Raw genomic sequence first — 111,442 nt, 5'->3', positions numbered from 1 at the left:
GCAGCACCTCGCGCAGCACGATGCGCATCTCGACCAACGCGAACGTCGCCCCGAGACAGCGCCGGTTACCCCCGCCGAACGGCAACCACGCGGTGGGCCCCGGCGTCCCGTCGACGAAGCGCTCCGGATCGAACGTCTCGGGGTTCGGGTAGACCGCGGGGTCGGCGTGGATCAGCCCGATACCCGGCGCCACCATGACGCCCGCCGGCAGGGTGTGGCCCGCGATGTCGGTCGGTTCGGTGAGGATGCGGCCGACGTCGAACACGACCGGGCGGATTCGGAGGACCTCCTTGCACACCGCGTCCAGGTAGTCGTCGCCTGCGCGGTCACCCGCGACCGCGGCCGCGACCGCCCGCTGCAGCAGCACCGGATGCCGGGTCAGCCGTTCGAGCGCCCAGGTCAGTGCGGTCGCGGTGGTGTCGTGTCCCGCGACGAGCAGGGTCATCAACTGGTCGCGCAGGTCTCGGTCGGAGAGCGTCGCGCCGTCGTCGTCGGCGCGCACCAGCATGGCGAGCGCGTCGGTTCGCTCGCCCAGCCTCGGATCGGCTCGCCGGTCGGCGATCTCTGCGTACAGCAGCCGGTCGGCCTCGTCGAGACGGCGTCGCAGCGACCGCCACGGTCGATAGCGCTGCAACGCCGGACTGGCGACCGCCAGCGTGTGCCACGCGTTCACGCTCAGCAGCTTCGGCATGACGGCGCGCAGCGCGGTCAGCCGATCCGGATCGCCTGCGCCGATCACCGTCCGCAGGATCACCTCGAGCGTCAGCTGCGACATCTTCGGCGCCACCGGGAACTCGACACCGACGGGCCACGACGCGATGTTCGCCGCCGCGATCTCTGACATCACCGAGGCCTGGCGCGCCACGGCTTTGGCGGCGAAGGGTGCCAGCATGAGCTTGCGGCGGTCGCGGTGCACGTCGCCGTCGACGACCAGCACCGAACTAGTGCCGAGCAGTCCCGCGAGCATCGCGTTGGCCTCGCCGGCGCGGTACACGGACGGGTCGCCCGCGAACACCGTCTTCACATCGGCCGACCGGTCGACGTACACGATCCTTCCGACGCCGCTCACGGTGAGCGTGAACGTCGGGCCGTATCGCCGACGGCAGGCGCTGACGAACTGCGGCCAGGCCTTGAGCAGCAGGCCGGCCTGCACTGCGGCGGGCAACGGCGGGCCCGGCGGCAGCGACGTCGCCGACGTTGTGCTCATCGGCCCGAGATTAGACCTCACCCGTCGCGTCGTACACCCACGACATGTCGGCCGTCGCGAAGTCCTCGAGCCAGGTGGGCGGGGCGTGGTTGGCCAGCGCCGCCATGTCCCAATAGTCCTTCCACAGCGTGATCTTGCCGTTTTCGACGCGGTGCACGGACGTGAACTGCAGTACCGCGGATTCGCCGGTCGTCCAGTGCCACTCCTCGTGGTGCTCATACATCGCGTCGCGACCGTTGTCGAGGAGCAGTCCGGTGAAGTTCTCGTAGGACGCCAGCGGCTCGATCCCGATCTTCAGCCGCTTCACGATGTCCTCCGGGCCCTTGGCCGCAGCCGTCGGACCGACCGGCATGTCGAGGTAGATGCAGTCGTCGGCGAGAAACGTCTTCAGCCTCTCCCAATCCCGGTCGGAGAGCGCCTGCCACATCCCGAGCACCGTGTTCTCAACTGACACTGGACAGTTCACCCCTCTCAGTGGTGTCGGCTGGCAACGCGGGCGCCCGGTGCGCCGCGCGCAGGAAGCGACCGGTCCGCGTGGTGCCGACGAGCGGGGAGGCCACCCCGCTGCGGAACACGGTGCGTCCACCGACCAGCACAGTCGTCACGGTGGCGTCGTTGCGGTTCACCATCCTGGACAGCCCGCCGTACTGATCGACGGTGTCCTCGGCGTACTCCTCGAGCCCCGCGTCGAGCCTCGCCGGGTCCAGCACCGCTATGTCGGCGCGATCACCGACCCGCAGATGGCCCGCGTCGAGCCGATACCAGTCGGCGAGTTCGCCGGTGAGCCGGTGCACGGCCTGCTCGACGGTCATGAACGGCTTTCCCGCCTGCTCGGCATCGCGTACGTGTTTGAGCAGGCGCAGTCCCATGTTGTAGAACGCCATGTTGCGCAGATGCGCCCCGGCATCCGAGAACCCGATCTGGATCCCCGAATCACGCGCCAGCTTCTTGAGCACGTCGGGTCGGTGGTTGGAGATCGTCGTCCGCCAGCGCAGTCGGGTGCCGTGCTCGACCACCAGATCCAGGAACGCGTCGACGGGGTGCACACCGCGTTCATCCGCGACCGCGCCGAAGGTCCGGCCGACCACGGATTCGTCCGGGCACGCCACGATGTCGGCATCGTGGAAATCGCGCTGCCACACCCGTAGCCCCTGCGGGTTCTCGTACTCCTCTCGGAATCGCCTGCGGTAGGCCTCATCCCGCATGAGATCGTTGCGCTCGATCGCGTCCTGCAGGTGCAGCGCGGCTGCCCCCGCACCGAACTCCTCGAACACGACGAGGTCGATGCCGTCGGCGTACACCTCGAACGGAACCGGCAGGTGCTGCCAGCGGAAGTTGCCACCGAACGCGTTCACGAAACGGGCCAGCGGCCCGAGCAGCCGGATGGCAATCGGGTTCGATTTGACGTCGGCCGCCGAGAGCAGGCTCGTCTTGAGCGGGTTGCGGAACAGCCCCAGTGACTGCGCCAGCTGGGATCCGAGGTTGAGCGGATTCTGAATGTCGGGTCCGGACTGCAGGATTCGGCCGGCTCTGCGCAGCATCGACTTGAGCCTGCGCAGTTCGCGCGGTTTGGCGTAGGTCGACGGCAGCGTCCGCGACCGACAGACCTCACCGTCGATCTTGTCGAAGAGCAACTGCTGTGACGACAGGCCGACGAAGCCCGCTCGCAGCGCGTCGCCGAGCATGCGCTCCATCGCGGCCTGCTCGGCTCGTGTCGGGCGGACGTCCTTGCGGGTGGCGCGGTCCAGACCCATAACCGAGGTGCGCATGTCCGAGTGTCCGATGAAGGCGGCGACGTTGGGGCCCAGCGGCCGGGCTTCCAGCGCGCTGACGTACTCGTCGGGCGTCGACCACGTCTTGTGCTCGTCGACCGCCGCCAGCACGTAGTCCCGTGGAATCGCCTCGACCCGACCGAACAGGTCCCCGGCGTCGTCGCCGCCGACGTAGACCGTCGACAGCGAGCAGGAGCCGAGCAGCACCGTCGTCACGCCGTGGCGCAGCGACTCGGCGAGCCCCGGCCCGTTGAGGACCTCGACGTCGTAGTGGGTGTGGATGTCGAGCATGCCGGGGATGACCCACATGCCCTCGGCGTCGATGACCTCGCCGCAGCCGGTCTCGTCGAGAGCCTCGGGGGTGACCGCGACGATGTGGCCATCCGCGATACCGATGGTGCGGATCGCCGACGGGCCGCCGGTGCCGTCGAACCAGCGGCCGTTTCTGATGATCGTGTCGTAGGTCACGAGCTCATCGTAAACAGATCTGAAAATCTGTCTACTACTCGGCACTCCACGCATCCGGGATGCGCCCGTCGACGTCGGTGAACCCGTACACGCGGGCCAACTCGGCCGAGTTCACCGACCGCTGGTTCCAGCGCGCCCGCCCCGGATCGGCCGCCAGCGCAGCGACACCGCGGCCGACGAAGCGCGGCGTCTCGGAGTCCGCGAACGCCGGCGGCGCGACCGGCCCGTCGATGCGATCGGAGTCCATGGCACGTTGCCAGTCGTCCGCGGACACGGCGTAGTTGTCCAGCATCATCTCCGAGCGCAACCACCCGGGCGTCACCGACACCGCGGTGCAGCCGAACTCCGCGAGATCCTGGCCCTGACTGAAGGCCAGCCGATTGATCGACACCTTGGCCAAGTCGTAGAACACCGAGATCCGATAGTGGTTGGCGTTGTACTCCGCGGTGCCGTCGGTGACCTCGATCAGCAGCCCTCCCGGCTTCGCGGCGAGCAGGGGGAGCAGCAGGTGCGACGTGATGAGGTGCGTGTCCACCCCGAGTCGCAGGATGCGCAGCCCGTCGTCGAGGTCGTGCTCCCACATCGGGCGGTTCCAGGTGCGCGGCGAGCCCTTCAGGATCTCGGCCCCCCAGATGTCGTTGACCAGCACGTCGATGGCGCCGTATTCGCGCCGCAGCCGGTCCGCCAGCGCCGACACCGCGGTGATGTCCAGATGGTCGGTGGGCACGGCGACGCCGACGCCGCCGGCGTCCGTCACCAGTTGCGCGGTCTCCTCGACTGTTTCGGGTCGGTCGTAATCGGACTTCAGCGTTCCGGTGACACTGCTGCGTCCCGTGCAGACGACGGTCGCGCCCGCCTCGCCGAGCGCCACCGCGATCCCGCGACCCGCACCCCTGGTGGCTCCGGCCACCACCGCGACACGACCCGCGAGCACACCCTCGTCCGGCACCGGCGACATCGGATCAGTATCGGTTGCCGGAGTCGTCTCCAACCGGTGTTCTCCAGATACGGGCATACTCGCGACCATGACGCCGATGCAGAGATACGTTGCCGAGGAGATCGCCACCGAGCACGTCGACGGGCTGCTGTCCCGGCGCGAGGCGCTGCGCCGCCTGGCTCTGCTCGGGGTCGGCACGGCGGCCGCGTCGGCGTTGATCGCCGCGTGCGGCGAGAATCGACAACCCGCAGCCGAGGCCCCCGCCACCAGCACCGAGCCCGCCACCGAGAACGCGCCGCCGCCCGGCTCGGAGAACGCGGTGCCGACGCAGCCGATCACGTGGGCGGGCCCGACGGGCGAGCTGCAGGGGGCGTGGGCGCCCGCGACGGCACCCAAGGGCGCGGTGCTCGTCATCCACGAGAACAAGGGCCTCAACGACTGGGTGCGCTCGGTCGCTGCGCGGCTGGCGGGCATCGAGTACTCCGCACTGGCCATCGATCTGCTGTCGAGCAAGGGCGGCACCGCAGCGTTCACCGATCCCGCGCAGGCCACCGCCGAACTGACCAAGATCCCACCGGAGGAGTCCGTCGCCAACCTCAAGTCCGGGCTCGACGAACTCACCCGCAGGGCGCCGAACGTGAAGCTGGCCGCCGTCGGATTCTGCCTCGGCGGGGGAATGGTGTGGCGGCTGCTCGCCTCGGGCGAGCCGCGATTGGCCGCGGCGGTGCCGTTCTACGGGCCGACACCCGAGAACCCCGACTTCGCAGGCTCGAAGAACGCGGCGGTGCTCGGCCTCTACGGCTCGCTCGACGACAGGGTGACCTCGACGAAGGACGAGGCCGAGCAGGCGCTGACGGCGGCGGGTCTGGTGCACGAACTCGTCGTCGAGGAGGGCGCCGACCACGCGTTCTTCAACGACACGGGCGAACGATACGACGCGACCGCCGCCGCCGACGCCTGGCAGCGGGTACAGGACTGGTTCGGCCGGCACCTCGCCTAGAGCGGAGTTCACCGGCATTTCAGCGGAGCGTTCTGTCCCCGTCGTTGACCACACACGCGCGACCGTTGTGATGCCAGCATGCGCGTGGTCCAGGTCGCGAACTTCTACGGTCCGCGCTCCGGCGGCCTCCGCACCGCGGTCGACCGGCTGGGCGCCGAGTACTGCGCAGCGGGTCACGAGGTGCTTCTCGTCGTTCCCGGTGCGGGCTACACGCGCGAGCGACTGACATCGGGTGTCACGCGAATCCAATTGCCCGCCAGGAGAATTCCGTTCACCGGCGGATACCGCGCGGTACTGCCCGGGCCGGTGCGCCACCTGCTGCGCGATCTCGCCCCCGACGCGCTCGAGGTCTCCGATCGCCTGACCCTGCGTTCACTCGGTCCGTGGGGCAGACGACACGGTGTCGCCACCGTGATGATCTCGCACGAGCGGCTCGATCGCCTGGTCGGCCAGGTGCTTCCGCGCCGGTTCGCTCGCGCGGTCGCGGACGGGGCGAACCGCCGCACGGCGGCCGACTACGACACCGTCGTGTGCACCACCGCGTTCGCCCGCGAGGAGTTCGACCGCATCGATGCGGGCAACGTCGTCACGGTGCCGCTCGGGGTCGACCTCGAGGTGTTCCACCCGCGCAGGCGGTGCGGTGCGGTGCGCGGCCAGTGGGCCGCGCCCGAGCAGACGCTGCTAGTCCACTGCGGCAGGCTGTCGGTGGAGAAGCACGCTCACCGCAGCGTGGAAACCATTGCCTCGCTTCGCGATTCCGGCGTCGACGCGCGCCTGGTGGTGGTGGGTGAAGGTCCGCTGCGTGCGCGGCTCGAACGTCAGGCCGCGAACCTTCCGGTGACGTTCACCGGTTACGTCGGATGTCGAGACACCGTCGCGTCGATTCTCGCGTCGGCCGATGTCGCGCTGGCGCCGGGGCCACACGAGACGTTCGGACTCGCCGCACTCGAGGCGCTGGCATCGGGCACCCCGGCCGTGGTGTCGAAGACGTCCGCCCTGGCGGAACTGCTCACCGGTGACAGCGGAGCCGCCGCCGACAACGATCCGGACTCCATCGCCGCCGCCGTCAGCCGGGTGATCAGCACCCCGGAGGCGGTCCGCAGGCTGGGCGCGCGGCGGCGTGCCGAGCAGTTCTCCTGGCCCCGCTCGGCGGCGGGCATGCTGACCGCACTGGGGGAGCGTTAGGTTCTTCTCCGTGAGTGCCGCCCACGCGCCCGTCGACACCGATCGGACCCGCACCCTGTGGTTCGCACTTCTGCTCACGATGACCAACGGGTTCATGGACGCCCACACCTACTACGTGCGCGGTGGCGTGTTCGCGAACGTGCAGACCGGCAATGTGATCTTCTTCGCGATCGACATGTCCGAACGCAAGGTGGCGGCGGCGCTCGCACACGTCTGGCCGATCCTCGCGTTCATGGTGGGCGTGGCCGTCGCCGCGCACATCAAGTCGGGACGCACCGAACGGTGGGTGAGCCATCCGCTGCGGTGGGCGATGGCGGTGCAGGTGGTCGCGCTGGTGGTCATCGGCTTCGTACCTGTGACGGTCGCACACCAGTACGTCACCGTCCCGATCGCGTTCCTGGCGGCACTGCAGATGGGCCTGTTCCGCAACATCGGCGACCTCGCCTACCTCCCCGTCGCCACCACCGGGAACCTGATGCGGTTCGTCGAATCAGCCTTCGACGGACTCGCCGAGCGGTCGGCGGCCGCACGGCACGCCTGCGGGGTCTACGGGACGTTGATCGTCGGATTCACCGGAGGGGCCCTCATCGGCGCCTTCGCCAGTCGCGCGTGGAGCGCACACGCCATCTGGCTGGCTGCGGGTCTGCTCGCCGTGACGCTGGTGCTGTTCATCGTCGACGAGCGCTACGTGAGGTGATCGCGGGACGCCACCCGTGGCTCGTACCAGCTTTTGTTCAGGCTGACTCCAGATGTGGTTCGGACCACGCTCGCGACCCTATGGTGCCGGAAGGCCGATGGTCGGCGTTCTGAAGGGCGGTCCCGCATGTCCGAAACTATCTCTGCGCCAGAGAATTTGGGAGGTTCGTCCGAACCGACCCCCGAACGACGGCTGCGCGGGAACCTCGGAGTCCCGGCCATCGTCTTCATGGTCGTCGCCGCGGCGGCTCCGCTCGGCGTGGTCGGTGGCGTCTTTCCGCTGGGCATCGCGTCGGGCAACGGCGCGGGCTTCCCGGCGACCTTCATCGTGTCGACCGTCATCCTGCTGCTGTTCGCCGTCGGGTTCACCGCCCTGACCCCGTTCGTCCAGGAGGCGGGAGCCTTCTTCTCGTACATCCGCCAGTCGCTCGGCTTCTCGATCGGCATCGGCTTCGGCTTCGTCGCACTCGTCAGCTACGTCGCCCTGGAAGCGGGGGTGTACGGCCTGCTGGGCCCGGCAGGCGTCGGAGTCGTCACCCTGTTCGGCGGCCCGGACATCCCGTGGTGGACGCTCGCGGCGGCGGCGTTCGTGATCACGACCTTCCTCGGCTACCGCAACATCCAGTTGTCCAGCCGCGTGCTGGCCGTGCTGCTGACGGCCGAGATCGCTATCGTCGGAGTGCTCGACCTGATCATCGTGGCCCGCGGCGGCGGTGACGACGGGCTGTCCACCGGCGTCGTCGACCCCGCCACGGTGTTCTCCGGATCGCTGGGGGTCGGACTGCTGTTCGCCATGCTGAGCTACATCGGCTTCGAGGCGACCGCGATCTTCCGCGACGAGGCGAAGGATCCGGAGCGCACCATTCCGCGCGCCACCTACGCCGCACTGATCCTGATCGGCGCGTTCTACGCCGTGACGAGCTGGGCGCTCATCTCAGCGTGGGGTGACACGAAGGCCGTTGCGCAGGCGACGGATTCGGGCGGAACGTTCCTGTCGGACATCGCACAGGTCTACATCCGCACCGCGGGCAACGACATCATCACCGTGCTGTACTTCACCAGCCTGTTCGCGTGCATACTCGCGTTCCACAACGTGGCGTCGCGCTACGTGTTCGCGTTGTCGCGGCACAGTGTGCTGCCCGCGGCGCTGAGCGTTCCGCATCCGCAGCACGGCTCGCCGCACCGGGCCTCGCTGTGGGTTTCCGCCGTCGTCGCCGTCAGCATCGCGCTGGCAGTGGCCTTCTCGCTCGACCCGATCACGCAGTTCTACACGTGGTTCGCCGCCGCGACGACCGTCGGCTTCGTCGTGCTGCTGATCGCGACCAGCGTCGCGGTGCTGGTGTTCTTCGCCCGCGACCGGCGGGGCCACTCGCAGTGGCGGGTGCGCATCGCGCCGGCACTGGGCCTCGTCGGCCTCGGCGTCACGCTGGTGCTGATCCTGACGAACCTCGACGGCCTCGCGGGTTCGAGCGCACTCGGCTGGGGCATCGTGAGTCTGCTGGTGGTCGCGCTGATCGTCGGAGTGGTGGTCGGAAACCGGGTGGGCGATGCGACGAAGGCCACGGCGGCGTGACGAGCACCGTCGACGCCCGAGCCGACGCGGCCGTGTCGGAGCGCGAGCGCAACCTGCTGAGCCGGCTCGCCGACGGCTCCCTCCGCGAAATCGAGGTCGCCTGGAGCGATCCGTTCGGCCACGCCCAGGGCAAGCGGATTCCCGCCCGGCAGTTCCTCGATCGAGCCACGGGCACCGGCTTCGCGTTCTGTGAGGCCTCTTTGGGCTGGAACACCGACGGGACCGTGATCGACGGTCTGCAGCTGACCAACTGGGACAGCGGCTACCCGGACGTGTTCGCGGTTCCCGACCTCGACACCTTCCGCGCGCTGCCGTGGCGACCGGGAGTCGGGCACGTCATCTCCGACATCGTCCGGCACGACCGCACGCCGTCGCTGCTCGACCCGCGGGCCGTACTCAAGCGGGTGCTGAACCGCCTTGCCGCGCTGGGCTACACGGCCACGGTGGGCGTGGAGTTCGAGTTCTATCTGCTCAACCCCGACGGCACCCCGTTCCAGCACGACATCCACGCGTACTCGCTGGAGAACGCCAACGCCCTCGACCCCGTGCTCGGCGAGTTGTACGAGACGCTCAGCGCGTTCACCCGCCTCGAGGGGATCCAGACGGAGTACGGACCCGGCCAGGTGGAGACGAACCTGGTCTACACCGATGCCCTTGAGGCCGCCGACGACAGCGCTCGGCTGAAGTACGCGGTCAAGGAGGTCGCTCGCAGGCACGGCAAGCTGGCGAGCTTCATGGCCAAACCGTTCGCCGACCAGTCCGGCAGTTCGGCACACCTGCACATCTCACTGTGGCGCGACGGCGAACCGGCGTTCGCCTCCGACGGACATCAGGAGAGCCCGCTCGCCCTGCACGCCGTTTCCGGGCTGCTGGAACATCTTCCGTCGATCACGCTGTTCGGGGCGCACACCGTCAACGCCTACCGGCGATTCGAGCCGGACTCGTTCGCACCCGCGACCGTGACGTGGAGCCGCGACAACCGCAGCGCCGCCGTCCGGTCGCTCGTCGAATCGACACCGGAGGCGAACAGGATCGAATTGCGCAGCGGCGCATCCGATTCCAACCCGTACTGGCTGGTGGCCTCGGCGCTCGCCGCGGTGGTCGCGGGGCTGGAGGCGGGGCGCACCCCACCGCCGCCCGCCGAAGGCAATCTGTACGAGTCCGGCACGCTGCTCCCCGAGTCGCTGGGCGTGGCCGTTGCGCTGGCCGCTCAGGACGACACCATCGCCGACATCCTGGGAACCGAATCGGTGCGGGACTTCGTGACGATCGCCCGCAGCGAGTGGGAGCTCTACCACCGCCAGGTCAGCGACTGGGAACGCCGCCGATATCTGGCGAGTTCGTGAGCCGTCCGATGACCGCGAGGCGATCGGCATGACGCTGCGACTGGAGTCGACCGATCGGGCGGAAGCGGCCAACGCGCCGCTGGGCGGAGCACCGGCGGACCGGCTGGCCCGCCTTCCGGAGGTGGTCGCCGAGTTGCGCCGAGCCGATGCCGAAGCCGAGCGCGACCGGGTGCTGCAGTACTGGGCGGTCGAGCGGCTGCGCCGGACCGGGGTGCTGGGCCTGCGTGTCCCCGTGCGGTACGGCGGGCCGGGTGGCAGCGTGCGCGACGTCGTGAGCGCCGTCGTTCAGATCGCCCGCGGCAGCTCCAATGTCGCGCAGGCGCTGCGCGCGCATTTCGGGTTCTCCGAGCGACTGCTGAGCAACCGCGCGCTGGAATCCGAGCGGATGCACTGGTTCGGGGTGATCGACTCGGGCGCCGTCCTGGGCAACGCCATCACCGATGCGAAGGGGAGGACGCCCACCAGCACGGGCACGACGGTGCTCGCAGACACGTCGGGAGTGTTGCGGCTCAACGGTTTCAAGTTCTACTCGACCGGGACGCTGTACGCGGACCTGATCGCGGTGTCCGCGATCGACGCCGACGGTCGCGACGTGCAGGCGGTGGTTCCCGTCGATCGCGCGGGTGTCGAGCTCTACGACGACTGGGACGGCTTCGGTCAGCGTCTGACGGCGAGCGGCAGCACGCGGTTCACCGACGTCGAGGTCGCGCCGGTCGAGGTCACCACCGTCTCGGACGGTCGGCACCTCGGGCACAGCACGACGTTCCTGCAGCTGTACCTGGCGGCGGTGACCGCGGGCATCGCCGGCGGTGTCCTCGACGACGCCGTCGACTTCGTGCGCGAGCGGGCCCGCCCCGCGGCGCACTCGTTGGCCGATACCGCACGCGAGGACCCGTTCATCGTCGAGGCCGTCGGCGAGATCGCCGCCGAGGCGTCGGCAGCGGAGGCGCTGGTGCTCAACGCCGCCGACGCCATCGACCGGCTGGTGGACGGCGAGTCGCAGGACGACCCCGCGGCGTTGGCCGAGGTCGCCGTCGAGGTGGCCAAGGCGCAGCTGGTCGCCGAGCGGCTCGCGCTGTCGGCGGCGGCCCGGCTGTTCGACACCGGGGGAGCATCGGCGACGTCGCGGGCGCTGAACCTGGATCGCCACTGGCGCAACGCCCGCACGGTGGCGAGCCACAACCCGTTGGCGTACAAGGCGCACGCCTCGGGCAACTACCTGCTCAACGGAGTCTCACCCCCGGCCAACGGTTACTTCTGATGCTCGGGGTCAGCCCAGAAGCTGGGTGACGAGGAGGCGGGCCAACCACGCCTCGAAGCGCGTGACCGACCAGCCGCGGACGCGGACGAACCGGTCGTACAGCACGGGATCGGTAGCCAGCCAGGCGATGTCGACTGCTTCGGCGCGGGATACGTCGGGGGACAGGGCGTTCAGCGCGATCAGTCGCTTGACGATCTCGCGTGCGCCCGAGAGTCGCTGGCGCTGAGACTCCTCCAGCAGCGTCCGGGCGTCGTCGTCGCTCTCGGCGGCGACCTCGAGCGCGCGGAAGAGTCCGGCGACCCGAACGTCGATGCCGACCAGGACGCGCGTCCAGCCTGCGAGGAGGTCCTTCGCACCGGACCGGGCGAGGACGTCGAGCACCGCCGGCCGATTGCGCACGGAGACCGCGCCGTCGTCACCCGCGACCGCCCAGTCGACCGCGGTCTTCAGCAGTTCGACCTTGCCCCCCACCGCCGTGAACACGGTCTTGCGGCTCACGCCCGCGTCGGCCGCCACCGCGTCGATCGTCGTCGCCGCGTAGCCGCGCTCCACGAACAGGTGGGCCGCGGCAGCGACGATCGCACTCCGCGTATCGGCCGCCTGCGCGGCCCGCAGCGTCGATCGGTACTCGCGCTTGACGTCCTCCGGCATTTACGCCACCCTTCATGTATTCATTACACGCACAGTAACATGAAAAGAGGTCACCACGTGGACGCTGTGATCGTGGGCGCGGGTCCGACCGGCCTGTACACCGCCGTCGCGCTCGCCCGTCGCGGCCACCGCGTCACGGTCGTCGACCGCGATCCCGGACCACCGGCCACGGGCCGCTGGCACCGCCGGGGGGTGATGCAGTTCCACCACGCCCACGCTTTCCGCGGTCCCGTCGCCGAGATCCTGCGCGACGAGATGCCGGATGTGCTCGATCGCCTCCTCGCAGCCGGCGCGGTCGTCGAGAACGACCCGGTTGGCAGACCCATCGCGTTGCTCTGCAGGAGAAGCACTTTCGATGCCGCGCTGTATGCAATCGCAGCCGTCGAACCCGGCGTGTCGATGCGGGTCGGCCACGCCGACGGGGTGCGCGTCGAGCGCGGCCGCGTCACCGGGGTCATCGTCGACGGCGCCGCACTCGACGCCGACGTGTTCGTCGACGCGACGGGCCGTAACAGCAGGTTCACACCTCGCACCCGAACTGCCGTCGACGGGGAGTGCGGAATCGTCTACGTCACGAGGCAGTACCGCCTGCGCGACGGTCTCCCACCCGGACCGGTGAACGCGCCGATCGGGCTGTCGCTGGGCTACGACCGGCATTTCGCCATCGCTTTTCTGCACGACGATCGCACGTTCTCGGTGACGTTCGCCCACGACGGAGCCGACTCGAGGTTGCGCGCACTGCGGCGGGCCGATGTGTTCGCCGCGGCGGCGGCCGCCGTTCCGGGCCTAGGAGAGTGGACCGAGCCCTGCCGAAGTGCGCCGACCAGCGACGTCCTACCCGCCGGACGGATTCACAATCGGTACCGCGCGCAGACGGATCACGCGGGGCGGCCGTGGACGCCGGGTCTCGTATCCGTCGGTGACGCGGTGTGCACCACCACTCCGCTGGCCGGTCGAGGCGTGACACTTGGCCTGCAGCAAGCGCGCCGCCTCGTCGACCTACTCGACGCCGGTCACGACATCGGCGACATCACCGCGGAGTTCGACGCCTGGTGCTCGGACGCCATCCGACCGTGGTTCGACGACCACTGCCACTCCGACGCCGACAGGCAACGGCGCTGGGCCGGCGGCGACGTCGACGTGACACGGGCGCTGCCGTCGGACCTGATCGTCGCCGCGGCCGCGGTCGCGCCCGAGATCACCGCGTCGACCGATCCGTACGCCCGGATGGACGCGCTGCCTGCGAGCCTCGAGTCAGTCGAACCGATCGCCAGGGCGCATTTCGCGCGCGGCTGGCGACCGGCACCACCCGAGGGACCGTCGCGCGACCGACTCGCGGAGATCTGCGCGCGCGCTGACCGGGTGACCGGGACTACCGCACCGACCAGCCGACCGGCAGTCGCTTGATGCCGTGGATGAAGGGCGACCACAGCCGGTCGGGCTCCTCGAGCGCCACCAGGTCGGGGATCTGGCGGTGCAGTTCCTCGAACACCACCGCGATCTCGCGGCGAGCCAAGTTGGCGCCCAGGCAGAAGTGCGCGCCGCCACCGCCGTAGCCGAAGTGCGGGTTGGGGTTTCGCCGGACGTCGAACGTCCACGGATCGTCGAACTTCGACTCGTCGCGGTTGGCCGAGCCGTACCACAGCGTGGCCTTGTCACCAGCCTTCATCGGGACGCCCGACAGTTCGACGTCGTGGGTCAGCGTGCGACGCATGTAGACCACGGGCGACGCCCACCGCACGATCTCCTCGACGGCGGTCGGTGCGACCGTCTCGAAATCCGACCACCAGACGTCGCGCTGCTCCGGGTGGCGGCTGAGCGCCAGCACGCCGTGGCTGATGGCGTTGCGCGTCGTCTCGTTGCCCGCCACCACCAGCAGGATGAAGAACGACGCCACCTCCGCCGACGTGAGCCGTTCCCCGTCGACCTCGGCCTGCACCAGGCTGGTCGTCAGATCGTCGGCGGGCCGAGCCCGGCGATCGTCGGCCAACGCGGACGCGTACGCACCGATCTCCATCGCGACGGTGAGGAACTCGTCGAAGTCGGCGGTGATGTCCGGATCGCCGAACCCGAGAATCACGTTGGTCCAGTGGAAGACCCGCTCGTGGTCGCCCTCGGGGATGCCCATCATGTCGCAGATGATCTGCAGCGGCAGCGGCCCGGCCAGTTCGGTGACCAGCTCTCCTTCACCTGACGGGTTGTTGGCGAGGAGGTTCGCGACGAGCCGATGAGCACGTTCCCGGACGTAGTCCTCGGTGCGCGCCACCACCCTGGGGGTGAACGCCCTCGACACGATCTTGCGGAGCCGAGTGTGCCGGGGGTCGTCCATGGCGATCATCGAACCGAAGTACTCCGCTAATTCCGGGGTCGAATCGCCGATGGTGATGCCGCCCGCCGAACTGAACAGTTCGGGATGCCTACTGGCGTACAGGACGTCGTCGTAACGGGTCAGGGCCCAGTGCCCGGCGCCGGGGTCTCGGCCCTCCATGAGGATCTCGCGATGAAACGAGATCGGCGCCTCGCGCCGCAGGGTGGCGAACGCACCGTCGCGGAAGTCGTCGTCTCGGCCCCAGAACCGCACGGAACCGAGGTCCACGTCGGCCAGCGGAACGTCGAGGGGAGGGGCTCCGTTGTGCACCGTTGCAATCGCCACGCCCGCCAGCCTAGTTTCGGCGATGCCCTGCGCGCCCGCGATTCGGCGTGGTAGCACCGAATGGTGCGCAACCCACATGCAGGGCAACCGTTTACAACGTCGGACACGGAGATCGCCGAGGCCCTGCTCGATGTCAGCATTCCCACGCTGATGCTCTCCCTGGTGCACATGTCCGGCGATCCGGAGCTGATCCGCGGCGTCCTGCGGCCCGCCGGACTGTTCCTCAACGAAGTGCAGGGCTACATGTCCGAGGAGGACAAGGCCGCGGTCCGCGAGCTGGCGGTCGGCCTCATCGCCGACTACCGCGACCGCGGTTGCCCCGAACCGGAACCGATCGGACCCGAGCTGCTCAAGGAGATGATGGAGTGGCTGGTCTGCGAACCCGTTCCCGACGAGTACGTGCCGATGGTGCTCGAGGAGATGGAGCTCGACGGGCGCGACAGCCGGCGCGGTGCCGCGGCCGGAGACGCGAAACAGGACTTTCCCGTCGTCGTCATCGGCTGCGGCGAATCCGGACTGCTCGCGGGCATCCGGCTGAAGGAGGCGGGCATCCCCTTCACGATCGTCGAGAAGAACGCGGGCGTCGGCGGCACCTGGTTCCAGAACACCTATCCCGGCGCCCGCGTCGACGTTGGAAATCACTTCTACTGCTACAGCTTCGAGCCCGCTGACGAGTGGACGCACTTCTTCGCCGAACAGCCCGAGCTTCAGGCCTATTTCGATCAGGTGATGGACAAGCACGGCATCGGGCCGCACGTGCAGTGGCGGACCGAGGTCACCGCGGCCACCTGGAACGCCGACACCGCTACGTGGACGGTCGCAACCCGCGGCCCGGACGGCACCGCGGCCACCCTCACGGCACGGGCGGTGATCAGCGCCGTCGGCCAACTCAACCGCCCGCACCTACCCGACATAGCCGGTGGGGACACGTTCACCGGGCCGGCGTTCCACTCGGCCGAGTGGAACCACGACGTGGACCTCACCGGCAAGCGCGTTGCGATGATCGGAGCCGGTGCCAGCGGCTTCCAGATCGCGCCCGCGATCGCCGACCGGGTCGAGCACCTCACGGTCTTCCAGCGGACCGCGCAGTGGATGTTCCCCAACCCGAACTACCACGCCGAGGTGGGCGCGGGGGTGCGCTGGGCGCTGCGGCACCTGCCGTTCTACGGCCGGTGGTACCGCTTCCTGCTGTTCTGGCCCGGCTGCGACAAGGGTCTGGCCGCCGCCAAGGTCGACCCCGAGTACCCGGACCAGCACCGCGCCGTCAGCGAGATCAACGACATCACCCGTGTCATGTTCACCGAGTGGATCACCAGCCAACTCGACGGCAACGCCGAGCTTGCCGCGAAGGTGGTGCCCGATTACCCGGCGACGGGCAAGCGCACCCTGCAGGACAACGGCAGCTGGCTGAAAACGCTGACGCGGGATCACGTCGACCTCGTCCGGACCCCGATCACCCGGATCGACGCCGACGGCGTGGTCACCGATGACGGCGTGCACCACCCCGCCGACGTCATCGTCTACGCGACCGGCTTCGAGGCGAACAAGGTGCTGTGGCCGATGTCGATCGTCGGACGCGACGGAACGACGTCACTGGACGAACTGTGGGGAGAGCGACCCTACGCCCACCTGGGCATCACGGTGCCCGGCTTCCCGAACCTCTTCTGCATGTACGGCCCCGGCACCAACCTGGCCTCGGGCGGCAGCCTGATCTTTCACTCCGAGTGCCAGATGCGTTACATCACAGACTGTTTGGAGATGCTGATCGACGGCGGTTACCGCGCGATGGAGCCGACCGCCGAGGCGTGTGACGACTGGGTGCGACGCAGTCAGGCCGAGATGCGAACGATGGTATGGGCGCACCCGTCCATCGAGCACTCGTTCTACAAGAACGCGCACGGCGAGGTGTACACGCTGAGCCCGTGGCGTCTCGTCGACTACTGGACGTGGACCAGGGAGCCCGACAGGGGAGACTTCGCGTTCAGCTGAGCGCCCACGCCGTGTTCAATCCCGCCCCAACTCCCACCCGAGGTTCGACGCGAACACCCGCGCCTCCTCCGACAGCGTTCCGAGTTGGTGCGACTTGACGACGTACTCCTGGATCATCGCCATGAAGTTCATCGGGTTGTACGCGTCCTCCTCGTAGCTCCACTGGCCGTCACCCGCGTACTTCAGCGCGGTGATCACCGGTGCGCCGTACACGCTGCCGTCGCCGGGGTCCTTCATGGTGTTGATGTTCTTGAAGATCACCCAGTCGTTCTCGGCGTCGATGGAGCACCACTCGACGGGGTAGCTCGGCATCTCGCTGCCGGGGAAGGCGTTCATCGTGGACACGATCCACTCGCGGATCGCCTCCCGACCCGACATGTTGCCCAACGCGTGCTCGACGTAGGTGGCGTCCTCGGTGAACACGTTGGCGTAGCTGGACCAGTCCCAGGTGGTGCCCACCTCCATCACCTGCTGCTGGTAGACGTCGAACGCCTTCGTGAGCTCCCCACGCGACCAGTTACCCATCGGAGACTCCTTCGGCTCGTCGCACCCGGTCGGCGCCGAGGCGCCTCCAGCGAAACTGGAACTGGTTCTATCACACCGACCACATCCACCACAGCGGTATCGAATTACGTTGCGATTCATGGCAAATAGCTCGCCACACGTAACACCGCCGCCGTGCAGATCGATAGCGTGGGTAAGGGTCACATTCGGGGTTACGGGAATGAACGGTGACGGTTCCGCGTCGGTGCTGACGGGGACACCGGTCACCAGCGAGGGAGTGATGATGAGACTCACCAAGATGGCGGCGACGATCATGATCGTCGGCGGTGTCGGATTCGGCTCGGTCGCGATCGGCGCACCGGTCGCGTCCGCACGCCCCGCCGCACCGATGCCCGAGAAGCCGGGCAACGGCAACGACTACTGCCCACCGTGGTGCGGTAACAACGGCAACGGCAACGGCAACCGCGGTCACGACAACTGGAACAACGGTCACGACAACTGGGACAAGGGACAGTGGTGGGCGAACAACCGCCACGACTGGTGGGACGACCGCCAGGGCCCGCCGCCGTGGGGCTGGGGCCCACCGCCGCCGTACCAGTGGAACGGCGGACCGCTTCCGCAGACCATCAACTACTACGGCTACGACGCGACCCCGGTGTGGAACGGCGGACAGTGGGGCATCTGGCTCTTCGGGCTGTGGATCCCGATCTTCGGCGTCGGATTCAACTGACGGTTACTCGGCGGCCGGCGCCTCCACGACGGCCTTGATGCGTTCGAGCGTCTTGCGCATGTCGCGGATGTTGCGCCGACGGCGCAGCTGGCCGCCGAGTAGTCCGAACAACGTCGTGAACAGGCCTTCGTTCATGCGGAACGACTCGGTGACGTCGGTTCCACCGCCCGCCGGCTCGAAGCGGTAGTGCCAGTTGTTCACCGGGCGGTCGCCGACGAGCACCTCGAATCCGAACTCGCGACCGGGTTCGCACGCGGTGACGCGACACGTGGTCCAGTAGACCGGCCCGATCTCGTTGCGACGCACGTGCCCGCGGAACTTCGCGCCCAGTTCCGGGCCCGTCGCCCCATTCAGCCATTCGGCCTCGAAGGTCTCCGGCGAGAACCGCCCGGTGTTGCGGACGTCGGCGACGAGGTCCCAGACCGCATCGGCGGGAGCGTTCATGCGGACGGTGACGGATGCGTGCACGGTCGACCTCTCGGTTGCGGGATTACAGCTCGGACGATATGGCGTTGACTGTCGTCGTGACGGAGTTCGCGCGGGTGAAGGTCCGATTCGGTGTGAGCCTAGGCGCGGACACCCCCGCCGAGGAACTGCCCGGGTTCATCGACCGGCTGGAACACCTCGGAATCGACTCGCTGTGGTTCTCCGAACTGGTGTACGCCGAGGCCATCGACCCCGTCGTGGGAATGGCATTCGCGCTCTCGCGGACCCGGAAGCTGAAGGTCGGCACCTCGGTGGCGGTGCTGCCGGGCAGGCATCCGGTGCTGGTGGCCAAACAGCTGGCGTCCCTCGCCGCGCTGGCCCCCAAGCGGGTGCTGCCGGTCTTCGGGCTGCGCTCGGCGCTGCCAGCCGAACGGGAACTCTTCCCCGTGCCGGAGGGACGGCGCGCCGAGGTGTTCGACGAGTCGCTGAGACTGCTGCGTGCGAGCCTCAGTGCCGATGACGCCGATTTCGCCGGGCGGTTCTTCACCGTAGGCGCTCCCGCCGTAGCGCCGCGGCTCGAACGGCCACTGGACATCTGGCTCGGCGGCTCCGCGCCGGCGGCGTTCTCGCGGATCGGCAGGCTCGCCGACGGCTGGCTGGGCAGTTTTCTGACCCCCGCGGAGGCCGGGCGCGGCCGCGAGGCCATCGAACGCGCTGCCGCCGAGGCCGGACGCGCCATCGAACCCGACCACTACGGCATCAACCTCGCGGTCAGCGAGCGGGGACTGCCCGACTCCCTCGTTGCCGCGGTGCGCTCCCGGCGCCCCGACGTCGACCCCGCCGAACTGGTAGCCGACGGGTGGGAGTCGCTGCATCGGCTGCTCGACGAGTACATCGCCGTGGGGCTGACGAAATTCGTCATCAGGCCGGCGTTCGGCGACGACATCGGCGCGTTCGCCGACCGCTTCGCAGCCGAACTACTGCCCCGCGAGAACTGAGCAGGGGGTCGCCGTCAACCCGCCGCGCGCCTCGGTTCTGGCAAATCGGTTGCGCTCCGCGGCTCCGACGCCCTGCAACCGCAGCGGCGCGGCGCGATGGATTCCGGCGGCCGCAGCGGTCTGTACTCGGCGTACGCACCCGACTCGAGGAGGATCGAATGATCACGTCCGTCATCGTCGCAGGCCACATCACCGTCGCCCCGCAGGACCGTGCCGCCTACCTGGCGGGCTGCGCCGACGTCGTCCGCCAGGCGAGGGCGGCTGACGGCTGCCTCGACTTCGCCATCTCGGCGGACCTGCTCGACCCGAGTCGGATCAACATCCTCGAGCGCTGGTCGTCGCGGGCAGCGGTCGACGCGTTCCGCGGCAGCGGCCCCGACGACGGGCAGGGTGCGGCGATGACATCGGCGTCCGTGACCGAATACGACATCGCGGGGGAGCGGTCGCTGAGCTGATCCCTCTCGTCGAGTCAGCAAACGCGGGTGCAGCCGGCTGTCAGGAACCTCAGCTACTCCACACGGGAACGCGACCGGCATCGGGAACCGCGTCGGATTACGGCTTGGTGACACGTCCGGCCGGGTCGCCGACCAATTCGCTGATGACGTCTCGGCTCGGGTACCCTACGTAGACTGCCGTGGGTTCCGGGGCGAGCCTCAAGCCGTGTGTAATGCCGGTTCATCGAAACAACTCAACGCCGAAGGCACCAGAAACTTGTCAGAGACGAAAAGCGACACCAGTGGCCTGAAGCCGCACTTCGACGACGTGCAGGCGCATTACGACCTGTCGGACGACTTCTTCCGACTGTTCCTGGATCCGACTCAGACCTACAGCTGCGCGTACTTCGAGCGCGACGACATGACGCTCGAAGAAGCGCAGCTCGCCAAGATCGATCTCTCCCTGGGCAAGCTCGGCCTGGAGCCGGGGATGACCCTTCTCGACATCGGGTGCGGTTGGGGCGCGACCCTCAAGCGCGCCCAGGAGAAGTACGACGTGAACGTCGTCGGCCTGACCCTGAGCGAGAACCAGAAGGCCCACGTCGAGAAAGTCCTGGCCGGCATCGACAGCCCCCGCAGTAAGCGTGTGCTGCTGGAGGGCTGGGAGCAGTTCCCCGAGCATGTCGACCGGATCGTGTCGATCGGAGCGTTCGAGCACTTCGGCAAGGACCGCTACGACGACTTCTTCAAGATGGCCTACTCGGCGCTGCCCGACGACGGTGTCATGCTGCTGCACACGATCGTCAAGCCCAGCGACGTGGAGTTCGCCGAGCGCGGCTTGCCGCTGACGATGACGAAGCTGAAGTTCTTCAAGTTCATCATGGACGAGATCTTCCCCGGCGGGATGCTTCCGTTCGTGTCGACCGTGGAAGAGCACGCCACGAGGGTCGGCTTCGAGGTCACCCGCGTCCAGCCGCTGCGGTTGCACTACGCCCGCACGCTGGAGACCTGGGCTGCCTCGCTGGAGGCTCGCAAGGACGAGGCGATCGCCCTGCAGTCCGAAGAGGTCTACGAGCGCTACATGAAGTACCTGACGGGTTGTGCCGAACTCTTCACCGAGGGTTACACCGACATCTGCCAGTTCACCCTGAAGAAGGGCTGACCGGCGCCGTACCGAGCGCTCCTCGCGGCCACGCTGGCACTGACCCTGGTGCTGGGCGTGGCCGTGCTCGTCGTCGGTCACGCCGAGCGCGCTGCGTTACGCGCCGCGCAGCGTCCCGCCGATCCACTCACCGCGGAACAGGCCACCGCGCAGGCCGTGGGCGCGGTGGTCGACATCGCCGCAGCGGCCGATCTCCAGCGGCCGACGGGCGCCTACGCGATGCGGTCCTGCACGTCTGCGGTCGACCCGCCGTACCGCGCCGTTGTCAACATGACTTTCGCTGTGCCACAAGGAAATCCACCGCGGTACCTGGCCGGAGTCGCCGAAGCGATGACCGGGCTGGGCTGGACGAGGGCGGCCACGCCCGCGCCGCATTTCGGCCACAAGCTCGTGCGTGACGGCCTGACGGCGACGTTCTTCCGCAATACCGAACGCACCGATCTGGCGACCATGACGGTCGACGGCGAGTGCCGTGTCGTCGAGGCCGAGCAGCGCAGAGAGTGGGTCGACGTGACCGCGCGGCTACGCGCGGCGCGCTGACGTCAGCAGGCCACCGGGTGGGACTCGCAGTACGGCGTCGTGCCGGGGAAGCGGTAGCGGTGGCCCGCGACGTACCGGTAGACCATCCGCTGCAGTGCGCCGACGCCCGGCAGGCGGTAGACCAGCAGGGGGAGCCGGGATCCCAGCGCCGCCGACAGCGCCGCGTTCATCCCCTCGGCGCCGCCGTAGACCGCACCCGAGGAGTCCAGCCACCAGGACGACTCGCGCATCCGCGCCTCGGAGAGCCGCAGCAGCTCGGCCGTGCCCGGCTGCTGGAACGGGCGGATCTCGATCCCGCCGGTCCGATCCACGCGAGCCAACGCGGTCACGGCGCGGGTGCACATCCCACACACCCCGTCGAAGTAGAGGACCCCGGTCACGACGTCGGCCATGACGTCATTGTGGCGTACCCGAGCGGCGACCGGGAGGGCCCACCTCGCCGCCCGCCGCGTCGCGGCGGCGGGCCGCCATCCCGGCCAGCGCCTCGAACACCACGCGGTGCGCGGCGTTGACCGTCAGCTCGGCGTGGTCGTAGGCCGGAGCCACCTCGACCACGTCGACCCCGGCGACGTCGTGCTCGTAGCAGAGTTGGCGCACCATGCGGAGCAGGTCGACGCTGGTGAGGCCGCCGGGCTCAGGCGTCCCGGTGGCCGGCGCGTGCGCGGGATCCAGCACGTCGATGTCCACCGAGAGATAGAGCTTGTCGGCCTTCGCGAGCGCTTCGCCCACGGCGTCGACCATGACCGCCTTGAACCCGCGCTCCCATATCTCCTGCATGGTGTGCCACACCATGCCCTGCTCCTGCATCCACTCGAACGTGTCCTGCGGCGGCCAGTAGCCGCGCAGCCCGACCTGGACGAAGTGGGTGCCCGGCACGGCGCCGGATTCGATGAGGCGGCGCATCGGCGTGCCGTGGCTCGCGAGGTTGCCGTCGATGATGTCGGCCGTGTCGGCGTGGGCGTCGAAGTGGACGATGCCGACGTTCCCGTAGCCGTGCACGTCGGCCACCGCCGTCGCCGACGGCCACGTGATGGAGTGGTCGCCGCCGAGCACGACGGGCACGATGCCACGTGAGGCGACGGTGGCGACCCGCTCCTTGATGTTGGCGTGCGACACCTCGGTCTGGCCGTGCGGACAGAACGCGTCGCCGAAGTCGACGACCTCGAGCCAGTCGAAGATCTCCAACCCCAGATCCATGTGGTACGTGCCGGGTTCGTAGGCGGTCGCCCGGATGGCCCTGGGGCCGAACCGCGCACCCGGCCGGTTCGTCGTCGCGATGTCGAACGGGGCGCCGACGATCGCGACGTCGGGGCGCCACGAGTCGAGCTGCTCCGGTTCGGTGAGGAACGGCCGATGCCCGAACGACGCCAGGCCCGAGTACGGCAGGTCGAGCTGCTCGGCCATTCCTGGCGGAAGCTCGCGTGACGGAGCGGAGCTTGCGGAGCGACTGTCGTGCCCGTGTGCGTGGCCTTCACTCATACTCAGACCGTACCCTCCGGCGGTAGCCCTTGAGCCGCAACGGAAACCAAGCCGCGCCGCAGTTCGGCAGGTAACTCTCGCTTCGCCCAGTCGGTCGTCGACACGACGACGTAGACGTTGCGCCCGCGCACCGCGAGATGCTCAGCGGCGCCCTCGGCATCGGGATCGCGCCGCAGCACGTCGAACCGCAGCGTGAAGCTCGTCGTCCCGGTCGACTCGCAGGCCACGGCGACCCGAACCAGATCGCGCCACCGAACCGAGGCGAGGAAGTCGATGTCGGCGTGCACGACCTGAACGTCGACCTCATTCGCGGTGAACTCGTGATACGGCATGCCGACGTGCCCGAAGAACGCCGTCGACGCCTCGTCGAACCACGTCAGATAGTGGCCGTTGAATACGACGCCCTGCTGGTCGATCTCGGCGTACCGGGGAACTATCGGGAAGGAGAACGGTTCGGTCACACAGCACACTTTAAGATTCTCGGCGTGAGCAGTCCCGAACCCGCCGGGTCGCGGTCTCGGCGGGCGCCGGAGCACACCGGTGAGCGCATGCCGGCCGGCTGGCAGCGCGCCGTGCGTTGGGTGTTGTGGCTGACGTTCCTCGGTCTCGCCATCTGGCAGTCGCAGAACGTCGGCTTCTCGGGAGTGGAATGGGCCGCGTTGGTCGCCGCGCTGGCGTTCAGCGTCTGGTGCATGGCCAGACCACTCGGCGGGCCGAAGGTCGAGTTCACCGAGACCTCGCATCTGCTGGGCACCTTCGAATCCCGTACCAGCTGGGCGATGCTGCTGATCGGCGTGCTGTTGACCGTCGGCGGCGTCGCGGGTGCGGGTGCCGCGAGCTACGACATGGCGACGGGCCGCGCCTCGCCGGTCGACGTGCTCCGCGACATCGCGATCTTCATCGAGGGCTGGATCGCCGAGATGATCCTCGGGTTCTACGACGCCGAGCTGGAGAACACCCACGCCTACGCGCTGTTCCTGTTGATCATCCCCGGCCTCCTGATGGTCGCGGTCAACCTGTCGCCGTTGCTGAAGCGCGGCAGCGCTTTCCGGGTCGAGGACGACGGTTCGGTGCTGGTGCGCAGCCGGGCCAGCTGGGATGCGCTGCTCGAGTACCAGTACTCGACGGTGGTAGCCGACGGCCGAACCATCGCGTTCACCCCGACCGCCGATGGACCGGCTGCTGTCGAACTGCCGCAGGCCAGGGTGTTCTGCACGGAGAACGGCGCCAGGCTGAAACCGACGCTCAGCGCGGCGTTCTTCACCGAACTGCTCACGAACCGCGGTTTCGACGTCGACAGGGCGGACGGCAGCTCCCATTTCACCGCACGGAGGAAATAGCTTGCGGCTCATCACGATCGACGACGTTCGCGACGCAGCGACCCGGATACGGGGTTCCGTCGTGCGAACCCCGCTGGTACCCGCGCCGTGGGGGGACACGGAGCGGCCGCTGTGGATCAAACCCGAGAACCTGCAACCCGTCGGCGCGTTCAAGGTGCGCGGCGCCTTCAACGCACTCGGCAGGCTCACCGCCGACGAGCGGGGCAGGGGAGTCGTCGCGTACTCCAGCGGCAACCACGCCCAAGCCGTCGCCTACGCGGCAGCGGCGATGTCCGTGCAGAGCACCATCGTGATGCCGGAGGAAACCCCGAACGTCAAGGTCGCCGCGACCCGCGGACACGGCGCGGAGGTCGTCCTGTGCGGCGCGGGGGAGCGCGAGCGCGTCGCCGACGAGGTACTGGCGCGCACCGGCGGCGTGCTGATCCCGCCGTTCGACCACCCGGACGTCATCGCGGGTCAAGGGACCGCAGGACTCGAAATCGCCGAGGATCTGCCCGATGTCGCCAACGTCCTCGTTCCCGTCAGCGGCGGGGGACTCGCCTCGGGCGTCGGAACGGCCGTCAAGGCCCTGTGCCCGAACGCGCGGGTCTTCGGAGTCGAACCGGAACTGGCGGCGGACACCGCGCAGTCGCTGCGCGAGGGGCGGCGCGTCGACTGGCCGATCGCCGATCGGAACCGGACCATCGCCGACGGGCTTCGGTCGCAGCCATCGCAGTTGACGTTCGCACACCTGCAGCGCGTGCTCGATGACCTGTTCACGGTGACCGAGGACCAGATCCGCTCCGCGGTAAGAGAACTCGCTCTCCGTAGCCATCTAGTGGCCGAACCGAGCGGAGCCGTCGCGCTGGCCGCCTACCGGAGTGCGGCGCTTCCGCCCGGCCCCACCGTGCTCCTGGTGTCCGGGGGCAACATCGAACCCGCGTTGCTCGCCGACCTACTCAGCGCCTGACGGTCAGCCCAGCACCAGCGGGGACGACACCGCGCAGCGCGCGTGCATCGCGTGCACCCAGGCGTCCTGCTCGGCGGCGGCCATCAGGTGCCGGCGTCGACCGTTCCAGCCGCACGAACACGCGGCCGTCGAACGGCCGATGCCGTAGTGGTGCACGGACACGACGCCGTGAGGGGTGAGGTCGTCGTTCCCGTGGACGTCGACATCCAGAAATGCCGTGGTCATGCGATCCTCCTTCGCCTCCTCGATCATCGCGGGCGATGGGGATGGTTTCGGTTGAGGACGGGTCACACTTCGGATACTGCTGACGCGTCACGGCACCGCCTCTCAGGCCCGACGAGCCACACAGCGGGCCGTTGGGTAAGGTCACCCCAAAGGTGGATCGAAGGAGTGCACGTTGGACGCTGTACTCGGCCTGTCGATGACTCCCACGTCCGTGGGTCTCGTTCTCGTCGAGGGTCACGAAGCCGACGGCGCCACCATGGACCGCGACGCCTTCGAGGTGCGCACCGGCGCCCGGCACACGTCCGAGCAGGCCGCGGAGGCCGTCCGGCGTACTGAGGCGCAGGCTGCGGACCGGGGTGTGCGCCTGCACAGCATCGGCGTGACCTGGAGCGAGGACGCCGACGATCAGGCGTCGGCGCTCATGCGATCACTGTCGGAGTCCGGCTTCGACAACGTCGTCGCCATCCGGATGCCGGAGGCCACCGAGGCGCTCGCGCGCGGTATCGCCGACGTCATCGGCTACCAAACCACCGCGGTCTGCGTCATCGAGCCCGACACGGTCATCGCGCTGGTCGTGCACGCGGGCGAGGGCGGCGCGGTGCAGACCGTGGTCAACCACGCCATCGACACCGACGCGAGCCTGATCAGCTGGCTCAGCTCGGTGTTCGCCAAGGCGGACTGGCAACCCGAGGCTCTGGTGGTCGTCGGCTCCGCGGGCGGTTTCGACGAGTTCATTCCGCTCCTGGAGGATGCCCTGTCCGTGCCGGTGTTCTCCCCGGAGGAGGCCGAACTGGCGCTCGCGCGCGGCGCGGCACTGGCGTCGACGTCGACCTTGGACGTCTCGTTCGACGATTTCGCCGTCGCGCCGCGGGAACCCGCCCAGCGCCGCTCGGTCGCCGACCGCCGGCTGAGCCCGCAGACCGGCGCTGTCGCGTTGCTGGTCGCCGGTGTCGTGACCTTCGTCGTGTCGGTATCGGTGGCCGTCAGCCTGCAGTTCTCCCCACGCGAGGAGCCGGCGGGGGTGAGCCCCGCGGGAGCGGTCGCCGAGCCGCCCGTCGCCAGGCCCTCCCCGCCTGCGGCGCCACCGCGAGCGGTCAGCACGCCACCCGCGGCGCCGGTTCTGCCGTCGCCGCCGCCGGAAGCGCCGCCGCTACCCGTGGCGCCGCCGCCGGTCGTCGAGGCCGCGCCGGTCGATCCCGTCCTCCCCGAGGCACCCGTCGAGCCGCCCTACGTGGAGTCGCCCGAGATCGCACCCGTGGACGGCGCGCCGCTGCCCGGCCCGGCCGCCGTTCCGCAGCAGTCGGCGGCCGTGGCGCCGCCGGTGGTGATTCCGGTGCAGCCACCGAAGAAGCCGTTGCACACCCGCATCCTGGATCGGTTGCGGGGGATCGGTCAGCCCGATCCCGAGGACTACGCACCCATCGTGCCGCCTCCGGGGACGCCGCCCCCTGGCTAGTGATCTGCCCGCACAGCGGGACCCACGGAACCCCGTCAGGCTCGGGCTGCGGATCGCCATCGTGGGTTCGGTCCTGTTCGCGCTGATAGTCGTCGAACTGACGTCGCGGTCCGGGGTGATGTGGCGGCTGATCACGTTCACCTACCAGGCGAACATCTTCGCGGCGGCGTACTACGCGTGGACGCTGGTGTCGCCTAAGGCCGACGCTCGCACCGGACTGCGCGGGGCCGTCGTGCTCTACGTCGTCGTGGCCGGGCTGATCTGGAATCTCTTCCTGACCGAACGCAGCATGGGTTACACCCCGGCCAACCTGCTGTTGCACGTCGTGGTGCCCGTCGTCGCGCTGGCGGACTGGCTGCTGGTCGGGCGGGGTACGGCCGCAGCGCGCTGGTGGCAACCGTTCGCGTGGCTCTCCTACCCGGCGGCGTACGGCGTCGTCGCCGTCGTGGTGCTGAACCGGGCGGGCCGGCGCGCGCCCTACTTCTTCCTGGATCCGACCAGCGTCGGCGTCACCGCGGTGGCGCTCAACATCGCTCTGCTGGGAGCCGGCATCCTCGGCCTCGGATTCGTGCTGCTCGCTCTGACGCGCGCGCCCGCGGCTAACGTCGCGTAGCCCGGCAGCGAACTACCATGAGATCCATGTGTGACCGTCGCTCCACAGGCTCCGGTCCGGAGCCCGACCTCGGAGGTTGAACCCTTGCCCAGATCTGTGCGATTCGTGGTGGCGATTGCCGGCATGGCCACGCTCCTGTTCAGCGCGTCAACCGCGATCGGAGCCGCGGCCGCGCCGCGGGGGGCCGCCGCCGTGGCGGTCTCGCCCAGTGCGGGCGACGTCGTCGGCGTCGGCGCTCCGGTGACCGTGACGTTCGCCGAGCCCGTCCGCGAGCGGTCCGCTGCGGAGCGCTCGATCTCGTTCGCTGCGGGCTCGACGAAGATCACCCCGGCCGGGTCGTTCACCTGGCTGCGCGACGACGTGCTGCAGTGGACGCCGACGGACTTCTGGCCCGCCCATTCGACGATCTCCGTGCTGTCCGACGGATTCTCGACGAGCTTCGAGACCGGCTCCGCCGTCGTCGGCGTCGCCGATCTGGACGCGTACACGTTCACCGTGAGCATCGACGGGCAGGTCGCCCGCGAGATGCCCGCTTCGATGGGCAAGTCCGGATTCCGCACCCCAATCGGCACGTTCACCGCGCTGGAGAAGCAGGACGTCGTGGTGATGGACTCCCGCACCATCGGCATCCCGCTCAGCGATCCCGAAGGCTACAAGCTGACGGTCTACGACGCGGTCCGCGTCACCTGGGGCGGCGTTTACGTGCACGGCGCTCCGTGGTCGACGGGCTCACAGGGCAACTCGAACGTCAGCCACGGATGCATCAACCTGAGCCCCGACAACGCCGACTGGTACTACAACACGGTCCGCATCGGGGATCCCATCATCGTGCAGGCGTAGCCGAGTGCAGGTTCTTCGCCGTCGGTGACGCGGCGACCTCGGCCGGGTCGGGGTAGGTGCGGAGCAGCCGATCCGCAGTGCCGGTGCTGGTGACGGTGAACCAGTAGTGCTCGTTCTTGTAGTGGTGATGTCGGTGGTTGCGCCAGATCGCCCGGTAAACCGCTGATCTGGGCTTGTAGTCGCTGTGGATCAGGTAGTGGCACCACTCGTAGCCGAGGCCGAGCACCGTGAGGAACACCAGGTAGGTGAGGCCCAGTTCGATCCTCGGGAACGCGAACACCGCGATCGCGACGGCCAGCGGCAGCACCCACAGCAGCGACTTCCAGGGGATGAAGATCAGTGGGATGTCGCGGGGATCGACGTGGTGCTCGCGGTGCATCCGCGCCAGCAGCGAGTCCACGGTCACGCCGGCCACTTTCCTTGGCCGCCAGTGCAATACGAACACGTGCACGATCCACTCGAAGAACGGGAACGCGGCGAGCATGATGACCGGCACCAGCAGGTCTGTCGACTGCCAGTCGCCGGCGTAGACGCGGGCCGACAACGCCACCGCGAACGCCGTCGCGATCATCCACACCGAGGGGTGCCTGACGAACTCGCGGGCCGCGTCGGCGAGGGTGAAGCCGCGCCGGTCGGGTCGGGGCGAAGGAGAGGTGGGAGCGGTCATCGGTCATCCTCCAGGGCGTCGAGTGCGGTGAGCAGCACAGTGGTCGCGGGTTCGAGCAGATCGTGCGCGGCGGCTCGCGCGAGATTCGCGTCGCCGGCCCGAATCGCCTCTGCGACAGCTCGATAGGCGTCGGGTCTGCCGACCTCGTCGGCCATCATCGCGGCGAGAGCGGTCAGCGCGGGCTCATAGGTGGCGCGCAGCGTGTTGTACATCAGGCGGAACGCGATCGAGTCGGCGCCGTCGACCACCTGGTCCCAGAACAGCAGCGCGTGCCGCTGCTTCCCGACGGGGTCGGGCTCGGCCGCCAGCGCGTCGATGGTCCCGGCGAGTTCGTCGGCCGTCCGCGCGCCCCCGCGCCGGGCCGCCAACTCGGCCACCTTGGGACCGTTGTGCAGCCGGGTCTCCAGGATGCTGCGCACGACGGCCACGTCGACCTCACCGCCCCTGAGCAGCAGCCGGGGGAGCAGGTCGAGGCCCGCGTGCCGTCGGAAGTCGCGCACGGTGGTCGCATCGCCCTGCCGGACCTCGACCAGACCCGCCGCGGTCAGGCGTTTGAGCGCCTCGCGGATCGCGGGGCGGGACACGCCCAGGACCTCGGCGAGCCGTCGCTCACTGGGCAGCGCCTCGCCGGGGGCCATGTCGCCGCTGAGCACCTCCGCGACGATCTGTTCGAAGACGTCCTCCGGCACCGAGCGACGGTTGACGGGTTGAAGTGCCATGCCGCCACGATGGCAGACGATCGGTAAGAGGTCAAGTGGTCTTACCAGTACCGCCGGTCAACTCGGAACGCCCGTGTACTCGGGGTTGGGCGGGACCGACAACGCGATGCCGATCCGATTGGTGGCGCCGATGAACGCCGCGATCGAGATGCCCTCGAGAATGAGGTGATCGTCGAGGCCGAGATCGCGCAGCCGGTGGACGTCGGCGTCCCGGATGGACTGCGGGTTGTTGTTGACGGCGATCGCCAGGTCGGCCAGCGCCCGCTCGCGCTCGGTAAGCTCGGCCACCTGGTGGTGGTCGATCGCGACGCGCTGGCCGAACGACCAGTCGCCCGCGACCTGGCCGAGCTTATTGGCGTGATTGGTGTGGCAGTAGGCGCACCGGTTCTCCCCTGAGACGACGGTTGCGATGACCTCGCGCTCGCGGGCGCTCAGCCCGCCGCGCCCGTCGGTGCCCAGCAGCGGCAACAGGTAGCCGTTGAGCCGTTCCAGATCGCCCTCGTTGAGCGACAGCGCGCGAAACCAGTTGGAGGTCAAGCCCTCCTCGCGCTGCTGATGCGTGAAGAATCCGCGCACCGCGGGGTTCGCGAGCTCATCGACTTCGGGCACTCGCAGCCGCGAGATGCGATCGGGGGTCAGGGCGGCTTGGGAGGCGTCGGCGATAGCGGTCATGGCACGACGATGCGGCCCGAACGCCGCGCGGTAAAGGATTGCGCACCGGCAGACGAAAACCCTTGTCTCAGCGCAGCGCAGCCGCCGTCTGCTCGTCGACGGGCAGGAACGCCTCGATGCTGAGTTCGGCCGCCGTCAGGTCGAGCGCCGTGCCGAATGTCGTCACGGTGCTCAGGAACGTCAGCACCACGCCGTCCGGTCCGTCCAACTCGAGCGGCACCACGACCCCGCCCAGATCCGCACTGTCATCGGATCCCCCTGGGTAGGAGTCGATTTCGGCCAGCAGCGCCGCAAGGTCCGCGGATCCGCTGACCGTCACCTCGCGCCGCAACCGACCGATGACGTGATGCCTCCACTGGCCCAGGTTGCGGATGCGTGGCGCCAGGCCGTCGGGGTGCAGCGACATCCGCAGGGCGTTCGGGGGCGCCATCAGTTCGGGGGAGACACCCTGCATCAGCAGTGCGGCGCCGGAGTTCGCAGCCACGACGTTCCAGCCGCGATCCACCGCGAGGCACGGGAACGGCTCGTACGCCTTGAGGACCTGCTCGACACCGTCGCGCACCGGCGCCATGTCCGGATCCTCAAGCGAGCGTTCGGCGTACACCGGCGCCAGTCCGGCCGCCATCAGCAGTTGATTGCGTTCGCGCAGCGGCACCTCGAGGGCCGCCGCGAGACGCAGCACCATCGCCCGGCTCGGCGCGGATCGGCCCGTCTCGATGAAGCTCACGTGCCGCGACGACACGTCGGCCTCGATGGCCAGGTCGAGTTGTGACAGCCGGCGGCGCCGGCGCCACTGCTTCATCAACGAACCGAACGGCGGGTGCTGAGTGTGCACGCTGGTCACCGTGTCAGTCTGACGTCGATGTCGCCGCCGATCCACTACGTCCGAGGTAATTGTCCCCGTTACCCGGTCGACGGACGCTGGGTGCATGACAGAGCAATCCGACCCACACATCCCACGGTGGCTGAGATTCGTCCTGAAATCCGACCGTGCAGGCTCCGCCGCGTACATCGGGTTCGGGTTCTTGTTCGCACCCGCGCTGCTGGTGGTGTCGCCGTGGCCGGGACTCACCACCGCGTTGTGGATCGTCATCGCACTCGCCGGGCTGTGGCTCGGGCTGCTGGGCATCGCGATGGCCACCGGCCTGGCGATCGTGCTGCGCTCGGGCGCCGAGATCCCCGAGGACTACTGGCGCTCGATCATCGACTATCCCGATGCCCCGTCGCCGCGCTCGCCCCGGTGTAGTCGACCTGCCAGTGTTTGATGCCGTTGAGCCAGCCCGAGCGCAGCCGCTCGGGCTTGGCCAGTGAGGTGATGTCGGGCATGGCGTCGGCGATCGCGTCGAACATCAGGCTGATCGTCATCCGCGCGAGGTTGGTGCCGATGCAGTAGTGCGCCCCGGTGCCGCCGAAGCCGACGTGCGGATTCGGGTCGCGCAGGATGTTGAACGTGAAGGGATCGTCGAACACGTCCTCGTCGAAGTTGGCCGAGCGGTACATCATCACGACGCGCTGGCCCTTCTTGATCGGGACGCCCGACAGCTCGGTGTCCTCGAGGGCGGTCCGCTGGAACGAGGTGACGGGGGTGGCCCACCGGACGATCTCGTCGGCGGCCGTGGCGGGCCGCTCGCGCTTGAACAGCTCCCACTGGTCGGGGAAATCGGTGAAGGCCATCATGCCCTGGGTGATCGAGTTGCGGGTCGTCTCATTGCCCGCGACGGCCAGCAGGATGACGAAGAAGCCGAGTTCGTCGTCGGACAGCTTGTGCCCCTCGACGTCGGCCTGGACGAGCTTGGTGACGAGGTCCTCGCCGGGCGTATCGGCCCGCTCGGCGGCCAGCTTCATGCCGTAGGTGATCAGCTCGACGGACGCGGAGATCGCGTCGTTGTCGGCGAACTCCGGGTCCATGTCGCCGACCATCTGGTTCGACCAGTGGAACAGCTTCATCCGGTCTTCCTGAGGTACGCCCATCAGCCCGGCGATGGCCTGCAGCGGCAGTTCGCACGACACCTGCTCGACGAAGTCGCCGGAGCCCTCGGCGGCCGCCTTCTCGGCGATGTCGCGGGCTCGGTCGGCGAGGTCGGCCCTGAGCAGTTCGATCTGCCGCGGGGTGAAGGCGCGCGAGATGATCTTGCGCAGATGCGTGTGGTGCGGCGCGTCCATGTTCAGCAGGACGAACTTGCCGGTGTCGATCTGGTGCTGGACGGTGCCGTCGGCGTACCGGGGGAGCGCCGTCTTCTCCAGGCTGGAGAAGACCTCGCTGCGACGCGACACCTCTTTGACGTCCTTGTGCTTGGTCACCACCCAGTACCCGCCGTCGCCGAAGCCGCCCTTGTCGAGGGGCTGCTCGTTCCACCAGATCGGCGCGACCCTGCGCATCTCGGCGAACTCCTCGATGGGCAGCCGTTCGGCGTAGATGTCGGGGTCGGTGAAGTCGAAGCCCGCCGGGATGTTGGGGGTACCGGCGACGGAAGCACCGGATGGTGATGCTGAGGTGGTGTCGGTCATGACGTCGGGAACTCCTCGCGACGATGCGGTCTAGTGGCCTTACGCATTGCTACACCACGGCTGGGCCTGCTCGGAGCGGCTTCCCGAAACTCATACGAAGTACCGAGTTGGAACGTGTTCTCGTTTGCCGGATGTAACGTGATCGCGTCGCGCGGAGATGGTTTCCCTAGTACCATCAGTCCCTGGAGTAACACCGAGAGGCTTCCGCGATGAGCGTCGACATCCGTAGGTTTCTGACCGTGACGGGCTGGTGCGCAGCAGGCGCACTCGCCGTCCTGGCCGCGCCGGCGACGGCGCTCGCCGAACCGGCACCGCCACCACCTCCCGCCCCGGGGCCGCTGATGCTGCAGCAACCGCCTGCGCCCGTCGTGCCTGCCGCCCCGGTGCTCGACGCTCCGATCGTGAACGCCGCCGCTCCCGCCGCGCCCCTCGATCCCGCGGCGGTCCCGGTGGTCGCGCCCGGTCCCGTTCCACACCTCCCGAGCCCCGAGGCGCTGCCGCCCGGCGCCACCATGGACCCTGTGCTGGGCGGTGCGGACTCGCCTAACACGAGCTACCTGAAGGACCTCTGGCACGCGGTTCAGAACCAGGAGATCAGCGGCAAGGAGGCGCTGATCCTGGGACTGTCGCAGCGCGGCATGAACACGCCCATCCCGCAGCAGGCCCCTGGCCCGAACGTGCCGACGCAGTTCCCGCGGGATCCCGCACTGCCGCCCCCTGCCGACCCGGCCGTCCCGCCGCCGCCCCCCGCGTCGCTACCGACGCCCTAACCCGGCCGAGTCGGTTGAACCGCCCGCTCTCGTGAGCAGGTGACGGACCTTCGCGACGTGCCCCGGCACGACCGCGGCCCACACCGGCCGCGTCACGGGCGTCCGGTGGCTGAGCATCGTCGCGAAGACGAGGTCGTCACCTCGCAGGGCGACGAGCAACTCGCCGGGCATCCCGACCCGCGAATCCGCCCCGAGCAGCACGGTATCGGGATCGTTGCGGCGGATCCGCCAGCCCGCCACTCCGCTGTCGTCGTCGACGCGCAGTCCGAGCGCCGTCCACGCCAGGCGCAGCTGCGTGGTCTCACCGGTGTCCTCGAGGATGGCTCTGGCCCACTGCTCGGCGCTGCGATCCGGGTGCGCGCCGACGGCCACGACGAACGCGTCGGCGTAGTCGACCCGCGGCAGCAGGCTGAGACGCGGCACGAAGTCCGGCACTGGAACCTGACGGGCGGACGCCGTCGTGTAGGCCCGTCCGAAAGCGCCCGGAAGTCGTTCCGCCCGGTCTTGATCCATACACAACTGTATGCTTGCGCTCGCCGTAGTGTCAACGGACGATCTGCGGAGAGGACAACCGTGCCGGCACCGACGCGAACAACCCGCGAGTCGTGGATCGACGCCGGCCTGGCCGCACTCGCCGACGGCGGGCCCGACGCGGTACGCATCGACGCGCTCGCCCAGACCCTCGGCGTGACCAGAGGCGGTTTCTACCACCAGTTCGCCGACCGGGCCGCACTCCTGGACGCGCTGCTCGCCGCATGGGAGAGCAGGAGCACCGACGAAGTGCTCGAGCGCGTGGAGCGCGAGGGTGGCGACGCTCGCACCCGAGCGACGAAGGCGGGGCTGCTGACGTTCTCGGCGGAGCTGCTACCCGTCGATCTGGCAGTCCGGGACTGGGCTCGTCGCGACGCCGCCGTCGCCGACCGGTTGCGGCGCGTCGACAATCGCCGAATGGACTATCTGCGGTCCCGGATCGCCGAGATTCGCCGCGGAGCCAGTGCCGATGACGTGGAAGCCACTGCACTGCTGGCATTTTCGCTTCTCATCGGCAACCACTTCATCGCGGCCGACCATCCGGGACGCACACGCGACGAGACAGCGCAGCGCGCGTCGGATCTGCTGTTCGGCTAATCGCCCGCGGCCATCCGTTCGATCCGCGCGGGCACGTGCTTGTGCCACGGCGTGCCGGCGTAGGCGTCGCGCCACTGCGACGAGGTCAGTTCGTTGGGTGCCACCCCCGGCGTGACGGCTCGCCCGTCGGCGTCGACGTCGTCCACCCCGAAGCCGTTCGGCAGCGACACGTGTCCCGGCTGCATGACGTCACTCACTTCGACGGTGGCCTCGGCGGCACCGGCGGCCGTCGTGATGCGGACGCGGTCACCGTTACCGACGCCGGTTGCGGCGGCATCCTCGACGCTGATCCGCAACGCACCCTCGGGATCGCGTTTGCGCCAAGACGGGTCGCGGAGGATGTCGTTGGCGGTGTAGGCCCGCCGCTCACCGGCCGACAGCACCAGCGGGAACTCCTCGGTGGTAAGCGCCGGGCGCGCCTGTGCCAATGCGACCGTCTCGGTGAGCATCTCGGGGATCTCCACCGCGATGCGCTTGTCGTCGTGTCCGATCAGCACGTAGTCGTCGTCGTACTCGTGCTCGGTGAACGTGACACCCGAGCGGCCGGCGAGGATCGCCTCGAACAGCGCGTTGCCGTCAGCGTGGCCGGCTCGGCGGACGGCGTCCGGATAGGTCATCGCGGTCTTCTGCGCGAGTCCCCACAGCGCCGCGGCGCCGGCCAGGCCGTCGGGCAGCGTTGGCCCCAACGTCTCGTACAACACATACGGAAGCACCCGTCCCAGTGCGGGATTCGCGCCGACGGCGGTGAGGAACGCCGTCGTGTAGGCGGCCAACCCCGCACGGGCGGCGCGGCGCAACGGGTGCAGATCCTCTTCCCCGACCACACCGAGCGCGCGCACCAGCCGCGCCCAGATCTCGGGTTCGGCCAGCGTGCCGGGCAGCGGTTCCAGCAGCGGGTGTCGCAGGTGGAAGGTGTTGTGCGGGAACTCGAGGTTGAAGAACGTCGCCTCGGGCTTCTCGATTTGGCTCGCCGCGGGCAACACGTAATGAGCCAACCGTGCGGTCTCCGTCATCGCGACGTCGATGACGACCAGCAGATCGAGCGCGAGCATGGCCTCCCGCACCCGTGCGGAGTCCGCGATCGAATGCGCGGGATTGCTGCTCTCGACGATCATCGCCCGGAACCGGTCGGGGTGGTCGGTGAGGATCTCGTCGGGCACGACGTTCGACGGCACCAGGCCCGAGATCACCGGTGCGCCGGTCACCGGGGTGCGTCCGACGCCGCCAACGGTGAACAGCGGCGCGAACGACGAATGCAGATGCTGCGCACCGCGTTTCGCGAAGTTGCCGGTGAGGATCCAGAGCAGCTTGTTCAGGTAGGAGCACAACGTGCTGTTGGGGGCCTGCTGAACGCCGAGATCTTCGAACACCGACACGCTGTCCGCACTCGCGATGCGCCGCGCGGCCGAGCGGAGCAGTGACTCGTCGACACCGCAGCGTTGCGCGTACTCCGATATCGGCACGTCGGCGAGCACGGCGCGCACCGCATCCGCGCCGGTGACGTGGGCCGCGAGGAACTCCTCGTCGCAGAGACCCTCGTGCACCAGCACCCCGGCCAGCGCCGCGAGGCACCACGCGTCGGTGCCGGGGCGAACCCGTAGGTGGAAGTCCGCGAGCTTGGCGGTGTCCGTGAGCACGGGGTCGATGACGATCATCGAGCGCGCCGGATCCTTGGCGATCTCGTTGAGGACGACGCGGGCGCGAGGGAAACTCTGCGACATCCACGGGTTCTTGCCGATGAACACCGACACCTCGGCGTGCTCGAACTCGCCGCGGGTGTGGCCGCCGTACAGTTGCGAGTCGATCCAGAATTCACCGGTCTTCTCCTGCGCCAACGCATTCGAGCGGTAGCGCGCGCCGACCGCCTTGAGGAAGGCGCCGCTGTACGCGCCACCGAGGTGGTTACCCTGGCCGCCACCGCCGTAGTAGAAGATCTTGTCGCCGCCGTGTTCGTCGCGAATCCGGGCGAAGCCCTCGGCGATCTCGGCGATCGCGGTGTCCCAGTCGATCTCCTCGTAGGACCCGTCGGGGCGTCTGCGCAGCGGTGAGGTCAGCCGGTTGCGGTTGTTCTGGTAGTGATCGAGACGCAGCGCCTTGTTGCAGGTGTATCCCTGCGACGCGGGGTGTTCCCTGTCGCCGCGGATCTTCGCGATCGTGCGGTCCTCGAGTTGAACGACGATGCCGCAGTTGCACTCGCAGAGGATGCAGGCCGTCGCCTGCCATTCGCCGGTGGTCGTCGTGCTCACAGGGGGCTCCTCGTCTCGGCGCGCACGATCGCGCGCAACTGCCGGTGAATCAGGTCCAGGGGTGTGACGTCACGCGTCGACCTCGCGACGACGATGGCGCCCTCGACCGACGTCGTGAGGAGCATCGCGAGCTCCTCTGCCCGTTCAGCGTCGACCCCGTCGGCGATCAGTCGCGCGACGATGAGGCCGGTCCAGCGGATGAAGGCCGCTGCGGCGCGCTCGATCACAGCCGGGTTGTCGGCCTCCACCGCGACGGCGACGACCGGACAGCCGGCGCGGTAGTCGGAGTCGAGGAGCTGAGACCGGAACCCGTCGACGACGACATCGACGGCCTCCAGGCTCGTCGCCGCACGGGCGATCCGGTTGGCGGTGAACTCTGCGGCGTAGTCGACCGCCTCGCAGAGCAGTTGGGTGCGGCCACCGGGGAAGTAGTGGTACGCGGATCCGCGCGGCGCGCCGCTGTGCTCGAGCACGTCGGAGATCGCGGTCGAGTGTGCGCCGCGCTCGCGGATCAGCAGCGCGGTGGAGATGACCATCCGTTCGCGTGGACTCGGCATTATGTAGAGCAGCATACATAGCCGGCGCCTCGCCGAACAGACGCAAAGGAGAGGCCCTGGGGGGACTACACGGAGGCGGCCTCGTTGAGGTCGGCGAGCCGGCCCGTCGCTTCCAGGTACTCCTGCACCCAGCGCTCGATCACCGCCGACGTCTTCTCGACCTTCGTGAACTGGCCGACCACCTGACCGATCGGGTTGAACGCGACGTCGACACTCTCGTTGGGGTACTTGTGCGTAGCGGCGACGGCCATGCCGGACACCATGTACTGCAACGGCATTCCGAGCGGTTTGGGGTTGCCTTCCTGCTCCCACGCCTCAGTCCACTCGTTGCGCAGCATGCGCGCCGGCTTGCCGGTGAAGGAGCGGCTGCGCACGGTGTCGCGGCTTTCGGCTTTGGCGTACGCGGCGTGCTGCACCTCGGTGTGCTCGGACTCTTCGACCATGACCCACTGCGAACCGGTCCACGCGCCCTGCGCGCCGAGCGCCAGGGCCGCGGCGATCTGCTGCCCGCTGCCGATGCCGCCTGCGGCCAGCACCGGTACCGGTGCCACCGCCTTGACGACCTGCGGCCACAGCACGATCGAGCCGATCTCGCCGCAGTGTCCACCCGCCTCGCCGCCCTGGGCGATGATGATGTCCACGCCGGCCTCGGCGTGCTTCTTCGCTTGCGACGGCGATCCACACAGCGCGGCGACCTTGCGGCCCTCGGCGTGGATGTGCTTGATCATCTCCACCGGCGGAGTGCCGAGAGCGTTGGCGATCAACGTGCACTTCGGGTGCTGGAGCGCGACCTCGACCTGGGGCGTCGCGGTCGCCTCGGTCCAGCCCAGCAGCCCCATTGCGTCGTCGTCACTGTGCTCGACCGGCACCCCGTGATCGGCGAGCACCTTCTTGGCGAAATCGATGTGCTCCTGAGGCACCAGGTCGTTCAGCGTCTTCTTCAACACCTCGGGGTCGAGGTCGGTCGAGTCCATGCCCTCGTACTTGTTCGGGATGACGATGTCGACGCCGTACGAGTGGTCGCCGATGTTGGCGTCGATCCACTTGAGCTCGATCTCGAGCTGTTCGGGGGTGAAGCCGACGGCGCCGAGCACGCCGAAGCCGCCGGCCTTGCTCACTGCCACGACGACGTCGCGGCAGTGGGTGAACGCGAAGATGGGGAACTCGATGCCGAGTTCGTCGCAGAGGGGAGTGTGCATGCCTGCTCCTGAGGTCGGCGTGACGCGAGCGAAAACTGAAACGTGTTCTAGTTTAGTACCCGAGACCCCTCCGAGCACAACAGGCACTACCGTCGCAGGGGATCGCGCAGCCCCCGCGATGGCGTCAGCGAAGGACATCACGTGACCCAGTCCGCAACACACTGGCTCAGCCAATCCCTGGTGCTCTCGTCGGACTACCGGATCCCGGACCCCGAACGCGTATGGCCGCTACTCGAGAAACGCCAGGACGCGCTCGCCGACATGGGTGCCCACCACGTGCTGGTCTACAGCTCGACGAGCGATCCCGGCCGGGTCATGGTGCTGATCGCGATCCACACCAGGGAGACGGTCATCGAACTCCTGCGGTCACGGGTGTTCTTCGACTGGTTCGACGCGGTCGGCGTCGAAAACATCCCCGCGGTGTTCGCCGGTGAGCTCGTCGAGCGGCTCGACCTCGTCGGAGAGGCCGCGCCCGCGGCGCCCGAGGTGATGGTGTCCGTCGTGACCACCGTCGACGACGTCACCAGCCTGATCGGCCACGTCCGCGCGACCGCCGACGACCTGCGCGAGGCAGGCGTCCGCAAGCTGCTCATCTTCGACGCCTTCGACAACGCGCGCGAGGTGATGATGCTGTTCGAGATCGACGACGAGGTCCACGCCAGACACTGGCTGCGCGACTCCGAACTCGCCGACGAGTGGATGGGCAAAGCGGGCATGGGCGCCTACCCGCCGGTGTTCGTCGGCCGGTTGCGCCAGACGCTGCGCATCAGCGAGTCCGGCGACGCTCCCTGACGTCGAGCACCGGCCAGCCGCGCTGCGCGGCTTCGCGTGCCAGCCCCGACCGCGGATTCACCGGCCGCGGGTGACCCACCAGCCGCATCAGCGCCGAGTCCTCGTCGCCGTCGGCGTAGAAGTGGCTGTCCGACAGGTCGATACCGCGCTCGAGGCAGAACCGTTGCACGGCCGCCGCCTTCTTGGCACCCCAGACGATCGGCGTGACGACGCCGCCGGTGAGCGCACCCCGGTCGTCGACCTCGAAGTGGTTGCAGATGACGTCGGCGACGCCGAGGTGCCGCGCGACCGGTTCGGCGTGGATCGTCAGCGCCGATGAACTGACCACCACGGTGTGGCCGCGATCCTGATGCGCGCGCACCACGTCCCGCATCGCCGCGAACACCCGGTCCTCGATTCGCGTGGTGAACAGCCACTCGCCGAGCCGCTCGAGTTCGGCGAGCGACTCGCCGCGCAGATACTCCGCCGCCCGCACGACGAGTCGCTCGAACTCCATTCGGCCGATTCGATAGCGCACGGACGCCTCGATGACGCCGACCACCTCGCCGATGCGCGCCTGCCGGGTCCGGATGCGATGGCCCGCGTGCACCGTGGCGGTGAATCCCGAGACCAGGGTGCCGTCGAGATCGAAGAACGCGCCGATCCGCGCGCCTTCCGGACCAGCGGCGACGTCGGCGACCAGCGGTCCGACGGACGCGTGCGCGGTCATGGGTCGACTCCTGGTCGGGCGGGGGCTCGCCTCCAGTGTGCCCGCACCGACGGACAAGGTACCGCCGCACCGCCGGTCGAGCGGCGGGGTGACGCACCCATCGGTTAGGTTTCAACACGGTAGTTTCGTGTGTGCGGTGGTTCAGCCTCAGCCAGGTGCACACGAGATCGACGCCGGCGAGCACCCAGTGACGCCGGCTGAAGAGGGAAGTTGGCCTTGAACGAACAACACGACTCATCCACTGACGGCGCGACCGCTGCGTCGGGTTCGGCGTGTGAGGTAACCGAGACGTGGAACGGCGAGATCGCCGTCGTCGCCGCCGCCGGAGTCGTCGATATGCTCACCGCGCCTCAACTCGAGGACGCGTTGCGAAAGGCCGTCGCCAATAAGCCGGAGGGTCTCGTCGTCGACCTCACCGCCGTGGAGTTCCTCGCCTCGGCCGGGATGGGTGTCCTCGTGGCAGCGCACGACGCCGCTGACGAGGGCACTCGCTTCTGCGTCGTCGCCGACGGTCCGGCCACCAGCAGGCCGCTGAAGCTGGTCGGCATCGCAGACATCGTGCCGCTGTACGAGTCGCTCGATGAGGCGCTCGCGGCATTGCGCCCCTAGACACGCTTAGTCGGCTGGTCGACCGGGTAGAGAACTTTTGCCATGATCGACGTGATGCCCACCGCTGATTTAGCCAACGCCGAACGCTTCGAGCGCGTCGGCGTTGCGGCGACGCCGCAGCTCGCCTCTCAACTGCGCGACGAGTTCGCACAGTGGCTGGGCCGGTTCTTCGAACTCGACGCCGACCGATCGAACGATCTCATCCTCGCGATCAACGAGGCGCTCGCCAACTGCGCCGAGTTCGCCTACGTGACTGCGGGTGCGCCGGGCACCATGGACCTCGTGGCGCGACACGACGCCGCGGAGTCGTCCATCACCGTCGCGGTCTCCGACCGCGGCGTGTGGCGGCTGACCGACACCCAGCACGACAACAGGACCCGCGGCCGCGGCATCCCGCTCATGCGCGCACTGTCGGACGTCACCACCATCGAGACGTCGGCCGACGGCACCACCGTCAAGATGGTCTGGACGAACGTGACCCCGCGCTAGGCGGGCAGCCCGTACAGCCCGCGGCCCGTACCCAGCGGCATGTCGATCGTGGTGCGGATGCCCGGCGCCGAGGCCACCACATCGGGGATCGCGTTCACGATGCGTCCGGCGGCGGCCAGGATGGCCGCATAGGGGGCCCCGCCGTTGGGGCTCGTCGGCACGATGTCGAGGAAGTACGACGGTTCTCCGGTGATCTCCACCCGGTAGGAGCCACCGGGATGCGCGGGCTGTGCCCAGTCCGGACGCAGGTCGGCGCGCAGCCGCGTGACGTGCTCGACCACGACGACGGGCTGTCCGGCGACCATCCCCTCGATCTGGAAGCGCACCGCCGCGACGGTGCCCTTCTTGATGGTGCCCACGGCGACGTCGAAATCCTCGGGGGCGGGCTCCTGTTCGACCGAATCCCGGATCTCATCGATCTCGACGCCCAGCCCGGCGGCGAGCTGCCGGATCGCGGTACCCCACGCGAGGCTCAACACGCCCGGCTGGTAGAGCAGCGGCAGATCGCCCAACTCGTTGCCGAAGCCCATCACGTCGAACATCACCGTCGCCCCGTCGTAGGTGGCGTAGTCGGCGATCTCCATGGTGCGCACCTGGGTGATGCTCTGACAGGTGCTGGCTATCGCGAACGGCAGCAGGTCGGTGGCGAAGCCGGGGTCCACGCCGGTGAAGAAGACGGTCGAACTCCCCTCCCGTGCAGCGTCTTCCACACGCTGAATGTGCTTGTCGGGCAGCGAACCCCACGGATACTGGAGCACGCCGACACTCGACCCGACGACGTTGATGCCGGCCGACAGTAGCGTGCGGACGTCGGCCAGCGCCTGCCGCGGCCGGATGTCGCCCATCGCGGTGTAGACGACGCAGTCGGGCTTGTCGGCGATGATCGCGTCGAGGTCGTTGCCCGCCGTCACGCCGGTGGTCACACCGAGCCCTGCGAGTTCGCCGGCGTCCTTGCCGACCTTCTCGTCCGAGAAGACCCAGACGCCGGTGAGTTCGAAGCGCGGATCGTTGATCAGCTGCCGCAGCGCGAGGCTGCCGCAGTTCCCCGGACCCATGAGTGCGACGCGTATGGCCATGCCGGGATTATGCGTGTTCACGTTCGGAATTGGAACAGGTTCTAATTCCGATTGTCGGTACGGTAGCCTGTCGCGCTATGGGACGCGTGGACGGAAAAGTGACACTGATCAGCGGCGGGGCGCGAGGGATGGGCGCTGCGCACGCCAGGGCCCTGGTCGCCGAGGGCGGCAAAGTGGTCATCGGCGACATCCTCGACGAGGAGGGCAAGGCGCTCGCCGACGAGCTGGGGGAGTCCGCGCGTTACGTGCACCTCGACGTCACCGACGCCGAGCAGTGGGACGCCGCGGTGAAGGTGGCCGTCGATGAGTTCGGCAAGCTCACCGCTCTGGTCAACAACGCGGCGATCGTCGCGCTCGGCAAGATCGGCCAGTTCGACATGGCCAAGTGGCAGAACGTCATCGACGTCAACCTCACCGGCACGTTCCTGGGGATGCAGGCCGTCGTCGAGCAGATGAAGGCGGCGGGCGAGGGCTCGATCATCAACGTCTCGTCGATCGAGGGCCTGCGCGGCGCACCGATGGTGCACCCGTACGTCGCATCCAAATGGGCGGTTCGCGGGCTGGCCAAGTCGGCCGCAATCGAGTTGGGGCCCAAGAACATCCGGGTCAACTCGATTCACCCCGGCTTCATCCGCACGCCGATGACGAAGCACTTCCCCGACGACATGGTGACCGCGCCGTTGCGCAGGCCGGGCCAGTCCGAGGAGGTCGCGGCGTTCATCGTGTTCCTCGTCAGCGACGAATCGTCGTTCTCGACGGGTGCCGAGTTCGTGATGGACGGCGGCCTGGTGACCGACGTGCCGCATAAGGACCTGTTCTAAGGCGTCGCGCTCACCGTGGCGATCGCGTCGACCACCGCCTGCGGTGCGTCGAGGCTGACGAACGTGCGCGCGCCGGGCACCTCGATCCACGTCGAGTTCGGGAACAGCGCCGCGAGCCGCCGCCCGAGCGCGGGTGTGAAGGACGTGTCGGCCATGCCCCACACGACGGTGACGGGCTTGTCGAAGCGCGGCAGGCGGGTGGCGACGTCGGTGAGATCCGTTGCGCGCACGCCCCTTAACAGGGTGGCCAGGTTCTGCGCGATGCGCTGGTCGCTGATGCACGGCGCGATCCAGGAGGCCGTGAGCGCGTCGTCGCGGTTCAGCAGGAGCCCGTAGCCGAGCGGGGAGTGCCGGATCGCGGGAATCCGCATCGGGCCGGCGAGCGCCCGGATCAACCGGGGTCCGCGCATGGCCGCGAACACGATGTTGAACGGGAACGGCGGGAACTGCTCGAACGCGTCGCAGTTGGTCAGTACCAGCCTGCCGACCCGCTCGGGGTGGGCGTCGACGAGCAGTTGGCTCAGTCCGCCGCCGGTGTCGTTGCCGACCAGCGTGACATCGGCGAGGTCGAGCGACACCATGAGGTCGTGCAGCAGTTCCGCCACCAGGGCCGGGGTGCGCAGCGCGTCGTCGGACACGGGCGTGGTGTGCGAGCCCAGCGGGAGATCGGGCAGTATGCAGCGAAATCCATTGGCGGCCAATACGTCTGCGACCTTCAGCCAGAGCCGGTGGTCGACGAGGATGCCGTGCACGAACAGCACCGGCGGGTGCGGCGAGTCGTCGGGACCCACCACGCGGTAGTTGATCGTGCCCTGGTCCAACATCACGTGCGGCATCTCGGCTACCCTTTCCGATAACTTACGAACACTCGGTATGAAAGTTACGTGCAGTCTGTATGAAAGTCAACGCCGAACCGTCGCCGCGCCGGACGCAGGCCGAACGCACCGCGGCCACCCGCGCGCGGCTGCTCGCCGCCGGTCGGGCGCTGTTCGCCGACCAGGGCTACGCGGGAGTGGGGACACAGGCGATCGTCGAGGCGGCGGGCGTCACCCGCGGTGCGCTTTACCACCAGTTCGGCGACAAGGCCGGTCTTTTCGCCGCGGTGTACGAGGACGTCGAAGCCGAGCTGGTGGCGACGATCGTGACCAGGATCGGAAGCGATGCACCGACCGACCAACTGGCGGCGATGCGGCTGGGAGCACGCCTGTTCCTCGAGGAGTGCTCGGCACCGGCAGTGCAGCGCATCGTGCTCATCGACGCGCCCGCGGTGCTCGGCTGGGCGCAGTGGCGCGAGGTCGGGCTGCGCTACGGACTGGGCGTCGTCGAGGCCATGCTCGGTCAGGCCATCGTCGACGGCGTGATCCCCGACCAGCCCGCCCGGCCGACGGCGCACGTGCTGCTCGGCGCGCTCGACGAGGCCGCGCTGTACATCGCGCGCGCCGACGACAGGGACAGCGCGCTGGAGCAGATGGTCGCGGTCTGCGATCGGATGATCACCGGCATCGCCTCCTGAGCGGACCCGCGGGGGCGACAGGCAGAATGGGGCCGTCACCGTCGTCGGAGGAGGTAGGGCAATAGCGACCGCGCTGCGCCGAACCCTCCATTCGATCACCGGCCTAGCCCTCACTGCAGCCCTCGTCGTCACGCTGCTGCTCTGCGCGGGCGACATCCCGCGGTTCGCCCACCTCGAGGCGGCCCCCGCCACGGTCGAACTCTCCGACGGCTGGACGCTGACCTCCGCCCGCGACGAGCCCGCGGGCGGTGCCGTGGTGTCGACGCCCGGCTACCGCGACGACGCGTGGCACCGCGTCGAGACCATGCCCGCGACCGTGCTGGAGGCGCTGCGGGCCGACGGCACCTACCCCGACCCGTACTACGGCGAGAACCTGCTCGAGAGGATTCCGCAGGACCTGTATCTGCAGGACTGGTGGTACCGAACGACTTTCGAGGCCCCCGCGGGCCACAGCACCTACCGGCTGACGTTCCCCGGCATCAACTACCGCGCCGAGGTGTGGCTCAACGGACGCCTCGTCGCGGGCGCGGGCGATGTCGTCGGCATGTACGTCGAACACGACCTCGACGTCACCGACTGGGTCGACCGGGGTGGGCCCAATGTGCTGGCCGTGAAAGTCGTGCCCGAACGTGCGATGCAGGACGTCGACGGCGTCGAACTCGCCGACAGCTGGTTCGACTGGATCAACTGGAACTACCTCGGCTACCGCGGCGCCGACAAGAACCCCGCCAACGGCATCTCGTTCGTCCCGGACCGCAATGCGGGCATCTGGAAACCGGTGTACCTGACCATGTCCGGCCCCGTCTCGATCGGCGATGCCACTGTCGACACCCAACTGCCGCTGCCCGCAACGGATACCGCGCGGCTGACCGTCCGAAGCACGCTGAGCAATCATTCGCAGGCGTCGGTGCGCGGCGTGTTGCGTGCCAGCATCACCCGCGCGGGCAAGCCCGACGTCGTCGTCGAGCAACCCGTCGCGCTGGCGCCGGGGGAGCGGCGCGACGTCACCTTCACCCCGGAGGACTTCCACGCGCTCTGGCTGTCGCGACCGGACCTGTGGTGGCCGTACACCATGGGCGAACCGAACCTCTACGACCTGCACCTCGACTTCCGTCAGTTCGATCGCACCACCGACGAATCGCGGCTCAGGTTCGGCGTCCGCACCGTCACCCAGGGCCGCGACGACGACGAGCGGTTCCCCGAGCTCGGCCGCGGAGGAAGCTTCTACCTGCAGGTGAACGGCCGCAACTTCCTCGCCCGCGGCGCGACCTACACGCCGGACCTGTTGTTCCGCTACGACCCGGAGCGCGAGGACGCGATTCTGGGGTACGTGCGCGACCTCGGACTGAACATGATCCGGCTGGAGTCGAAGATCCCCACCGAGCGCTTCGTCGAGAAAGCCGACGAACTGGGCATTCCGCTCATGGTCGGCTGGATGTGCTGCAACCAGTGGGAGAAGTGGCCGCAGTGGGACGCCGAGGACAACCGCGTCGCCGTCGCGAGCCTGTGGTCACAGGTCGCGATGCTGCGTTCGCACCCGTCGGCTTTCGTGTGGGCCAACGCGAGCGACGGCTGGCCGCCCCCCGACGTGCTCGAGCGGTACCAGGCGGTGCTGCGTGACCTGCACTGGCAGAACGCCGTGGTGAACTCCGTGTCGTCGTACACCATCGGCCCGGACGGCGAGCGCCTGTGGAACGGCATCCACATGGCGGGCCCCTACACCTGGCGGCCGCCGTCGTACTGGTTCTCCGGGAAGTACCGGGCCGCCCGCGGGGCGTCGGCCGAGCAGGGCGACAACGAACACATCCCGCCGATGGCGAGCCTGAAGGAGTTCATCCCGCCCGACCGGCTGTGGCCGATCAACGACACGTGGTTTTTCCACGCGGGCTCGAATCCCGGCAACGCGGCACTGGCGAGCGTGCAGCGGGTGCTCAACCGGCGCTACGGGCCGTCCACCAGCGCCGAGGAGTTCACCCGCAAAGCTCAACTGGCGCACTACGAGTCGACGCGCGCACAGTTCGAGGCGTTCGCCGCGCTGGGGTGGGCCGGCCACAAGATGACGCTGTACTGGATGCTCAACAGCCACTGGCCGTCGTTCTTCGGCAACATCTTCGACTACTACCTGCGTCAGGGCGGCGCGTACTTCGGCGCGAAGAAGGGACTGCGCCCGCTGTCGGTGGTCTTCGACTCGTACGCGACCGGCGACCGCACCAGTGCGCGCGTCAGCGTCGTCAACCAGACCCCCGCGACCGTCGAGGACGTCCGCGTTCGGGTCCGGGTCTACGACCTGCGGGGCCGGGTCCGCGACGACCGCAGCACCGGCCCGCTCACCGTCGCATCGGGTGGCGCCACGCTCGCGGTCGAACTCCCGCGCGAGGCGCGCGACTCACGCGTGTTCTTCGTGCGCTGCCAACTGCTCGACGCGGCGGGCACCGTCATCGGCGAGAACGTGTACTGGCAGTCCCAGCGGTACGACGACGTCGGCGAGCCCAACAACGACTGGGCGTTCGAGACCCGGCAGACCACCTGGGCCGACATGACGCCGCTGAACTCGCTGCGGAAGGTGCCGTTGCAGGTCGGTGCGACCCGGACCACGACGGAGTCCGGAACGCCCGCCGTGGACATCCGGCTGAGCAACCCGACCGACGACGTGGCGTTCTTCGAGCGGGCCGAACTCACGCAGACCCGCGACGGCGACGAGATCCTGCCCATCGAGTACAGCGACAACTACGTCACGGTGTTCCCCGGCGAGTCGGTCACGCTGCGCGCCGAAGCGTCGAACGCCCATGTCAACGGCAATTGGGTGCGCGTCAGCGGCTACAACAGCCCACCGGTGGTCGTCCCGGTCCGGTGAGTCGTAGACAATGGAGCGACCGACGTACCGGATCAATGACTCGAACGAGGAACGCATGGCCGAATCGAACACGCGCACGGCGCTCGCGCAGGAATGCGAGCAGGCGGGCTGGCAGCGCCGGATCGACGACCGCGTCGACCTCTACCTCCGCGGGGACATTCGCGTGCGCGTCATCTGGCGCGGCGACGACGTGATCAACGGCGGATCCAGGTTCGCCGACGGGACCATGGAGACTTACTCACGCGAACTCGACACCGTCAAGGGCTGGCTGCTGCGCTGACGGCGCGCCTGCGCAGCACCGCCGCGCGCAGCACCGAACCGACGACCGGCAGCGCGGACAGCACCGCGATCGCCAGCACGATCCACTCCAGGTGAGTGCTGACGAACGGCACACCGCCGAGGTGGTAACCGACCAGCGTCAGGCCCACGCCCCACGCCACCGCGCCCACGATGTCGTAGGCGAGGAACACCCGGTAGGGCATTCCCGACGCGCCCGCGATCACGGGTGTGAACGTTCGCACCACGCCGACGAAGTGGCCGATGACGATCGTCTTGCGACCATGCCGTTCGAAGAACCGGTGCGACGTCTCGAGGTAGTGCTTCTTGAAGATCCGCGCGTCCTCCTTCGTGAACAGCGCGGGGCCGACGGTGCGTCCGATGAGGTAGCCGAGTTGGCCGCCCGCCACGGCGGCCACCGCAGCGGACGGCGCCAGGGTCCAGATCGTCACGGGTGAATTCTCCTGAGCGGCAATCAGTCCCGCCGTGAACAGCAGCGTGTCACCCGGTAGGAACGGGAACAGCAGACCCGTTTCGATGAACACGATGATCATCACGCCCGGCAGCACCGCCGACGCGAACAGTCCGCCGTCGCCCAGCCAGTACATCGGATCGAGGACGGCGGGCAGCGCGAGCACGCTGGTCGTCACGGCCGCAACGTAGCCCGCGCACGTGTCCAGTCGGGAAACGACAGGTGGAGTGTCGACCTGCCGGCCACCGACCCGCCGTAAGGTCGTGGTCGTGAGTGCGCGCGCGGGCATCGTGGTAACCGGAACCGAAGTACTGACCGGACGTGTGCAGGACCGGAACGGCCCGTGGATCGCCGACCGGCTGCTCGAACTCGGCGTGGAACTCGCCCACATCACCATCTGCGGGGACCGGCCAGCGGACATCGAGGCGCAGTTGCGGTTCATGGCCGCCGAGGGGGTCGACCTCGTCGTGACCAGCGGCGGTCTCGGACCCACGGCCGACGACATGACGGTGGCCACCGTCGCGCGGTTCTGCGGACGAGAACTGGTGCTCGACGAGGCACTCGAGGAGACCATCGCCGGAATCCTGCGTCGGCTGATGGGCGGTCGCCACGGGGTGGACTTCGAGGCCGTCATGGCCGCCAATCGCAAGCAGGCCATGGTGCCTGAGGGGGCGCACGTGCTGAGCCCCGTCGGCACCGCGCCGGGGGTCGTGGTGCCGGGCTCGCCGACGGTGCTGGTGCTTCCAGGTCCGCCGCGCGAACTGCAGCCGATGTGGCGCACCGCGGTCGACGACGACGCGTTCAGCGCGGCGATCGCCGGCCGCACCGTCTACCGCCAGGAGACGATCCGGATGTTCGGCCTGCCCGAGTCCGGCCTCGCCGAGACGCTGCGCGAGGCGGAGCAGTCGGTGCGCGGTTTCGACCGTCTCGAGATCACGACGTGCCTGCGCCGCGGCGAACTCGAGATCGTGACGCGCTACGAGCCCGATGCGGCCGACAGCTACGCCGCCCTTCTCGACGTACTTCGCGACAAGCACGGCCGTGAACTGTTCTCCATCGACGGAGCACTCGTCGACGATCAGGTCGCCGCGCTGCTCGCGGGACGCACGATCGCGACGGCGGAGTCGTGCACCGCGGGCTTGGTGGCGGCGCGCCTCACCGACCGGCCCGGCTCGTCGGACTACGTCGCGGGCGGGGTGGTGTCCTACTCCAACGACGCGAAGGTGAACCTGCTCGGTGTCGACGCCGCGCTGATCGAGGCGCACGGGGCGGTATCCGAACCCGTCGCCGAGGCGATGGCCGCCGGCGCGTTACGGCGTTTCGACGCCGACACCGCCGTGGCCATCACCGGGATCGCCGGCCCCGGCGGCGGATCGGAGGAGAAACCCGTCGGAACGGTCTGCTTCTGCATCGCACTCGGCGACGGCCGAATCCACACCCGCACCCTGGTGCTGCCGGGGAATCGGAGTGACATCCGCGAACGATCCACCACCGTGGCGTTGCACATGCTCCGGCACGCGCTGACCGAAGCCGCGAGCTGACGTGGCCACCGCAGAGCTTCCGGAGCGGGCGCAGGTCGTCGTCATCGGCGGCGGGGTGATCGGGACGAGCGTCGCCTACCACCTGACGAAGCTCGGCTACACCGACGTGCTCCTCATTGAACAGGGTCAGCTCTCGTCCGGAACGACTTGGCACGCAGCGGGTCTCGTCGGCCAGCTACGCGCCTCCGAGAGCGGCACCCGCCTCGTCCAGTACTCAGGAGAGCTGTACGACGAACTCGAGTCCGAGACCGGACTGACCGCGGGGTACCGGCAGTGCGGGGGAGTGACGGTCGCGCGCACCCACGACCGGATGATCCAGCTGAAGCGCACGGCGGCGAGTGCGGCCGCCTACAACCTGGAGTGCGAGCTGCTCACCCCCGCTCAGGCGCTGGAGCGGTACCCGGTGATGCAGGTCGACGACCTCGTCGGCGCGATCTGGCTGCCCAACGACGGCCGCGCCAACCCGGCTGACCTCACGCAGGCGCTCGCCAAGGGGGCCCGGATGCGCGGCTGCCGAATCATGGAGCGCACCAGGGTGATCGGCACGACGGTCGTCGACGGCCGGGTGACGGCCGTGAGCACCGACAGGGGTGACGTCGAAGCGGAGATCGTGGTGAACTGCGCGGGGCAGTGGGCGAAGCAGGTCGGCGCCATGGTCGGCGTCAACGTCCCACTGCACTCGGCCGAGCACTTCTACGTCGTGACCGAGACGATCGCGGGGGTGCACCCCGACATGCCGATCCTGCGCGACCCCGACGGCTACACGTACTTCAAGGAGGAGGTCGGCGGTCTGGTGATCGGCGGCTTCGAGCCCGAGGCGAAGCCGTGGGTCAGCCCGGATGCGATTCCGTATCCGTTCGAATTCCAACTGCTGGAAGAGGATTGGGACCACTTCCAGATCCTGATGGACAACGCCCTGCTGCGCATCCCGGTACTGGAGGAGACGGGTCTCAAGAAGCTGTACAACGGCCCGGAGAGCTTCACCCCGGACAACCAGTTCATCCTCGGGGAAGCGCCGGAGTGTGCGAACTACTTCGTCGCGGCCGGGTTCAATTCGGTGGGCATCGCGTCGGCTGGTGGCGCGGGCCGGGCGCTGGCGGAGTGGATCGTCAACGGCGAGCCGACATCCGATCTGACGAGCGTCGACATCCGCCGCTTCGCCCCCTTCAACGGCAACAACCGGTGGCTGCACGACCGCGTCGCGGAGATCCTCGGCCTGCACTACGAGATCCCCTGGCCCAACCGGGAGATGGCGACGGCGCGGCCGTTCCGTCGCTCGCCGGTGCACCACCTGCTGGTCGCGGGAGGAGCCAACTTCGGCAGCCGGATGGGGTGGGAGCGGGCCAACTTCTTCGCACCGCCGGGCGCCGAACCCGTCATCGAGTACTCGTGGGGCAAGCAGAACTGGCTGCCGTGGTCGGCCGCCGAACAGACCGCAACGCGTTCGGCGGTGGCGGTCTTCGACCAGACGTCGTTCTCGAAGTACCTCGTCGTCGGCCCCGATGCCGAGGCCGCCCTGCAGTGGCTGTGCACCGGCGATATGGCGGTGGACGTCGGCAGGACCGTGTACACCGGAATGCTCAACGCCAGGGGAACGTACGAGTCCGATGTCACCGTGACCCGCACCGCCGCCGACGAGTTCATGATCGTGAGCAGCGCGGCCACCACCGAACGCGATAAGGACCACATCCGCAAGCACGTTCCGGCCGGGGCGCGAGCCGAGTTGGTGGACGTGACGTCGTCGCTTGCGGTGTTCGGGGTGATGGGACCGCGCTCGCGGGATCTGTTGAGCACGCTGACCGACGCCGATCTGTCCGACGCGGCGTTCCCGTTCGGCACCAGCCGCCCGATCACGTTGGGCTACGCGGTCGTTCGGGCCACCCGCATCACCTATGTGGGCGAGTTGGGCTGGGAGCTCTACGTGCCCGCCGAGTTCGCCGTCGGTGTCTACGACGACCTGTTGGCGGCGGGCGCCGAGCTCGGGGTGCGCCGCGCCGGCTACTACGCCATCGAGTCACTGCGGCTGGAGAAGGGCTATCGCGCGTTCGGGCGTGAGCTGACACCCGGTGAGAACCCCGTCGAGGCGGGCCTGCTGTTCGCGTGCAAACTCAGCACCGACATCGACTTCCTGGGCCGCGCCGCCGTCGAGCGCTCGAAGGCCGATGGACCGCGCAAGAGGTGCGTCGGATTCTCCGTTCGCTCAGCCGATCCCATGCTCTGGGGCGGCGAGCTGATCCTGCGCGACGGGTCGCCCGCCGGCCAGGTGACGTCGGCGGCGTGGGGCGAGACGACCGGAGCGTGTGTCGGCCTGACCTACGTGCGTACCCCCGACGGCTCACCCGTCACCGCCGACTGGATCTCGGCGGGCGACTTCGAGGTGAACGTCGGCGGCGAGCGCCATCCGATCACGATGTCGCTCAAGCCGATCTACGACCCCACCAACGCGCGGATCCGGTAGGGCTCAGCCACCGACGGCTGCCAGGTATCCGGCGAAGCCCGCCAACCCGACGATGGTGCACACCACCAGCGTCAGCAGGGCCCACGGCCATGCGGGCTGCCGCCGGATCAGCCGCACGATCGTGACGACGGACCCTCCCACCGCCACGATCACCGCGATGACGAACGCGCCGAGCAGCGCGCTGACCGCGCCGTCGATGCTGCAGGTCTCCGGCGGGCAGTTGTCGGTGAACGCCAGCATCATGAAACCCATTGCCGCGCCGACCACTCCGCATGCGACGATCAGCACCATCATGATGATCGACATGACGACGTCGACCGTCGAGAGCGGCGGTTTGACCGGCCGCTGCGGCATCACCACGCGCGGTTAGCCTTTGGGCGCGACGTCGTCCCAGAGCTTGGTGAGCGTCTCGAGGATCTCCGCTCCGCAGCCCAGGCCGCCCAGATGGCTCTCGCCCGGCAGGGTGTAGAGCTCGGCGTCGGGCAGGCGTGCCACCACGTGCTCGCCGTGCGCGTAGGGCACGATGTGGTCCTTGTCGCCGTGCCACCAGCGCACCGGAATCTTGACCTCGTCGAGCCGGAAACCCCAGTCCTTCGCGAACACCGCGACGTCGGCGAGGGGCGCAGCCAGTTGCTTGCGGCTGCCGTTCAGCAGGTCGTCCAGGAACATCGCACCGATCTCGGGGCGCTCCAGGAGCCTGCGGTCGCCCTCCGGCGACACCATCGCATATCCCTTCAGGGCGACCGGGGCGATCGGCTTGATCGACCTGACGAGTCCGACCAGCGCCAGCCGCAGGGGCAGACCGATAAAGGGCAGTGCGGGTGCCACGAACGAGCCGAGACCCATGAGTCCGCCGCCGATACCCTCGACCCCGACCGTCGGCGCGACGCCCCCGAGCACGCCGGCGACGACCACCCGGTCGGGCATCGCGGTGGCGCACGCCAGCGTGTAGGGACCGCCGCCGGACAGCCCGATGACCGCCATCTGGTCGATCCCCAGCACGTCGGCGATCGTGCGCAGGTCGTCGGCGAACGCCAGCACGTTCGCGTACCCGTGCGGTGTCGAGGAACCGATGCCCGGCCGGTCGACGCCGATCAGGCGGATCCGGTGGCGCTCGGCGTAGGCGCGGGCCTCCAGGGGGATCTGTCTGCGGGCACCGGGGGTGCCGTGCAGCCAGAAGAACGCGCGACCCTGAGGGTCGCCGAACTCGGCGAAGCCGAGCCGGCGGTCGCCCCCGACGGCGACGGTGCCTTCCAGCTTGGGACGCTCGATTGACATGACCATGCGCATGAGTGTCGCACGCCCGTAACTCGCGCTTTACCTGCTTGGCCCGATCACGGCAAACCCGGCACCGCGACCCTCCCGCGGAAACCGGGGCTTCCCCTAGCTCGACAGGAAGTCGAGCAGGTCGGCGTTGATCACGTCGGCGTGCGTCGTGGGCATGCCGTGCGGGAAGCCGTCGCGGTAGGTCTTCAGCGTTCCGTTCGGCAGCAGCTCCGCCGACTTCGGGCCCGACGCGACGTAGGGCACGATCTGATCGTCGACGCTGTGCATCACCAGCACCGGCACGGTGATCTTCGTCAGATCCTCGGTGAAGTCGGTCTGCGAGAACGCGACGATGCCGTCGTAGTGCGACAGCGCGTCGCCCATCATGCCCTGGCGCCACCAGTTGGCGATGATCGCCTCCGACGATTCGACGCCCGGTTTGTCGAAGTTGTAGAACGGGCCCGCCGGCAGCGCTCGGTAGAACTCCGACCGGTTCGCCGCCAGTTGGGCCTGCAGATCGTCGAATACGCTCTTCGGCAGGCCCTCCGGGTTGGCGTCGGTCTGCACCATCAACGGCGGCACCGCGCTGATGAGCGCGGCCTTCGCGGCGCGGGCCTCGCCGTGGCGGGCCAGGAAGCGCACCACCTCGCCGCCACCGGTGGAGTGCCCGATGTGGACGGCGTCGTGCAGGTCGAGATGCTCGACGAGCTCGGCGAGGTCGTCGGCGTAGTGGTCGAGATCGTGGCCGCCGGGGGTCTGGGTCGACCTGCCGTGGCCGCGCCGATCGTGGGCGATCACGCGGTAGCCCTTGGACAGGAAGAACAGCATCTGGTTGTCCCAGTCGTCGGACGACAGCGGCCAGCCGTGGCTGAACACGATGGGCTGGCCGGTGCCCCAGTCCTTGTAGAAGATGTCGGTGCCGTCGGTGGTGGTGATGAACGCCATTGCAATGCCTGTCTTTTCGAGGTGTGGGCGGGACTAATCGGTGGGGTTGATCCTGCGGACGATCAGCGGGTCGGCCGTCGTGAACGGGAAGGCCGGCAGGTCGTCGATGTGGGTGTTGAACGCGGCGGCCAGGACTTCGCGGGAGTAGGCGCTCGCCGATGCCTTGTAGCCGATATCGGCGGGAAACGGCTGGTCGAAGAAGATCAGGAAGTGCCACTCGTCGGTGCCGATGTTCTCGATGTGGTGCGGGTAGGCCCGCGGGATGAAGTACATGTCACCCGTCGTCATGGTCCAGGTGTCAAGTGTCCCATCGGGATTCATGATCGTCATCCGCGCGTCGCCATGGTGGACGTAGCCCATCTCGGCGGTGACCGGGTGCCAGTGCGGTTCCCGCATGCCGTCCTCGCCGACGCGCAGCGAGTACATCGAGATGTCCTTCAGTGCGGGCCAGTACTGGTCGCGGGCGAAGCGGGCGTTGCCGTAGGCGTAGGTCAGCCCCGCGGGCTGGCCCTCGATGTCGAACTTGTGCGGATCGTGGAAGTACGCGGTCGACGGCACCGACGGATCGCCCACGCGGGCGGCCAGTTTGCGGTCGGTGGTGTCCCGGCGGATCCTGGCCATGTCGGAGGACGGCAGGTCGTACGTGTTGCCCAGCACGGCATCGGTGAAGGCGCCGAACGTGGCGCCGAGCCCGAAGTCCTCGGGCCGCTCGTTGCGGAAGGCGATGATGAACTCGGCGACGTCGGTGCCGATGTTCTCGATGTGATGCAGCGAGCCGGAGTCGATGTGGAACATCTGCCCGGCCGTCACCACGAAGCTGGCGAACTCGCTGTAGCTGTCGAGCACCGAGACCAGCGCAGTGCCGGACACGCAGTAGGTGAGTTCGTTGGCGTTGGCGTGCCAGTGCGGGGTGCGCATCGCGCCGGGGTTGAGCAGCACCCGCTTGATCGACAGCCGGTTCAGGATCGGAAGGTTGTCGGCGGTGACCCGCCGCATCGATCCGAAGTCGTTCTCCTCGACGATCTCGCCGTCGTGCAGGGAGGTGGCGTGCGTGCCGCGGGTGGGGTTCGTCGTCATGATCATGATCGTGCTCTACTCGGCGCGCGGTGTCCTCGATGTTGGCCCCCAATCGGGGGAGCGCTTTCCGGTAGGCGGGAATTCCTGCTGGCAGGTAGCAGAGCGGTTGCGAATGCGACAATCTCGTGGTGAACGCCGTCCGCGTGGTCGTCGCCGACGACGACGTCCTCCTCCGCGAGGGTCTGTCCAGCCTCCTCACCCGTTCCGGATTCGACGTCGTCGGCCAGGCGGGGGACGGCACCGAATTGCTGGCACTGGTGCGCGAACACCGGCCCGCGCTCGCCGTCGTCGACATCCGGATGCCGCCGTCGCACGACACCGAGGGCCTCGACGCCGCCCGGACCATCCGCGCGGAACTGCCCGACACGGCGATCCTGGTGCTCTCCGCGCACGTCGACGTCGACCACGCCATGGAGTTGCTGGCGGGTGGCCACGCGATCGGCTACCTGCTCAAGAGCCGCGTCACCGATGTCGCCGACTTCATCGACACCGTCGGCCGGATCGCCAACGGCGCCTCCGTGATCGATCCCGCTCTGGTGCAGGAGCTGGTGTCGGCGCGGCGGCGCGACGATCCGCTGGCCGCGCTCAGCGCCCGCGAGCGCGAGGTGCTGACGCTGATGGCCGAGGGGCTGTCCAACGGTGGCATCGCCAGGCGGATCTGGGTCACCGAGGGCACCGTGGAGAAGCACGTGCGCAGCATTCTGACGAAACTCGACCTGCCGGAGACGGGCGACGACCATCGCCGCGTGCGCGCGGTCATCAGGTATCTGGAGTCGCTCTAGCGGGCGAGCAGGTCGCGAATCGCGGTGGGGGACAGGGCGAACTTCGGCAGGAAACCCAGCGCCGGACTGTCGGCGATGAGATCGGCGAAATCCTGCTCGGAGTGCGTCGAGATCAGGATCACCGACGGCGCCGGCGAGTTCGCGTCGTGCAGTTGCCGCACCACGTCGAATCCGCTGTCCGCCCCGAGGTCGACGTCGACGAGTGTGACGTCGGGGTGCAGCTCGCCGTAGACCTCGAGTGCCTCGACACCGCTGGACGCCGTCCCGACGACGTCGACGCCCGCACGCTCGAGCATGCTGCGCGCGGCGTCGCGGAAGGCGTCGCTGTCGTCGACGATCAGACAGCGCAGCGGAGTCGTCATGAGTACCACATCAACCGAGTGTCCCCGGCCGAGCGGCTTCACACATTCCGGCTAGCGGGAAACCTGCCGGGGCGGCCGAAGCGACGGGGTAGTCGGACTGCGCGTTCGACGCATTAGCATCTGCGTTCGATGAACGAACGGTTGACGTGGCTGCGCAGCCGCATGCTCGCGCTGGTCCTGCGGCCGACGGCGCGTCCACTCGGCTGGGGCATCGTGGTGGCGCTGGGCTTCATCGTCGGCGAGATCGCATTCGTGTTGTTCATGAAGCGGACCGCTCCGGACAACTCGTACGGGGCGATCTTCCTGCTCGGTGTGCTGGTGGTGGCCGCCGGCTGGAACTTCGGGCTCGCGGTGGCCACGTCGCTGGCCAGCGCCGTGGTCTACGTGTACTTCCACGTGGAGGACGGCGACAGCCTGGTGCCCGCGTTCCTCATCTTCCTTCCCCTGGCGCTGCTGGCCAGTGTGCTGGCAAGTCAGGCCCGGTTGCGAGCGGCCGAGTCCGAGGAGCGCCGCCGCGAGGCGGCCGCGTTGGCACGGCAGCAGTCCGCCCTGCGCAGGGTGGCCACGCTGGTGGCGCGCGGGACCGACCCGACCGATGTCTACCCCGTCGCGGTCGCCGAACTGGCGCGCGGACTCGACGTCGATCACGTCACGCTGACGGTGTTCGACGACGACCAGTGCGTCGTGCTCGCGGCGCGTGACATCGCGGGGAAGCCGCACCTCGCCGTGGGGGAGCGGTTTCCACTCGACGGGGACAGCCTCAACAGCCGGGTGCGCAGCAGTGGCAAGCCTGCGCGGATCGACGACTACGCCGCCGTGGACGGACCCATCGCGGAGCGGCTCCGGGAGCTGGGCCTGCGCTCGGGCGTCGGCTGCCCGGTGACCGTCGACGGCGGTGTGCGCGGGGCGCTGATCGTCGGTTCCGTCCGGGATCACCCGATGCCCCCCGAAACCGAGGACCGGATAGGCGATTTCGCCGATCTGGTGGCCACGGCGATCGGCAACGCGGAAACGCGGGCCGAACTCCAGGCGTCACGTGCTCGCATCGTCGCCGCGGCCGACCAGGCGCGCCGCGGTATCGAGCGTGACCTGCACGACGGCGCCCAGCAGCGCATCGTCTCGCTCGGCCTCGGTCTGCGGGCGCTCGAAGCCTCGCTGCCCGACGGCGACGCCGCCGTGCGCAAACAGGTCGACAACCTCATCAACGGCATGGCCGATCTGTACACCGAACTGCAGGAGCTGTCCCGCGGTATCCACCCGGCCATCCTCTCCAAGGGAGGTCTGGGACCCGCGGTGAAAACCCTGGCGCGCCGGTCACCCGTCCCGGTCGTCCTCGAGCTCGCGGCCGATCGCCGGTTCCCCGAATCCGTCGAGGTGGCCGCCTATTACGTGGTCGCCGAGGCGTTGACCAACGTCGCGAAGCACTCGGGTGCCTCCGAGGTGGCGATCAGGGTGCTCCTCGACGGTGACGACCTGCTGCTCGCCATCGCCGACAACGGCGCAGGCGGCGCGATGTCCGGCGGCGGCAGCGGCCTGCTCGGCCTCAGGGACCGGGTGGAGGCGGTGTCGGGCCGTCTCGAGGTGACGAGTGCGGCGGGCGCGGGGACGACTGTCCGCGCACGGATTCCGGGTCCGCCCGCTGTGGGGGCCGACGCGGTGGGCTAGCCCGCTAGCCGCCGTAGCCCAGGCCGGGGAACCCGATGGGCTGTTCGATCTGGGACGGTGCGTTGAACAGCTCCCGGTACTGGGGCTGGCACTGACGCGTCGTCTCGACGACGGTAGAGCACGTCGAATCGGTGGTTGCCTGCGCCACGGGCGCGAGCACGACCAACGGGGCCAGCACACCTGCAGCGGTGGCGGCGATCCGACGGATGGTGACGTTCACGATTTCCTCCTCGGAGAGGGGAACGTCGGTTTGTACCAGCAAAATTCCGTTCAGGTCGCGAAACCGTCGAAGCAGTGCTATGAGCCCGCCCACACCGCCGGGCGCCGATCGCCCCACGGCAGTGCGATCTCCAACTGGGCGGCGAGTTGGAGGAGCACCGCCTCGTCGCGCGCCATCAACTGCACCCCGATCGGCAGGCCGCCGGACGTCGTGCCCAACGGCAGCGAGATCGCGGCCCAGCCCGTGACGTTCGCCAACGTCGTCCACCCCGTCGTGGCGAATTCGACGTCGAAGAACGCGCGCGTCGTCCCGCGCGGTTGGTCGAGCAACGCGTACGGCGGCGGCCCGGTGAGCAGAGTCGGCACCAGGAGCACGTCGTGGCCGGACATCCCCGCCGCGAAACGTCTCGTCTGCGCGTGCACCGCGGCGATCGCCCCCGCATAGGCGACGCCGGTCGTGCGGAAGCCCTCTCGCACCATCACCCAGGTACTGGGCTCGAACTCGTCCTCGGTGGGTTCGCGGCCGAGCACCTCGGTGGCCAGGGCGTGCAGTTGCGCGTTGCTCACGGTGTGCAGGACGGCGATGGCGTCGGCGACCTCGTCGGAATCGACGGTCGGCGCCCCCGCCTCCACGTGGTGCCCGAGGTGGGCCAGTGCTGCGGCCGCCGACTCGACGGCCGCCGACACCTCGGGGTCCGTGGCGGGTCCGGGGAACGGTGAGGCGGTCGTCGTCAGAATACGCTGCGCAGCGGGACTTTCGGTGATCGCGGCGAGGAAGGGCCCGGCGGGGGCCGGGGCGCTGTACGGATCTCCCGGCGCCGATCCCGCGACGACGTCGAGCAGCGCGGCGCTGTCGCGAACCGTCCTGGTCAGAGCGTGCTCGTTGACGAGTCCCTCGAGCCCGTGGCCGGCGCCGGGCGCGAAAGACGTTCGGGCACGGCGGGGTTTGAGACCGACGAGACCGCAGCACGAGGCGGGCACCCGGATGGACCCGGTGCCGTCCCCGCCGGACGCGGCGGCCACGACGCCTGCCGCCACGGCGGCCGCGGAGCCGCCGCTGGATCCACCGGGCGTGATGTCGGGCCCCCAGGGATTCGCCGTCGCGCCGAACAGCGACGGTTCGGTGGTGCAGTGGTTGCCCCACTCCGGGGTGTTGGTCTTTCCGAACACCACCAGCCCGGCATCCAGGTAGCGTTCGACGATCCACGCGGATTCGCCTGCCACGTAACCGCGCAACGCACGCGATCCCATGGCCTCCGGTGCACCCGCCAAGGACGCGCCGAGGTCCTTGAGCAGAAACGGCACGCCCGCGACGGGGCCGGCTCCACCGCCGCGCAGCACGCCGCTGCGATCGAGCTCGGCGGCCTGCGCCCGGCCCCGGTCGAACAGGTCGGTGATCACCGCGTTCAACCTTCTGGTGGCCTCCACCCGGAGGATGGCCGCCTCGAGTAGCTCCGCCGCGGTGAGGTCGCCCGCGGCCACCAGGGCCGCCTGCCCGACGGCGTCGAGTGCGGCCAGCTCGGCCGCTGAGTTCGCGTTCATCACGGCCGATCCTGCGGCCGCTGCCCGCCCACGGCAAGTCGGTGGTCCTCCTCGCTAAGCTTCCTGCGTGAATCTGGATCTGCTGACGCCCAGCGTCGAACTCGGCGTGGTGACGACGAACCTCGACGCGATGATCGAGTTCTACGAAGGTTTCCTCGGACTCGAACTGCAGGGCGTCGTCGATTTCGACGGCGGCTCGCAACGGCGCTACAACCTCGGCTCGAGCGTGCTCAAGCTCGTCACCTACACCACGCCGCCGCCGCTACCGGTGGCGCCGGGAGGCGGCCGGGCTCAGGCGGGGCTCCGGTACTTCACCATCGGGGTGCTGAACCTGCGTGCCGTCGCCGAACGCATCGAGGCGGCCGGGTACCCGATCACCGAGCCCCCGACGGAGTTCGTGCCGGTGCCGGGAATGGGGTGGCTGTTCTTCACCGATCCCGACGGCAACTCCATCGAGTTGTTCGGAACCCTGTAGGTGCTCCCCGACAGGGGAGCCACCAGCGACGTCTGGGAGGTGATGTCGACGGCGCGCTCAATCCGCCGCTTCACCGACGAACCCGTCGACGACGCGACGCTGGCTCGCTGTTTCGAGGCCGCGACGTGGGCGCCGTCGGGGGCCAATGCGCAGGAGTGGCGCTTCGTGGTGCTGCGCTCGCCCGAGCAGCGCGCGGTCGTCGCCGAGGCGGCAACCAGGGCGCTCGAGATCATCGAGGTCGCGTACGGAATGACGCGACCCGACCCCGACGACACCGGCAGGCGTGCCCGCGACAACCGCGCCACCTACGAACTGCACGACCGCGCAGGCGAATTCACGTCGGTGCTGTTCGCGCAGAAGCGGCTGAGAATGGCCTCGGACATGCTGTTGGCGGGGTCGATCTTCCCGGCGATGCAGAACTTCCTGCTCGCCGCTCGCGCCCAGGGGCTCGGAGCGTGCCTCACCAGCTGGGCGGCGTACGGCGGTGAGGAGCTGCTGCGCACCGCGGTGGGGGTGCCCGACGACTGGATCATTCCGGGTCACATCGTCGTCGGCTGGCCCAAGGGCGGCCACGGACCGGTGCGGCGGCGGCCGTGGCAGGACGCGGTGAACGTGGACACCTGGGGCGCCCGCTAGGCTGCCGCAACTCCGGCGGAGATGTCGTCGGCGATCCGCCGCATCCGCCTCCGCGACGCACCCCAGCCACGCACCACCTTCTCGTAACTCAGGGTGCCGTCGCGGTAAACCGCTATGCGCCAACGCAATCCGAACCAGTGAGCGACGAACCAGATCGGCCACGCCACCGCCAGCAGCAGCGGGCCGCCGAGCGCCTCGGTGCCGCCGAGGGATTCAGTCACGTGGGTCATGTCGTACCACCAGCGGCGCCGCACCGTCCACTGCTCGCCGTACACATCGGTCACTGTCAGCATGTCGCCGAGAGTGACCCCGCCGGCTTGGTGGATTCTTGGCGGCCATCAGGCCTCGATGACCACCGTGACGTCGTTACCGGAACGCTCCACCCGCATGCCCGCCCGGCGCGCAACCGCCGCCACCCCCGCCGCGTCGCGGGGTTCGGCGCGCGTGATCGCGAGTGCGCGCGCCAGCCTGCCCTTGTGCGCCTTGTTGAAGTGGCTGACGACGCTGCGCTTACCGTCGGCGCGTTCGGCGAGGACCTCGACGGTGACGGCTCCCGGCAGGCGGCCCAGGGCCGCGTACGACCCCGAGCGAAGATCCACCACCAGGTCGTCCAGGGCGATCCGGGCCAGCTCGGGCTCCAGTGCGGGTTTCCAGCGCGCCGCCAGCGTCGAACTGCCCGGCAGTTTCGAGCCCGCCGACAACCGGTACGCGGGAATGGGGTCGTCGGCGCGTAGCAGTCCGAACAGCGCCGAGCCGACCGCCAACCGGGAGCGAGCGCGGGAAGCGGTTGCGCGACTGACGCTCTCGATGTCCAGCGCGTCGTAGAGGACGCCGGTGTACCGCTCGATCGCCGGCATCGTCGGCGCCGAGCGCAGTGTCGCGTTGCGGTCGACCTCGGTGCGCTGCGCTGCCGAGAGGCCGAGGGCGGCCAGACAGGCGGGTTCGTCGGCCGCGAGCGTCACCACCTCGTCGACGAGGTCGGTGCGCACCGACGTCAGCGCGGGGGAGCTCAGACCGTCCAGGCGTAGCGGGGGCCCGTCGCCACCGTCGCGCTTGGTCTCCGATGGGGGCAGCAGCACGATCACGCGGGAACCGTAGCGGACCGGGTTCAGCCGTAGGCGAGCAGCAACGGGATCCGCTGTTCGGCCGTGGTCAGCGAACCGTGGTGGCCGCGCAACGAGGACTCGATCGGCTCCACGGTGCTGCGCACCAGCGCGACGGAGCCCCGTGCCGCGGCGACGACGTCACCGATCCGCGGTCGGCTGGAGTCTGTGACGGTCCCGCCGAACCAGCCCGCGTCGATCGCCTCGTCGCGGGTGACCACCCAGGCTCGCTCGCCCAGTTCGGCGCGCCACGCGGCCAGCACGTCGTCGGCTGCACCCGCGGCGGCGTAGACGTGCCGCGCACGCGCTTCGCCGCCGATGCCGACGACGCCGTTCGAGAGCGCGACGGCACTGTCGATGTCGACGGTGTCGGACTCCCCGACGGCGACCATGCCGTGATCCGCGACGACCGCGAGCAGCGCTCCCGGCGGAAGGCCCTCGACGATCGACTCGACCAGCCGGTCAACCTGCCGCAACTGCATCCGCCACGGCTCGGAACCGGGCCCGTGCAAGTGGCCGACCATGTCGAGATCGCCGTGGTAGCCGTAGCAGAATCCGCCCTCGGCGAGCGCGGCGCGCACGCCCGCCGCGAGGTCGCCGAGCCCCTGGACGCCGACATAGCGCCCGCCGCGCAGCACCGCGCGCGTCAACCCGGAGTCGACGAACTCCGCCTTGTTGACGACGGTGACGGCGAAGCCGGCAGCGGATGCTCGCTCGAACACGGTCGGCATCGGCTGCACCTGCTCCGGGATCGCCGTGCCGCGCAGGTCGTCACCCCACGGGTGCGGACGCCAGCGCAGTGCGTTGACGATGCCGGCGTCGGGAAGCGCGAACGTGTAGCCGACCATGCCGTGTTCGCCGGACAGGCAGCCGGTTCCGATGGCGGCCAGCCCGGCTGCCGTGGTCGACGGGAAGCCGACCTGAAGCGTGCGCCCGCGCAGGCCGGCGAGAACCGGCACCTCGCTGGCGTAGGTGTCGAGCAGTTCGGCGCCGAGTCCGTCGATGAGCAGGACACAGGCCCCGGCGACGCCGTCCCGCAACGGGATTCGCGGGTCGAAGCCCACCGCGCCGAGAGCGGCCAGCACCGAGGGCACGACGTCGGCGAGGTACGGCAGGTCCGGATCGAGCCGAGGGAGCTCCACGGTCGCTGATCCTGCCACGGATCGGTTCCTCGAAACGCTGCGGTCCTGCCCGCGGACCGCCTACGGCTAACATCGACGAATGGCGAAGATCGAGCTGTCCAGGGAGTTGACGATCAGTCCGCAGAAGGCGTGGGAGCACGCGTCCAACCTCGAAGAGCTGGGCGACTGGTTGACGATGCACGAGGGCTGGCGCTCGGAACTGCCCACCGAACTCACCAAGGGCACCAAGATCATCGGCGTCGCGGGCGCCAAGGGCATGCGCAATCGCGTGACGTGGACAGTCGAGCGCATCGATCCGCCCAAGCTGCTCGAGATCAAGGGTGACGGCGTCGGCGGCACGAAGTACGCCCTGAAGATGGCGGTGACCCCGACCACGTCGGGCTCCAAGTTCGCCGTGCGGATCGATCTGGGCGGCGCGCCGCTGTTCGGACCGATCGGCATGGCCGCCGCCCGCACCGTGAGGGGCGACATCGAGAAGTCGATCGCGACGTTCGTCGAGCTCTACGGCTGACTCGCGGTCCCGCCCGAATCGGCTCGCGCGTGCACTGACACGGCGTAGTCGCCGCCCTCGTACGGCTCGCGGTCCCACGTCGCCCAGCGGTTGACCGGCGTCAACCCCGCTTCGGTGCACAGCCGGTCGTAGGTGTCGAGCGCCAGCCGGTGCTCGCGGAGCTGGAAACCCGCGACCAGCAGGCCGCCGGGGGTCAGCCTCCTCGCAACCTCGGCGAGCACCGCGCCCTCCGTGCCGGGAGCGACGAAGATCATCACGTTGCCCGCCAGCAGCGCCAGATCGAACCCGGTTCCCACCGCGTCGGACAGCTGCGCCAGGTCGGCCTCGAACCACGGCAGCTCGGGCGCTTTGGCACGCGCGGCGTTGAGCATCGCGGGGTCCGCGTCGACTCCCGTGACGTGGTAGCCCCGCCGCGCCAATTCGATTGCCACCCGGCCTGTTCCGCACCCGCCGTCGAGCACGCTGGAGCCGCCCGTTTCGCGCAGCAGGGCGTCGATGAGGTCGGCCTCGCCGTGCACGCTGCGGCCCTGTGCCGCCAGCGCTGTCCAGCGTGCGTCGTAGTCGTCGCCGCGTGGCGTGTCGGCCCCGCTCCAGCGCGTGCTCACTCAGCCGGCGACGATCGAATCGCCCTGGACCGTGATCGCCGTGGTTTCAAGCGGTTTCGTGGCGGGTCCCTTGACGACGGATCCGTCCAGGTTGAACTCGCTACCGTGACAGGGACACTTGATGACGGCGTCGACCACCTCGGCGACCTTGCAGCCCGCGTGCGGGCACACCGACGAGAAGCCCTTGAAGTCGCCTGCGGTCGGTTGAGTCACGACGACGTCGTCCACGATCACCGCCGATCCGACCGGCACGTCGGCGGTCTTGGTGATGGCCGCGGCCGACGCGGGCGCACCGGGAGCCGCTGATGTGGATGCGGACGACGTCGCGGGCGGCGAGTCGCCGTCGGCATCCGGTTGCTTGTCGTAGGTCGAACAGGCGGCGAGCGCGGTGGCCGCGGCCCCGACTCCTGCACCGACGATTACGGTGCGACGGCGGGCGTGGGCATCGAGCATCGATGAACCCCTTTCGAAGGACGTGGGCTGAGTGGGTGTGGGCTGTAGTCGGATTGTCGGCCGATGCGGCGGTGAGCGAAGGAGAATCTAGAAACTGATGCCGCTGGTTTGGAAGAACCACAGGGACGACGTCAGCCAGACGAAGACCAGACCGAAGAACACCAGGCCGCCGAAGATCGGGAGCACCCAGGACGGCAGCCCGCGGCGCGTCAGCAGCAGCATCTTCGTGACGAACGCGCCGTAGAAGAGACAGCCGAACAGCGAGTGGAACAGCACCCTGGTGTCGGTGGCCTGGAAGCCGAGCGCGTACAGGCAGTGCACCGCGACCGGAACGCTCGCGAGCACCGCGAGGCGGCCACACCACCGGTGGGCGGTGCTCATCCACGCGGGTGCGCGCCCACCCAGCAGGCCGTACATCGCGAATGCGGTGCCGAACTGAATCACCGCCAGCGCCAAGGCGATCGTCGCCGTCCACGCCTTGACCGACGTGCCACTCGAGAACCCCGCGAGGTTCACCGAGAAGAACTGCGGGTCGTGCACCTTCCCGAAGACCCCGAGCGCCACCGCGACGCACGCCCCTGCGGCGACCGCGACGAGCGCACCGGCATCGACTGCGCTGGTACGGATCTCAGTTGCCATCGTCGACGCCCCTGGCCGCGGTGAAGGTCCACGACTTCGCACCCACCGCGAGGGTGCCCGCGACGGCGTCACCTTCGAGCCGACCGGTCAGACGGCTCTCGCCGTCCGCACTCACCAGGTTCAGCTTCCCGTCGCTCGCGCTGCCGCGTAGCCACACGTCGACCGCAGCGCCGTCGCACGCGTACGCGACTCCCTGCTCGCCGTCGATCGAGATGTCGACGGCGATCACACCGGTTTTCGTCGGGATCTCGCCGGCGTAGGTCGCGTTGGCCGGGAAGGCCGGGGGAGCGGGGACGGGCGGTGCGGGCACCGAGGTGGTCGACGGGGCGGGGGCCTGCGCGGCCGCCGGTTGCGGCGCGAGTGGCTCGCTCCGCTGCCCCTCGTTGACCAGCCAGATCCCGCCCCCCAACGCCGCTGCAACCACCAGGGTGAGGACCGGACCGCGAATTCTGTTCTGAGACATGACACGACAATGCTTCGCGGTCCGGTTCCACGCTTGGAGAAAGCATGGAGGTTTCGTGGAGATCCCCGGCGCTCAGTAGCGCACGGAGCTCTGCTGCAGCGGGGGATAGACGCCGGAGGGGGTTCCGTCCACGGTGGTGCCCGCGAACTGCAGCATGGCCCGTTGCGCCCCGTGCATGGGCGCCGGGTAGTTCAGCACGGGTGCCGACACCTCGTCGAGCAGTGCGAGCCGCTCGGCGTCTAGGGCCAGGTCCAGGCCAGCGAGATTGTCCTCGAGGTGACTCAGCCGCCGGGCACCGAGAATCGGTACGACGGTTCCCTCGCGGGCCCTCAGCCAGGCCAGCGCGACTGCCGCCGACGTGACGCCGAGTTCTGCGGCGACCGTCGCGACAGCGTCGATCACGACGAACTCCGCCTCATCGGGGCCGCCGACGAACGCCGCCCGCGCGGAATCGGTCACCTCCGCGCCGCGGGTGTACTTGCCCGACAGGAAACCGTTGCGCAGCGGGCTCCACGGCACCAGCGCCATCCGTTGATCCCTGGCGAACGGCGCGAGCTCACCCTCGACTGTCCGCTCGAGCAGTGAGTACTCGACCTGCAGGGCGATCAGCGGTGTCCACCCCCTCAACAGGGCGGTGGTGTGCGCCTGCGCGGTGACCCAGGCCGGCGTATTGGAGAAGCCGAGATATCGGACCTTACCCGCGCGCACGAGATCGTCGAGGGCGCTCATCGTCTCCTCGATCGGCGTGTGCCGGTCCCAGTTGTGCAGCCAGTACAGGTCGAGGTGGTCGGTGTTGAGCCTGCGCAGCGTCTGGTGCAGCTGGGCGATGATCGCCGATCTGCCCGCGCCGCCGCCGTTCGGATCTCCGGGGTGCATGTTCGCGAAGAACTTCGACGCCAGCACGACGTGGTCGCGCATGCCGCTGCGCTTGGTGAAGAAGTCACCGAGGATGCGTTCGGAGTGACCGTTGGTGTAGAAGTTCGCGGTGTCGATGAAGTTGCCGCCGCCTTCCAGATAGCGGGTCAGGATGGCCTCGGACTCCTCGACGGAGGTGCCCGCGCCGCCGGGGTCTTGCCCGAAAGTCATCGCGCCGAGAGCGAACGGGCTGACTCGCAGGCCCGAGCGGCCGAGGGTGACGTAGTGGTCGAGTGACATGAAAATCTCCTTAATCAAGGTTGATTGGACGACTTCATTCAACTTCTCCACCGCCGGCGCCGGTAGCTCGATGCACGTCGACTCTTGCACAATCCGATCGAATCGAGGCGTATCGTGAAGTCGTGCGATCACGTGCCGACCTGCTGACCGAACTCCGCGCTCTGATCGACGCCGCCGCGCGGCCGGACATGGCGACGCCGATCGGCGGGCTGCTGCTGTCCAAGGTCACCGACCCCGGCTCCGAACCCGAGTACTCGCTGACCGAGCCGCTCGTCGTCGTCATGGCACAGGGGGGCAAGCGGCTTCGACTGGGGGATCGGGAGTACGAGTACCGCGGCGGCGACGTCCTCGTCGTCACCGCGGGCGTCCCGATCACCGGGCAGTACGTCGACGTCGACGCCCGCACCCCGGCCCTCGGGGTGGGGCTGGTGCTACGGCCCGAGATCGTCGCCGCGCTGGCCGCCCGTGCCCCGGCCGGCCGTCCCGCGGACGCGTCCGCGCTGGCGACCGGCCCCGCGGACGTCGACCTGCTCGACGCGGTGGTGCGCATGGTGCGCCTCGTCGACCGCCCCGCCGACGCCGCCGTCCTCGCGCCGCTGCTCGAACAGGAGATCGTCTGGCGTGTCCTCACCGGCGCTCACGGTGCCGCGGTGCGTCGTATCGGCCTGGCGGACAGCGATCTCACCCACGTGAGCCGCGCGATCGGATGGATCCGCGACAACTCCGCCGAGCCGCTGCGCATCGACGACCTGGCGCGGCTGTCGGGGATGAGCGCGTCGGCGTTCCACCGGCACTTCCGCTATGTCACCAACATGAGCCCGCTGCAGTTCCAGAAGCACATCCGGCTGCAGCGGGCGCGGTCACTGCTGGCGGCGCATCCCGGTGACGTCGCGGGCATCGGCCATCGCGTCGGATATGGCAGCCCGTCGCAGTTCAACCGCGAGTACCGCAGGCTCTTCGGCACCCCGCCGGGCCAGGACTCCGCGCGTCAGCGAGCCGGCGCCGACACCGCCGCCCGGTTCCCGTGAGTCAGGCGGTTCTGGTCAGGAACGGCAGCAGCACTCTACGACGGTTGACGATGCGGTCGGCGAACCCGTGCAGAGCCTCGGGGACCGACGCTGCGAACGGGTAGAGCGTGTCGGTGCGGGCCAGCCGGTCGGACACCGCGCGACTCGCGACCAGCGCCCACTCGATCCCGGCGCGGCGACACGCCTCGTCGATCCGCGCGATCATCCGCACGCCGTCGATCGCGAACGACGTGACCCCGCTCAAGTCGAGCACGATTCCGGTATCGGGAAGCACGAAGCACCCGGTGCGCTCGTACAGCGACTCGACGTTCCCGGCGTCGACGTCGCCGGTGACCGTCAGCAGCGTGGCCAGGTGCCTGCTCTGCGCCGTGACCTCCGCAGCGCCGCAGAACACGGCGTGATTCCCGTAGCAGCGCATGGTTCCCGGCTGTATCGCGTGAATGGCCAGTGTCATAGCGGTCCCCGTTTCCACGGTGTTGCTGAGCGGCGTCGGCGCGGATTTGAGGACTCCGCGTTTCCAGCACGTTATGTGCGCGATATAAGCACGTCGGCGGAATCGCATAATAGTTTGCTAAGAATGGAAATGGCGCTACTCGATTCGGCGCTCTCGGCAAAGTTCGGTGCGCATTGTCCGGCGCGCTCACAGCATTGGCTGCGCGCCGATTCGGACAATGCGCTGATACCCTTTCGCGGATCGTCCGGCGAGTGGGGCCGGGGGCGCGAACGGAACTAATCGGTGATCGCGGAAAGAGTGTTGTGCGCAGCGGAGAGATCAAGGCACTAACGGGCCTTCGCATCTTCGCCGCCGTGTGGGTGGTGCTCTTCCACTTCCGGCCGCTGCTGTACGGCGCGGCGCCCGATCTCACCGCCGCCCTGGCACCGGTGCTGGACCGGGGCGCCCAAGGCGTCGACCTCTTCTTCATACTCAGCGGCTTCGTGCTGACGTGGACCTACATCGACAAGATGGGGAAGACCTGGTCCACCCGGGCGACGCTGCGCTTCCTGTGGCTGCGTCTGGCCAGGGTGTGGCCGGTCTACCTGGTCACCTTGCATCTGGCCGCGCTGTGGGTCGTCTTCACACTCAACGTCGGTCACGTCCCGACCGAGGACCTGGCGCCGTACAACGCGATCAGCTATCTGCGCCAGCTCTTCCTCGTGCAGCTGTGGTTCGAGCCGTTCTTCGACGGAACCAGCTGGGACGGTCCCGCCTGGTCGATCAGCGCGGAGTGGTTGGCGTACCTGATGTTCGGCGTGCTCATCCTGGTGCTGTTCCGCGTCGCACGGGCGACCAGAGCGCGCAGCCTGATGCTGCTGGCCGTCGCCGTCTCCGTACCGCCGGTGATGTTCCTGCTCGTCACCGGGCACTTCTACACGCCGTGGAGCTGGCTACCCCGCATCATCCTGCAGTTCACCGCCGGCGCCGTCGCATGCCTTGCCGTCCGCAGACTCGACCCCAGCGACCGGGTCCGGCGCTCGTCGGGACTGCTCGCACTCGGAATCGTCGTCGCGATGGTCGGCATCCTGTACTGGTTCGACTCGCACCCCATCCCCGATGTCATCGACAGCGGCGGAGTCGTGGACGTGCTGTTCGTCCCGCTGGTGATCGCACTGGCGATCGGCGCGGGGACACTGCCCGGCTTCCTGTCGATGCGTGCCGTCGTCTACGCGGGTCAGGTGTCGTTCAGCCTCTACATGGTGCACGAGCTGGTGCACACGGCGTGGAACTGGGCGACCCGACAATTCGAGGTGACCCTCGACGGCACGGCGGGCGCGAAGTGGATCGTGCTGGGCCTGCTGGTGCTGAGCTTCCTCTCCGCGGTCGCGCTGTACCACGTGGTGGAGGAACCGGCCCGCCGGTGGATGCGCCGGATGGTCGACGTCCGCGCGGTGGACAACCCGGTGCAGCAGATCGACAGCGCACGGTCAGGTAAGTCGGCCACCCCGCGCGCCGGATGACCAAGTCCGTCGATCCGAATTATGCTGTGAAGCAACGAGAGTCGTCACATTGCGATGATCATGATCGGTGGAGGATGCAGGTGGGGCGGCTAGCGGCGTTCGTCGCGGTAGTGATGGTGTTCACGGGCGTGGTCGTCATGCCCGTGCCAGCCGATTACGAGCTCGCCGGGCGCGAAGTGCCGCAGTACCGCATCGCGGTGATCGGCGACTCGTACACCACGGGCGGTGACCTCGGCGGCCGGGGCGCGCAGGGCTGGACGTCCCGCGCGTGGCAGCTGCTGGCCCGGCGCGGGGTGCTGGTGAACGCCGACGTCGCCGCTGAAGGCGGCGCGGGCTACGGCGTTCCCGGCAACCGCGGCAACGTGTACGAGGCGCTCGCCGCGCGCGCGATCCGGCCCGACGACACCCTGGTGGTCTACTTCGGCTCCCGCAACGATCAGCCCGCCAATCCGGTGCTGCTGCCCGGCGCGATGCTGTCCGCGCTCGGCGTGGCGAGCCGCACGGCACCGTCGGCCCGGATCCTGGTGATCGGCCCGCCGTGGCCCACCGCCGACGTGCCTCCCGCGGTGTTGCAGGTGCGTGACGCGCTCTTCGGCGCGGCGCGTCTGATGGGCGCCATGTGGATAGACCCCATCGCCGAGAGATGGTTCGTCGGTCAACCCGACCTGATCGGGCGCGACGGCGTGCACCCCACCGACGCCGGGCACGCGTACATGGCGGAGCGGATCGCGCCCCTCATCGCCGATGCCCTCCCCACACAGACCTGAGATCTAGCCGAACACGTCGTCGAGCGTGACCGTCTGCAGCCGGCGTTCGAGGATGAGATCCGCCAGCCGCCCATAGCACCGCGTGATCGTCGGTAGGTTCGCGTGGGCCAGCACGATGTTGCCGGGCTTAAACGCCTTGGCTGCGCCGTCGACGAGTTCGCGCTCGGTGAGCGGCTTGAAATCCCCGACCTGTTCGGACCACCTGGTGATCGTGCGGTATCCGAGGTCGGTCGCGATGCGATCGGACGCGACGGTGTGACGACCGAACGGTGGACGGAAGTACGGAGCCCCGTCGACGCCGTAGGTGTCGACGAGGAACCGCGCGTTCCGACTGATCTGCTCCGCGATGTCGCGCTCACCGATGCGGGTGAGGTAGGGATGCGACCAGGTGTGGTTGCCCAGCTGGATCTGCCCCGCCTCCACCATGGGCCGCAGGACGCGGGCGTTGTCCGTCCACGACGCGTTGACCCCGTTGACGAAGAACGTCAGCCGGGTCCCGGTATCCCGGCAGAACTGCGCGAACGCGGCCACCACCTCCGAGCTGACGCCGTCGTCGACGGTGAGGGCCACCCGGCGGCCGACGGGCGGCAGTCGCGTGAGGAGACCATCGGGCGCACCCGCCGGGCGAGAACCCATCGGCCGCAAGGGTTCCGCGGACACCGGGGCGGCGCGGGCGGCGGCCAGCACCCCCAACGCGATCGAGCCCAGCAGCGTTCGCCTGTCGATACCGGGCACCGCAGGAGGATAAGGGCTCGCGGCACGACGCGGGGGAGGAACAGCCACCCCTGGACCACCGCGTGCTCGACGACCTTGGCAGACTGTCGGCATGGCACAGATAACCTTGCGCGGAAATCCGATCAACACCAGTGGCGAACTCCCCGCCGTGGGCAGCCCGGCTCCCGACTTCACGCTGACCGGAACCGACCTCGGCTCGGTCGGCAGCGCCGACTACTCCGGCAAGGCCGTGCTGCTGAACATCTTCCCGTCGGTGGACACCCCGGTGTGCGCGGCCAGCGTCCGGACCTTCAACGAGCGCGCCGCCGGCAGCGGCGCGACGGTGCTGTGCGTATCCAACGATCTGCCGTTCGCCCAGAAGCGGTTCTGCGGCGCCGAGGACATCGAGAACGTGACCAGCGCGTCGGCGTTCCGCGACGACTTCGGTAAGGACTACGGCGTCACGATCGTCGACGGCCCGATGGCCGGCCTGCTGGCTCGCGCCGTCGTGGTGGTCGGCGCCGACGGCAACGTCTCGTACACCGAGTTGGTGCCGGAGATCGGCCAGGAGCCGAACTACGACGCCGCGCTCGCCGCGCTGCAGTAGCCGCGCCCGGCCGCGGACTCGGGCTCGCGGTCACCTTTCGGCCACGGTACGGCAACTCATTGGCCCTCTACCTGGGCTTTTAGAATCTCGCGTCACGCGCTGGTGGAAAACTGGTGTGTACGCCGCTGTCGATGAGGCAGCGGGTACACACGGCATCAGCGCCGTGGCGGAGTTCGTCTCCCGTCGCGTCGCTCGCCCCGGAGAGAAGTTGACGCACGCATGAATCGCATCTGGGCCCTCGTGATCGGGCTGATCGTGTCCGTGGCAACGGTGCTTGCATCCGCCGGCATCGCCAGCGCCGAGCCGTACCCTCGGCCTGCCAACCACCAGCAGTTGATCGACGTCGTGATCAAGCGCGCGGTGTCGCAGCAGGGTGTGCCGTTCACCTACGGCGGCGGCGACTCCTCCGGCCCCACGCGTCGGCCGGCATCGGTGCCCGACCCCGCCACCGCGACACCGCTCGGCCTCGAACAGCTGCCGGCGGGCGCCGTGTCGACGGCCCCCGGCGTGACGGCGGCCCCCGGCGTGACGCCCGGCCTGGGTGTCGCCCCCGGTCTCGGGGTGCCGGCGCCCGACCCGAGCGCCGACGTCGTCGGCTTCGACGCGTCCGGCCTCATGGTGTACTCGTTCGCCGGTGTCGGGCTGAAGCTGCCGCGCTCGTCGGGCGAGCAGTACAAAGTGGGCTGGAAGGTGACGCCGGATCAGGCGCTGCCCGGCGACCTGATCTTCTACGGGCCCGACGGCACGCAGAGCGTGGCACTGTTCATCGGTAACGGCCAGATGGTGGAGACAGCGGACACCGGCGTCAAGGTGTCGCCGGTGCGGACGAACGGGATGGCGCCTTACCTGAGCCGCCTCATCGCCTGACGGAGCTCACGACCCGCTGGTGGCGATCGTGCCGTCGATGATCATGGCGCGCAACGTCTTACGGTCGAACTTCCCGCTGGGCAGAGTGGGGATCCGGTCGCCGGACACCACCGCCCAGCGGGTCGGCACCTTGTACCCGGACAACTGCTCGCGGGTGCGAGCCGCCAGGTACTGGACGTCGACGGCTGAGCCATCGGGCCCGGTGGGCACCACCACCGCGCAGACCTGCTCGCCGCGCTCCTCGTCGTCGACACCGAGGACCAGACACTGCGCGACCTCCGGGAGATCGGCGACGACCGCCTCGACTTCGAGCGGGGACACGTTGGCGCCTGCGGCCTTGATCAGATCGGTCGTGCGGCCGACGTAGAACAGCCGCGGGTCACCCTCCCTGCGGTAGACCCTGTCGCCGGTGTGGTACCAGCCGTCGGCGTCGAACGTCTCGCAGCGCTCGCGCTTGTTGTAACCGGCCATGACTCCGATACCGCGGATCAGCAGTTCGCCGGTGACCCCCTCGTCGACGTCGGCACCGGCGTCGTCGACGATGCGCATCTCCGTGTAGGCGAACCCGCCCGCGGTCTCGGACATGGTGCGGTGCACGGGAAAGCCGTCGGGCACATCGGTCATCGCGATGTCCAGCGGGCCGTCGCGCAGTGTCGGCGCGCTGGACAGGTCGCGGCCGGCGAACGACGGGTGGTCACGCAACCGCTGTGTGAACGCGGGCCAACCCACCACTCCGGTGGCACGCTCGCGCTCGACCATGTCGAGGGCGGTGCCCGGGTCGAGTTTCGGCAGCACCAGCACCGTCGTCGGCTCGTGCAGCGCACCCGTGGCGGCTAGCAACCCGCCCACCCAGAAGAACGGCATCGCGCACAGCACCCGGATCTCCCCGGCGGTGCTCGTCACCACGCGCACCGCCGCCGGCCACGTGGAGGTCTGCCGCACCAGCGTGCCGTGGGTGTGCACGACGCCCTTCGGGTCGGCGGTCGATCCCGAGGTGTGCACCACGACGGCGAGGTCGGCCGGTGACACCTCCGCCTCGGCGGCCGCGAGGATCGTCTCGGGCACGGCGGCGGTGTGGTCGAGCGCGCTCGCCCAACTCCGGTCGGTCGCACCGGTCAGCACGATGCGGCGCAGGTACGGCGCCTCGGGCAGCGTCAACCGCCCCGCCTGCTGACCGGCCAGGTCGCCGAACGCGGCTTCGAATCGCTCGGCGACGTCGTTCGAGAGCACCGTCGGCGGGCCGACGAGTAGTCCGACATCGGCCAGCCGCAGCACCTTTCGCAGTTCCGCGGGGGTGTACATCGTGCTCAGCGGGATGACGAGCGCGCCGATCCGCGACAGTGCCAGCCACCACACCACCCAGTCGGCGCTGTTCGGGAAGAACAGGCCGACGCGAGACCCCTTGCCGACGCCCTCGTACAGCAGCTGGCGCGCGAGGTCCGCCGATCGTCGTTCGGCGTCGCCATAGGTCAGCCGATCGGTCGGTGTGACCAGGTAGGTGTGCTCGCCGAAGTCGAGCGCGGCGCGCGCGAGCAGAGCCGGGACGGTCAGCGGGAGTGCAGTCACCCAGCGATCATCGCGGACGGCCGTGCGGTGTCGACACGCGGATAGACTGCAGACGTGAAACTCGTTTCACCACAGAACGACTCGGCGAACGGGGACTCGGTGCCCGCCGGCCTGCTGCGGATCGAGGACTGCCTCGACGCGGAGGGCGATATCGCGCTGCCTCCGGGTGCAACGCTGACGTCGCTCATCGATCGCAACGTCGTGCACCTCGGCGATTCGGTCGCGTACCGCTACCTCGACTTCACCCGCTCCGAGCAGGGTGAGGCCCTCGAGCTGACGTGGCGGCAACTCGGCACCCGAATGCGCGCCATCGGCGCCGAGCTGCAACGCATCGCCGCCCGCGGCGAGCGCGTCGCGGTACTCGCGCCGCAGGGCCTGGACTACGTCACGGGCTTCTTCGCCACCGTGAAAGCGGGGCTCATCGCCGTGCCCCTGTTCGCACCCGAGCTGCCGGGGCACGCCGAACGCCTCGACACCGCGCTGCACGACGCCCGCCCGTCGGTGATCCTCACCACGTCGTCGGCCGCCGGCCGGGTCCGCGAGTTCCTCGCAGACGTCGCACTCGACCCGGCGCCGGCGGTGCTCGACATCGACCGGATTCCCGATGCGGCCTCCGAACGGTTCTCCGAGGTCGACATCGATCTCGCCGACGTGTCGCACCTGCAGTACACCTCCGGCGCCACCCGGCCGCCGATCGGCATCGAGGTGACGCACCGGGCGGTCGGCACGAACCTGATTCAGATGATCCTGTCCATCGATCTGCTGGACCGGAACACCTGCGGGGTCAGTTGGCTGCCGCTGTACCACGACATGGGCTTGTCGATGATCGGGTTCCCCGCGGTGTACGGCGGGCACTCCACGCTGATGTCGCCCACGGCGTTCGTGCGGCGGCCGCAGCGGTGGATCACCGCGATGTCGGCGGAGGGCAGAGTGGGCAAGGTCGTCTCCGCCGCACCGAACTTCGCGTATGAGTGGGCCGCGGCGAGAGGTCTGCCCGCCGCGGGCGACGACGTCGATCTCGGGAACGTGGTACTGATCATCGGCTCCGAGCCCGTGAGCATGGCCGCGATCGACACCTTCACCGAAGCCTTTGCGCCATATGGCTTGTCGCCGACTGCCATGAAGCCGTCGTACGGCATCGCCGAGGCCACCCTGTTCGTCGCGACCATCGCACCCGACGCGCGACCCGCGGCGGTGTTCGTCGATCGGGAGGCGCTGAACGCGGGCACCGTCGTGCCGGTGCCCGCCGACCACCCCGGCGCCGTGGCGCACGTGTCCTGCGGGCGGCCCGCTCGCAGCCTGTCGTGCGTGATCGTGGACCCCGAGAGCGGCGCCGAACTGCCCGACGGACGGGTGGGGGAGATCTGGCTGCACGGCGACAACGTCGGGCGTGGCTACTGGAACCGGCCGGACGAGACTCGGGCGACGTTCGGCGCAACGCTGGCGGGCCGGACCGAACCGTGGCTGCGATCAAGCGATCTGGGGTTCTACCTCAACGGTGAGCTGTACGTGACCGGACGCATGGCCGACCTCATCACGACAGCGGGTCGACACCACTACCCACAGGACATCGAGCACACCGCCGCCGACGCCTCGCCCCTGGTGCGGCGCGGCTACGTCGCGGCGTTCGGTACCGCCGACGGCGTGGTGATCGTCGCCGAGCGCGCGACGGGCACGGCGCGCAGCGATCCCGCGCCCGCGATCGATGCCATCCGCGCCGCGGTGTCGATCGAGCACGACGTCGTCGCCGCGGACGTGCGACTGGTGCCCGCCGGCGCGCTGGCGCGAACCACCAGCGGCAAGCTGGCGCGCCGAGCCTGTCAGGCGCAGTACACGTCCGGCGTGTTCGGCTAGTCGCGGGGCAGCAGCGGGTTCGACGGCGCTGCTAGTTGTTCTGGATCATCGCGAGACACGTGCCGTAGTGCTCCTCGGTGCACGGGATGCCGTTGACGGTGCTGAGCGAGCCGGGCGTGTTCACGATCCTGGCGCCACCTGCCGCCGGGGCGGGCGCGATGGGGGCGCCCCCGCCGGCCGTACCGCCGCTGCCGCCGGGTGAGCAGACACCCTCCCAGCGGGTCGGGGACGTACCCCAGGGGCATTCCTTGGCGGCTGCGGGGGAGGCGCTGAGCACCGATCCGAACGCCACGGCTGCCGCGCATCCCAAGAGAACCATTCCGCGCTTGAGGGCCACCGCCACACTCCTTATCGTCACTCCCGACTGTGGACACCCTATCCTGCGGCGAAGCTCTCGGTGAGATCGACGCTTAACGGGAGCTGAACGGCTAGCGGGCGCTCCAGCCGCCGTCCATCGTGTAGGACGCACCGGTCACCATCCCGGCCGCGGGCGACGCCAGCCAGCCGACGAGTGACGCGACCTCCTCCGGTTCGACGAGACGCTTGACGGCGGACTCGGTGAGCAACACCTCCGACACCACGTCGTCCTCGGGGATCCCGTGCGCGCGCGCCTGATCGGCGATCTGCTTGGCGACCAACGGGGTGCGCACGTAACCGGGGTTGACGCAGTTGCTCGTCACACCGTGCCGGCCACCCTCGAGTGCGGTCACCTTCGACAGCCCCTCGAGTCCGTGCTTCGCGGTCACGTAAGCGACCTTGAACTCGGATGCTCGCAGGCCGTGCACCGACGACACGTTGACGACGCGGCCGAACCCGTTGCCGCACATGTGCGGTAGCGCTGCGCGGATGAGCAGGAAGGGCGCCTCGACCATCAGGGCGAGCATGTCCCGGAACTTCGCGGGCGGGAAGTCCTCGATGGCCGCGACGTGCTGCACCCCGGCGTTGTTCACCAGGATGTCAGTGCACAACTCCAGACTCTCGAGGGCTTCGACGTCGAGAAGGTCGAGCACCCAAGGGGTTCCGCCGATCTCGTCGGCCAACGACTTGGCCGCCGCGTCGTCGACGTCGACCACCGTGACATGCGCACCGCGGCTCGCCAGTTCGCGCGCACAGGCCGCCCCGATACCGCTTCCGCCGCCGGTCACCAGGGCGGTGCGCCCGTTCAGGTCGGTCATGCGCGTGCGGCGATCGCGACGTCTTCGGCGTCAGCGGCGTCGAGAGACCTGAGGTCGATGCCGTTGGTCTCGCGGGTGTACAGCACCGCCACGAGCGTCACGACACACGCGATCGCGAGGTAGATGGCCACCGGCACCGCCGAGTCGTAGATGTCGAGCAGCTTCACCGCGATGAGTGGTGCCAGCGATCCGGCCACGATCGAGGTGACCTGATAGCCAAGGGACACACCGGAATAGCGCATCCTGGTCGGGAACATCTCGGCCATGATCGCCGGCTGCGGCGCGTACATGAACGCGTGGATCACCAGGCCGAGCGTGACGGCTGCGGTGATCACCAGGTAGTTGCCGCTGTTCATCATCGGGAAGGCGAAGAAGCCCCACGTCGCTCCGAGAATCGCCCCGATCAGGTAGACGGGCCGGCGCCCGAACCGGTCGGCGAGGTGCCCGACGACGGGGACTATCGCGAAGTGCACCAGGTGTGCGACGAGCAGGTATCGCAGGATGGAGTTCGTGTCGGCACCGACCTGCGTCTTCAAGTACGTGATCGAGAAGGTGACGACGAGGTAGTACATGATGTTCTCGCCGAAGCGCAGTCCCATGGCGGTGAAGACGCCGCGCGGGTAGCGCTTGAGCACCTCGACGACGGACATCGACGTGGCCTTGATCCGCTCGGCTTCCTGCTGCGCCTCGACGAAGATCGGCGCGTCGGTGACCTTGGTGCGGATGTAGTAGCCGATGAGCACGACGACCGCGGAGAGCCAGAACGCGACCCGCCAGCCCCAGGAGAGGAAGGCCGCGTCGGATAGCGTTCCGGTGAGCACCAGCAGCACGATGGTGGCGAGCATGTTGCCCGCGGGCACGCCCGCCTGCGGCCAACTGGCCCAGAATCCCCGTTGCCTGTTCGGGCTGTGCTCGGCGACCAGCAGCACCGCGCCACCCCATTCGCCGCCGACCGCGAACCCCTGGATGAAGCGCAGGGTCACCAGGAGCCCCGGCGCCCAGTACCCGATCTGGCCGAACGTCGGAAGGCAACCCATCAGGAACGTCGCGACGCCGACGAGGAGAAGGCTGAACTGCAGCAGCTTCTTGCGGCCGAACTTGTCGCCGTAGTGCCCGAACACGACACCGCCGACGGGTCGCGCGACGAAGCCGACGGCGTAGGTGGCGAACGCGAGGAAGATCGCGTTCAACTCACTCGTCGTCTCCGAGAAGAAGATCTTGTTGAAGACGATTGTCGCCGCGGTGCCGTAGAGGAAGAACTCGTACCACTCGACGACGGTGCCCGCCATCGAGGCGGCCACCACCCGCTTGAGCCCGGTGGGGATGGGGGCTCTCATGGGCTTCTCCTCGTTGTGATGGGGAACACAGTCGAACCTGAGTATTGCTGCAGGTTCCCGGCACGAACAATGGCCAAACCTGCACCACACGTCTGCGAAAATGCAGATGTGACCGGTGGCATGCGACGTCTTAGTGCAGATGACCTCTTAGTCCTGCTGGCGGTCGGGCGATCGGGCCGCTTCGTCACCGCGGCCGACGAACTGGGCATCAACCACACGACGATCTCGCGTCGCATCGCCGCACTTGAGCGGGCCGTTGGCGGGCGACTGCTGGCTCGGGTCTCGGGCGGCTGGGAGTTGACGGATCTCGGGCGCGACGCCCTGGCCGCCGCCGAGGCCGTCGAAACGGCGATCGGCTCGCTGTCCGCACCCGGTGGCCGACGCGAACTCGCCGGCGTCGTCCGGATGTCGGCCACCGACGGGTTCAGCGCGTACATCGCCGCGCCGGCGGCCGCGTCGGTGCAGCGCCGACACCCGCGGGTCGCCGTCGAGATCGTCACGATGACGCGGCGAGCCACTCAGCAGCGGTCCGGCCTCGACATCGAGATCGTGGTGGGGGAGCCGCAGGTGCACCGCGCCAGGGCGATTCCGCTGGGCGAGTATCGACTCGGCTTGTACGGGTCGGTCGGCTACCTCGCCGAGTTCGGCACACCAGCGCACATCGGCGAACTGTCGCAGCACCCGCTGGTGTACTTCATCGACTCGATGCTCCAGGTCGACGACCTCGATCTCGCACGATCTTTCGGCCCGGTCATGCGGGAGTCCGTCACGTCGACCAACGTCTTCGTCCACGTCGAGGCCACCAGGGCCGCATCGGGTCTTGGCCTACTGCCGTGTTTCATGGCGGACCGGCACGCCGATCTGGTCCGCGTGCTGCCGGATTCCGTCGCGGTCGGGCTGACGTACTGGCTGGTGACGCGATCGGAGACGTTGCGCAGGCCCGAGGTCGCGGCGGTGGTCGACGCCATCGTCTCGCGGATGGCCGATCAGCATGACGAGTTGATGGGTACGGCGACGTCGGCGGAGGAACGCGAGTCGAGCTAGTCCTCCTTGCGGATCAGCTTCATCAGCGCCTCGTGGTCGGGGGCGAGCAACTCGTCGATGCGGGCCTGGTTCACATCGGCGACGATGATCTCGCCGACCTCCTGGTACACGTTGCTGAAGATGCCGTGCTTCTTCATCTTCTCGGTTTGGTAGATGTTGTCCTCGGTCGGCGTCACGTAGTACACGATCTCCGGCTTGAAGCGGTGGATCAGCCAGAGGTGGATGACGTCCATCAGGCGCTTCTTACGGAGTTTCTCCGAGAACGTGTTCTGGTCGCGGACCGTGAGGATGTTGCGGCCGTGCCGGTCCTTGATGGGGTCGACGACGACATTGGCCAGCGGATCCTCACCGTCGCCGAGGATCTGCAGGTCGAGAACATCGGAACCGGCCCGCCGCGGGCGCAGTTGCACGTGCAGGTTCTCGCCGATCTCGTAGTGCTCGCCCCACAGTGCCAGCCACTCCTCGAGCAGCTTCTTCGGCACCTCGGTCTGGACGAGGTGCTGGTGCTGCGTCGAGCCCTTGCCCATCGACTTCGTCGTCGCGGTCCGGCCCGACGAGGCCGCCAGCGCGGCATCGCTGCGGGGCCCGCCGACCAGCGTTTGCGGTGTGCGATAAGGCGATTCGACGAGGCGCATCTTGCGCTGCAGGCGAGCGAGCGCCAGCATGCCCTCCTGACGCAGCGACGTCGCGAACTCCTCACACGCGACACCGTCGACCTGGTGGCCGCCGTAGGTGATGAAGTTGAAGACGAACCCGAGCTTGCCGATCTCCTCGGGGAACGCCCGCATCTCGTCGTCGGTCATCCCGGTCGTGTCCCAGTTGAAGGACGGTGACAGGTTGTACGCCAGCATCTGGTCTGGGTACACCGCGTGGATCGCCTCGGCGAACTCACGGGCGTCCGCGAGGTCCGCGGTCTTGGTCTCCATCCACAGGATGTCCGCGAACGGTGCTGCCGCAAGCGATTTCGCGATCGCGTACGGAATGCCGCCGCGCACCTGGTAGTAGCCCTCCGGGGTCTTAGCGCGCTCGGCGTCCCACGCCGCGTCGGCACCGAGTTCTCGCGCCTTCTCCCGTGCCGTGTACAACGGCGCGGTCGCGGCGAAGGTGCGCCACTCGTCGGGCTTCATGGCGGGCGATTCACCCTCGCGGACACGGAATTCCAGCAGCTCCGCAACGGCCTCGCCGTACGTCTGCAGCCCCGAGTCGAGCTGCCACGCGTCGATGAACTTGGACTCGACGTCGTCGTAGACCGCGTCCACCGATGCGACCCGGCCGTCCAGCCAGCTCGCCGCGGCCTCGTCGATGACGGTGTGCAGGCCCTGCCGCTGCAGCCACGCGTCGGCGTTGGCGTACTCGCCCTCGGGTAGCGCGTAGAGCAGGTGGCCGTTGAGGTCGGTGGCACCGCGCTCGTAGAAGCGCCGCATCACCGCGAGGAAGCACGACTTGTACGACGGGATCTTCAGGTTGGTCGCGCCGAGGATGAACGGCTGGTCGCGCTCGTCGGCACGGCTGTCGATCAGGTTGGCGGCCTCGGCGTCGGTGCGCGCGACGATGATGCCGGGCACGCCCATGATGTCGAGTTGGAAGCGAGCGGTGTTGAGCCGCTTGAGCTGTTCGTCGGACGGCACCAGCACCTTTCCGCCCTGATGACCGCACTTCTTCGTGCCCGGCCGCTGGTCCTCGATGTGGTAGCCGGGAACGCCGGACTCGACGAAACGCCGAATCAGGTTGCGCACGTGGGGATCACCGCCATGACCGGTGTCAGCGTCGGCGATGATGAACGGCCGGTAGTCGACGGCTGGGGTGGCTGCCCTCTGCTCATCGGTCATCTGCAGGCGCAGGTACTGCTGGTTGCGGTCCGCGGTCAGCAGGGCGCGCACCAGGCCGGCGGCCTCGTCGGGCACCTGGCTCAGCGGGTAGCTCGCGAGGTCCGGTCCGGGATCCTCGCTGATCGACCCCTTGGCCGAGGTCGCCCACCCGCCGAGGTAGATCCCCTCGATGCCCATGCGCTTCATGACGACGGCCTGACCGGGGGAGTACGGACCGAACGTGGTGATGCTCTTCTTCTGAGCGAACAAGTCGCGCAGATGCGGGTAGAAGGCCTCCGCAGCCTGCCGCGCGATCGAGTAGTCGGACGCGATGGTGCCGCGTTGTTCGACGACCTGCCGCGCGCTGTAAAGCCGCGTGATGCCCTCGAATCGGGGGCTGTCGAAATACTTCTGGACGGCCGCGACGGCTTGCTCGAACGGTGTTTCGGCGGTGGGATCGGCTTCGACGGCCATAGTGGCGCGCTCCTCGTTGAGCTGGAAAGTGAGGAGACCGAGTCTACGGCGATGAGTGCCCCGCTCGTGGCCGGTCTACCTGACATGACGCTGAAGAAGAGCCGGGTGTGGTCGGTGGTGCACGCCGAGCGGGCAGCACTCGTCGAGGACCTCCGCGATGTGCCCGACGACGCGTGGTCGACGCCGTCGCTGTGCCGTGGGTGGTCGGTCCACGACGTGGTGGCCCATCTCGTCGACACCGCGAAGACGTCGCGGCTCGGCTTCGCGCGGCGGATGATCGCGGCGGGATTCGACTTCGACGGCGACAACGAGCGCGGAATCGCCAGGGAGCGAGGGGCCACTCCCGGCGCGACGCTGGCCGCGCTGCGTGCGGCCGTGCCGCTCACGCTGACCCCGCCGGCGCCGCGCCCTACGCGACTGGTGGAGGCGTTCGTCCACGGCGAGGACATCCGCAGGCCGCTGGGTATCGACGCCGACTATCCGGTCGACGCCGTCGCGGCGGCGCTCGCCTACCAGGCCAGGGCGTCCACCGCAATGGGCGGTGGCCGCGACCTCGTCGCGGGTCTGCGGCTCGTCGCGACGGACTGCGCGTTCGAGTTCGGCGCCGGCGCCGAGGTGCGAGGCCGGGCGATCGACCTGCTGCTGGCGGCGTCGGGACGGATCGGCTGGCTGGCGCGAACTCGTGATCGGTAGCCCTCGCACGCGCGTGTACTTCCGGGCATGACTACGAAGCAGAGACTCGGGCGCCTCGCCGCCGGAGCACTGATGACGCTCAGCGTCGCCGCGACCGGCTTCGGCATGGCCGGCGGCGCCGCGCAGGCCATGCCCGCCACGCCGTTCCCGCAGGGGTCCTGGCCCGGCTGTCCGGAGGACAGTCCCGAGGGGCCGTGCCGCTGGTGCCCCGGCGATCCACCGGTACAGACCGGCAACCTGCGGATCAACCCGGTGGTCTGGGACGAGAACGTCTGCCACACGTACTGGTACGTGTACCACGGGCAGGGCAACGTCGCCGACAACATCTTCGAGGGGGACACCCCGCCGGCCCCGCCGCCACCGCCGCCGAACCTCACGCCGCCGCTGCCGCCGGGGTGGTGCTGGTCGTTGTTCATCCCGACTCCGTGCCCGTAACGATCTGTCCGACTCGTCGCGTAGAATCGAACACATGTTCGAGTCGAAGAGTGCGCGGGAGTTGATCGACACGATCACCGCGCGTGCTCGGGCGTCGGCGGCTGCGGATGCGGAGAGGTACGCGGCGATCGCGGAGTTGGCGCGGCGCCGGCTGCGCGACGGCGTGGAGCTCGAGGACGCCGCCGCCGATGCCGTCGACGGGGCGGCCGCGGAGATCTCGGCCGCGTTGAACATCGGTCACGGCCGCGCGCTCGGCGAGATCGAGATCGCGACCATGTTGCGCGACACGTTCCCGCGCGTGAACGCCCTGTTCCTGCAGGGCGTGGTCACCGGGCGGCGGGTCTGGATCCTCGCGAAGCGCACCGACCTCGTCGTCGATCCGGACGTGATGGCGCAGTTGGATCGGGTGCTGGCCGATCGCATCGTCAGGTGGGGTCCGGTCTCGGAGTGGAAGTTCGAGCAACTCGTCGACGCCGAGATCGCCCGCATCGATCCCGCCGCGGTGCACCGGGTCCGCGAGCAGGTCCGGGACCGCGACTTCGTCGTCGGCCGCCACGACGGCTCGGGCACCGTGGCCTACTGGGGTCGGATGGCCGGCCCCGACGCCGCGATCGCCGTCACCCAGATCCGGCGGATGGCGCGCAGCGTGTGCCCCGACGACCCCCGCACCCTCAAACAGCGCCGTGGTGACGCGCACGCCGCGCTGATGGCCGGATCCACCGTCCTGGCGTGTCGATGCGGCAACCCGGACTGCGCCGCCGCCACCGTCACCGACGCCGCGGCGAGCAGTGTGAGCATCCACGTCATCACCGACCGGGCCACCCTCGACACCGCCCTCGCCACCAGTGGCGCGGCCGAGTCCGATCTGCACGGCCCCCGCACCGTGGAAGGCGAACTCGACGAGATCATCGACGAGGTCGAGGAGGACGCCCAGCACGACGCCGACACCCGCACCGACGACCACGTCGAGGAACCACCCGTCCCCGACCCCGGGCCCGAGTCACGGCCCCTGGCGATCATCCCCGGCCACGGCGTCGTCCCCCCGCCCCTGCTGGCCGACCTCATCGCCCGCGGCAGCAGAGCCCGAGCGATCCGAATCCCGACAGCCGACCCCGACACCGGCTACCGTCCCTCGGCGGCCACCGATCACTTCGTCCGCCTGCGCGACCTCACCTGCCGGGCACCGGGCTGTGACCGGCTCGCCGAATTCACCGACATCGACCACACAGTGCCGTATCCGGCCGGGCCGACGCATGCCGGTGGCCTCAAGTGCGATTGCCGAAAGCATCACCTGATCAAGACGTTCCACGCCGGGTGGTCGGAGGTCCAACTTCCCGACGGGACGGTCATCACCACCGCGCCCACCGGGCACACCTACACCACCAAGCCCGGCATCACGCTGCTGTTCCCCGACGCCGACGTCACCACCCCCGCACCCCAGCCCACCCGGCCACCACCGCCCAGCCCGTACCGCTCCATGATGATGCCCCGCCGAAAACGCACCCGCGCCCAAGCCAAGGCCCAACGCATCAACGCCGAACGCGCCAAGAACCTGCACGACGACGAACCCCCGCCCTTCTGATACGGGGGAGTATAAGGTGATTACGTCTGCTAAATAAGTGGGCGAATGCCTTGAGCGCGGGAGCCGTGAACATGACCTTGATCAAGTCCGCCCTGTCCGCCGTCGCGGTCGCGCTGGTCGCCGGCGCCATCGGCGCCGGAGTGGCCAACGCCGAGCCTGCGCCGTTGCCACCGCCCGGACCCGCCGAGGTGCAGGGTGATCCCGCCCCCGCACCGATCGAGCTCGTCGGCGAACCGCCTGCCCCGAACGCTCCGCGCAAGCCCGCCGAGGTCTGGAACAACAAGCCGGTCGTGTGGACATCGATGTGGGGTGGCCGCTGGGGAGTGTGGATCAACGGCGCGTTCATGCCGCTGACGTCGAACGTCAACACCAACGGCGGCTAGTGGCTCAACCGCCGCTGTCCGACGACGGTCACCACGTGGTGATCGACGGCCGGCGGTGGCGTGCGACGGACCCGGCGATCCCCGAGGAGCGGCGCGCCGAACTGGTCCGCATCCTTATGTCCTGGCGGCGAGAAGTGCGTGCCACCAAGGGAACCGAAGGCGAGGCCGCAGCGCGCCGGGGCGTGCAGGCGGCGAAGGTCGCACTGGGGGAGCGCGGCAGCCCACCGTGGTGGGAGCAGACGGACGAACAACGTCGCGACCGCTGGCAGGCGGACCTGGCTGAGCCCGCGGGGTAGCCCTCAGACCCCGGCGGGCACCTTCTCCTCGGAACCGGCCGTGCGGAGCACCTGACGCAGCGCGGTGAAGTCGGAGATCGTCTTGGTCGCGACGGTGGCGACCGGGCGGGCATTGCGCCCGGTGGCCTCCTTCTTCGACACCATGACGACGCTGTCGACGTACGGCTGGATCGTCGTCGCGTTCTGCACGGTCGCCACGATCACCAACTGGAAGCCGAACTTGCGGAACGCCTGCAGCGCCTGCTGAGCGAACTGCGGATCGGACTTCGAGAACGCCTCGTCGAGCATCAGCTGCGCGAACACCGGCCGGTTGTCGTCGCTGTCGGGGCTGGCGAGGTTGAAGCTCAGCGCTCCCGCGAGGCAGAACGCCATCAGCTTCTCCTGCTCGCCACCCGAGTTGTCACCGGCGTTGCTGTGCGTGCGGATCAACTCGTCCGAGCTGACGTCCCACTCGGCGCAGTCGAACGTGAACCGATTCCGGACGTCGAGTGCGTCGCGGGTCCAGGCCTTGTCCTCGGGCGCAGTGGACGCGAGCCGATTGCGCAGCTTCAGGATGTCGGCGTACTGGTCGAGGATCGCCTGCTTGTCACCGAGGCCGACCTCGGCGATACGGCGCGAGATCGCCCGGACGATGTCGGTGAGCTCGGCGACGGCGGTCAGGCTGCGCTGGGTGGCGCGCAGCGTCAGCCGGGTGCCCCGATTGAACTCGACCGAGCCCAATCCCGTGTTGACGCGGTCGATCTGCTCGCTGATCCGCCGGGTCTCCTGCTCGGCGACACGGTGCAGCGTGAGGATCGCGTCGGGTGCCTGCTCGGTCACCAGCCGCATCATCCGCTCGTAGGCCTCCGGCAACTCGCGCTCGTCGATGTGCCTGCACAGAGCCACGTAGTCGTGCACGCGCTCGTCGAAGATGTCGCTGTCGTTCGGGATCGCATCGGGGAACGCCGTGTCGAACGTATTGAGGATGCGAGCCAGCTCGTCGTATGAGCGCCTGCGACTTTCACGCAGCTGATCGCGTTCGCGCCGGATCGCGGTGAACACCGCCTCCCGGTGCGGTTCGGGGTGCAGCAGTTCCAGCGGCACCGGCACGTCGCCCGCGTAGCGGTGCAGCAGTTCCGTCAGCGGTTCCGACACGAAGTCCGGCGACAGCCGCTCCTCCAACTCCAGCAGCCGCGTCCGGCGGTCGTCGAGGTCGTCGCGCCGCGTCTGGATGGCACCGCGGCGGGTCATCAGCGCCTGGATCTCCTCCCAGCACTGGTCCGCGCGGGCGTTGAGCGCCTCGATGTCGGGATGGTCGGCGAGCAGCAGTTCGAACTGCTCGCGCAGCCGCTCGGCGTGGCCGTCGGCGGTCTCGGTGTCGATGTGGGTCCACTGCGGGAACTGGTCATTCAGGGCCTTGCACGCCGCCGCCCTGTCGCGCCACTGCTGCCGTTGGGCCGCGATGTCATCCGCCGCACGCCGCGCCGCCTGGTAGGCCTCTTCGGCTGCCGCCAGATCGACGGTCAGCGCGTCGATCTTCGCGGCGACGTCACCCTGGAAGATGTACTCGGACTGCCGCAGGGCACGTCGATCGTCCTTGATCGCGAGCCGGTCGGAGTCCTTGTACAACCCCGTGTCCGTGACGGCCCGGCGGTAGCGGGGGAACAGGTCGGGGTTGTCGACGCACACGTGATCGCCCGCCGATGCGACGATGTCGGCCGCTTCGGCAGCGCACACGTGCGTGGGATCGACCACGAAGAGCTTGCCCGCCAACGTGTTCGGGTCCGCCTCTTGCGCTTCGGCACCGACGAACTTGGCCCGCACGTGGTGCAGCTGCAACCTGCCGCGGATGTCGTTGGCGTTGACGAAGCGCAGCACCGCGGCGTGGTGCCGGTCGGGGACCAGCAGCCGCAGGCCGACCCCGCGCAGCACCTTCTCGACCGCCACCCGCCAGCGGTTCTGGTCGGGGCGCAGATCCATCAGCTCGGCCACGTAGGGCAGGTCGCCGGCATCGAGTCCGATCGCAGCACAGATCAAGTCGCGCATGGCGATCGCGGACTCCGGTAACGCCGACCCGACGTGTTCGACGCGCTTGAGCTCCTTGGCCGCGTCGTCGCGGGCCATCCGGGCCACCTTCTGTGCGTACTCCGCGTCGGTCGAGGACTCCTTGCCCCGGTCGAGCTTGGCGAGCAGTTCGGTGATCTCGGTGTTCAACTCCTCGCGCAGGTTCCAGAACTCGTCGGCCGTCTCGGGAACGTCGAGATCCTGCGCGGAGACCATCGTCTCGTACGTCGAGTACCGCCTGGACACCTCCTCGGCCTGGGCCTCGGCGGCGGCGACCTGGGACTGCAGCGGACCGATGCTCGCACTGGATCCGCTGATCTGCGCGTTCAGCGAATCGCCCTCGGCCTTGGCCAGATTCAGCTGACGGGTGACGTCCTCGTACTCGTTGCCGAGTTGGTCGATGGTGGCATCGAGCGAGGTGATCTGTCCGGGGATCTGCGCCAGCCGGACGTGGTCGGTGTACGCCCGCACCATCGGCGCGTCCACCAGGTCGATGATGCCGAGGTCCGAGGACTCCAGCGCGTAGCGCTGCTGAATGGCCTCGATGTCGCCGAGGATCTTCCGCTTGCGCTGTGCCACCGCGAGCAGTTCGCGGGCGTCGACCAGTGGGTCGATCTGCTTGAGCGCCTCCGGAAGCCGGGCCAGGCTGTCCGGCTCGTCGAGCATGAACTCGCGGACGAACTGCTCGAGACCGCCGACGCTCTTGAGCGATTTCGCCTTTCCGAGCAGCTGCTGAGCGGCATCCGACGCTCGGATGCCGATCGTGGCGTACAGCTGGGCGAGGTACTGGGACTCGACCTTTGTGGAGAAGCGCCAGTCGTCGGACTTGAACACGTTCGCGTCGAAACGGCCTGCGGCCCAACGATTGCAGACGTCCTCGATGTCGCGGTCACCGTCGGCCAGCACGAAGCGGCTCGAGGAGTCCGAGCGCGATTCGCCCGACAGCCACTTGAGCACCAGACCGGTGACAGTGCGCCCGGTGTTGCTGGTGTAGGTGACGGCGATGGCCGACCACGCGGTGCCGTCGCCGCGCAGGTACATGACGCGGCTCGTACCACCGTCGCTGCGCTGCCCCCAGGCGCCGCGGACGTACTTGTCGACGGTGCGCCTACCCGCGCTGGAACCGGCGGCGGTGTTGTCACCGGAGGCGTTGAAGTTGCGCCGGTTGAACGGCAGGAATCCAAGCGAGATCGCGTCCAGCAGTGAGGATTTGCCGCTGCCCGAGGCGCCGGCTATCAACGCGCCGCCCTCGCCGAATGAGATCGTGTGGTAGCCGTCGAAGACTCCCCAGTTGATGACCTGCAGACGCGACAGATGGAACTGCTCGGGCTCAGGCTTGGTCATCGTCACCGACATCCCCCTCCTCCTGCTCACGCGGCACCGCGGGGGAGCCGCCCGACATCAGCAGTTCGAACTGCTGTTGCAACTCGGTGATCACCGACGCCGTCATCACCGCGTTGATGACGGGACTGACGGTGTAGCTGTCCTCGTCGTCGCGGCTGCGGCGGAGGATCTCCAGCGATGCGAGCCGCGCGATCGCGGCGTCGATGCGCCCGGTGAACGTGACCGCGTCACGGTCGACGTCGTTGAGCACGCCGGAGAACAGGCCGTGCATCTCGTCGCGACTGATGAGCACGTGCTGGTCGCCCGTGGCTCGCATCATCTGCGCCAGGTGCAGTGCGAGGATCGAGTCGTAGGTTCCCAGCGGCTCGCGGCGCAGCAGTTTCACGCCGCGGGCGGACTCGTACCGCGCCTGCTCGACGAACGCCACTCCTTCGTTCTCCGAGGCACCGGCCACGATGCGCAGCATCAGGTCGAGTTCGGACAGACGCACGGCGAGCTGGCTGCGGTACTCCAGCACCCAGGTGTAGAGATCGCGCTCGGACTCGGCGCTGAGGTAGCGGCGGGTCAGGAGCTGCTGAAGTGCCCAGCAGGCGCGGTCGGGCAGCTCGCTGACGTCGCCGTCGAACCGCGGCCTGCGCTGCTGCGGCATGCGTGCCGTCTGGTCGACCTGGGGAAGCGCCGAGAAGCCCGCGTAGTCGGCCGACGTCGGCTTCTCCGTGGCGGTGTCGGTCATGAGGCAGCGGCTCCCTGCAGACTCGAGATGGGTTCGGTGAACACGAGTTTCGGTACCTCGATCGCGCGGTCGCGGCCGTCCACCGACTGGAACCGGACGGTGACGGATTCGGACGCCCGGTCGCCGTCGGGTTGCTTGAGCGCCCACGACCACAGCACGATCACGTGCCCGAGGTAGGCCGAATCGAGCATCGACACGGCGTCCGGCAGCGACAGCGGACCGTCGACGATGGCGGCGTTGATCATGTCCGACATCGCAGGCGCGTCGACCTGGGTGGTCAGCGCGGCGAAGCTGTCCAGGTCGACGTCACCGTGCGCGGCCTCGGCGGGTTTGGGGTTGGACAAATCGCCGATGCGGAAGCTGAGCGCGCCGACCGAGCTGATCGCGTGCCGGGCCAGCGGCAGCTCGAGATCGATGCGGGAGTCGACGAGCGACGTCTTCAGCAGCGCGCGGGCCGCCCCGATGGCGTCGTTGAGCTGGCGGGCGACACCGCGGCTCTGCTCGAGCGTGCCGAACGCGGTGAACCGCTTGACGCGCTGCGCGCACCGCTGCTGAATGCGCTCGACCTCGTCGATCTGCTGGCCGACCAGTTCGAAGAAGCCCGCCATCACCTTGCGCAGCTCGGGATCGAGCGCCGGGAGCGCCCCGGCGACCGCGGCGACGTCGGCCTCGAACTCCGCACGCTGGTCGGGATCGTTGATCATCCGCAGGAACGCCCGGTGCGAGTCGCGGCCCTGCGAGTCCCACGCGGCCTGGTAGTCGGCGTACATCCGGCGCTGCCGATCGCGGTACTCGACGTTCGAGTCGATCGGGTCGTCGAGCGCGGCGGTGGCCTGTTCGATCATGGTGCCGTACTGGCCGATGTCGGTGATCAGCCGTTCCATCTGCAGGGCGATCGCGCGGGCCTCGTCGTACGCGTCGGTGAGCTCGGCATCGGACGCGTGGTAGTCGTCGGTGCGCGACTCCAGCGTGTCGAGTTCGTCACGCAGCGCCGCGATCTCGGCCTCGATGCCCGCGCGCACCCTGGCGGGGTCGTTGCCGACGCGGATCGCGACCTGCTTCAGCCGCGCGGCGATGCCGTTGATGGATCCGCCGGTCGCGATGGTGTCCTGCCTGCGCATGCCCCGCAGGAAATCGAGCGCGCGGCGCGCCTCCTGAGTCAGGTAGCAGAGGTTGCGTTCGACGCCGGCGCGGTGGTCGGCGACCCGGTGCAGCCAGCCCTGGCTGGCCCACGACTTGATGAGCGCCAGACCGGTCTGCCCGTCGGGGTGGCCGAGTTCGTCGAGGTCGCGCTCGAGCCGGACCACCAGGTCGGTTTCGGCGACCACACCGCCGGCGAGATGGCGGTCCATCAGGGTGCCGAACAAGCCCAGGTTGCCGCTCGACAGCAGCCGGATCGTCGGCGAGGCCTGGATGTCGCGATTGGATTCGAGCAGGTCGGCGGCCGACATCACCACGTCGTCGTGCACAGGCCTCCTCGTCGTCGGTTCATGTCCGGGCCGCCCCACATTAGTCACGGACCCCGGCATCACCGACCCGACACCCCACGGTGGGGCAACTGAGTCGCAAGTGGTTGCCGGGGTGTGTACGCCGCCGTCACGGTTCCGGTGATTGCACCTGCACGGGCCGGGAAAACGGTCGTGATGATGAACGTGTCGGTGATCGAAACGTCGGGGCTGGGTGACCGGAGCTATCTCGTGGCCGCGGGTGGGCTGACCATCACTCACGTCCTGGAGACGGGGACGAGCAGAGTTACGTCGATCAGCTGCTGTCCGAATTAGCCGAGTTCCCGGCCATTACGCGCACATGGGTGTGATCAACCGCTCGGGGCCATCGGCGGCGGACCTGACTCCGCCCGCACCGCGCAGCCGTACGGCGTTCGCCGCGGGCCACCTTCCGGGCACGTACGGCTTCGAGTATTCGGATTCGTCCGTCAACTACCTCGGCTGGCTGTACGCGTGACGGCTAGGCCGACGCGTCGATGATCTTGATCACGAAGACGAGCGTGTCGCCGGGGTTGATGCCCGCGCTGGGCTGCCCCTCTGGGTAGCCGTCCGCCGAGGTCATGGCGACGGCGACGGTCGAACCGACCGTCTGACCCGCGATGGCCTTCTGGAATCCCGGCACGACCCGGTCCAGCCCGAAGTCGATGGGCTGGCCCTGCTCGTAGGTGCTGTCGAACACCGATCCGTCGCGGCCGTTGACACCCATGTAGCAGACGAGGACCTGTGCCGTCGGCGCGACGATCGGTCCCGTGCCGGCCTTGAGCGTGTGCACGACGGTCTCGGTGACGCTGAACGGCCCCTCGAACGTGACCGACGGCGCCGTCGTATCGGTGGGACCGGCGACCGCGACGCTGCCGGTGGCGCCCGCCTGCGTCCACTCGGGAGCCACGCCGGCAGCAGGTACGGCGGTCGGGCACGGGCTGTCGGCGGGCGGTGCGGGCGGGTCCGTGAGCCACGACGGGAGCGTCTCGGTGGCTGAGGGCGTGCTGGCGGTGGCCTGCGGCTCGGAGTCGGAGCCGCACGCGGAAAGCGTCAGGACCAGCGACGCAGCGCAGCCGGCGATCGCAAGAGAGGAGGACAGACGGGGAAACATCACGGCCGCCACGCTACAGCGGCCGCGACGATGAGTTCGCTGCACCCGCATGGTCAACACCGACATGAGTGCGACACCTTCACGAAGCGGCAACCTGCCGATCAACGGATTGGACCTCTACTACGAGGTGTACGGCGAGCTGGACGGGTTGAGGTCGCCGTTGCTGTTGATACCCGGCGCGTTCATGGCCGCCGACTCCATGCCGAGCTGGGTCGCCGCCTTCGCGGAGCAGCGCACCGTGATCGTCTTCGATCAGCAGGGGCACGGCCGCACCCCCGACACGTCGCGGGCCATGTCGTACGAGCAGTTCGGCGACGACGCCGCCGCACTCCTGCGCGCCCTGGGGGTGCGGCGCGCCGATGTGATGGGGTACTCGCAGGGCGGCGGGGTGGCGCTGCAACTCGCGATCCGGCATCCGGAGCTGGTGGGCCACCTGGTGTCGATGTCGGCGACCTTCCGCCAGGACGGCTGGTATCCGGAGGTGATCGAGGCGTTGGGTCGGTTGACGGCCGACCCGTTCATCGGCACACCGGTGCAGACGGCGTTTCAGGCGCACACCCCGGATCCGGCCGCGTTCACGACCTACATCGACAAGATGCGGGTGCTCAACCGCGACGACCAGAGCATCAGCGACGAACAGCTGCGGTCGATCTCGGCACCGACGATGGTCGTCGTCGGCGACGCGGACGGCGTGACGCTGGCGCACGCGGTGGCGATGTTCACGCTCCGTGGTGGCGGTGACGCCGACGCCGCGACGACCGGAGTGCTGAACGGCGTTCCGGCCGCCCGGCTGGCAGTACTGCCCGCGACGTCGCACATCGGCATCTCGGGGGAGTCGGACGTGGTGGTGCCGATGGTCACCGCGTTCCTCGATGACGTTGCGCCGGTGACGCCGGAGTTGTTCTGACCGCGGACCGACCAGATGGCGGACAGCGGGCGCGTCGGATGCCAACATTGTTGGGGTGGACGCCAGCTGTAGTGGCAGCGACCGGTCAACCGCGACGCGATCGGTGTGTGCACACTGCGGCGCGCAGTGCAGCGCCACCGGCAAGTTCTGCGGCGAATGCGGCGCGCGGCTCGGATCTTCCACCCGTTCGGCCGAGTACAAGCAGGTGACGGTGTTGTTCGCCGATGTCGTGCGGTCGATGGACATCGCGGCCACCGTGGAGATGGAGCGCCTGCGCGACATCATGACCGACGTCGTGGAGCGGTCGGCCGTCGTGGCGCGGCGTTTCGGCGGCACGGTGGAGTACAACGGCGACGGAGTGATGGCGATCTTCGGCGCGCCAATCGCCCTGGAGGATCATGCGATTCGCGCGTGTATGGCAGCTCTTGCCATCCAGGACGAGATGGCGCTGCTGGCCGCCGAGGTCCTGCACTGCGACGAGGTGACGCTGCGCGTACGGGTGGGGCTGAACTCCGGTCCCGTTATCGTCGGCGACATCGGCTCCGGATCGCTCGGGTACGCGGCGACCGGACGGCACGTCGGATTCGCGCAGCGAATGGAGGCGGCCGCGCCCGCGGGAGGGGTGATGCTGTCGGAATCGACCGCCCTGCTCGTTGAGGACAGCGTCGTGCTGGACGAACCGGAGTGGGTGGACGTTCGGGGCTGCACCGAACCGGTGCGGGCACGGCGGCTGCGGTCCGTGCGCCCCCGCCGGGCGAACGCCGGCCGTACGGAGGCCGATCTCGTCGGCCGGGACGCCGAGATGCGGGTTCTCGCAGGCCTGGCCGCCCGAACGATCGCCGGCCGTGGCGGCGTGGCGAACGTGGTGGGTTCGCCCGGCATCGGCAAGAGTCGACTGGCGAGAGAGACGGCCGCCAGGGCCTCCGAAAGCGGGGTCGAGGTCTGCTGGACATTCTGCGAGTCCCACTCGGCAGACGTCCCTTTCGGCGTGGTCGCGCAGCTGCTGCGGGTGCGCCTCGGTGTCGCCGAACTGGACAGGAACAAGGCTCGTAGCAGAGTGCGGGAGCAACTGAGCGGCGCCGACCCCGCCGATCTGTTGCTCCTCGACGACCTGCTCGGCATCTCCGGCCCCGACGAAGAACCACCGCAGTTCGACGCGGACGCGCGGCGACGTCGGCTGACTGCGATGATGAACGCCGCGTCACTGCGCCGCAGCCATCCGGCGCTGTTCATCATCGAGGACGCTCAGTGGATCGACACCGCGAGCGAGTCGATGCTGATCGACTTCCTCGCAGTGATTCCGCGGACCCCGTCGCTCGTGCTGATCACGTCACGCCCGGAGTACCGCGGGGCGTTCACACGACTACCCGACGCCCACACGATCACGCTTGAGCCACTGGATGATTCGGACACCGCGACACTCATCGGCGAGCTCGTGGGATCGGATCGCTCGATCGCCGAGCTGCGCCGGATGCTCGGTGAGCAGGCGGCGGGTAATCCGTTCTTCGCCGAGGAGATGGTGCGCGAGTTGGCCCAGCGCGGAGTACTGGCTGGCGAGCCCGGTCGGTACGTCTGCCGGGTCGACGTCGCGGATGTCGCCGTGCCCGCTACCGTGCAGGCGACCATCGAGGCCCGCATCGACAGGCTGAGCTCATCGGCGAAGCGGACGATGAACGCGGCATCGGTGATCGGCGTCCGGTTCGGCGTCGACCTGCTCGGCGCGTTGGGCCTCGAGGTCGAGCTCGACGAACTCGTGGGAACCGAGCTGATCGACCAGGTGCGCATCACCCCGAGCGCCGAGTACGCCTTTCGTCACCCGCTGATTCGCGCGGTGGCCTACGAATCGCAGCTGAGATCTGATCGCGCCGAGTGGCACCGGCGGCTGGCTGCTGCGATTCAGGACCGTGCACGGCTTTGTGTTGATGAGAATGCGGCGCTGATCGCCGAACATCTGCAGTTCGCAGGCGAGTTGCGCGCCGCCTATCGCTGGCACATGCGCGCCGGCGCGTGGTCCACCAATCGCGATCTTCCAGCCGCCCGGCTCAGCTGGGAGCGGGCGTACCGGATCGCCGATGCGTTGCCCGCAGCGGATGCCGACCAGCTGGCGATGCGCATCGAACCACGAACCATGTTGTGCGCCAGCGACATACATGCGCGTGAGGCTGAACAGAGCCAGGCCCGCTTCGCCGAGCTACGGCAGCTCTGCTCCGAAGCGGGAGACAACGTGTCGCTGGCGATCGGCATGTGCGGCCCGGCAACGGCCCTCATGTACGCCGGGCGTGCGAGGGAGGCGGCACGACTGTCCTCCGAGCAGATGGCGCTGATCGAGGCGACCGGTGACCTGACCCCCGCGATCGGGTTGGCGTCCGTGTCGTTCTGCACCTGGCTCGGCGTTCTCGAGTTCGGCGAGATCCTGCGCTGGTCGCAGATCATCGTCGAGCTGGCTGCCGACGATCCGAGACTGGGCGCCGACTACGGCGTGGCCTCCCCACTGGCGATCGCGTTGGGTTGGCGCGGAACCTCGCGATGGTTCCTGGGTCGCCCCGGATGGCGTCAGGATCTCGACACCGCCGTAGCCATGGCACGTCTCAGCAACCCGGAGACCCTCTCCGGCGCCATCGCGTGGACCTACGGCATCGGCGTCCAGTACGGCGCGGTGCGCGCCGACGACACCGTCATGCGCGCCGCTGAGGAGGCGGTGCGGACCGCGGTCGGAGCCAGCAACGATCGCGCACTGGGTCTGGCCGCCTACACCTGGGCCGTGGGACTGCTGCAGCAGGACTCCGACGCCGACCGGGACCACGGACTCGCGCTGATGTCGCAGGCCCGAGAAGTGTGGCTGCGGAGGTGCATTCGGTTCCTCATCCCGGTCACCGACGTCTGGATGGCGAAGGAGGCCGCGCGACGGGGCGACCGGGCTCCCGCCATCGCGACGATGCGCCGCGCCGTCGCCGAACTGCGCGAGGGGTACCCGTTCTACAGCGTGTGGGGCATCGGTGTTCTCGTGGAGACGCTGCTGACGAGCGGCGCTGAACGCGACGTCGCCGAGGCCGATGGGTTGGTCGACCGCCTACGGATCGCCTGGGGCGATCGCGGTTCGGCGATGATGGACATCACGATGCTGCGACTGTCGGCTCTGGTGACGCGCGCACGAGGCGACGGGACCGCTTACCGCAACGCGCTGCGGCGATATCGCGACACGGCGGAGTCGCTCGGCTTCGAAGGACATATCGCCTGGTCGGCTGCACTGGCTCAGTCGGTGTCCCCGGATTCGTCGTCGGACGATTCGTCGGCGGATGGCGGCTCGGTGTCGGAGGACGCTCCTACGGTCGCCGCCGACTGGGAGTCACCGACGGCAGGGGTGGCGATCGACGAATCCCGTACGACCGGCCGAGACGGCGGTGTCGGTTGTTCGGACGTCTCGGCCTCAGCGGACGGACCATCGCCGTCCGTGTGACCCGTTTCGGTCGCCTCGTGCGTCGCGGGCTCGAGAGTCCTCGACGAGTGCACCGGATCGGCATCGGGGTCCGGTGCACCGGACGCATTCTCCTCGTCGGGTCCGGCGTGCTCGGCGTCCTCGGCGGACACGGTGTCTTCAGCGGGCGCGGGGTTGACCGGCGGGAACAGCCGTGCCGGGGCCGGTTCCCAGGGCGGGATACTGCGGTCGTAGCCCAGTTCGACGATGGCCCGGAAGAACGGCTCGACGACGTCGATCAAGGGCTCCGAGACTCCAAGCATGCGCAGCGGCGCGAACAGCGGTAGGTCTCGGGTCTCGATGAAGTAGTAGCTGGTGTCGCCATGGGTTCCCTGAAACGCCGGAGACGATTGGGGGTCCTCTGGAAGGGCGAAATCGAACGGATTCGGGTGCAGGAAAAGGAAACCCAGCACTGCGTTCAGACTGGCTATTACGTTCAGCGGATAGAGCGGGAAGTCGGCGGCACCGTCGTACTGGCGAGTGATGACATCGGTCTGGAACTGGGTGTCGGTGGGCTCGGGCCCGTTGAAGGTCAGATCGAGGAACGGGATGTACAGCCCGGGGAACCGGGCGTTGAGCCCGCCGTTGGGAAGGTTGGTGTCGCCGCCGAGTACGAAGTCGATGTCGGGTGCCACCGTTCCCACCGGGTACTGCGCGGCGAGCCTGCGCTTCTCGATGACCGCAATGGCCGCTCCCTGGGAGTAGCCGTAGATCACCAGGTGCTCGTTCTCATAACTCGTCATCGCGGCCTCGAGGTCAGCCACCCCCGCCTGAATCGACTGATCGATCGTGCGGTCGAAGAGCCCCGACAGCTTCCACCACGGTTGATCCGGCCACCCTGCACCACCCGGTCCCCAGATCCCCTGGTCACCGATCGCGGCCCCGAGAAGCCGGAACACTCCCGTGACCGGCCAGTACTCCTCGGGCGTCGTGACCGCGACGTAGTCCATGTCCTGACCGGGATGCGTGGGTGCGAGGTACTTGGCGCGGACGGACTCCATCCAGTACTCATCGGGGGTGGGACACGTGCTGCCGCACAGGATCAGGGCCGTAGAGTCATTTGCCTCCGCGATAGCCGCGTTCGGCGCGATCGCCGCAGTTCCGAGCCCGAGCACGAACGCAAGCACTCCGACCCTTCCGATGCACATGGAAATTCTCATCGCCATCCTCCGTTTGGCTCGACTGGTTCTGCGAGGACATCGTCGATCCGCGACGAACCGACGACCTCAGTACCGGACCACCGCAATCCCGCCGTCGGTTGTGGGAACCACTTAAGCGCTGCGGAACCGAGCGGATTCACCGCGTCGCGGGGCCGCCGGCGCGGGCGTCGTCGTCAGCGGTGCGTCGGTCGTGGGCAAGAGTCGCGTCGCCCGTGAGGCTCTGTCGGCAGCCGAGTCACGGGGCTACCGAACGCAGTGGACCGTGGGAACGTCGTTGGCTCAGGCCATCCCGGTTCAACGGGATCCGGCAGCAGGGTTGTTCTGGGAGTCGATGACGTCCACCTGCTCGACGATCTGTCGATGTTCGTCGTACACCAGCTGGTGCAACGCGATGCGGCGGCGGTGATTCTCACCGTTCGAGACGGTGAACCGACTGCACCGTCGACACACGACCTCTGGAGCGTCGGCGAGTTCACCCGACTCACCCTCGCGCCCCTGTCGCTGCCTGAAACCGCGTCCCTGTTGAGGGCGGTGCTCGATGGACCGGTGGATGACGGAACCGCGGAGCGACTGTGGCATCTCGCCTGCGCGCTCTCGAGTCGGTCGTCGAGGGGCCGAGGGTCATGCCGGCCGCGCGCCTCGGACACGTCGTTCGAGACGGTGATGCGGCCGAATTATCCTTTCTGTCGGAGGAATTCAGCCAACTCGGCGATCTCATCGCTGCCGTGGCGCGGCGGCTCAGGCTGCACTCGCATATCGCCGACAGGGAAAGAGGGGGTCGGCGCTACGGTGCTCGGCGCAGGCCGACGCCCTCGCGAAGCGGTGCGGCTGACCGAGCGGGAACCGAGATCGTGAAGCTCGTCGGCGCGGGTTTGTCCAATCGAGCCAAGCCTGCTCAGTCCTAGCTCACCTCAGCCTGAGCGTGATTCCCTCCTCGTCGAAGACCTCGACCACCGCGTCGACAAACGCGCCGCCCAGGTGTCGCTGTGACGACTCGCTGTGGTCCCAATCGACTTCGAAAGGCCGATCGTCCGGCGTTCCGAATCCGCCGCGCAGACAATCGGCCAGCGCGTCGAGGTTCGCACCGAAGTATCCACCGCGTCCGTTCACGGACCGGCCGATCTCGCGGTAGAAGTCCTTGACCGACTTGATCTTTCGACCGTCGAGGCGGTAGACCTTCGGTTTCACGACTGCCCCTCGATGCCGCTGACGAGGCAGAAGGAGTCGTAGTGGTCGCCGGTGTAGAAGTACTCGGCAGGATCGGTCAGCGGCAACCCGCCGGTGACCACCCGTCGCGTCGACCGGTTCGAAGCACCGGGGGTCGGCACGGTGTACTCGTGGTAATAACCGCGCTCCTCGGCGGGTAGGTGGCCTTCTCGGTTGCCGAACACCACACCGTCGTTGCGCGGAAACGGAAACGGTCCGTTGGTCGCGATCGCATCGACGGTATCGGCCACCTCGGGCGGCAGGGTCGAAAGGGGACAGGTTGGCACGCCGGCGCTCGTCGTGGTCGCGTCGGGAGACGACGACGGCGGCGCCGTCGTGCGTGTCACCAGCCACCCGGCGATGATCACCGCGAACACGCAGAGCGCGATCAGCGTGGACGTGCGTCGAGTCACCCGTCCATCATGGCCTGACGGTGCAGACCGGTGACCGTCTAATCCGGTCAGGGCTGGGGCAGACGCGGATCGACCGTGTACCGACCGCCGGGATCCTGGCAGAAGAACAGGCCACAGTTGATCGGCGGCCGAGAGAGGTTCTCCAAGGGGATCTCCGCCGGCGGAAGGGCACCCTCCCAGACGCTGTCTGCGACGTTGCCGCCGGGCTCGCCGTACATCCACCAGTAGGTGTGGCACACGTTCCAGTCCCAGTTCGGCCGCCCGGAACCCGAGCCTGCGAACCCCTGATACTGACCAGGGCACCAGGTGAAAGGCCCCGTCGCTCTGCCGGGGTCGGCCTGGGCGGTCGCGGGCAGGCCCACCACACTCGTCAGGGCTCCGGCGCCTGCCAAAGCGGTGACGGCGATGAGTCGCCGCATACGACGCGTCGAGATCATGGTCGGGTTTCTCCTTCGGTAGCTGTTATGGACAGAACTACACACCCGCTCGCGACCTACCGATCCCAAGAAGTACGTCCCCGTCGGAACGCAGGGCCACGTTTCGCGTGGAGTCTGCACGGGCAAGCAGGAGGACATGAGCGAAACCCAGAAAGTCACTGTCGAACGAACCATCCCGGCGAGCGTGGACGCGGTTTTCGATGTCCTGTCCAATCCCGAGCGGCACCAGGCGCTCGACGGCTCGGGCTTCGTTCGGAGCGTGGACCACGCCGATCGGATTCAGGAAGTAGGTCAGGTGTTCACGATGAACATGCAGGGCGAACACATGGGTGGCGAGTACAAGACCGACAACCACGTGTCCGGGTACGCGAAGGACAAGCTGCTCGCGTGGAAGACCGCACCGGCGGGCACCGAGCCACCCGGCTGGGAGTGGTTGTGGGAGTTGGAGTCTCAGGGCCCCGACGAGACGCTGGTTCGCCACACGTACGACTGGTCGAAGGTCACCGACAAGAAACTGTTGGAGAAGGTCAAGTTCCCGTTGGTCACCGAGGATCAGTTGGATGACACGCTCGGCCGACTCGCGGCCGAGGCGACATCCTGACGGTGGGAGTCGCCGATTTCTACGTCTCCTCGGTGAACGCGACAACCGGAATGCGCCGCCCGCCCGCCATCTTCTCGTAGTCGGCGTAGTTCGGAACGAACCTCTTGGCGAGGTCGAACAGTCGGTCGCGCTCGGCACCGCTCATCACCTCGGCGATGAAGGTGCCCGAGTAGCCGCGCGCCGACAGTGTCACGCGGGGATGGGCCTTGACGTTGTGGTACCAGGCGGGGTGGCGCTCGCCTCCATAGTTGGAGGCGACGGTGATAATCCGACCGCGGTCGGTGAAGTACGTCAGCGGTGTGCTGCGCTGCGCGCCCGTTTTCGCGCCAATGTGGGTGAGCAGCACTTCGGGAAGGACGAGCGACATGGACACGTGACCGTTCGTCAGTTTGATGACGGCTCGGTCGATACGCCAGCCGTAGCGCTTGAGAAATCGGCGCGCGGCCTCGGTGCTCATCACCTTGGCGCCCGCCTTGAACAACGGCGACGGCGCTGTCGGTTCGACCTCGGGGATGCCCATGGCCGCGACGTTACTGCACCGGGCACGGGTTCCGGCTAGCGCAGGATCGCCCGCGCAGCGCGCTCCGCGATCAGCATCACCGGCGCGTTGGTGTTCCCGGACGTGATGGCGGGCATCGCCGACGCATCGACCACTCGAAGGCCGGCCACGCGGTGCACGCGGCAATCGGTGTCGAGCACCGTGGCGGCTGACCGCGGAACACCCTGCGCGTCAAAGGCTCCCATTGCACAGGTCCCCACCGGATGGAAGATGGTGGTGCCGAGTTCACGGGCTGCGTTCTGCAGGTCGTCGTCGCTCACCAGTTGTGGGCCGGGAAGCACCTCCTCCGGGCGGTACCGGGCGAGCGATGGAGCCGCCATGATCTGCCGGGTCATGCGGAGGCCGCGCACGGCGATGTCACGATCGGCGTCCGTCGACAGGTAGTTACAGGAGATCTTCGGGTTGCTCAGCGGATCTGCGCTGGCGATCCGCACGTGGCCACGCGAGCTGGGTCGCAGATTGCACACCGAGGGGGTGATGGCTCCGAAGCGATGCAGGGGCTCGCCGAACTTGGCCAGCGATAAGGGCTGGACATGCCATTCCAAATCGGGACTGGACAACTCGGGATCGCTCTTGGCGAAGGCGCCCAGCGTGGACGGCGGCATGGTCATGGGGCCGGATCGCAGCAGCAGGTACTGAAGTCCCATGCCGGCACGGGTGATCCAGTTCCGGTACAGCGTGTTGACGGTCCGGGCGCCCCGCACCCGGTAGACGGTTCGCAGCTGCAGGTGGTCCTGGAGATTCTCGCCCACCCCCGGCAGATCGACGACGACCGGCACCTGATGCTCGGTGAGCAGCCCGGCCGGGCCGAGACCCGACGCCTGCATGAGCTGTGGCGACCCGATCGCTCCGGCGCTCAGGATCACCTCCCGGCGGGCCCGGACGTCGATCATCTGGCCGTCTTTGAGCAGACGTACGCCGGTGGCGCGGCGCTGAGCGGTGATCCAGGCACCGCGGCGCTGATCGTCGTGGACCTGGTCGTCCGTCAGCAGCTGCACGGCCTGAGTGCGGGTGTAGACGGTCAGATTCGGTCGGTGGGCGACGGGATGCAGGAAGGCATCGGCCATCGACCAGCGCCGGCCACGCCGTTGGTTGACGTGGAAGTACGCACTGCCCGCGTTGTCTCCCCGATTGAACTCCTCGATCGGGGCGATGCCCATCTCGGCGGCGGCGGTCTGCCAGGCGTCCAAGATCCTCCACCGCACCCGCGGCCGCTCGACGCGAATCTCGCCATCGGTGCCGTGCCACTCGTCGGCTCCGCCGAAGTAGTGTTCCAACTCCTTGTAGATCGACAGGGTTTCGCCAGCACCGTCGGGGCCACCCCACAGCCATCGTTCGTCGCCGGTGGCTTGCGCCCACAGCTCGTAATCGCTGGCCTGGCCGCGCATGTGGATCATGGCGTTGATCGACGATGACCCGCCGATCACCCGGCCCCGCGCGTAGAGGATGCTGCGGCCGGCTAGACCGGGGTCGGCCTCGGTCGTGAAGCACCAGTCGGTACGTGGGTTGGCGATCGTGTACAGATAGCCCACCGGAATCTTGATCCAGAACCAGTCGTCGCTGCCGCCGGCCTCGACCAGCAGCACACGGTGATCGGGGTTCGCACTGAGCCTATTGGCGAGTAGACAGCCCGCACTGCCCGCGCCCACGATGACGAAGTCGTACTCGGCGACGGGGCTCATTCCGGCATCGTAATCACCCGTTGTCACGCCACGTGACAACCTCCTTGAGCGAGCTCAGGTCGTAACCGTTGTCCGCAGTGAGTTCGGTCTGGAACAGCGTGACGCCCGCATCGCGGAAGGCCTCGGCGCTATCGGCGTTCTCCCAGAGCGTCGATCGTTCGATGTCGGCACCGCTGCGGCCGAACGTCGCCGCCAGTTCGTCGACGCGGTCGCTGGACCTGCGGAACGCGTCGAGGTCCTGAAACGCGTGCCAGATGTCGGCGTGTCTGGCGACGGCCGGCAGCGAGCGCTTGGGGCCCGTGCCGCCGATGAGAATCGGTACCTTGCGCACTGGTGGCGGGATCAAGGCGGCGAGCCGGTTCTCGATGCGGATCAGGCTCTCGTCGAACAGATCGAAGCGGGAGCCGAAGGTGCCGAACTCGTAACCGTAAGTGGTGTAGTCCTTTTCGTACCATCCCGCGCCGAGCCCCAAAATGAGCCGGCCACCGCTGATGTGATCGACGGTGCGTGCCATGTCAGCGAGCAGGTCAGCGTTGCGGTAGCCCACGCCGGTGACCAGCAGCCCGATCTCGGCGTGCGAGGTGATCTCGCCCCACGATGCGAGCGCGGTCCAGCCCTCGAAGTTGGCGACGTCGGGTTGGTCGTCGAACAGAACGGGCTTGCCGTCGACGATGCCCTTCATCGCCGGGCGGTGGAAGTGGTCATAGCCGAAGATCACGTCGACGCCGAGGTCGTCGGCGGCCAGCACGGCGTCGCGCCACGTGGCGTAGTCGGGGGTGCCGCCGGGCTGGATCTGAACGGCGACGCGAACGGGACGGGTCATGGAGATGCTCCTGAGTCGGGAAAGGGCGACCCTTGAGCCAAGTTCGCGGGTGCAGGGTTTATTCCGGAGCGGCGGATCCTGTTTGCGCCCAACTCATCCCAGGACCGCCGGGTTTCCGCCAGGTGACCGCGTATCGCCACAGCGGTAGCCGGCGCCACCTCATGCCGGGAAGTACCGCTGTGGCGATCTGCTCGACCTCGGCGTAGGTGTGGGGAAAGTGCATCTGCACTGGGGCAGTGTGCTGCCAGTAGCCGCGGATGCGGGAGAACACCTGGTGCTGCACGGCGCCGACGATGTCGAGTGCGTAGTCATGGACGGAAGAACTGCGGGCGCAGCCGATTACGACCAGGGTGCCGCCAGCGGCGGTGAGGCAGGCGAGGCGTTCGAAGCCGGCTGAGAGATCGGGGAGGTGGTGTACGGTCGCGACCGCGGCCACGAGGTCGTAGTGCGCCGCGGGCAGTTCGCAGGTCAGGACGTCGCCGGTTACCCAGGTGACGTTCGCAGACGTGCTGGATCGAGCGCAAGCGATGACGTCGGCGTCGGAGTCGATGCCGGTGACCTCCGGGACCTTCTCGGCGAGGCGAACCGCCAGGAGACCGTCACCGGTGCCGACGTCGAGCGCAGTCCGCGCGGTCGACGTGGCGGCGTCCAACACGATGTCGTAGTAGTGGATGTTGTGGTTCCAACGGTCTCGTCGCTCGGACACGTCTCATTTCTCCGGCTCGCGGGGCCGGCTCGTCTCCACGTGGGCCTTGAGCCCTTCGAGGTCTTCGACGTGCAGGCGCCGGACCCTTCGCCCGAGGATGGCTTCGGCAAGGTGTCGCGCTCCGGGTGGGAGCGGGGCCGCGGCCCGGAAGTCGAGGTGAACACGGGTGCGGGTGTCGTCGAGGGCCTCGAGCCGAAAATCGACCTCGGGAGTCATCTCCCGCCCGAAGGGGCCCCTGTTCCGCAGTCGGTATTCAACCCGGTCGGTCGCGACGCGGGTGAGGAGTTGTCGGCCCTGCTCGGTGCCAGCACGGTCGCGGAAGACGATCGCCGAGCCGATGGATGTACCGTCGCCGTCCACGGCGCAGCTGAAGCCGGTGGCCTTCGGCCACGCCGACCACTCCATCAGCCGGTGTTCGTCGGCGATCGCGGCGTGTACCTGCTCCCGTGGGCGGGCCACCACGATGCTCTCGGTCCACTTCATCGCCGGTCCATTCGCTTCGATCACTTAATGATGAGATGATCGAATCATGTCAGGCTCTGATTCGCAACCGCACGTCTCACTGTTGGACGCATGCCGTGATCTTGCGCGCGCCATGGACCAGTTCGACGAGGCCGCATGCGCCGCTCTCGGGTTGGGGCGCAGTGACTTGCGGGCGCTCAACCTGCTCGAACACGGCCCGCTGGGCGCCTCGGCGCTGGCAGATCAACTCGGCTTGACCCGGCCCGCGGTGACCGCGTTGATCGACCGACTCGCCGACGCCGGCTATGCGGCGCGCGTGTCCGTACCGGGGGACCGGCGGGCTACTGGAATCGAACTGCAGCCTGCGACATTCGAGGCGTTCGCCAGGGTTTACCGTCCGCTCGGCGAGCGCGTGTCAGCAGCCACCGACGCACTGTCACATCGCGACCGCAAGGCGGCCCTCAGTGCGATGACGGCTGTGATCACCGCATTCCACGACGTTCGCGTCGAACTAGCACCGTCCCAGGTGCCCCATCGCTGAATGGCTCGTTGCATCGCGCGAATCATGTTGCACAACAATGCTTTTCACGTGCGATGACAGAGGTTGACCAGTTCCGTCGACCTCCGCACGGCGCGACCGGCGTGTCACTATCCTCGCGGATATTGGCATTGCTGCCACTGGAGCTCGCGGATCGTACGCGTGACACTGGGAGGGAGCCGCCGCGTCTCGGCGCGTCGCGAACCCGGAACCCCGATGAGGAACACCGATATGACTGATTCGATGAAAGCCGTCGTCCTCGCCCGTTTCGGAGGGGCCGACGCTTTCGAGCTGCGCGAGGTCTCCGTACCGCCGGTCGGACCCCGCCAGGTACGGGTGCGCGTTCATGCGACCGCCGTCAACCCGCTCGACTATCAGATCCGTCGCGGAGACTACGCAGATCTGGTGCCGCTCCCGGCGATCATCGGGCATGACATCTCCGGCGTGATCGAAGAGGTCGGAACGCACGTGACCGAGTTCCACGCCGGCGATGCGGTGTACTACACGCCCCAGATCTTCGGCGGCCCCGGCTCCTACGCCGAGCAGCACGTCGCCGACGTCGATCTCGTCGGCCGGAAGCCGGAGAACATCAGTCACCTGGAGGCGGCGAGCCTGACTCTCGTCGGCGGAACGGTCTGGGAGGCCCTGGTGACGCGGGCTCAGCTCACCGTGGGGGAGACGGTCCTGGTCCACGGCGGCACGGGCGGTGTCGGCACGATCGCCATCCAGATCGCGAACGCGATGGGCGCAAGGGTGCTCACCACGGCGAAAGCAGCAGACCACGAGTTCGTGCGCTCGCTCGGAGCGGACGCGGCGATCGACTACACCTCGACCGACTACGTCGACGCCGTGGCCGAGATGACGCGAGGCGAGGGGGTCGACGTCGTCTTCGACACGATCGGCGGCGACGCGCTCACGCGAAGCCCGCTGGCGCTGGCCGACGCCGGACGCGTCGTCAGCATCGTCGACATCGCGCAGCCGCAGAACCTCATCGAGGCGTGGGGTAGGAACGCCGCCTATCACTTCGTCTTCACCCGACAGAACCGCGGCAAGCTGGACGCGCTCACCACCCTGGTCGAGCGCGGTCTCGTGCAGCCGGTGATCGGCGCGACTCTTCCGCTCGCGCGAACGGGCGAGGCCCATGAACTCCTGGAGAACCGACGGTCGTACGCCCTGCGCGGCAAGGTCGCGATCGACGTGGCGGGCGATACCGTTGCGCTTCCTCCTCGAATCCCGTAGCGGCGGTTGTCAATTCCGCCCGGAGAAGGTCGCGCGGTACTCCGAGGGGGACACATCCAGGAGCCGGCGAAAATGCAGTCGCAGGTTCGATCCGGTTCCCAGGCCGACCTGTTCGGCGATGCGGTCGATCGACAACCTCGTGCTCTCCAGGAGTTCGCGGGCGGTGTCGACCCGCGCGCGAAGGATCCACTGCAGCGGGGTGCTGCCGGTCTCTTCGGCGAAGCGGCGCAGGAACGTGCGAGGCGACATCCGCGCGTGCGCGGCGAGTCCCGCGATCGTGAGCTGCTGGTCGAGCCGCGCCATGGCCCATTCGCGCGTCGCGGCAAGGGTGTCGCCATGGGCGGCCGAGTGGGCCTTCGGCAGGTACTGGGCCTGACCCCCGGACCGGTAGGGCGCGGTGACGAGTCCGCGTGCGATCTCGTTCGCCGCGCTCACGCCCAGGTCGCAGCGAACGATGTGCAGGCACAGATCGAGGCCGGCGGCGGCGCCCGCCGAGGTCAGGATGGATCCCTCGTCGACGAAGAGGACGTTCGGCTCGACCGTGATCTGCGGATGCCGCTCCGCGAGCTTCTCCGCCGCATCCCAGTGCGTCGTCGCTCGCAGGCCGTCGAGCAGGCCGGCCTCCGCGAGGGCGAACGCCCCGTAGCAGATCGACGCGATGCGAACCCCTCGGGAGGCGGCGCTGCGGAGTGCATCGTGCACTGCCACCGGGATCGGCCGACCCGACGGGGCGTATCCGGGGACGACGATCGTGTCCGCGTCGGCCAGTGCATCGAGGCCGCGCGGAACGGCGTAGCCGAAACCGCCGTTGGACGGCACCGTTCCGGCGGTGACCCCGCAAGCCGACACCTCGTAGGGAAATCCCGTCTCCGGATGAAACACCTCCGCCGGGATCCCGACGTCCAGCGGGAGCGCCCCGTCGAGCACGAGGACCACCACCTGATGCGGTCGCTGCATCACTCGAACGAGGCCGTACCACCGGCGGATCGGGTCACCCGATCAGGGGCGTTCTCTGAGCGGTCATGTCGCTGAGCGCGCTCTGCATGGCCGCTTCGACGCGGGCGGCGTACTGCTCGACTGCCTCGCCGTCGGTGGCCGGCATCGCCGGAAGAACTCGGGTGGTCAACTTGGTGGGCAACGGCAGATACGGCAGCATGCCCACAGCGCCGATGTTGAGCCCCCATGGCAGCGACACGCTGACGGGTGCCGACTTCACCCGGAACAGTTTGTCCAGACGCATCGCACGAGCCAGGCGCTCCCCGCTGGAGATCACGAACAGCGACTCGCCCGCTCCGGCGGTCACGATCGGCACGATCGGTACGCCCGCGTCGATTGCCAACCGGGCGAAGCCGATTCGGCCGTCAAACTTGATGCGGTTCCTCTCGTCCCACGCCTTGGCGGCGTCGATGTCGCCACCGGGGAACACGGCGACGTGGTCACCGCGGTCGAACGCCTCCGCGGCGGATTCGCGACTCGCCGGTCGTGCGCCGATGGGCTCGATCAATCGACCCACCCCGAGCGTCCACGCCAACTCGTGGGTCAGGATGGTGACGTCTCGATCGAGCTCGAGTTGCTCGAAGGCGGCCCCGACCGCGAAGACGTTGAGATCGAAGATCCCGCCGAATCCGTGGTTGGCCACGAAGAGAACCTGTTCGGTAATCGGCTCCGGTCCGGTGCTGACCTCGAGGCGGTTGTAGCGCCGAACGAACTCGATCGCCAGTCGGCGGAGTGTGAACGCGGCGGAGCCGACGAGGTCGGGACCGTCCGTGTTCGCCGCGCCGTCGGTACCAGCAGTCTCCTCCACCGCAGCCAACAGCGCGTCGGCGAGATTCTCGACGTCTGCGCGGGACTCTGCTTCCGACTCGCTCATGGGACCTTCCGACGGATGTGCGGGTACGGATCCCGCTGTCGGTTCGATGATGCCGCATCGGTCGGCGGCGCGGTCGGCGTTCGAACAGCAAACGCTGACAGCGTCGAACGGCGGGCCTACGCGCCCGCGTTGCGTGCCGTCACGGCCGCGGCCGTCTTCTGAGCCGTGGACTCCGCGATCGGTGCTGCCGCTGCATCGGCGTCCTCGTGACCTGCCAGGGGCCGGTCTTCGGACGCGGACAGGTCCTTGCTCTTCTGCGCGGCCAGTACCTCGACGAGGAGGGCCTCGTCGTACGTGGCTTCTGCGGCCTGGGCTCGTTTACGCGCCTCCTGCGCCTCGCGCTGGGCCTTGCTTCGCGCCTTGCGTAGCGTCTCCCGCTGCTCAGCTGACGTCTTGATCGCACGCTTGAGTTCGGCCTGCTGGTCGACCGCGGCTTGCAGCGCGGCCTCGTCGGCGGTGCGCCGTTCGGCATTGGCCTCCAGCCGCTCCAGCACGAGGGCGAGGTGGCTGTCAGCCCGCGCCGCCGTTTCCAGTGCCGCCTGCCACTCACCGCGCGGCTCGTCCAGCGCAGCGTGATCGACCTCCAACTCTGCGCAGGCATCGGTGGGAGTGGAGCCGGACCGTTCCCGGTCGGATGCATTGGTCATGAGGGGGCCCTCTTCTTCGTAGGAGTGTCGCGCACTCGTCGATTGACGGGGCCGGTGTGAGTGGGGTTCCCGGTAATCGACATCGCAATCAGGGGCCCGCCACCCGCGGCTACAGGGTCGCGTAGATTTTCCGAGAACAATCCGAGCACCTGACGCAGCATTCAAACGAAGGCCATCATGTCCGAGGATTGGAACACAGACGTTCCGCCGAACCAGCTATCCATCAATCCGCGCAGCGCTTGCAACGCGGAAGCGGGTTGGGTGCGTGTTGAAGTCCCCACCGCCGAGGATCGCCGCGGAGATCCCATGGTGGTCAAGCTCCCTGGCACCGTCGAACCGTACTTTCGCTGAATGCTTTTGGGTCACTAGCCGAACACCGGATCAGACGGGCCTACTGCGTCGGGCCTCGACGACGGTCAGCCATATCGCTGTTACACCTCTCACCGGCGATGCTCCCCATCCCTGGCACATCGCGCCGTACGCATCTGGAAGAGAATATGGCTGCCGCTGAAGTGCAGTTGACACCGCAACAGATCGACGAGCTCAGCGCCGCTGTCAGTTGATCGCTCTGCAATCAACTGCGAGTGGTCTCCACCGAACGACTGTCATCTCGCCAGGGACCGATTAGTCGAGAACAGATGCACGCGATTCACCAAGCACTGCGTTTCGTCCTGGACCTCTAGTGGCCAGCCTCGTTGAGTACTGCATTCTCAAAACTATTGAGATGCAAAGGAGTACCCGCACTTTCCCGCAGCAGGGAAGTGCATAAGACCAGCTTGGTTGGGGCTCGCTTCGCTGAGAGCCAGTCGTGCGTTAGGCGAGCGGACCCGTTCAGTCGCGCGAGCGTCACATACAGCAATCAGCGGTAGCGTTCCGCATCCCGTATCGGTACCATCTCGCTATGAGCAGGCAGATCGCCGTTCGGCTTCCGGACGAAGTCGTCGATTTCATCGATGGGGAAGTGGAACAGCGGCACGTCGAGAGCCGCGCATCATTCGTACTCAAGGCGCTCGAACGCGAGCGGCGCCGGCTGATCGCTGCCCGCGATGCGGAGATTCTCGCCAAGCGCACCACGGCGGACGACGACTTCGATGAACTCGCTGCTCATACCTCCACCTTCGAACTGGATTTCGATTGAGGCCAATTCACGTCGCGCAGCTTGATAAGGCTCGGCCGGTCCTGATTCTGACTCGGGAGCTCGTGCGACCCCACCTAACGAGGGTCACCGTGGCACCGATCACCGGAACAGTTCGCGGCCTGTCGACCGAAGTTCCAGTAGGTGTGCGTAACGGGCTCGAGAAAGATTCCGTCGTCAGCGTCGACAACATCTTCACGATCCCGGTTGCGGCACTGGGCCGCCAGATCGGGTTCTTTCTTCCTGATCAAGAGGAATCGCTGACAACGGCGATACGGCAGGCGTTCGATCTCGACTGAAAAGCAAGGGATCGGCGCCGATAGGCGAGCGCCAAAGGGCTACCACGGGCGAGCTTTCGGTGCACGTCACCGAGAACTGGTCAACTTGACATAATGTGGCTTATCGGCACAATTCGGTGCTGCGGCGATGCGGGCCGCTTGCGGATGACGCGTGGTCCGATCCGAACTGTCGCCATACGGTCGATCTCCGACTGTGACACCGATCCGGTCCCATGCGCACGGAGTCGTCATCCAGTCGTCCGCTGGCCGGGCCCGCCCGTGACGATCCGCATGGCGGCGTGATCGACCGTGTCCCTTCACGTCCGCTGTCCGTTCTCATTGAATCTGGGGCACATTTACTAGTCTGACCTGCATTGCCCCAGATTGGATGAGAATTTCGATCGCGACGTTTCTCATTGAATCTGGGGCAACCCTGCTTCCGCGCCCGGC

119 protein-coding genes and 2 pseudogenes (1 of these 121 cut by a window edge) are annotated in these 111,442 nt (G+C 68.5%); 57 read left to right on the top strand and 64 right to left on the bottom strand.

Annotated elements, in window-relative coordinates; genetic code table 11:
• The 4 genes in view from NM203_RS23215 to NM203_RS23200 are tightly spaced (at most 10 nt apart) and all read right to left on the bottom strand, a layout consistent with a single transcriptional unit that may run on beyond the window.
• A protein-coding gene (locus NM203_RS23215) for a cytochrome P450 (protein WP_255062840.1) crosses the window boundary here: on the bottom strand, positions 1 to 1,207 show its 5' portion. It extends 227 nt beyond the left edge of the window; 1,207 of the gene's 1,434 nt are visible here — the first part of the coding sequence; its start codon is at positions 1,205 to 1,207; its stop codon lies beyond the left edge, outside the window.
• A 10-nt stretch (positions 1,208 to 1,217) separates the two neighbouring features.
• The gene (locus tag NM203_RS23210) at positions 1,218 to 1,661 is read right to left on the bottom strand and encodes a nuclear transport factor 2 family protein (RefSeq protein ID WP_255062839.1); all 444 of its coding nucleotides are present in this window, start codon (positions 1,659 to 1,661) and stop codon (positions 1,218 to 1,220) included.
• A complete protein-coding gene (locus NM203_RS23205) occupies positions 1,651 to 3,501 on the bottom strand; it encodes an N-acyl-D-amino-acid deacylase family protein (RefSeq protein WP_255062838.1) in 1,851 nt (616 codons plus the stop codon). Before NM203_RS23205 ends, NM203_RS23210 begins: the two co-directional genes overlap by 11 nt.
• A complete protein-coding gene (locus NM203_RS23200; RefSeq protein WP_255062837.1) occupies positions 3,482 to 4,405 on the bottom strand; it encodes an SDR family oxidoreductase in 924 nt (307 codons plus the stop codon). The genes NM203_RS23205 and NM203_RS23200 overlap by 20 nt, the downstream gene beginning before the upstream one ends.
• A 67-nt stretch (positions 4,406 to 4,472) precedes the next feature.
• Here NM203_RS23200 and NM203_RS23195 point away from each other — a divergent pair, with 67 nt between their 5' ends.
• From NM203_RS23195 to NM203_RS23170, 6 genes are all read left to right on the top strand, one after another.
• Entirely contained in the window at positions 4,473 to 5,384 is a 912-nt protein-coding gene (locus NM203_RS23195; RefSeq protein WP_255062836.1) for a dienelactone hydrolase family protein, read from the top strand.
• Positions 5,385 to 5,462: 78 nt separating this feature from the next.
• Positions 5,463 to 6,569 carry a glycosyltransferase gene (locus tag NM203_RS23190; RefSeq protein ID WP_255062835.1) on the top strand — a complete coding sequence of 369 codons (1,107 nt, stop codon included), beginning with the start codon at positions 5,463 to 5,465 and terminating at the stop codon, positions 6,567 to 6,569.
• Between the two features lie 10 nt (positions 6,570 to 6,579).
• Positions 6,580 to 7,266 (top strand): YoaK family protein, encoded by a 687-nt coding sequence (locus NM203_RS23185; RefSeq protein ID WP_255062834.1) that lies wholly within the window; start codon positions 6,580 to 6,582, stop codon positions 7,264 to 7,266.
• Between the two features lie 126 nt (positions 7,267 to 7,392).
• A complete protein-coding gene (locus NM203_RS23180; RefSeq protein WP_255062833.1) occupies positions 7,393 to 8,838 on the top strand; it encodes an APC family permease in 1,446 nt (481 codons plus the stop codon).
• The gene (locus NM203_RS23175) at positions 8,835 to 10,184 is read left to right on the top strand and encodes a glutamine synthetase family protein (protein WP_255062832.1); all 1,350 of its coding nucleotides are present in this window, start codon (positions 8,835 to 8,837) and stop codon (positions 10,182 to 10,184) included. Before NM203_RS23180 ends, NM203_RS23175 begins: the two co-directional genes overlap by 4 nt.
• Before the next feature lie 28 nt (positions 10,185 to 10,212).
• Positions 10,213 to 11,445 carry an acyl-CoA dehydrogenase family protein gene (locus NM203_RS23170; RefSeq protein ID WP_255062831.1) on the top strand — a complete coding sequence of 411 codons (1,233 nt, stop codon included), beginning with the start codon at positions 10,213 to 10,215 and terminating at the stop codon, positions 11,443 to 11,445.
• Between the two features lie 9 nt (positions 11,446 to 11,454).
• Here NM203_RS23170 and NM203_RS23165 read toward each other — a convergent pair whose 3' ends face one another.
• Entirely contained in the window at positions 11,455 to 12,096 is a 642-nt protein-coding gene (locus NM203_RS23165; RefSeq protein WP_255062829.1) for a TetR/AcrR family transcriptional regulator, read from the bottom strand.
• Between the two features lie 57 nt (positions 12,097 to 12,153).
• Here NM203_RS23165 and NM203_RS23160 point away from each other — a divergent pair, with 57 nt between their 5' ends.
• Positions 12,154 to 13,503: an FAD-dependent oxidoreductase gene (locus tag NM203_RS23160; protein WP_255062828.1), complete on the top strand. Its 1,350-nt coding sequence runs from the start codon at positions 12,154 to 12,156 to the stop codon at positions 13,501 to 13,503.
• On the opposite strand, the gene NM203_RS23155 is transcribed toward NM203_RS23160, so the two are convergent.
• The gene (locus tag NM203_RS23155; protein WP_255062826.1) at positions 13,469 to 14,749 is read right to left on the bottom strand and encodes a cytochrome P450; all 1,281 of its coding nucleotides are present in this window, start codon (positions 14,747 to 14,749) and stop codon (positions 13,469 to 13,471) included. The genes NM203_RS23160 and NM203_RS23155 overlap by 35 nt on opposite strands.
• Before the next feature lie 60 nt (positions 14,750 to 14,809).
• Here NM203_RS23155 and NM203_RS23150 point away from each other — a divergent pair, with 60 nt between their 5' ends.
• Entirely contained in the window at positions 14,810 to 16,738 is a 1,929-nt protein-coding gene (locus tag NM203_RS23150; protein ID WP_255062824.1) for a flavin-containing monooxygenase, read from the top strand.
• A gap of 15 nt (positions 16,739 to 16,753) precedes the next feature.
• On the opposite strand, the gene NM203_RS23145 is transcribed toward NM203_RS23150, so the two are convergent.
• Positions 16,754 to 17,263, bottom strand: a complete 510-nt coding sequence (locus NM203_RS23145; protein WP_255062823.1) for a nuclear transport factor 2 family protein — start codon at positions 17,261 to 17,263, stop codon at positions 16,754 to 16,756.
• A 199-nt stretch (positions 17,264 to 17,462) separates the two neighbouring features.
• On the opposite strand from NM203_RS23145, the gene NM203_RS23140 reads away from it, so the two are divergent.
• Complete coding sequence (locus NM203_RS23140) at positions 17,463 to 17,972, top strand: hypothetical protein (RefSeq protein WP_308212848.1); 510 nt, start codon at positions 17,463 to 17,465, stop codon at positions 17,970 to 17,972.
• Positions 17,973 to 17,975: 3 nt separating this feature from the next.
• On the opposite strand, the gene NM203_RS23135 is transcribed toward NM203_RS23140, so the two are convergent.
• The gene (locus NM203_RS23135) at positions 17,976 to 18,440 is read right to left on the bottom strand and encodes an SRPBCC family protein (RefSeq protein WP_255062822.1); all 465 of its coding nucleotides are present in this window, start codon (positions 18,438 to 18,440) and stop codon (positions 17,976 to 17,978) included.
• Between the two features lie 74 nt (positions 18,441 to 18,514).
• Between NM203_RS23135 and NM203_RS23130 the strand changes: the two genes are divergently transcribed.
• The 4 genes from NM203_RS23130 to NM203_RS23115 all read left to right on the top strand — a co-directional run bounded on the left by NM203_RS23130 (position 18,515) and on the right by NM203_RS23115 (position 21,532).
• Positions 18,515 to 19,396 carry a TIGR03854 family LLM class F420-dependent oxidoreductase gene (locus tag NM203_RS23130; RefSeq protein WP_255063044.1) on the top strand — a complete coding sequence of 294 codons (882 nt, stop codon included), beginning with the start codon at positions 18,515 to 18,517 and terminating at the stop codon, positions 19,394 to 19,396.
• A 158-nt stretch (positions 19,397 to 19,554) separates the two neighbouring features.
• Positions 19,555 to 19,851 (top strand): putative quinol monooxygenase, encoded by a 297-nt coding sequence (locus tag NM203_RS23125; RefSeq protein ID WP_255062821.1) that lies wholly within the window; start codon positions 19,555 to 19,557, stop codon positions 19,849 to 19,851.
• Positions 19,852 to 20,107: 256 nt separating this feature from the next.
• Positions 20,108 to 20,992: a cyclopropane mycolic acid synthase family methyltransferase gene (locus tag NM203_RS23120; RefSeq protein ID WP_255062820.1), complete on the top strand. Its 885-nt coding sequence runs from the start codon at positions 20,108 to 20,110 to the stop codon at positions 20,990 to 20,992.
• Positions 20,993 to 21,049: 57 nt separating this feature from the next.
• Entirely contained in the window at positions 21,050 to 21,532 is a 483-nt protein-coding gene (locus tag NM203_RS23115) for a lipoprotein LppJ family protein (protein WP_255062819.1), read from the top strand.
• Between the two features lie 2 nt (positions 21,533 to 21,534).
• Here NM203_RS23115 and NM203_RS23110 read toward each other — a convergent pair whose 3' ends face one another.
• The 3 genes from NM203_RS23110 to NM203_RS23100 form a co-directional block, all read right to left on the bottom strand.
• Positions 21,535 to 21,924 carry a thiol-disulfide oxidoreductase DCC family protein gene (locus NM203_RS23110; RefSeq protein WP_255062818.1) on the bottom strand — a complete coding sequence of 130 codons (390 nt, stop codon included), beginning with the start codon at positions 21,922 to 21,924 and terminating at the stop codon, positions 21,535 to 21,537.
• A gap of 4 nt (positions 21,925 to 21,928) precedes the next feature.
• Positions 21,929 to 22,936, bottom strand: coding sequence for an agmatinase (speB, locus tag NM203_RS23105; protein WP_255062817.1), 1,008 nt, complete (start codon positions 22,934 to 22,936; stop codon positions 21,929 to 21,931).
• 77 nt (positions 22,937 to 23,013) lie between these two features.
• Positions 23,014 to 23,472, bottom strand: a complete 459-nt coding sequence (locus NM203_RS23100; RefSeq protein WP_255062815.1) for an acyl-CoA thioesterase — start codon at positions 23,470 to 23,472, stop codon at positions 23,014 to 23,016.
• A gap of 24 nt (positions 23,473 to 23,496) precedes the next feature.
• Here NM203_RS23100 and NM203_RS23095 point away from each other — a divergent pair, with 24 nt between their 5' ends.
• Together NM203_RS23095 and NM203_RS23090 are read left to right on the top strand one after the other, a co-directional pair.
• Positions 23,497 to 24,351, top strand: a complete 855-nt coding sequence (locus NM203_RS23095) for a hypothetical protein (RefSeq protein WP_255062814.1) — start codon at positions 23,497 to 23,499, stop codon at positions 24,349 to 24,351.
• A 1-nt stretch (position 24,352) separates the two neighbouring features.
• The gene (locus tag NM203_RS23090) at positions 24,353 to 25,300 is read left to right on the top strand and encodes a threonine ammonia-lyase (protein WP_255062812.1); all 948 of its coding nucleotides are present in this window, start codon (positions 24,353 to 24,355) and stop codon (positions 25,298 to 25,300) included.
• A 3-nt stretch (positions 25,301 to 25,303) separates the two neighbouring features.
• On the opposite strand, the gene NM203_RS23085 is transcribed toward NM203_RS23090, so the two are convergent.
• A complete protein-coding gene (locus tag NM203_RS23085; RefSeq protein ID WP_255062810.1) occupies positions 25,304 to 25,525 on the bottom strand; it encodes a hypothetical protein in 222 nt (73 codons plus the stop codon).
• A 172-nt stretch (positions 25,526 to 25,697) separates the two neighbouring features.
• On the opposite strand from NM203_RS23085, the gene NM203_RS23080 reads away from it, so the two are divergent.
• The 3 genes from NM203_RS23080 (at position 25,698) to NM203_RS23070 (ending at position 28,434) form a co-directional block, all read left to right on the top strand.
• Positions 25,698 to 26,981, top strand: coding sequence for a DUF7159 family protein (locus NM203_RS23080; RefSeq protein WP_255062809.1), 1,284 nt, complete (start codon positions 25,698 to 25,700; stop codon positions 26,979 to 26,981).
• Positions 26,982 to 27,042: 61 nt separating this feature from the next.
• A complete protein-coding gene (locus NM203_RS23075; RefSeq protein ID WP_408633397.1) occupies positions 27,043 to 27,594 on the top strand; it encodes a Pr6Pr family membrane protein in 552 nt (183 codons plus the stop codon).
• 123 nt (positions 27,595 to 27,717) lie between these two features.
• Complete coding sequence (locus NM203_RS23070; protein ID WP_255063042.1) at positions 27,718 to 28,434, top strand: L,D-transpeptidase; 717 nt, start codon at positions 27,718 to 27,720, stop codon at positions 28,432 to 28,434.
• On the opposite strand, the gene NM203_RS23065 is transcribed toward NM203_RS23070, so the two are convergent.
• The 4 genes from NM203_RS23065 to NM203_RS23050 form a co-directional block, all read right to left on the bottom strand.
• Positions 28,418 to 29,101 carry a sterol desaturase family protein gene (locus tag NM203_RS23065; protein ID WP_255062807.1) on the bottom strand — a complete coding sequence of 228 codons (684 nt, stop codon included), beginning with the start codon at positions 29,099 to 29,101 and terminating at the stop codon, positions 28,418 to 28,420. The two genes, NM203_RS23070 and NM203_RS23065, sit on opposite strands and share 17 nt — an antisense overlap.
• Complete coding sequence (locus NM203_RS23060) at positions 29,098 to 29,820, bottom strand: FadR/GntR family transcriptional regulator (RefSeq protein ID WP_255062806.1); 723 nt, start codon at positions 29,818 to 29,820, stop codon at positions 29,098 to 29,100. Before NM203_RS23060 ends, NM203_RS23065 begins: the two co-directional genes overlap by 4 nt.
• 57 nt (positions 29,821 to 29,877) lie before the next feature.
• Positions 29,878 to 30,492, bottom strand: coding sequence for a peroxidase-related enzyme (locus NM203_RS23055; RefSeq protein WP_255062805.1), 615 nt, complete (start codon positions 30,490 to 30,492; stop codon positions 29,878 to 29,880).
• 67 nt (positions 30,493 to 30,559) lie between these two features.
• A complete protein-coding gene (locus NM203_RS23050) occupies positions 30,560 to 31,294 on the bottom strand; it encodes an MmyB family transcriptional regulator (RefSeq protein WP_255063041.1) in 735 nt (244 codons plus the stop codon).
• A gap of 127 nt (positions 31,295 to 31,421) precedes the next feature.
• Here NM203_RS23050 and NM203_RS23045 point away from each other — a divergent pair, with 127 nt between their 5' ends.
• Positions 31,422 to 31,757 (top strand): hypothetical protein, encoded by a 336-nt coding sequence (locus NM203_RS23045; protein ID WP_255062804.1) that lies wholly within the window; start codon positions 31,422 to 31,424, stop codon positions 31,755 to 31,757.
• On the opposite strand, the gene NM203_RS23040 is transcribed toward NM203_RS23045, so the two are convergent.
• Positions 31,693 to 33,000, bottom strand: coding sequence for a cytochrome P450 (locus NM203_RS23040; RefSeq protein ID WP_255062801.1), 1,308 nt, complete (start codon positions 32,998 to 33,000; stop codon positions 31,693 to 31,695). The genes NM203_RS23045 and NM203_RS23040 overlap by 65 nt on opposite strands.
• A 209-nt stretch (positions 33,001 to 33,209) precedes the next feature.
• On the opposite strand from NM203_RS23040, the gene NM203_RS23035 reads away from it, so the two are divergent.
• Positions 33,210 to 33,770 carry a hypothetical protein gene (locus NM203_RS23035; RefSeq protein ID WP_255062800.1) on the top strand — a complete coding sequence of 187 codons (561 nt, stop codon included), beginning with the start codon at positions 33,210 to 33,212 and terminating at the stop codon, positions 33,768 to 33,770.
• Here the strand turns inward: NM203_RS23035 and NM203_RS23030 are convergent.
• Positions 33,756 to 34,283 carry a hypothetical protein gene (locus tag NM203_RS23030; RefSeq protein ID WP_255062799.1) on the bottom strand — a complete coding sequence of 176 codons (528 nt, stop codon included), beginning with the start codon at positions 34,281 to 34,283 and terminating at the stop codon, positions 33,756 to 33,758. The two genes, NM203_RS23035 and NM203_RS23030, sit on opposite strands and share 15 nt — an antisense overlap.
• A gap of 60 nt (positions 34,284 to 34,343) precedes the next feature.
• Here NM203_RS23030 and NM203_RS23025 point away from each other — a divergent pair, with 60 nt between their 5' ends.
• Positions 34,344 to 34,898, top strand: coding sequence for a TetR/AcrR family transcriptional regulator (locus NM203_RS23025; protein WP_255062797.1), 555 nt, complete (start codon positions 34,344 to 34,346; stop codon positions 34,896 to 34,898).
• Here the strand turns inward: NM203_RS23025 and NM203_RS23020 are convergent.
• The 3 genes from NM203_RS23020 to NM203_RS23010 all read right to left on the bottom strand — a co-directional run bounded on the left by NM203_RS23020 (position 34,895) and on the right by NM203_RS23010 (position 38,900).
• On the bottom strand, positions 34,895 to 37,144 hold the full coding sequence (locus NM203_RS23020) for a molybdopterin-dependent oxidoreductase (protein WP_255062796.1): 2,250 nt from the start codon (positions 37,142 to 37,144) through the stop codon (positions 34,895 to 34,897). The two genes, NM203_RS23025 and NM203_RS23020, sit on opposite strands and share 4 nt — an antisense overlap.
• Positions 37,141 to 37,701, bottom strand: coding sequence for a TetR/AcrR family transcriptional regulator (locus NM203_RS23015; protein WP_255062795.1), 561 nt, complete (start codon positions 37,699 to 37,701; stop codon positions 37,141 to 37,143). The genes NM203_RS23020 and NM203_RS23015 overlap by 4 nt, the downstream gene beginning before the upstream one ends.
• 65 nt (positions 37,702 to 37,766) lie before the next feature.
• The gene (locus tag NM203_RS23010; protein ID WP_255062794.1) at positions 37,767 to 38,900 is read right to left on the bottom strand and encodes a nitronate monooxygenase; all 1,134 of its coding nucleotides are present in this window, start codon (positions 38,898 to 38,900) and stop codon (positions 37,767 to 37,769) included.
• 141 nt (positions 38,901 to 39,041) lie between these two features.
• Between NM203_RS23010 and NM203_RS23005 the strand changes: the two genes are divergently transcribed.
• Positions 39,042 to 39,692, top strand: coding sequence for a fatty-acid--CoA ligase (locus NM203_RS23005; RefSeq protein WP_255062793.1), 651 nt, complete (start codon positions 39,042 to 39,044; stop codon positions 39,690 to 39,692).
• On the opposite strand, the gene NM203_RS23000 is transcribed toward NM203_RS23005, so the two are convergent.
• On the bottom strand, positions 39,667 to 40,401 hold the full coding sequence (locus NM203_RS23000) for an HAD family hydrolase (RefSeq protein WP_255062792.1): 735 nt from the start codon (positions 40,399 to 40,401) through the stop codon (positions 39,667 to 39,669). The two genes, NM203_RS23005 and NM203_RS23000, sit on opposite strands and share 26 nt — an antisense overlap.
• Before the next feature lie 216 nt (positions 40,402 to 40,617).
• Here NM203_RS23000 and NM203_RS22995 point away from each other — a divergent pair, with 216 nt between their 5' ends.
• Both NM203_RS22995 and NM203_RS22990 read left to right on the top strand, forming a co-directional pair.
• Complete coding sequence (locus NM203_RS22995; protein WP_255062790.1) at positions 40,618 to 41,010, top strand: STAS domain-containing protein; 393 nt, start codon at positions 40,618 to 40,620, stop codon at positions 41,008 to 41,010.
• Positions 41,011 to 41,064: 54 nt separating this feature from the next.
• A complete protein-coding gene (locus tag NM203_RS22990; RefSeq protein ID WP_255062789.1) occupies positions 41,065 to 41,499 on the top strand; it encodes an ATP-binding protein in 435 nt (144 codons plus the stop codon).
• On the opposite strand, the gene NM203_RS22985 is transcribed toward NM203_RS22990, so the two are convergent.
• Complete coding sequence (locus NM203_RS22985) at positions 41,496 to 42,575, bottom strand: NAD(P)H-dependent amine dehydrogenase family protein (RefSeq protein WP_255062788.1); 1,080 nt, start codon at positions 42,573 to 42,575, stop codon at positions 41,496 to 41,498. The genes NM203_RS22990 and NM203_RS22985 overlap by 4 nt on opposite strands.
• Before the next feature lie 77 nt (positions 42,576 to 42,652).
• Between NM203_RS22985 and NM203_RS22980 the strand changes: the two genes are divergently transcribed.
• Entirely contained in the window at positions 42,653 to 43,396 is a 744-nt protein-coding gene (locus NM203_RS22980) for a glucose 1-dehydrogenase (protein WP_255062787.1), read from the top strand.
• Here NM203_RS22980 and NM203_RS22975 read toward each other — a convergent pair.
• The gene (locus NM203_RS22975; RefSeq protein WP_255062786.1) at positions 43,393 to 44,232 is read right to left on the bottom strand and encodes an alpha/beta fold hydrolase; all 840 of its coding nucleotides are present in this window, start codon (positions 44,230 to 44,232) and stop codon (positions 43,393 to 43,395) included. The two genes, NM203_RS22980 and NM203_RS22975, sit on opposite strands and share 4 nt — an antisense overlap.
• Before the next feature lie 59 nt (positions 44,233 to 44,291).
• Here NM203_RS22975 and NM203_RS22970 point away from each other — a divergent pair, with 59 nt between their 5' ends.
• The 3 genes from NM203_RS22970 (at position 44,292) to NM203_RS22960 (ending at position 48,043) form a co-directional block, all read left to right on the top strand.
• Positions 44,292 to 44,909 carry a TetR/AcrR family transcriptional regulator gene (locus NM203_RS22970; protein WP_255062785.1) on the top strand — a complete coding sequence of 206 codons (618 nt, stop codon included), beginning with the start codon at positions 44,292 to 44,294 and terminating at the stop codon, positions 44,907 to 44,909.
• Positions 44,910 to 44,970: 61 nt separating this feature from the next.
• Positions 44,971 to 47,763 carry a glycoside hydrolase family 2 protein gene (locus tag NM203_RS22965; protein WP_408633404.1) on the top strand — a complete coding sequence of 931 codons (2,793 nt, stop codon included), beginning with the start codon at positions 44,971 to 44,973 and terminating at the stop codon, positions 47,761 to 47,763.
• Positions 47,764 to 47,818: 55 nt separating this feature from the next.
• Positions 47,819 to 48,043, top strand: a complete 225-nt coding sequence (locus tag NM203_RS22960) for a hypothetical protein (RefSeq protein ID WP_255062782.1) — start codon at positions 47,819 to 47,821, stop codon at positions 48,041 to 48,043.
• Here NM203_RS22960 and NM203_RS22955 read toward each other — a convergent pair.
• On the bottom strand, positions 48,021 to 48,689 hold the full coding sequence (locus NM203_RS22955) for a VTT domain-containing protein (RefSeq protein ID WP_255062781.1): 669 nt from the start codon (positions 48,687 to 48,689) through the stop codon (positions 48,021 to 48,023). The genes NM203_RS22960 and NM203_RS22955 overlap by 23 nt on opposite strands.
• 91 nt (positions 48,690 to 48,780) lie before the next feature.
• On the opposite strand from NM203_RS22955, the gene NM203_RS22950 reads away from it, so the two are divergent.
• Positions 48,781 to 50,052, top strand: a complete 1,272-nt coding sequence (locus NM203_RS22950; RefSeq protein ID WP_255062780.1) for a competence/damage-inducible protein A — start codon at positions 48,781 to 48,783, stop codon at positions 50,050 to 50,052.
• A gap of 1 nt (position 50,053) precedes the next feature.
• Positions 50,054 to 52,510, top strand: a complete 2,457-nt coding sequence (locus tag NM203_RS22945) for a GcvT family protein (RefSeq protein ID WP_255062778.1) — start codon at positions 50,054 to 50,056, stop codon at positions 52,508 to 52,510.
• A 3-nt stretch (positions 52,511 to 52,513) separates the two neighbouring features.
• Here NM203_RS22945 and NM203_RS22940 read toward each other — a convergent pair whose 3' ends face one another.
• The 4 genes from NM203_RS22940 to NM203_RS22925 all read right to left on the bottom strand — a co-directional run bounded on the left by NM203_RS22940 (position 52,514) and on the right by NM203_RS22925 (position 55,798).
• Positions 52,514 to 52,864, bottom strand: a complete 351-nt coding sequence (locus NM203_RS22940; protein ID WP_255063040.1) for a hypothetical protein — start codon at positions 52,862 to 52,864, stop codon at positions 52,514 to 52,516.
• A gap of 12 nt (positions 52,865 to 52,876) precedes the next feature.
• On the bottom strand, positions 52,877 to 53,794 hold the full coding sequence (locus NM203_RS22935) for an alpha/beta fold hydrolase (protein WP_255062776.1): 918 nt from the start codon (positions 53,792 to 53,794) through the stop codon (positions 52,877 to 52,879).
• Positions 53,795 to 53,893: 99 nt separating this feature from the next.
• Complete coding sequence (locus tag NM203_RS22930; protein WP_255062775.1) at positions 53,894 to 54,721, bottom strand: alpha/beta fold hydrolase; 828 nt, start codon at positions 54,719 to 54,721, stop codon at positions 53,894 to 53,896.
• Between the two features lie 33 nt (positions 54,722 to 54,754).
• A complete protein-coding gene (locus NM203_RS22925; RefSeq protein WP_255062773.1) occupies positions 54,755 to 55,798 on the bottom strand; it encodes a cupin domain-containing protein in 1,044 nt (347 codons plus the stop codon).
• 128 nt (positions 55,799 to 55,926) lie between these two features.
• On the opposite strand from NM203_RS22925, the gene NM203_RS22920 reads away from it, so the two are divergent.
• Positions 55,927 to 56,580, top strand: a complete 654-nt coding sequence (locus tag NM203_RS22920; RefSeq protein ID WP_255062772.1) for a response regulator — start codon at positions 55,927 to 55,929, stop codon at positions 56,578 to 56,580.
• On the opposite strand, the gene NM203_RS22915 is transcribed toward NM203_RS22920, so the two are convergent.
• Positions 56,577 to 56,942, bottom strand: coding sequence for a response regulator transcription factor (locus NM203_RS22915; RefSeq protein WP_255062771.1), 366 nt, complete (start codon positions 56,940 to 56,942; stop codon positions 56,577 to 56,579). The genes NM203_RS22920 and NM203_RS22915 overlap by 4 nt on opposite strands.
• Before the next feature lie 129 nt (positions 56,943 to 57,071).
• On the opposite strand from NM203_RS22915, the gene NM203_RS22910 reads away from it, so the two are divergent.
• Positions 57,072 to 58,607, top strand: coding sequence for a sensor histidine kinase (locus NM203_RS22910; RefSeq protein WP_255062769.1), 1,536 nt, complete (start codon positions 57,072 to 57,074; stop codon positions 58,605 to 58,607).
• Positions 58,608 to 58,611: 4 nt separating this feature from the next.
• On the opposite strand, the gene NM203_RS22905 is transcribed toward NM203_RS22910, so the two are convergent.
• On the bottom strand, positions 58,612 to 58,827 hold the full coding sequence (locus NM203_RS22905; protein WP_255062768.1) for a hypothetical protein: 216 nt from the start codon (positions 58,825 to 58,827) through the stop codon (positions 58,612 to 58,614).
• Positions 58,828 to 58,904: 77 nt separating this feature from the next.
• On the bottom strand, positions 58,905 to 60,368 hold the full coding sequence (locus tag NM203_RS22900; protein WP_255062766.1) for an amidase: 1,464 nt from the start codon (positions 60,366 to 60,368) through the stop codon (positions 58,905 to 58,907).
• 67 nt (positions 60,369 to 60,435) lie between these two features.
• Here NM203_RS22900 and NM203_RS22895 point away from each other — a divergent pair, with 67 nt between their 5' ends.
• Positions 60,436 to 60,843 (top strand): VOC family protein, encoded by a 408-nt coding sequence (locus NM203_RS22895; RefSeq protein WP_255062764.1) that lies wholly within the window; start codon positions 60,436 to 60,438, stop codon positions 60,841 to 60,843.
• Between the two features lie 42 nt (positions 60,844 to 60,885).
• On the top strand, positions 60,886 to 61,479 hold the full coding sequence (locus tag NM203_RS22890; protein ID WP_255063039.1) for a nitroreductase family protein: 594 nt from the start codon (positions 60,886 to 60,888) through the stop codon (positions 61,477 to 61,479).
• On the opposite strand, the gene NM203_RS22885 is transcribed toward NM203_RS22890, so the two are convergent.
• The 3 genes from NM203_RS22885 to NM203_RS22875 are packed head-to-tail and all read right to left on the bottom strand — an operon-like array spanning position 61,476 to position 63,724.
• Positions 61,476 to 61,772, bottom strand: a complete 297-nt coding sequence (locus NM203_RS22885) for a hypothetical protein (protein ID WP_255062763.1) — start codon at positions 61,770 to 61,772, stop codon at positions 61,476 to 61,478. The genes NM203_RS22890 and NM203_RS22885 overlap by 4 nt on opposite strands.
• Before the next feature lie 45 nt (positions 61,773 to 61,817).
• Positions 61,818 to 62,564, bottom strand: a complete 747-nt coding sequence (gene yaaA / locus NM203_RS22880) for a peroxide stress protein YaaA (protein WP_255062762.1) — start codon at positions 62,562 to 62,564, stop codon at positions 61,818 to 61,820.
• A 23-nt stretch (positions 62,565 to 62,587) separates the two neighbouring features.
• Positions 62,588 to 63,724, bottom strand: coding sequence for an alkaline phosphatase family protein (locus tag NM203_RS22875; protein ID WP_255063038.1), 1,137 nt, complete (start codon positions 63,722 to 63,724; stop codon positions 62,588 to 62,590).
• Between the two features lie 79 nt (positions 63,725 to 63,803).
• Between NM203_RS22875 and NM203_RS22870 the strand changes: the two genes are divergently transcribed.
• Complete coding sequence (locus NM203_RS22870) at positions 63,804 to 64,235, top strand: type II toxin-antitoxin system Rv0910 family toxin (RefSeq protein ID WP_255062761.1); 432 nt, start codon at positions 63,804 to 63,806, stop codon at positions 64,233 to 64,235.
• On the opposite strand, the gene NM203_RS22865 is transcribed toward NM203_RS22870, so the two are convergent.
• The 5 genes from NM203_RS22865 to NM203_RS22845 all read right to left on the bottom strand — a co-directional run bounded on the left by NM203_RS22865 (position 64,226) and on the right by NM203_RS22845 (position 67,550).
• Positions 64,226 to 64,840, bottom strand: coding sequence for a class I SAM-dependent DNA methyltransferase (locus tag NM203_RS22865; protein ID WP_255062760.1), 615 nt, complete (start codon positions 64,838 to 64,840; stop codon positions 64,226 to 64,228). The genes NM203_RS22870 and NM203_RS22865 overlap by 10 nt on opposite strands.
• Positions 64,841 to 65,293 carry a QcrA and Rieske domain-containing protein gene (locus NM203_RS22860; protein ID WP_255062759.1) on the bottom strand — a complete coding sequence of 151 codons (453 nt, stop codon included), beginning with the start codon at positions 65,291 to 65,293 and terminating at the stop codon, positions 64,841 to 64,843.
• A gap of 87 nt (positions 65,294 to 65,380) precedes the next feature.
• Entirely contained in the window at positions 65,381 to 65,932 is a 552-nt protein-coding gene (locus NM203_RS22855) for a DUF6529 family protein (protein ID WP_255062758.1), read from the bottom strand.
• Positions 65,922 to 66,395, bottom strand: coding sequence for a hypothetical protein (locus NM203_RS22850; RefSeq protein WP_255062757.1), 474 nt, complete (start codon positions 66,393 to 66,395; stop codon positions 65,922 to 65,924). Before NM203_RS22850 ends, NM203_RS22855 begins: the two co-directional genes overlap by 11 nt.
• Before the next feature lie 72 nt (positions 66,396 to 66,467).
• Complete coding sequence (locus tag NM203_RS22845; RefSeq protein WP_255062756.1) at positions 66,468 to 67,550, bottom strand: aldo/keto reductase; 1,083 nt, start codon at positions 67,548 to 67,550, stop codon at positions 66,468 to 66,470.
• 122 nt (positions 67,551 to 67,672) lie between these two features.
• Between NM203_RS22845 and NM203_RS22840 the strand changes: the two genes are divergently transcribed.
• Positions 67,673 to 68,578, top strand: a complete 906-nt coding sequence (locus NM203_RS22840) for an AraC family transcriptional regulator (RefSeq protein WP_255062754.1) — start codon at positions 67,673 to 67,675, stop codon at positions 68,576 to 68,578.
• A 1-nt stretch (position 68,579) separates the two neighbouring features.
• Here NM203_RS22840 and NM203_RS22835 read toward each other — a convergent pair whose 3' ends face one another.
• A complete protein-coding gene (locus tag NM203_RS22835) occupies positions 68,580 to 69,032 on the bottom strand; it encodes an STAS domain-containing protein (RefSeq protein WP_255062753.1) in 453 nt (150 codons plus the stop codon).
• Positions 69,033 to 69,334: 302 nt separating this feature from the next.
• Between NM203_RS22835 and NM203_RS22830 the strand changes: the two genes are divergently transcribed.
• Both NM203_RS22830 and NM203_RS22825 read left to right on the top strand, forming a co-directional pair.
• Positions 69,335 to 70,534, top strand: coding sequence for an acyltransferase family protein (locus NM203_RS22830; RefSeq protein WP_255062752.1), 1,200 nt, complete (start codon positions 69,335 to 69,337; stop codon positions 70,532 to 70,534).
• Positions 70,535 to 70,614: 80 nt separating this feature from the next.
• Positions 70,615 to 71,301, top strand: a complete 687-nt coding sequence (locus tag NM203_RS22825; protein WP_255062751.1) for an Rv0518 family GDSL lipase — start codon at positions 70,615 to 70,617, stop codon at positions 71,299 to 71,301.
• Between the two features lie 3 nt (positions 71,302 to 71,304).
• Here NM203_RS22825 and NM203_RS22820 read toward each other — a convergent pair whose 3' ends face one another.
• Complete coding sequence (locus NM203_RS22820; protein ID WP_255062750.1) at positions 71,305 to 72,036, bottom strand: polysaccharide deacetylase family protein; 732 nt, start codon at positions 72,034 to 72,036, stop codon at positions 71,305 to 71,307.
• Between the two features lie 91 nt (positions 72,037 to 72,127).
• Between NM203_RS22820 and tpx the strand changes: the two genes are divergently transcribed.
• On the top strand, positions 72,128 to 72,622 hold the full coding sequence (gene tpx / locus NM203_RS22815; protein WP_255062749.1) for a thiol peroxidase: 495 nt from the start codon (positions 72,128 to 72,130) through the stop codon (positions 72,620 to 72,622).
• 219 nt (positions 72,623 to 72,841) lie between these two features.
• Positions 72,842 to 73,489 (top strand): NlpC/P60 family peptidoglycan-binding protein RipD, encoded by a 648-nt coding sequence (ripD, locus tag NM203_RS22810; RefSeq protein WP_255062748.1) that lies wholly within the window; start codon positions 72,842 to 72,844, stop codon positions 73,487 to 73,489.
• Positions 73,490 to 73,495: 6 nt separating this feature from the next.
• Here ripD and NM203_RS22805 read toward each other — a convergent pair whose 3' ends face one another.
• Positions 73,496 to 75,055, bottom strand: coding sequence for a class I adenylate-forming enzyme family protein (locus NM203_RS22805; RefSeq protein ID WP_255062747.1), 1,560 nt, complete (start codon positions 75,053 to 75,055; stop codon positions 73,496 to 73,498).
• 54 nt (positions 75,056 to 75,109) lie between these two features.
• On the opposite strand from NM203_RS22805, the gene NM203_RS22800 reads away from it, so the two are divergent.
• The gene (locus tag NM203_RS22800) at positions 75,110 to 76,909 is read left to right on the top strand and encodes a fatty acyl-AMP ligase (protein ID WP_255062746.1); all 1,800 of its coding nucleotides are present in this window, start codon (positions 75,110 to 75,112) and stop codon (positions 76,907 to 76,909) included.
• Between the two features lie 31 nt (positions 76,910 to 76,940).
• On the opposite strand, the gene NM203_RS22795 is transcribed toward NM203_RS22800, so the two are convergent.
• From NM203_RS22795 to NM203_RS22785, 3 genes are all read right to left on the bottom strand, one after another.
• Positions 76,941 to 77,246, bottom strand: coding sequence for a hypothetical protein (locus NM203_RS22795; RefSeq protein ID WP_255062745.1), 306 nt, complete (start codon positions 77,244 to 77,246; stop codon positions 76,941 to 76,943).
• Positions 77,247 to 77,337: 91 nt separating this feature from the next.
• Positions 77,338 to 78,084: a 3-hydroxybutyrate dehydrogenase gene (locus NM203_RS22790; protein WP_255062744.1), complete on the bottom strand. Its 747-nt coding sequence runs from the start codon at positions 78,082 to 78,084 to the stop codon at positions 77,338 to 77,340.
• Positions 78,081 to 79,421 carry an MFS transporter gene (locus NM203_RS22785; RefSeq protein WP_303625066.1) on the bottom strand — a complete coding sequence of 447 codons (1,341 nt, stop codon included), beginning with the start codon at positions 79,419 to 79,421 and terminating at the stop codon, positions 78,081 to 78,083. Before NM203_RS22785 ends, NM203_RS22790 begins: the two co-directional genes overlap by 4 nt.
• 69 nt (positions 79,422 to 79,490) lie before the next feature.
• Here NM203_RS22785 and NM203_RS22780 point away from each other — a divergent pair, with 69 nt between their 5' ends.
• On the top strand, positions 79,491 to 80,465 hold the full coding sequence (locus NM203_RS22780; protein WP_255062743.1) for a LysR family transcriptional regulator: 975 nt from the start codon (positions 79,491 to 79,493) through the stop codon (positions 80,463 to 80,465).
• On the opposite strand, the gene aceA is transcribed toward NM203_RS22780, so the two are convergent.
• Positions 80,462 to 82,747, bottom strand: a complete 2,286-nt coding sequence (gene aceA, locus NM203_RS22775) for an isocitrate lyase ICL2 (RefSeq protein WP_255062742.1) — start codon at positions 82,745 to 82,747, stop codon at positions 80,462 to 80,464. The genes NM203_RS22780 and aceA overlap by 4 nt on opposite strands.
• A 51-nt stretch (positions 82,748 to 82,798) precedes the next feature.
• Here aceA and NM203_RS22770 point away from each other — a divergent pair, with 51 nt between their 5' ends.
• The 5 genes from NM203_RS22770 to NM203_RS22750 all read left to right on the top strand — a co-directional run bounded on the left by NM203_RS22770 (position 82,799) and on the right by NM203_RS22750 (position 86,136).
• Complete coding sequence (locus NM203_RS22770) at positions 82,799 to 83,440, top strand: maleylpyruvate isomerase family mycothiol-dependent enzyme (RefSeq protein ID WP_255062741.1); 642 nt, start codon at positions 82,799 to 82,801, stop codon at positions 83,438 to 83,440.
• Between the two features lie 27 nt (positions 83,441 to 83,467).
• Positions 83,468 to 83,875 (top strand): hypothetical protein, encoded by a 408-nt coding sequence (locus tag NM203_RS22765; protein WP_255062740.1) that lies wholly within the window; start codon positions 83,468 to 83,470, stop codon positions 83,873 to 83,875.
• A 34-nt stretch (positions 83,876 to 83,909) separates the two neighbouring features.
• Positions 83,910 to 85,457: an HNH endonuclease signature motif containing protein gene (locus NM203_RS22760; RefSeq protein ID WP_255062739.1), complete on the top strand. Its 1,548-nt coding sequence runs from the start codon at positions 83,910 to 83,912 to the stop codon at positions 85,455 to 85,457.
• A gap of 71 nt (positions 85,458 to 85,528) precedes the next feature.
• On the top strand, positions 85,529 to 85,840 hold the full coding sequence (locus tag NM203_RS22755) for a hypothetical protein (protein WP_255062738.1): 312 nt from the start codon (positions 85,529 to 85,531) through the stop codon (positions 85,838 to 85,840).
• Positions 85,840 to 86,136: a hypothetical protein gene (locus tag NM203_RS22750; RefSeq protein WP_255062737.1), complete on the top strand. Its 297-nt coding sequence runs from the start codon at positions 85,840 to 85,842 to the stop codon at positions 86,134 to 86,136. Before NM203_RS22755 ends, NM203_RS22750 begins: the two co-directional genes overlap by 1 nt.
• 3 nt (positions 86,137 to 86,139) lie before the next feature.
• Here NM203_RS22750 and NM203_RS22745 read toward each other — a convergent pair whose 3' ends face one another.
• The 3 genes from NM203_RS22745 to NM203_RS22735 are packed head-to-tail and all read right to left on the bottom strand — an operon-like array spanning position 86,140 to position 91,707.
• Complete coding sequence (locus tag NM203_RS22745) at positions 86,140 to 89,523, bottom strand: ATP-binding protein (protein WP_255062736.1); 3,384 nt, start codon at positions 89,521 to 89,523, stop codon at positions 86,140 to 86,142.
• The gene (locus tag NM203_RS22740) at positions 89,510 to 90,256 is read right to left on the bottom strand and encodes a DUF4194 domain-containing protein (protein ID WP_255062735.1); all 747 of its coding nucleotides are present in this window, start codon (positions 90,254 to 90,256) and stop codon (positions 89,510 to 89,512) included. The genes NM203_RS22745 and NM203_RS22740 overlap by 14 nt, the downstream gene beginning before the upstream one ends.
• Entirely contained in the window at positions 90,253 to 91,707 is a 1,455-nt protein-coding gene (locus tag NM203_RS22735) for a DUF3375 domain-containing protein (protein WP_255063035.1), read from the bottom strand. The genes NM203_RS22740 and NM203_RS22735 overlap by 4 nt, the downstream gene beginning before the upstream one ends.
• 290 nt (positions 91,708 to 91,997) lie before the next feature.
• Here NM203_RS22735 and NM203_RS22730 point away from each other — a divergent pair.
• Positions 91,998 to 92,212, top strand: a pseudogene (locus tag NM203_RS22730) (MBL fold metallo-hydrolase); the annotation flags it as partial.
• A 9-nt stretch (positions 92,213 to 92,221) separates the two neighbouring features.
• Here NM203_RS22730 and NM203_RS22725 read toward each other — a convergent pair.
• A complete protein-coding gene (locus tag NM203_RS22725) occupies positions 92,222 to 92,854 on the bottom strand; it encodes an FKBP-type peptidyl-prolyl cis-trans isomerase (protein ID WP_255063034.1) in 633 nt (210 codons plus the stop codon).
• A 64-nt stretch (positions 92,855 to 92,918) separates the two neighbouring features.
• Here NM203_RS22725 and NM203_RS22720 point away from each other — a divergent pair, with 64 nt between their 5' ends.
• A complete protein-coding gene (locus NM203_RS22720; protein ID WP_255062734.1) occupies positions 92,919 to 93,761 on the top strand; it encodes an alpha/beta fold hydrolase in 843 nt (280 codons plus the stop codon).
• A gap of 55 nt (positions 93,762 to 93,816) precedes the next feature.
• Positions 93,817 to 97,218 carry an AAA family ATPase gene (locus NM203_RS22715; protein WP_255062733.1) on the top strand — a complete coding sequence of 1,134 codons (3,402 nt, stop codon included), beginning with the start codon at positions 93,817 to 93,819 and terminating at the stop codon, positions 97,216 to 97,218.
• Between the two features lie 218 nt (positions 97,219 to 97,436).
• Here the strand turns inward: NM203_RS22715 and NM203_RS33365 are convergent.
• The 5 genes and pseudogenes from NM203_RS33365 to NM203_RS22690 form a co-directional block, all read right to left on the bottom strand.
• Positions 97,437 to 98,186 (bottom strand): annotated as a pseudogene (locus NM203_RS33365) (PE-PPE domain-containing protein); the annotation flags it as partial.
• A 504-nt stretch (positions 98,187 to 98,690) separates the two neighbouring features.
• Positions 98,691 to 98,975 (bottom strand): hypothetical protein, encoded by a 285-nt coding sequence (locus tag NM203_RS22705; RefSeq protein WP_255062732.1) that lies wholly within the window; start codon positions 98,973 to 98,975, stop codon positions 98,691 to 98,693.
• 327 nt (positions 98,976 to 99,302) lie between these two features.
• A complete protein-coding gene (locus tag NM203_RS22700) occupies positions 99,303 to 99,584 on the bottom strand; it encodes a barstar family protein (protein WP_255062731.1) in 282 nt (93 codons plus the stop codon).
• The gene (locus NM203_RS22695; protein ID WP_408633395.1) at positions 99,581 to 100,015 is read right to left on the bottom strand and encodes a guanyl-specific ribonuclease; all 435 of its coding nucleotides are present in this window, start codon (positions 100,013 to 100,015) and stop codon (positions 99,581 to 99,583) included. Before NM203_RS22695 ends, NM203_RS22700 begins: the two co-directional genes overlap by 4 nt.
• A 47-nt stretch (positions 100,016 to 100,062) precedes the next feature.
• Entirely contained in the window at positions 100,063 to 100,452 is a 390-nt protein-coding gene (locus NM203_RS22690; RefSeq protein WP_255062730.1) for a hypothetical protein, read from the bottom strand.
• Between the two features lie 136 nt (positions 100,453 to 100,588).
• Between NM203_RS22690 and NM203_RS22685 the strand changes: the two genes are divergently transcribed.
• The gene (locus NM203_RS22685; protein WP_255062726.1) at positions 100,589 to 101,053 is read left to right on the top strand and encodes an SRPBCC family protein; all 465 of its coding nucleotides are present in this window, start codon (positions 100,589 to 100,591) and stop codon (positions 101,051 to 101,053) included.
• Between the two features lie 19 nt (positions 101,054 to 101,072).
• On the opposite strand, the gene NM203_RS22680 is transcribed toward NM203_RS22685, so the two are convergent.
• From NM203_RS22680 to NM203_RS22660, 5 genes are read right to left on the bottom strand one after another with little or no spacing between them, the layout of a single operon-like run.
• Entirely contained in the window at positions 101,073 to 101,573 is a 501-nt protein-coding gene (locus NM203_RS22680) for a nitroreductase family deazaflavin-dependent oxidoreductase (RefSeq protein WP_255062715.1), read from the bottom strand.
• Positions 101,574 to 101,608: 35 nt separating this feature from the next.
• Positions 101,609 to 103,294, bottom strand: coding sequence for a GMC family oxidoreductase (locus NM203_RS22675; RefSeq protein ID WP_255062714.1), 1,686 nt, complete (start codon positions 103,292 to 103,294; stop codon positions 101,609 to 101,611).
• Between the two features lie 13 nt (positions 103,295 to 103,307).
• On the bottom strand, positions 103,308 to 104,117 hold the full coding sequence (locus NM203_RS22670; protein ID WP_255062712.1) for an LLM class F420-dependent oxidoreductase: 810 nt from the start codon (positions 104,115 to 104,117) through the stop codon (positions 103,308 to 103,310).
• A gap of 58 nt (positions 104,118 to 104,175) precedes the next feature.
• On the bottom strand, positions 104,176 to 104,823 hold the full coding sequence (locus tag NM203_RS22665; RefSeq protein WP_255062710.1) for a class I SAM-dependent methyltransferase: 648 nt from the start codon (positions 104,821 to 104,823) through the stop codon (positions 104,176 to 104,178).
• A 3-nt stretch (positions 104,824 to 104,826) separates the two neighbouring features.
• Entirely contained in the window at positions 104,827 to 105,330 is a 504-nt protein-coding gene (locus tag NM203_RS22660; protein ID WP_255062708.1) for an SRPBCC family protein, read from the bottom strand.
• A gap of 22 nt (positions 105,331 to 105,352) precedes the next feature.
• Here NM203_RS22660 and NM203_RS22655 point away from each other — a divergent pair, with 22 nt between their 5' ends.
• On the top strand, positions 105,353 to 105,826 hold the full coding sequence (locus NM203_RS22655; protein ID WP_255062707.1) for a MarR family winged helix-turn-helix transcriptional regulator: 474 nt from the start codon (positions 105,353 to 105,355) through the stop codon (positions 105,824 to 105,826).
• 228 nt (positions 105,827 to 106,054) lie between these two features.
• Entirely contained in the window at positions 106,055 to 107,062 is a 1,008-nt protein-coding gene (locus tag NM203_RS22650; RefSeq protein WP_255062706.1) for a zinc-dependent alcohol dehydrogenase family protein, read from the top strand.
• Between the two features lie 9 nt (positions 107,063 to 107,071).
• Here the strand turns inward: NM203_RS22650 and NM203_RS22645 are convergent, their stop codons facing one another.
• From NM203_RS22645 to NM203_RS22635, 3 genes are all read right to left on the bottom strand, one after another.
• Complete coding sequence (locus tag NM203_RS22645; protein ID WP_255062705.1) at positions 107,072 to 108,019, bottom strand: GlxA family transcriptional regulator; 948 nt, start codon at positions 108,017 to 108,019, stop codon at positions 107,072 to 107,074.
• A gap of 34 nt (positions 108,020 to 108,053) precedes the next feature.
• The gene (locus NM203_RS22640; RefSeq protein ID WP_255062704.1) at positions 108,054 to 108,932 is read right to left on the bottom strand and encodes a 1-acyl-sn-glycerol-3-phosphate acyltransferase; all 879 of its coding nucleotides are present in this window, start codon (positions 108,930 to 108,932) and stop codon (positions 108,054 to 108,056) included.
• Positions 108,933 to 109,048: 116 nt separating this feature from the next.
• Positions 109,049 to 109,579 (bottom strand): hypothetical protein, encoded by a 531-nt coding sequence (locus NM203_RS22635; RefSeq protein WP_255062703.1) that lies wholly within the window; start codon positions 109,577 to 109,579, stop codon positions 109,049 to 109,051.
• Between the two features lie 177 nt (positions 109,580 to 109,756).
• Between NM203_RS22635 and NM203_RS22630 the strand changes: the two genes are divergently transcribed.
• From NM203_RS22630 to NM203_RS22610, 4 genes are all read left to right on the top strand, one after another.
• Positions 109,757 to 109,930 carry a DUF3297 family protein gene (locus NM203_RS22630; RefSeq protein WP_255062702.1) on the top strand — a complete coding sequence of 58 codons (174 nt, stop codon included), beginning with the start codon at positions 109,757 to 109,759 and terminating at the stop codon, positions 109,928 to 109,930.
• Between the two features lie 227 nt (positions 109,931 to 110,157).
• Positions 110,158 to 110,262, top strand: coding sequence for a hypothetical protein (locus NM203_RS22620; RefSeq protein ID WP_255063032.1), 105 nt, complete (start codon positions 110,158 to 110,160; stop codon positions 110,260 to 110,262).
• 218 nt (positions 110,263 to 110,480) lie between these two features.
• The gene (locus NM203_RS22615) at positions 110,481 to 110,717 is read left to right on the top strand and encodes a YlcI/YnfO family protein (protein ID WP_255062701.1); all 237 of its coding nucleotides are present in this window, start codon (positions 110,481 to 110,483) and stop codon (positions 110,715 to 110,717) included.
• Positions 110,714 to 111,013 carry a type II toxin-antitoxin system PemK/MazF family toxin gene (locus NM203_RS22610; RefSeq protein ID WP_255062699.1) on the top strand — a complete coding sequence of 100 codons (300 nt, stop codon included), beginning with the start codon at positions 110,714 to 110,716 and terminating at the stop codon, positions 111,011 to 111,013. Before NM203_RS22615 ends, NM203_RS22610 begins: the two co-directional genes overlap by 4 nt.
• Positions 111,014 to 111,442: the final 429 nt, after the last annotated feature.

The organism is Mycolicibacterium arenosum (genome assembly GCF_024320865.1).
GTDB classification, from domain to species: domain Bacteria; phylum Actinomycetota; class Actinomycetes; order Mycobacteriales; family Mycobacteriaceae; genus Mycobacterium; species Mycobacterium arenosum.
The sequence above is the reverse complement of the archived record's forward strand: the minus strand, read 5'-3'. Positions and strand labels throughout refer to the sequence as shown.

Coding starts and splice junctions, on each gene's coding strand:
- NM203_RS23205 (WP_255062838.1), bottom strand. CDS start 3,501: ATGCGTGGAGTGCCGAGTAGTAGACAGATTTTCAGATCTGTTTACGAT.
- NM203_RS23200 (WP_255062837.1), bottom strand. CDS start 4,405: ATGTCGCCGGTGCCGGACGAGGGTGTGCTCGCGGGTCGTGTCGCGGTG.
- NM203_RS23195 (WP_255062836.1), top strand. CDS start 4,473: ATGACGCCGATGCAGAGATACGTTGCCGAGGAGATCGCCACCGAGCAC.
- NM203_RS23190 (WP_255062835.1), top strand. CDS start 5,463: ATGCGCGTGGTCCAGGTCGCGAACTTCTACGGTCCGCGCTCCGGCGGC.
- NM203_RS23180 (WP_255062833.1), top strand. CDS start 7,393: ATGTCCGAAACTATCTCTGCGCCAGAGAATTTGGGAGGTTCGTCCGAA.
- NM203_RS23170 (WP_255062831.1), top strand. CDS start 10,213: ATGACGCTGCGACTGGAGTCGACCGATCGGGCGGAAGCGGCCAACGCG.
- NM203_RS23165 (WP_255062829.1), bottom strand. CDS start 12,096: ATGCCGGAGGACGTCAAGCGCGAGTACCGATCGACGCTGCGGGCCGCG.
- NM203_RS23150 (WP_255062824.1), top strand. CDS start 14,810: ATGGTGCGCAACCCACATGCAGGGCAACCGTTTACAACGTCGGACACG.
- NM203_RS23145 (WP_255062823.1), bottom strand. CDS start 17,263: ATGGGTAACTGGTCGCGTGGGGAGCTCACGAAGGCGTTCGACGTCTAC.
- NM203_RS23140 (WP_308212848.1), top strand. CDS start 17,463: ATGAACGGTGACGGTTCCGCGTCGGTGCTGACGGGGACACCGGTCACC.
- NM203_RS23125 (WP_255062821.1), top strand. CDS start 19,555: ATGATCACGTCCGTCATCGTCGCAGGCCACATCACCGTCGCCCCGCAG.
- NM203_RS23110 (WP_255062818.1), bottom strand. CDS start 21,924: ATGGCCGACGTCGTGACCGGGGTCCTCTACTTCGACGGGGTGTGTGGG.
- speB (WP_255062817.1), bottom strand. CDS start 22,936: ATGGCCGAGCAGCTCGACCTGCCGTACTCGGGCCTGGCGTCGTTCGGG.
- NM203_RS23085 (WP_255062810.1), bottom strand. CDS start 25,525: ATGACCACGGCATTTCTGGATGTCGACGTCCACGGGAACGACGACCTC.
- NM203_RS23070 (WP_255063042.1), top strand. CDS start 27,718: ATGGCCACGCTCCTGTTCAGCGCGTCAACCGCGATCGGAGCCGCGGCC.
- NM203_RS23065 (WP_255062807.1), bottom strand. CDS start 29,101: ATGACCGCTCCCACCTCTCCTTCGCCCCGACCCGACCGGCGCGGCTTC.
- NM203_RS23060 (WP_255062806.1), bottom strand. CDS start 29,820: ATGGCACTTCAACCCGTCAACCGTCGCTCGGTGCCGGAGGACGTCTTC.
- NM203_RS23055 (WP_255062805.1), bottom strand. CDS start 30,492: ATGACCGCTATCGCCGACGCCTCCCAAGCCGCCCTGACCCCCGATCGC.
- NM203_RS23050 (WP_255063041.1), bottom strand. CDS start 31,294: ATGAAGCAGTGGCGCCGGCGCCGCCGGCTGTCACAACTCGACCTGGCC.
- NM203_RS23045 (WP_255062804.1), top strand. CDS start 31,422: ATGACAGAGCAATCCGACCCACACATCCCACGGTGGCTGAGATTCGTC.
- NM203_RS23040 (WP_255062801.1), bottom strand. CDS start 33,000: ATGACCGACACCACCTCAGCATCACCATCCGGTGCTTCCGTCGCCGGT.
- NM203_RS23035 (WP_255062800.1), top strand. CDS start 33,210: ATGAGCGTCGACATCCGTAGGTTTCTGACCGTGACGGGCTGGTGCGCA.
- NM203_RS23030 (WP_255062799.1), bottom strand. CDS start 34,283: ATGGATCAAGACCGGGCGGAACGACTTCCGGGCGCTTTCGGACGGGCC.
- NM203_RS23015 (WP_255062795.1), bottom strand. CDS start 37,701: ATGCCGAGTCCACGCGAACGGATGGTCATCTCCACCGCGCTGCTGATC.
- NM203_RS23010 (WP_255062794.1), bottom strand. CDS start 38,900: ATGCACACTCCCCTCTGCGACGAACTCGGCATCGAGTTCCCCATCTTC.
- NM203_RS23000 (WP_255062792.1), bottom strand. CDS start 40,401: ATGACCGCGCACGCGTCCGTCGGACCGCTGGTCGCCGACGTCGCCGCT.
- NM203_RS22990 (WP_255062789.1), top strand. CDS start 41,065: ATGCCCACCGCTGATTTAGCCAACGCCGAACGCTTCGAGCGCGTCGGC.
- NM203_RS22985 (WP_255062788.1), bottom strand. CDS start 42,575: ATGGCCATACGCGTCGCACTCATGGGTCCGGGGAACTGCGGCAGCCTC.
- NM203_RS22980 (WP_255062787.1), top strand. CDS start 42,653: ATGGGACGCGTGGACGGAAAAGTGACACTGATCAGCGGCGGGGCGCGA.
- NM203_RS22975 (WP_255062786.1), bottom strand. CDS start 44,232: ATGCCGCACGTGATGTTGGACCAGGGCACGATCAACTACCGCGTGGTG.
- NM203_RS22970 (WP_255062785.1), top strand. CDS start 44,292: ATGAAAGTCAACGCCGAACCGTCGCCGCGCCGGACGCAGGCCGAACGC.
- NM203_RS22960 (WP_255062782.1), top strand. CDS start 47,819: ATGGCCGAATCGAACACGCGCACGGCGCTCGCGCAGGAATGCGAGCAG.
- NM203_RS22940 (WP_255063040.1), bottom strand. CDS start 52,864: ATGCCGCAGCGGCCGGTCAAACCGCCGCTCTCGACGGTCGACGTCGTC.
- NM203_RS22935 (WP_255062776.1), bottom strand. CDS start 53,794: ATGGTCATGTCAATCGAGCGTCCCAAGCTGGAAGGCACCGTCGCCGTC.
- NM203_RS22930 (WP_255062775.1), bottom strand. CDS start 54,721: ATGGCGTTCATCACCACCACCGACGGCACCGACATCTTCTACAAGGAC.
- NM203_RS22925 (WP_255062773.1), bottom strand. CDS start 55,798: ATGACGACGAACCCCACCCGCGGCACGCACGCCACCTCCCTGCACGAC.
- NM203_RS22915 (WP_255062771.1), bottom strand. CDS start 56,942: ATGACGACTCCGCTGCGCTGTCTGATCGTCGACGACAGCGACGCCTTC.
- NM203_RS22910 (WP_255062769.1), top strand. CDS start 57,072: ATGAACGAACGGTTGACGTGGCTGCGCAGCCGCATGCTCGCGCTGGTC.
- NM203_RS22900 (WP_255062766.1), bottom strand. CDS start 60,368: ATGAACGCGAACTCAGCGGCCGAGCTGGCCGCACTCGACGCCGTCGGG.
- NM203_RS22890 (WP_255063039.1), top strand. CDS start 60,886: ATGTCGACGGCGCGCTCAATCCGCCGCTTCACCGACGAACCCGTCGAC.
- NM203_RS22885 (WP_255062763.1), bottom strand. CDS start 61,772: ATGCTGACAGTGACCGATGTGTACGGCGAGCAGTGGACGGTGCGGCGC.
- NM203_RS22870 (WP_255062761.1), top strand. CDS start 63,804: ATGGCGAAGATCGAGCTGTCCAGGGAGTTGACGATCAGTCCGCAGAAG.
- NM203_RS22860 (WP_255062759.1), bottom strand. CDS start 65,293: ATGCTCGATGCCCACGCCCGCCGTCGCACCGTAATCGTCGGTGCAGGA.
- NM203_RS22855 (WP_255062758.1), bottom strand. CDS start 65,932: ATGGCAACTGAGATCCGTACCAGCGCAGTCGATGCCGGTGCGCTCGTC.
- NM203_RS22850 (WP_255062757.1), bottom strand. CDS start 66,395: ATGTCTCAGAACAGAATTCGCGGTCCGGTCCTCACCCTGGTGGTTGCA.
- NM203_RS22845 (WP_255062756.1), bottom strand. CDS start 67,550: ATGTCACTCGACCACTACGTCACCCTCGGCCGCTCGGGCCTGCGAGTC.
- NM203_RS22835 (WP_255062753.1), bottom strand. CDS start 69,032: ATGACACTGGCCATTCACGCGATACAGCCGGGAACCATGCGCTGCTAC.
- tpx (WP_255062749.1), top strand. CDS start 72,128: ATGGCACAGATAACCTTGCGCGGAAATCCGATCAACACCAGTGGCGAA.
- ripD (WP_255062748.1), top strand. CDS start 72,842: ATGAATCGCATCTGGGCCCTCGTGATCGGGCTGATCGTGTCCGTGGCA.
- NM203_RS22790 (WP_255062744.1), bottom strand. CDS start 78,084: ATGACCGACCTGAACGGGCGCACCGCCCTGGTGACCGGCGGCGGAAGC.
- NM203_RS22785 (WP_303625066.1), bottom strand. CDS start 79,421: ATGAGAGCCCCCATCCCCACCGGGCTCAAGCGGGTGGTGGCCGCCTCG.
- NM203_RS22780 (WP_255062743.1), top strand. CDS start 79,491: ATGGCCAAACCTGCACCACACGTCTGCGAAAATGCAGATGTGACCGGT.
- aceA (WP_255062742.1), bottom strand. CDS start 82,747: ATGGCCGTCGAAGCCGATCCCACCGCCGAAACACCGTTCGAGCAAGCC.
- NM203_RS22770 (WP_255062741.1), top strand. CDS start 82,799: ATGAGTGCCCCGCTCGTGGCCGGTCTACCTGACATGACGCTGAAGAAG.
- NM203_RS22765 (WP_255062740.1), top strand. CDS start 83,468: ATGACTACGAAGCAGAGACTCGGGCGCCTCGCCGCCGGAGCACTGATG.
- NM203_RS22760 (WP_255062739.1), top strand. CDS start 83,910: ATGTTCGAGTCGAAGAGTGCGCGGGAGTTGATCGACACGATCACCGCG.
- NM203_RS22755 (WP_255062738.1), top strand. CDS start 85,529: ATGACCTTGATCAAGTCCGCCCTGTCCGCCGTCGCGGTCGCGCTGGTC.
- NM203_RS22745 (WP_255062736.1), bottom strand. CDS start 89,523: ATGACCAAGCCTGAGCCCGAGCAGTTCCATCTGTCGCGTCTGCAGGTC.
- NM203_RS22740 (WP_255062735.1), bottom strand. CDS start 90,256: ATGACCGACACCGCCACGGAGAAGCCGACGTCGGCCGACTACGCGGGC.
- NM203_RS22735 (WP_255063035.1), bottom strand. CDS start 91,707: ATGTCGGCCGCCGACCTGCTCGAATCCAATCGCGACATCCAGGCCTCG.
- NM203_RS22725 (WP_255063034.1), bottom strand. CDS start 92,854: ATGTTTCCCCGTCTGTCCTCCTCTCTTGCGATCGCCGGCTGCGCTGCG.
- NM203_RS22720 (WP_255062734.1), top strand. CDS start 92,919: ATGAGTGCGACACCTTCACGAAGCGGCAACCTGCCGATCAACGGATTG.
- NM203_RS22705 (WP_255062732.1), bottom strand. CDS start 98,975: ATGCCACAGTCGCTCCGCGGTTCCGTCATCCACCGGTCCATCGAGCAC.
- NM203_RS22690 (WP_255062730.1), bottom strand. CDS start 100,452: ATGATCTCGACGCGTCGTATGCGGCGACTCATCGCCGTCACCGCTTTG.
- NM203_RS22685 (WP_255062726.1), top strand. CDS start 100,589: ATGAGCGAAACCCAGAAAGTCACTGTCGAACGAACCATCCCGGCGAGC.
- NM203_RS22680 (WP_255062715.1), bottom strand. CDS start 101,573: ATGGGCATCCCCGAGGTCGAACCGACAGCGCCGTCGCCGTTGTTCAAG.
- NM203_RS22675 (WP_255062714.1), bottom strand. CDS start 103,294: ATGAGCCCCGTCGCCGAGTACGACTTCGTCATCGTGGGCGCGGGCAGT.
- NM203_RS22670 (WP_255062712.1), bottom strand. CDS start 104,117: ATGACCCGTCCCGTTCGCGTCGCCGTTCAGATCCAGCCCGGCGGCACC.
- NM203_RS22655 (WP_255062707.1), top strand. CDS start 105,353: ATGTCAGGCTCTGATTCGCAACCGCACGTCTCACTGTTGGACGCATGC.
- NM203_RS22650 (WP_255062706.1), top strand. CDS start 106,055: ATGACTGATTCGATGAAAGCCGTCGTCCTCGCCCGTTTCGGAGGGGCC.
- NM203_RS22645 (WP_255062705.1), bottom strand. CDS start 108,019: ATGCAGCGACCGCATCAGGTGGTGGTCCTCGTGCTCGACGGGGCGCTC.
- NM203_RS22640 (WP_255062704.1), bottom strand. CDS start 108,932: ATGAGCGAGTCGGAAGCAGAGTCCCGCGCAGACGTCGAGAATCTCGCC.
- NM203_RS22635 (WP_255062703.1), bottom strand. CDS start 109,579: ATGACCAATGCATCCGACCGGGAACGGTCCGGCTCCACTCCCACCGAT.
- NM203_RS22630 (WP_255062702.1), top strand. CDS start 109,757: ATGTCCGAGGATTGGAACACAGACGTTCCGCCGAACCAGCTATCCATC.
- NM203_RS22615 (WP_255062701.1), top strand. CDS start 110,481: ATGAGCAGGCAGATCGCCGTTCGGCTTCCGGACGAAGTCGTCGATTTC.